Source organism: Fluviicola taffensis DSM 16823 (assembly GCF_943372375.1).
GTDB lineage: Bacteria > Bacteroidota > Bacteroidia > Flavobacteriales_D > Crocinitomicaceae > Fluviicola > Fluviicola taffensis_A.
Genome location: NZ_CALRYJ010000016.1, coordinates 1 through 88,156, shown reverse-complemented (window position 1 = coordinate 88,156; position 88,156 = coordinate 1). Strand labels below are relative to the sequence as shown.

78 protein-coding genes and 1 riboswitch are annotated in these 88,156 nt (G+C 39.3%); of the genes, 49 read left to right on the top strand and 29 right to left on the bottom strand.

Translation table 11 applies throughout. The annotated features are described in order from the left end of the window. Window positions 1-206: 206 nt before the first annotated feature. Window positions 207-1,124, bottom strand: coding sequence for a hypothetical protein (locus AAG807_RS17960; RefSeq protein WP_341906962.1), 918 nt, complete (start codon window positions 1,122-1,124; stop codon window positions 207-209). Between the two features lie 104 nt (window positions 1,125-1,228). On the opposite strand from AAG807_RS17960, the gene AAG807_RS17955 reads away from it, so the two are divergent. Continuing rightward, window positions 1,229-2,185: a hypothetical protein gene (locus AAG807_RS17955; RefSeq protein ID WP_341906959.1), complete on the top strand. Its 957-nt coding sequence runs from the start codon at window positions 1,229-1,231 to the stop codon at window positions 2,183-2,185. 1 nt (window position 2,186) lies between these two features. Here the strand turns inward: AAG807_RS17955 and AAG807_RS17950 are convergent, their stop codons facing one another. The 10 genes from AAG807_RS17950 to AAG807_RS17905 all read right to left on the bottom strand — a co-directional run bounded on the left by AAG807_RS17950 (window position 2,187) and on the right by AAG807_RS17905 (window position 12,938). After that, the gene (locus AAG807_RS17950) at window positions 2,187-2,954 is read right to left on the bottom strand and encodes a YdcF family protein (protein WP_341906957.1); all 768 of its coding nucleotides are present in this window, start codon (window positions 2,952-2,954) and stop codon (window positions 2,187-2,189) included. Between the two features lie 85 nt (window positions 2,955-3,039). Next, entirely contained in the window at window positions 3,040-4,992 is a 1,953-nt protein-coding gene (locus AAG807_RS17945; protein WP_341906953.1) for a gliding motility-associated C-terminal domain-containing protein, read from the bottom strand. Window positions 4,993-4,995: 3 nt separating this feature from the next. Further along, window positions 4,996-5,460 carry a hypothetical protein gene (locus AAG807_RS17940; protein WP_341906950.1) on the bottom strand — a complete coding sequence of 155 codons (465 nt, stop codon included), beginning with the start codon at window positions 5,458-5,460 and terminating at the stop codon, window positions 4,996-4,998. Between the two features lie 181 nt (window positions 5,461-5,641). Then, window positions 5,642-6,562, bottom strand: coding sequence for a TIGR01777 family oxidoreductase (locus tag AAG807_RS17935; RefSeq protein ID WP_341906948.1), 921 nt, complete (start codon window positions 6,560-6,562; stop codon window positions 5,642-5,644). Between the two features lie 10 nt (window positions 6,563-6,572). Continuing rightward, window positions 6,573-7,397, bottom strand: a complete 825-nt coding sequence (locus AAG807_RS17930) for a DCC1-like thiol-disulfide oxidoreductase family protein (RefSeq protein ID WP_341906945.1) — start codon at window positions 7,395-7,397, stop codon at window positions 6,573-6,575. Between the two features lie 78 nt (window positions 7,398-7,475). Then, a complete protein-coding gene (locus AAG807_RS17925; protein ID WP_341906942.1) occupies window positions 7,476-7,973 on the bottom strand; it encodes a transcriptional regulator in 498 nt (165 codons plus the stop codon). A 46-nt stretch (window positions 7,974-8,019) separates the two neighbouring features. Further along, on the bottom strand, window positions 8,020-9,000 hold the full coding sequence (locus AAG807_RS17920; RefSeq protein ID WP_341906939.1) for a T9SS type A sorting domain-containing protein: 981 nt from the start codon (window positions 8,998-9,000) through the stop codon (window positions 8,020-8,022). Next, entirely contained in the window at window positions 8,993-9,988 is a 996-nt protein-coding gene (locus AAG807_RS17915) for a YncE family protein (protein ID WP_341906936.1), read from the bottom strand. Before AAG807_RS17915 ends, AAG807_RS17920 begins: the two co-directional genes overlap by 8 nt. A gap of 55 nt (window positions 9,989-10,043) precedes the next feature. After that, window positions 10,044-11,891 (bottom strand): TonB-dependent receptor plug domain-containing protein, encoded by a 1,848-nt coding sequence (locus AAG807_RS17910; RefSeq protein ID WP_341906933.1) that lies wholly within the window; start codon window positions 11,889-11,891, stop codon window positions 10,044-10,046. Window positions 11,892-11,978: 87 nt separating this feature from the next. Beyond that, complete coding sequence (locus AAG807_RS17905) at window positions 11,979-12,938, bottom strand: DUF4465 domain-containing protein (protein ID WP_341906929.1); 960 nt, start codon at window positions 12,936-12,938, stop codon at window positions 11,979-11,981. A 110-nt stretch (window positions 12,939-13,048) separates the two neighbouring features. Next, window positions 13,049-13,246: riboswitch (cobalamin riboswitch) on the bottom strand. Between the two features lie 188 nt (window positions 13,247-13,434). On the opposite strand from AAG807_RS17905, the gene AAG807_RS17900 reads away from it, so the two are divergent. From AAG807_RS17900 to AAG807_RS17885, 4 genes are all read left to right on the top strand, one after another. After that, on the top strand, window positions 13,435-14,067 hold the full coding sequence (locus tag AAG807_RS17900; protein WP_341906927.1) for a tetratricopeptide repeat protein: 633 nt from the start codon (window positions 13,435-13,437) through the stop codon (window positions 14,065-14,067). A 9-nt stretch (window positions 14,068-14,076) separates the two neighbouring features. Continuing rightward, window positions 14,077-14,565 carry a 6,7-dimethyl-8-ribityllumazine synthase gene (gene ribH / locus AAG807_RS17895; protein WP_341906924.1) on the top strand — a complete coding sequence of 163 codons (489 nt, stop codon included), beginning with the start codon at window positions 14,077-14,079 and terminating at the stop codon, window positions 14,563-14,565. 91 nt (window positions 14,566-14,656) lie between these two features. Beyond that, window positions 14,657-16,042, top strand: a complete 1,386-nt coding sequence (glmM, locus tag AAG807_RS17890) for a phosphoglucosamine mutase (RefSeq protein ID WP_341906921.1) — start codon at window positions 14,657-14,659, stop codon at window positions 16,040-16,042. Between the two features lie 194 nt (window positions 16,043-16,236). Next, window positions 16,237-17,907 carry a DUF4139 domain-containing protein gene (locus tag AAG807_RS17885; protein WP_341906918.1) on the top strand — a complete coding sequence of 557 codons (1,671 nt, stop codon included), beginning with the start codon at window positions 16,237-16,239 and terminating at the stop codon, window positions 17,905-17,907. 130 nt (window positions 17,908-18,037) lie between these two features. Here the strand turns inward: AAG807_RS17885 and AAG807_RS17880 are convergent, their stop codons facing one another. Further along, window positions 18,038-18,349: a DUF983 domain-containing protein gene (locus tag AAG807_RS17880; RefSeq protein WP_341906916.1), complete on the bottom strand. Its 312-nt coding sequence runs from the start codon at window positions 18,347-18,349 to the stop codon at window positions 18,038-18,040. A gap of 364 nt (window positions 18,350-18,713) precedes the next feature. On the opposite strand from AAG807_RS17880, the gene AAG807_RS17875 reads away from it, so the two are divergent. From AAG807_RS17875 to AAG807_RS17865, 3 genes are all read left to right on the top strand, one after another. Continuing rightward, window positions 18,714-20,939, top strand: coding sequence for a C25 family cysteine peptidase (locus AAG807_RS17875; RefSeq protein WP_341906913.1), 2,226 nt, complete (start codon window positions 18,714-18,716; stop codon window positions 20,937-20,939). 143 nt (window positions 20,940-21,082) lie between these two features. Further along, on the top strand, window positions 21,083-22,306 hold the full coding sequence (locus AAG807_RS17870) for an NAD(P)/FAD-dependent oxidoreductase (RefSeq protein ID WP_341906911.1): 1,224 nt from the start codon (window positions 21,083-21,085) through the stop codon (window positions 22,304-22,306). A 2-nt stretch (window positions 22,307-22,308) separates the two neighbouring features. Next, window positions 22,309-22,662 carry a hypothetical protein gene (locus tag AAG807_RS17865; RefSeq protein WP_341906908.1) on the top strand — a complete coding sequence of 118 codons (354 nt, stop codon included), beginning with the start codon at window positions 22,309-22,311 and terminating at the stop codon, window positions 22,660-22,662. A 2-nt stretch (window positions 22,663-22,664) separates the two neighbouring features. Here AAG807_RS17865 and AAG807_RS17860 read toward each other — a convergent pair whose 3' ends face one another. From AAG807_RS17860 to dnaA, 3 genes are all read right to left on the bottom strand, one after another. Beyond that, window positions 22,665-23,609, bottom strand: a complete 945-nt coding sequence (locus AAG807_RS17860) for a M20/M25/M40 family metallo-hydrolase (RefSeq protein ID WP_341906906.1) — start codon at window positions 23,607-23,609, stop codon at window positions 22,665-22,667. Continuing rightward, on the bottom strand, window positions 23,593-24,225 hold the full coding sequence (locus AAG807_RS17855; RefSeq protein ID WP_341906903.1) for a YigZ family protein: 633 nt from the start codon (window positions 24,223-24,225) through the stop codon (window positions 23,593-23,595). The genes AAG807_RS17860 and AAG807_RS17855 overlap by 17 nt, the downstream gene beginning before the upstream one ends. A gap of 228 nt (window positions 24,226-24,453) precedes the next feature. Further along, complete coding sequence (gene dnaA / locus AAG807_RS17850; protein WP_300352758.1) at window positions 24,454-25,884, bottom strand: chromosomal replication initiator protein DnaA; 1,431 nt, start codon at window positions 25,882-25,884, stop codon at window positions 24,454-24,456. 430 nt (window positions 25,885-26,314) lie between these two features. On the opposite strand from dnaA, the gene AAG807_RS17845 reads away from it, so the two are divergent. The 3 genes from AAG807_RS17845 to AAG807_RS17835 are packed head-to-tail and all read left to right on the top strand — an operon-like array spanning window position 26,315 to window position 29,974. Continuing rightward, the gene (locus AAG807_RS17845) at window positions 26,315-26,731 is read left to right on the top strand and encodes a thioesterase family protein (protein ID WP_341906900.1); all 417 of its coding nucleotides are present in this window, start codon (window positions 26,315-26,317) and stop codon (window positions 26,729-26,731) included. After that, the gene (locus AAG807_RS17840; RefSeq protein WP_341906897.1) at window positions 26,724-27,713 is read left to right on the top strand and encodes an arginase family protein; all 990 of its coding nucleotides are present in this window, start codon (window positions 26,724-26,726) and stop codon (window positions 27,711-27,713) included. The genes AAG807_RS17845 and AAG807_RS17840 overlap by 8 nt, the downstream gene beginning before the upstream one ends. A gap of 17 nt (window positions 27,714-27,730) precedes the next feature. Further along, window positions 27,731-29,974, top strand: a complete 2,244-nt coding sequence (locus AAG807_RS17835) for a hypothetical protein (protein ID WP_341906895.1) — start codon at window positions 27,731-27,733, stop codon at window positions 29,972-29,974. Between the two features lie 80 nt (window positions 29,975-30,054). On the opposite strand, the gene AAG807_RS17830 is transcribed toward AAG807_RS17835, so the two are convergent. Beyond that, window positions 30,055-30,699 (bottom strand): hypothetical protein, encoded by a 645-nt coding sequence (locus AAG807_RS17830; protein WP_341906893.1) that lies wholly within the window; start codon window positions 30,697-30,699, stop codon window positions 30,055-30,057. A 133-nt stretch (window positions 30,700-30,832) separates the two neighbouring features. Between AAG807_RS17830 and corA the strand changes: the two genes are divergently transcribed. Then, window positions 30,833-31,843, top strand: coding sequence for a magnesium/cobalt transporter CorA (gene corA / locus AAG807_RS17825; protein ID WP_341906890.1), 1,011 nt, complete (start codon window positions 30,833-30,835; stop codon window positions 31,841-31,843). Here corA and AAG807_RS17820 read toward each other — a convergent pair. Beyond that, window positions 31,840-32,160: a DUF6686 family protein gene (locus AAG807_RS17820; protein WP_341906887.1), complete on the bottom strand. Its 321-nt coding sequence runs from the start codon at window positions 32,158-32,160 to the stop codon at window positions 31,840-31,842. The two genes, corA and AAG807_RS17820, sit on opposite strands and share 4 nt — an antisense overlap. 173 nt (window positions 32,161-32,333) lie before the next feature. Here AAG807_RS17820 and AAG807_RS17815 point away from each other — a divergent pair, with 173 nt between their 5' ends. The 5 genes from AAG807_RS17815 (at window position 32,334) to AAG807_RS17795 (ending at window position 38,952) form a co-directional block, all read left to right on the top strand. Further along, complete coding sequence (locus tag AAG807_RS17815) at window positions 32,334-34,238, top strand: DNA topoisomerase IV subunit B (RefSeq protein ID WP_341906885.1); 1,905 nt, start codon at window positions 32,334-32,336, stop codon at window positions 34,236-34,238. A gap of 15 nt (window positions 34,239-34,253) precedes the next feature. After that, window positions 34,254-34,565 carry a DUF1016 N-terminal domain-containing protein gene (locus tag AAG807_RS17810; protein WP_341906883.1) on the top strand — a complete coding sequence of 104 codons (312 nt, stop codon included), beginning with the start codon at window positions 34,254-34,256 and terminating at the stop codon, window positions 34,563-34,565. Window positions 34,566-34,569: 4 nt separating this feature from the next. Next, window positions 34,570-34,782 (top strand): PDDEXK nuclease domain-containing protein, encoded by a 213-nt coding sequence (locus AAG807_RS17805; protein ID WP_341906879.1) that lies wholly within the window; start codon window positions 34,570-34,572, stop codon window positions 34,780-34,782. Further along, the gene (locus tag AAG807_RS17800) at window positions 34,775-37,513 is read left to right on the top strand and encodes a DNA gyrase/topoisomerase IV subunit A (RefSeq protein WP_341906876.1); all 2,739 of its coding nucleotides are present in this window, start codon (window positions 34,775-34,777) and stop codon (window positions 37,511-37,513) included. The genes AAG807_RS17805 and AAG807_RS17800 overlap by 8 nt, the downstream gene beginning before the upstream one ends. 383 nt (window positions 37,514-37,896) lie before the next feature. Further along, window positions 37,897-38,952, top strand: a complete 1,056-nt coding sequence (locus AAG807_RS17795; RefSeq protein WP_341906873.1) for an ATP-binding protein — start codon at window positions 37,897-37,899, stop codon at window positions 38,950-38,952. 218 nt (window positions 38,953-39,170) lie between these two features. Here the strand turns inward: AAG807_RS17795 and AAG807_RS17790 are convergent, their stop codons facing one another. Further along, window positions 39,171-40,271 carry an acyl-CoA desaturase gene (locus tag AAG807_RS17790; protein ID WP_341906870.1) on the bottom strand — a complete coding sequence of 367 codons (1,101 nt, stop codon included), beginning with the start codon at window positions 40,269-40,271 and terminating at the stop codon, window positions 39,171-39,173. Between the two features lie 234 nt (window positions 40,272-40,505). Here AAG807_RS17790 and rocD point away from each other — a divergent pair, with 234 nt between their 5' ends. From rocD to AAG807_RS17775, 3 genes are all read left to right on the top strand, one after another. Then, window positions 40,506-41,747 (top strand): ornithine--oxo-acid transaminase, encoded by a 1,242-nt coding sequence (gene rocD, locus AAG807_RS17785; RefSeq protein WP_341906867.1) that lies wholly within the window; start codon window positions 40,506-40,508, stop codon window positions 41,745-41,747. A 162-nt stretch (window positions 41,748-41,909) separates the two neighbouring features. Then, entirely contained in the window at window positions 41,910-42,398 is a 489-nt protein-coding gene (locus tag AAG807_RS17780; protein WP_341906863.1) for a T9SS type A sorting domain-containing protein, read from the top strand. Then, window positions 42,395-44,620, top strand: a complete 2,226-nt coding sequence (locus tag AAG807_RS17775; protein ID WP_341906862.1) for a carbohydrate-binding domain-containing protein — start codon at window positions 42,395-42,397, stop codon at window positions 44,618-44,620. Before AAG807_RS17780 ends, AAG807_RS17775 begins: the two co-directional genes overlap by 4 nt. 115 nt (window positions 44,621-44,735) lie before the next feature. Here AAG807_RS17775 and AAG807_RS17770 read toward each other — a convergent pair whose 3' ends face one another. Next, window positions 44,736-45,680: an alpha/beta hydrolase gene (locus AAG807_RS17770; RefSeq protein ID WP_341906860.1), complete on the bottom strand. Its 945-nt coding sequence runs from the start codon at window positions 45,678-45,680 to the stop codon at window positions 44,736-44,738. A gap of 637 nt (window positions 45,681-46,317) precedes the next feature. On the opposite strand from AAG807_RS17770, the gene AAG807_RS17765 reads away from it, so the two are divergent. From AAG807_RS17765 to AAG807_RS17710, 12 genes are all read left to right on the top strand, one after another. Beyond that, entirely contained in the window at window positions 46,318-46,539 is a 222-nt protein-coding gene (locus AAG807_RS17765) for a hypothetical protein (RefSeq protein WP_341906857.1), read from the top strand. Window positions 46,540-46,598: 59 nt separating this feature from the next. Then, window positions 46,599-47,801 carry a pyridoxal phosphate-dependent aminotransferase family protein gene (locus AAG807_RS17760; protein ID WP_341906855.1) on the top strand — a complete coding sequence of 401 codons (1,203 nt, stop codon included), beginning with the start codon at window positions 46,599-46,601 and terminating at the stop codon, window positions 47,799-47,801. Continuing rightward, entirely contained in the window at window positions 47,791-47,952 is a 162-nt protein-coding gene (locus AAG807_RS17755; protein ID WP_341906851.1) for a hypothetical protein, read from the top strand. The genes AAG807_RS17760 and AAG807_RS17755 overlap by 11 nt, the downstream gene beginning before the upstream one ends. After that, complete coding sequence (locus AAG807_RS17750) at window positions 47,949-49,070, top strand: GTP cyclohydrolase (RefSeq protein WP_341906848.1); 1,122 nt, start codon at window positions 47,949-47,951, stop codon at window positions 49,068-49,070. The genes AAG807_RS17755 and AAG807_RS17750 overlap by 4 nt, the downstream gene beginning before the upstream one ends. Continuing rightward, the gene (locus tag AAG807_RS17745) at window positions 49,070-50,056 is read left to right on the top strand and encodes an NAD(P)-dependent oxidoreductase (RefSeq protein WP_341906845.1); all 987 of its coding nucleotides are present in this window, start codon (window positions 49,070-49,072) and stop codon (window positions 50,054-50,056) included. The genes AAG807_RS17750 and AAG807_RS17745 overlap by 1 nt, the downstream gene beginning before the upstream one ends. 24 nt (window positions 50,057-50,080) lie before the next feature. Next, complete coding sequence (locus AAG807_RS17740) at window positions 50,081-51,406, top strand: inositol-3-phosphate synthase (RefSeq protein WP_341906842.1); 1,326 nt, start codon at window positions 50,081-50,083, stop codon at window positions 51,404-51,406. Between the two features lie 453 nt (window positions 51,407-51,859). Further along, entirely contained in the window at window positions 51,860-52,231 is a 372-nt protein-coding gene (locus tag AAG807_RS17735; protein ID WP_341906841.1) for a GtrA family protein, read from the top strand. Then, window positions 52,218-54,785, top strand: coding sequence for a DUF5686 family protein (locus AAG807_RS17730; protein ID WP_341906839.1), 2,568 nt, complete (start codon window positions 52,218-52,220; stop codon window positions 54,783-54,785). The genes AAG807_RS17735 and AAG807_RS17730 overlap by 14 nt, the downstream gene beginning before the upstream one ends. A gap of 4 nt (window positions 54,786-54,789) precedes the next feature. Continuing rightward, window positions 54,790-55,536 carry a CDP-alcohol phosphatidyltransferase family protein gene (locus tag AAG807_RS17725; RefSeq protein WP_341906836.1) on the top strand — a complete coding sequence of 249 codons (747 nt, stop codon included), beginning with the start codon at window positions 54,790-54,792 and terminating at the stop codon, window positions 55,534-55,536. Next, complete coding sequence (locus AAG807_RS17720) at window positions 55,517-56,056, top strand: DUF4833 domain-containing protein (RefSeq protein ID WP_341906833.1); 540 nt, start codon at window positions 55,517-55,519, stop codon at window positions 56,054-56,056. The genes AAG807_RS17725 and AAG807_RS17720 overlap by 20 nt, the downstream gene beginning before the upstream one ends. A gap of 5 nt (window positions 56,057-56,061) precedes the next feature. After that, entirely contained in the window at window positions 56,062-56,994 is a 933-nt protein-coding gene (locus AAG807_RS17715) for a phosphatase PAP2 family protein (protein ID WP_341906830.1), read from the top strand. Window positions 56,995-57,211: 217 nt separating this feature from the next. Then, window positions 57,212-58,621: a phosphoglucomutase/phosphomannomutase family protein gene (locus tag AAG807_RS17710; RefSeq protein ID WP_341906829.1), complete on the top strand. Its 1,410-nt coding sequence runs from the start codon at window positions 57,212-57,214 to the stop codon at window positions 58,619-58,621. 36 nt (window positions 58,622-58,657) lie between these two features. On the opposite strand, the gene AAG807_RS17705 is transcribed toward AAG807_RS17710, so the two are convergent. After that, window positions 58,658-59,197: a hypothetical protein gene (locus tag AAG807_RS17705; RefSeq protein ID WP_341906827.1), complete on the bottom strand. Its 540-nt coding sequence runs from the start codon at window positions 59,195-59,197 to the stop codon at window positions 58,658-58,660. Window positions 59,198-59,443: 246 nt separating this feature from the next. Between AAG807_RS17705 and aroC the strand changes: the two genes are divergently transcribed. The 3 genes from aroC to AAG807_RS17690 all read left to right on the top strand — a co-directional run bounded on the left by aroC (window position 59,444) and on the right by AAG807_RS17690 (window position 63,697). Then, window positions 59,444-60,511 (top strand): chorismate synthase, encoded by a 1,068-nt coding sequence (aroC, locus tag AAG807_RS17700; protein ID WP_341906964.1) that lies wholly within the window; start codon window positions 59,444-59,446, stop codon window positions 60,509-60,511. Next, complete coding sequence (locus AAG807_RS17695) at window positions 60,508-62,316, top strand: hypothetical protein (RefSeq protein WP_341906824.1); 1,809 nt, start codon at window positions 60,508-60,510, stop codon at window positions 62,314-62,316. Before aroC ends, AAG807_RS17695 begins: the two co-directional genes overlap by 4 nt. A 106-nt stretch (window positions 62,317-62,422) precedes the next feature. Next, window positions 62,423-63,697 carry an NAD(P)/FAD-dependent oxidoreductase gene (locus AAG807_RS17690; protein ID WP_341906821.1) on the top strand — a complete coding sequence of 425 codons (1,275 nt, stop codon included), beginning with the start codon at window positions 62,423-62,425 and terminating at the stop codon, window positions 63,695-63,697. Window positions 63,698-63,740: 43 nt separating this feature from the next. On the opposite strand, the gene AAG807_RS17685 is transcribed toward AAG807_RS17690, so the two are convergent. Next, on the bottom strand, window positions 63,741-64,643 hold the full coding sequence (locus AAG807_RS17685) for a T9SS type A sorting domain-containing protein (RefSeq protein WP_341906818.1): 903 nt from the start codon (window positions 64,641-64,643) through the stop codon (window positions 63,741-63,743). Window positions 64,644-64,792: 149 nt separating this feature from the next. Between AAG807_RS17685 and AAG807_RS17680 the strand changes: the two genes are divergently transcribed. The 3 genes from AAG807_RS17680 (at window position 64,793) to AAG807_RS17670 (ending at window position 67,877) form a co-directional block, all read left to right on the top strand. Next, window positions 64,793-65,281, top strand: coding sequence for a DUF4293 domain-containing protein (locus AAG807_RS17680; RefSeq protein WP_341906815.1), 489 nt, complete (start codon window positions 64,793-64,795; stop codon window positions 65,279-65,281). A 170-nt stretch (window positions 65,282-65,451) separates the two neighbouring features. Then, window positions 65,452-67,332, top strand: coding sequence for an ABC-F family ATP-binding cassette domain-containing protein (locus AAG807_RS17675; RefSeq protein ID WP_341906813.1), 1,881 nt, complete (start codon window positions 65,452-65,454; stop codon window positions 67,330-67,332). A 77-nt stretch (window positions 67,333-67,409) separates the two neighbouring features. Beyond that, window positions 67,410-67,877: a hypothetical protein gene (locus AAG807_RS17670; protein WP_341906812.1), complete on the top strand. Its 468-nt coding sequence runs from the start codon at window positions 67,410-67,412 to the stop codon at window positions 67,875-67,877. 20 nt (window positions 67,878-67,897) lie between these two features. On the opposite strand, the gene AAG807_RS17665 is transcribed toward AAG807_RS17670, so the two are convergent. From AAG807_RS17665 to AAG807_RS17645, 5 genes are read right to left on the bottom strand one after another with little or no spacing between them, the layout of a single operon-like run. After that, on the bottom strand, window positions 67,898-68,638 hold the full coding sequence (locus AAG807_RS17665) for a LytTR family DNA-binding domain-containing protein (RefSeq protein WP_341906809.1): 741 nt from the start codon (window positions 68,636-68,638) through the stop codon (window positions 67,898-67,900). After that, window positions 68,631-71,651, bottom strand: coding sequence for a histidine kinase (locus tag AAG807_RS17660; protein WP_341906807.1), 3,021 nt, complete (start codon window positions 71,649-71,651; stop codon window positions 68,631-68,633). The genes AAG807_RS17665 and AAG807_RS17660 overlap by 8 nt, the downstream gene beginning before the upstream one ends. A 36-nt stretch (window positions 71,652-71,687) precedes the next feature. Continuing rightward, a complete protein-coding gene (locus tag AAG807_RS17655) occupies window positions 71,688-73,043 on the bottom strand; it encodes a cellulase family glycosylhydrolase (protein ID WP_341906804.1) in 1,356 nt (451 codons plus the stop codon). A gap of 11 nt (window positions 73,044-73,054) precedes the next feature. After that, window positions 73,055-74,413 carry a T9SS type A sorting domain-containing protein gene (locus tag AAG807_RS17650; protein WP_341906801.1) on the bottom strand — a complete coding sequence of 453 codons (1,359 nt, stop codon included), beginning with the start codon at window positions 74,411-74,413 and terminating at the stop codon, window positions 73,055-73,057. A 2-nt stretch (window positions 74,414-74,415) separates the two neighbouring features. Continuing rightward, window positions 74,416-74,982 (bottom strand): hypothetical protein, encoded by a 567-nt coding sequence (locus AAG807_RS17645; protein ID WP_341906798.1) that lies wholly within the window; start codon window positions 74,980-74,982, stop codon window positions 74,416-74,418. A gap of 166 nt (window positions 74,983-75,148) precedes the next feature. Between AAG807_RS17645 and AAG807_RS17640 the strand changes: the two genes are divergently transcribed. Next, on the top strand, window positions 75,149-77,230 hold the full coding sequence (locus tag AAG807_RS17640; RefSeq protein WP_341906795.1) for a TonB-dependent receptor: 2,082 nt from the start codon (window positions 75,149-75,151) through the stop codon (window positions 77,228-77,230). A 41-nt stretch (window positions 77,231-77,271) separates the two neighbouring features. Here AAG807_RS17640 and AAG807_RS17635 read toward each other — a convergent pair whose 3' ends face one another. Beyond that, window positions 77,272-79,239, bottom strand: coding sequence for a SpoIIE family protein phosphatase (locus AAG807_RS17635; RefSeq protein WP_341906793.1), 1,968 nt, complete (start codon window positions 79,237-79,239; stop codon window positions 77,272-77,274). Between the two features lie 281 nt (window positions 79,240-79,520). On the opposite strand from AAG807_RS17635, the gene AAG807_RS17630 reads away from it, so the two are divergent. The 7 genes from AAG807_RS17630 (at window position 79,521) to AAG807_RS17600 (ending at window position 84,527) form a co-directional block, all read left to right on the top strand. Beyond that, on the top strand, window positions 79,521-80,072 hold the full coding sequence (locus AAG807_RS17630) for a hypothetical protein (protein WP_341906790.1): 552 nt from the start codon (window positions 79,521-79,523) through the stop codon (window positions 80,070-80,072). A gap of 4 nt (window positions 80,073-80,076) precedes the next feature. Then, window positions 80,077-81,162, top strand: a complete 1,086-nt coding sequence (locus AAG807_RS17625) for a lipase family protein (RefSeq protein WP_341906788.1) — start codon at window positions 80,077-80,079, stop codon at window positions 81,160-81,162. A 124-nt stretch (window positions 81,163-81,286) separates the two neighbouring features. Beyond that, the gene (locus AAG807_RS17620) at window positions 81,287-81,808 is read left to right on the top strand and encodes a hypothetical protein (protein WP_341906785.1); all 522 of its coding nucleotides are present in this window, start codon (window positions 81,287-81,289) and stop codon (window positions 81,806-81,808) included. A gap of 1 nt (window position 81,809) precedes the next feature. Beyond that, window positions 81,810-82,574: a prolipoprotein diacylglyceryl transferase family protein gene (locus AAG807_RS17615; protein ID WP_341906782.1), complete on the top strand. Its 765-nt coding sequence runs from the start codon at window positions 81,810-81,812 to the stop codon at window positions 82,572-82,574. Further along, window positions 82,564-83,967: a radical SAM protein gene (locus tag AAG807_RS17610; protein ID WP_341906780.1), complete on the top strand. Its 1,404-nt coding sequence runs from the start codon at window positions 82,564-82,566 to the stop codon at window positions 83,965-83,967. Before AAG807_RS17615 ends, AAG807_RS17610 begins: the two co-directional genes overlap by 11 nt. Before the next feature lies 1 nt (window position 83,968). Continuing rightward, window positions 83,969-84,145 (top strand): hypothetical protein, encoded by a 177-nt coding sequence (locus AAG807_RS17605; protein WP_341906777.1) that lies wholly within the window; start codon window positions 83,969-83,971, stop codon window positions 84,143-84,145. A 22-nt stretch (window positions 84,146-84,167) separates the two neighbouring features. Then, window positions 84,168-84,527, top strand: coding sequence for a hypothetical protein (locus AAG807_RS17600; protein WP_341906774.1), 360 nt, complete (start codon window positions 84,168-84,170; stop codon window positions 84,525-84,527). A 7-nt stretch (window positions 84,528-84,534) separates the two neighbouring features. Here the strand turns inward: AAG807_RS17600 and AAG807_RS17595 are convergent, their stop codons facing one another. Continuing rightward, window positions 84,535-85,188, bottom strand: a complete 654-nt coding sequence (locus tag AAG807_RS17595) for an ElyC/SanA/YdcF family protein (RefSeq protein WP_341906771.1) — start codon at window positions 85,186-85,188, stop codon at window positions 84,535-84,537. Window positions 85,189-85,574: 386 nt separating this feature from the next. Between AAG807_RS17595 and AAG807_RS17590 the strand changes: the two genes are divergently transcribed. From AAG807_RS17590 to AAG807_RS17580, 3 genes are all read left to right on the top strand, one after another. Then, on the top strand, window positions 85,575-86,261 hold the full coding sequence (locus tag AAG807_RS17590) for a type 1 glutamine amidotransferase domain-containing protein (RefSeq protein WP_341906769.1): 687 nt from the start codon (window positions 85,575-85,577) through the stop codon (window positions 86,259-86,261). Window positions 86,262-86,378: 117 nt separating this feature from the next. Next, window positions 86,379-86,885: a DUF2231 domain-containing protein gene (locus tag AAG807_RS17585; protein WP_341906767.1), complete on the top strand. Its 507-nt coding sequence runs from the start codon at window positions 86,379-86,381 to the stop codon at window positions 86,883-86,885. Window positions 86,886-86,891: 6 nt separating this feature from the next. Next, complete coding sequence (locus tag AAG807_RS17580; RefSeq protein ID WP_341906764.1) at window positions 86,892-87,596, top strand: rubrerythrin family protein; 705 nt, start codon at window positions 86,892-86,894, stop codon at window positions 87,594-87,596. A gap of 326 nt (window positions 87,597-87,922) precedes the next feature. On the opposite strand, the gene AAG807_RS17575 is transcribed toward AAG807_RS17580, so the two are convergent. Next, a partial coding sequence (locus tag AAG807_RS17575) for a hypothetical protein (protein ID WP_341906761.1) occupies window positions 87,923-88,156 on the bottom strand: 234 nt, incomplete at its 5' end.

Sequence of the window (88,156 nt, the reverse complement as noted above, 5' to 3'; positions counted from 1 at the left end):
AACCAAGTGGGGGCGCGATTAATCGCGCCCCCACTTTTTTACCCTGTAACAATACTACAGGAAAAACATTACTACAAGAAACGGACCTATGAAAAAGAGATGCATCATCCTGTTTGTGATTCTCTCATGCCAAACCGTTGGATCAATTTATGGGAACCGTTGGACTTGGCTTTCAATTACCTTGTAAGAACGTCAGGCAATAAGTCTTATCCGCCCCAATCGCAATTTTGTTCCGGATCCGAGCAATTGAATTGTAAAGCAGGATCTTCCTTGTCCCTTTCAATCGATTGTTTGAGGAGGAGGATTCGATGTGCTTCAGGATAAGATAGGATTTTGGTTTTTAGAATGCGGTTTATCTCAGCTAATACAACCGGTTTTGGATACATGTAAATACGGTGCTCCATGTCATTGAGTACACTTTGACGAAGAGCTAACAAGTCTTTTTTGAACAGATCACTTTTTTGGATGACTTTGAAAGAAGTTTCCAGAAAAGTATAATTGTTCGTGTCGCCTAGGAGTGAGCCACCTCCATAATCCCATGTTCGTTCAAAAAAGTTGAGCCAACCCGGTTCGTGCATTCCCTGATCTCCTTCAGCCATGATCTTCAAATTCATGAAATCGTCATCCGCTTTTCCTTTGGTATATAAAGCCAATTTTTGTAAGTCGAGGAAGTTGTAGTTCATCACAAACTCGGTACATTCCGCTTCGCAAGAAGAACGCAAAGCAAAGGATTTATTAATGAAGTTCATAGCCTCCATCCCGTTATAACCATCCGGAAATTTTGTCGAAACAGCTTTTTCAATTGCTTGAAACACACTTTTTCCATTGTGATAAACGCGCGCGAAATCAATATCAGTTTGAACGAGTGCCCAATCATTTAGATGAGAGACAAGTAATTCGACGGTTTTTTTTGGTAGAAGCGCATTCAGTTTTTTCAGTTGTGCCGGATTCAGGTCGCGAACAACAGGATTTCGTTTTGGAATCGTATCTTCATTTCCTTCTTCCACTTTAGTTTCGGCAACTTTTGTCTCTGATTTGGTTTTATCCGGATCATCCTTTCTGGAGTTGCCTGAGCAACCCATTGCGATTAAACAAATTGAAAGGAGGAATAACAGCTGTTTCATAGGGAAAAGTAATAATGTCAATCTAAATTACATTATTTTTAAGTTTGATATCATAAAATAATCCTTCGTTCGTTAGAATAGAAATGAAAAGTTTCGCAAAGCACATGAGATTCCTACTTCTTGCATTTGGTTGTGTTCTTTTTGTCATGCCGTCCCATGCGTCGAAAACCTCCGTAAAAAATCCTGATTATTTCATTATTGATTCATGGGTAAGTGGTTTTATAGCCGGTCTTTGTAAAACCAAGGAGAAACGATGGAAAGCAGCCTGGAAGCGTGCAAACCAGAGTGCTAAGAATGATGCGAGGATTTGGGGAGGTCTGTTTGTTTCGGATACGAATTCCAGGTCTGGAAAACGCGCTTTGGAAGTCGGGTCACGTTTTTTTTATCAAGGTCCGCAAACAGGAATAGGTTTTTTTATGTCTCATTTCTACAATACGGTCTTATGTAAAGTGAATACCGTCAGTTATGCAAATGGAAGCACCTTGTTGAATATGAATGTTTCCTGGACGGGAATTTGTTTTGGAAATTACATCCTGGCGAAAAAGAGTAGTGCTCCGGATCCGAATAACCGCATTTTCCAACATGAATACGGCCATTATCTGCAAAGCAAACGAATGGGGTTTGCATACCTGGTTCGGGTTGGTCTTCCCGCAATCATGAGTAAAGGGAATCACGATGAGCATCCGGTGGAGGTGGATTGTAACCGCGAAGGCTTTTTGTATTTCAATGAGATCAATCCGAAGTTTCAAAACGACTCGGCATATTATGACAAGAAAGGATGGGATTTCCTTTACAATCCTTTTCCGGATACGATTGGAATAAAAAAGAAGGTCGGCAGAAATTCGTTCCAATACCTCAATTTTCAGGATTCGTTGGATCGAAGAAAAGTGGATTCATTAAAAGTAAAGGCGAAGTGGTTTGATTATGCCGGTTGGATTGCTTTTCCTGCTCCCGCAATCATTGGAGTAAGTAATGCTTCAAGATACAATCATTCACAAGTGAAGCCGAAAGAAGTTCAACTGAATGCAGCTGATTCATCTCCTTCGGGTGCCACCAAGTGAATCAGATTTTACCTGTTACATCATAAGCGATGTATCCGAATACCTCTTTCAACAATCCATGCCAATCGTTCATGGTGCTTACATCAGGAATGATTAACTCATCGAAAGTATAAGAGCGTTTGGGACCGGTATACAAATCTGTTGAATAGGTATCACAGGCAACTCCCAATTTGTTAAAACAAGCTCTTGCCCTGCGCATGTGTTTTCCGGAAGTGACCAAAAGTATCGCTTTCGAATCCGGGAATAAACGATCAATGATCTTTTTCGATTCTACGGCATTTTCGTAAGTGTTTTTAGATTTCGTTTCGGTAATGATTACATGTTCCGGAATTCCCCAGTGAACCAATGTTTCCTTTAATTGGGAAGCTTCATGAAGTCCTTTGTCGATAATATACCCATGATCGCCGGTGATTAGTATCCGATCGATCTTTCCGGATTTATAAAGGGAGATTGTTTGCCAGATCCGATCGATTCCTCTTCTGGCACTGAGAACTTTCAAATCGTTATTGTATTCTGCCATTCCGGTTAGTACAACTGCCACATCGTAGTGCCCGACTTCGGAAGGCGGTGTTCCGAAAACTTCCCATTGTCTGCAAAATTCCTTGAATACAAAGGTGTTGCTGAAGAATAGAGCAATGAAGATGGCACTATACTTCGCACGTTTTGCACGGAGACTTTTCTTGGAGAAAAAAGCAAAGTACAAAGCAATCAGTAACCAAGTGAATGGACTAATAGTAAAGAGCAATATTTTTGAAAGAATGAAAAACATCGTTTTTTCTAATAATGAGGATGGTCAAAAGTAAAAAAAAAGCCCCGACATTTATCGTCGGGGCTCCTAAAACTAGTTGTTTTTATTATCGGATCAGATGAACAAATGTTTGTCCTTCGATCACTTTATCTCCTTTAATGCTCGTGATTTTGTATGTCACGAAATAAACACCATCTTCAGCCATTACTCCGTTTATTTTTCCATCCCATTTCGGATTCAATCCTGAACCTTGGTAAATTGGATTTCCCCAACGGTTTACAACCTGAAAGTTAACATCTGAATAGTTTGTTACAATGAATTCAAAGAAGTCATTTTCTCCATCACTATTAGGTGTAAAGATATTCGGAATGTTGAAAATCGGTTCCGGATAACTACATGACCCATCATTTGCTACTGCAGTAGGATCGTAGTTGATCGCCAATGGATCAGTACATCCACAAGTTTGCACAGACACACTTACATAAGTAGTATCCGAACAGTTACTTGCATCGTAAGCAACCAACATGATTTGAGCATTACCTGAATACGTATGGTTTTGTGTATTCATGTCATTTACATTGATTACAGTACCATCACCGAAATCCCATAGATAATGTGTCGAGTTTTGACTGTTGTTTTCAAATGCAACATCAAAAGGAGCACAACCTGCTAATGGATTTGCACTGATCATTGCAACCGGTGGATTCTTTATATTAATCTGAACACTATCAGAATCCGTACAAACATCATCTGTTACCGTAAAGTAGTACCATCCCGGAGAGCGGTTTGTCCAAACTGTCGAGTTGATGAAACTTGGGTTTGTAGCCCCAGGTCCGTGCCAATTGTAAATAGGTTGACCAAGTACAGTCGTTTGTCCCGAAACATATGCTACAACTGCTCCGTCGGTTAAACAAGAACTTGCATCATAAGGAACCAGGGAATCGATGTTCAGCAATTTATTGACGACGAGTATCACACTGTCCTGCCTGTTGAATCCACATCCGTCCGTTATGGTTACATGATAGGTAATCGAATCGTGTTCAGCACCGCCCGTAGACAAGATGTATGGATTATTCGTACTTGTTGGGATGTCTGTCCAGTTTACTGAATACGGAGGAATAGCTCCTGCGATATTGGTTACCTGAACCGATGGGTTTGTTGTTGGACAGTAAGAATAGGCATAATCTTGCAAGTTGTAATTCAAAATATCGTTATACAAATGAATTGTTACAGGAAGAGAAGTACATTGGTAGTTTCCTGCTGTATCATATACATCACATGTAAATGTTGAATCACCGTATGGAACAACCCAATAGTTAGTTGTGTCACCCATTCCGTTACTCCAATCCAATACAGCAGTTGCTCCACAAGGTGCACCGGATGCATTGATAAAGATGTTATCCAATCCCCAGTTGTCACAACAAGAACCGGAAGAGTTCGGTTGGTTCCAACGGAACATCGTATTTGTTGTTTGAGCTCCTGCAGGAATATTTACACTAAAGGTACTCCAAGAAGTAAATGCAGTAGCACCAAATGCGACACTTGTTGAACTTGTTGAAATCGTGGTTGTCGTTGTTCCATCGGGAACATAATAATAGATTGTAATCCAGGTAGCACCGCCATCCGTACTGTATTGCAATGCAACACCCTCATCCATTTCATCCGGACCTTCACACGGAACAGAACCTCCCTGAACAGCATAAACCATATCGAAGGTAATAAATCCACCACAGCTGATATCAAAACCTGCTGTAGTAATATTTGGTACTCCAACAGCTGTTGATGCCCAGTAGTAAGGAGTTCCTGTAGGGTTTGCTCCACAAGGTGCACTGAATGTGGTTGCTCCCGCAGCGCTCCAGCCCGGAGGCAATGCAGAACCGTTGAAGTTGAATGACTGGTTACTATTGATCAGGTTGGCAACTGCCACAACATGAACAGAATCTCCTGGACAAATTGTCGTATCGGAAGGTGTAATCGTAATCGAACAAAGGTTTGTTTGAGCCTTAGCACTAAATGATCCGATCAACGCGATGAAAAGAGTAATTATTAAATGCTTCATGGCTTAAAAGTTTATAATTAGGTTTTCAATAGCAATAGCAATCGGTTTCCACGAAAGCTTGTTGTTCGGGTTGTAAGTCAATACGGAAGTCGGACAGTTTCCGGAGTCATATTTCCCTTCAACCGTTTGATTAGCTGGTATTTCAACTAATTTTCTAGCCTCCTGACTGTTTCCGCAGTTCACACAACCTTCGTTGTAATGTGCAGCTAAGTTGTAAATCAACTTGACAGGCTTATTATTCGTATTTTCTAATTTTACTAGAACGAATGTAAGCGGTTGTTGACCCTCAGTAACGGTTGCTTTCTCTTCCTTCAGGTAAAATTTAACTCCTTTTACTTCTTTGTAGAAAGTCCATTCGGGTGTAATTGATTCGACAGGCAATCTTTCTTGCGAAAACGCGTTGTTTACGCAAAGAATTAACCCAACAAAAAATAATGTTAGTTTAACTAGAACATTTATTTTCTTCATAGTATAAAATTTGATTCTTCTTTACTTAAACGAATGATTTAATTCAATCGTTGCATGAAGGTATACATATTTTGAAAAAAAGGATGTTTTAATCCTTACTTCATGATTAAAACATAATGAATTAAGGTAGTATTGTTAGAAGTTTAAAAAAACAAATAGAAATAACACAATATATAATAGTTCAACTAGTTAAGTTGGCTAGGCAAGATTCAATTGTCTGAAAATCAAAATTGAATTGTTGGCTGGTCAGATTTTCGGGAAGCACATACCGACTCTTTAAAATTAATTCGGTTTCTGTACCAAGAATCAGTGCGCCTAATTTCAACATCCAAATGGGTTGGTTAATGAAATAGGGAGTATGGAGACTTTTCCGAAATGCCGTTTGAAAATCGGTGTTTCTAACAGGGTTTGGAGCGCCTAAATTATAGATACCGGAAGATTGCTTGTTTTCAAAAAGGAAAAAGACCGCTTTGCAAAAATCGTGAATATGGATCCAACTGATGAATTGATTTCCCGGTCCCATTTTTCCACCTAATCCCATGCGGGTCAATCGTTTTAGAACAGGATAAACGCCTCCGCTTTTTCCCAGGACAATGGTTGAGCGCAAAAGAATCTGCCTGGTTGGCAAATCTTTAAACGCGAAAAATTGTTTTTCCCAAGCCCTGCAGACATTGACTGAAAATCCTTCTCCAATGATTCCATCCTTCTCTGTATTTGGATTCTCTAATGAATGGGTATAGATTGTAGCACTTGCACTATTTATCCAACACGCAGGTTTGTGTTTACAATCTTGAATTGCTTCACCGATAATCCGTGTGCTGTCTAAACGGGATGCAAATATTTCGGCTTTGTTTTTTGTGGTGTACCTGCAATTAACGGATTTTCCGGCAAGATTGATAACCAGATCAGCTCCTTCCAGTTCATTGACCCATTTTCCTTTCGTTTTTCCATCCCAAATAACTTGTTTCATTGAATTTGGTAGGTTGGAAATGTGATTTCGGGAAACAGCCACGATTTGAAAGTTGAGATGATACCGGTTGATATATTCAATAATGGATTCTCCAATAAATCCATTTGCCGCGAAGAGAATGATTTTTTTCATGATTCAGGTTTTAAATTTGGAATACGAAAGGATAAATCAGGATTCTGAATACGACCCAACTGAGAGTGAGTTTCCAGGTCCATTCTTTTAACTGAATACGTCGTTTGTGTTCCAGGAACATAAACAGGATGGTTATCCCGTAGAACACCACGGCTAGAAACTCAGTCTGAATTCCGAACAGATTCAGGAGTTGAAGTCCGGCGCCAAAGAAAACAAGTAATAATGCACCAAGAAAAGAGGTGAAGACCAGGTGTCCCAGATAATTATAGCTGTTTTTTTGACGGAATAATGCAAATGCTCCCCATTGGAATCCGATCTGTGCCATTAATAAAATCAGATCGTTTGGTGTATTGATAAGCATGTAGTGACTGAGAAAATGTTCAAAGTACCAAGTGACAATCAAATAAGTGAAGAAGCTGAGGCTTGCTATAAAGACAGTTCTCCAGAGAATGGATTTTGGAGGCTCACAGGCACATTCGACGGTTCTTTTTTTGACAGGGGCAAAAATTCTCCGATTGTAACTAAAAAACAGGTAGAGAAATTTCAGCAGGAGGTTGATGGGTTTGAAATTTCCAAGTATACGGATCAGTTTGAACCGATTTCCCAGAACGAGTAACAATCCGTCAATTCCATAATAAACCTGATTTGTTTGATGATCAATACAGGCAATTTTTGTTTGGGCGATGTCTGCATTCACTTTAGTAGGATGCAAAACCACATACTTATTGTAAGAAATTCGTCCGTCTGTGTCCAGAATTCCGTATTTGACGAATAGGCGGGTATACCATCTGCACAGTGGGCAATCTTCGTCGTAAAGGAGTGAAATAGTTTCCATGATATTTTTATTTATGATTAGTTCAAAAGTTTCAATATATTTTGAAAATTAAATTCAAAAAAAAGGAACTACTTCCTTCTATTTGAATAAATTGAGTATTTTTCCAAAGAACACATGTTCATCTGCTTTCATTAAAGTGCTGGAAAGGGAATCCAATCTGGTGACTAATCGTTCGATGTTTTCAATCGTTGCAACGAAAGAAATGGATTCGTAGGATTGCTCCACTTTTTTGAGTTCTGCCAAATGCTGTTGTAGTGGTTCCAGTTCTCTTCGTTTGCGTTCTTTTACGATGCGTTTTGCAACTTCCCACATGTCTTTTTCCGCCCGGAAATATTCTTTGCGATCACCTGGAATACTCTCTTTGTAAATCAGGTTCCAATTGGCTAATTCCCGGATATTCATGTTTGCATTTCCTCTCGAGATGGAAAGCTTTACCATGATTTCTTCCGTACAAAGCGGACAGTCACTTACAATCAGCAAAGCGTGAACCTGAGCCATTGAACGGTTAATTCCCCACTGAGTACCAAAGTTTCCCCAGGTTTGTATGAATTGCTGTTTCGCTTGTTCGAGTTCCATGAATCAAATATAATCAATATTTTCAATAATAATTGAAAACTGGTATTTAATTCTTCAAAATGCTCACATGCTGTTGTTTACCGTTTTGAGTTACCTGTAACTGATAGCTTCCTGAAGCCAATTCACTTAGCGAAATACTAGTTGAATTCAAATGATCCATAGTGAAAAGCAATCTTCCGTCCGGAGAATACAGCTTTAAATGCGCTTCTCCGGCAAGGGTGATTTGAATCTGGTCTGTTGTTGGATTGGGAAATACGCTGATATTCAATAAGTCTAGGTCCGTTATTCCAAGTGTTCCATTAATGATACCGATTGCCTCCAGGTCAAATCCACCGGATTCAAATGGAGTGGGGTAAGGATCGTTTACAATCATTCCGAATTGGTCCGTTGTTACATGATCTCCTGAAACAGCTCCGATGGCATCAATGACACGCACAAACTTCACGGCATACTTGTTCAAATCCGAATCGTTTGGAAGTTCAGCCAGATCAAAAGGAGTTGCATAGCCCAAGCGGTATTTTCCTGCAAGGTTGTTGATCATTCTGCAATCGGTGAAAGAGGCATTGGAGGATTGTGCGTCTAATGGAACTTCTGTCGTGGATGGAAAACGGAAGAAATGAATTCCATCTGAACTGACTTCTACATGTGCCATTTCAATGTAATTATCCATAAATCCGTTTTCAAAAATGGCAAAATCATATCCGGGACCATCCAGGATAAATTGATCGAAACTTAAAGTAGCGATTCCACTATCTCCCAATGAGAGAACATCTGTAACGGATCCTGTTGCCGGACCGATTGCTAAATTGACGTTCCCAAAGCTTGCCCTATTGGAACCACTTGCGATAATTGTTGTGTCTGAAATATTCAGAAAACCTCTCGTTACCGTTCCTCCGGTTGCCCAGGCAATGAAGCAGGAACTGTCTTTTTTAATGGCATTTGAGTTAGGATCTCCGGGAGCAGGATGAAAGCTTTGAGCCTGCAACAAGCCGGGAATCAATATGCAGATGAAAAGTAATTTAGTCATAGATTAAAATGTTCGTTGGGTTTAATCCCACGTTATAACTTGTTTCAAATATTCCGTTTGGAGAAAATACGTGGACCTGACCGGTAACCGTATAATTTTTGGCATCCAGACAATAGATCCGATTGGTGATATCGGAATAGTAAACACCATATAAGGTCTGGATTCCGGAAGTAGGAATGTATTCCGGATAAATGATCGATTCTGTATTTGGATCAAAAAGGGCAATTTTATTATCTCCCGAGCTGAAATCGTGATACGAGATCAGGAAATTGGTATTGAATCGCGAAATACTGCTTGCGTCAAACGAAAAGGATTGTGCCACTGTATTGGTATTTGGATTGATGCGATGCATTCGGGAAGGAATTCCGGCATAATCTCCCCTGGAAATCACATAGACATCTCCATTTGAATCTGTTTGAACTGCTCCCGGATTTTTTCCAACTGGTATGCGGGTGATTTCCTGGTAACTCCCCAAATCAATAACGGAAACCGTACTGTCGACATTCGGAAAATTCAATCCTCCCGAATTTGCAACAAATAATTTTCCGTTACTCACGGCAAGTCCTTCCGGGTTGGCACCCACCTGGATCCGGTTAGTGATGCTTAATGAAGCGGTATCCAGAACGTCAACATATCCATCATAGCAAGTAATGTAGGCTTTTGAACCATTGAAAGCGATGTAACGAGGCTGTTTCGGAGTGCCATTGGCAATCATGGAAATTTGACTGATACTGTTTCCTGTTCTGGCATCCAATATTTCGACCGTACTGGAAACATTCACGATGATATAGATCTTTCCACCGTATCTTTTCATGTCATTTCCAGTATCTCCTAATGAGCGATTTGTTTTTTGCTCAAAGAAGTTCGCCGTATAGGAATTGTCAGAAAAATTGAACCAACCCAGTGTTGCGTTATTTTGCTGAAAAAGCCCTTCATTCAGCACAAGTATTCCATGTTGAAGTGTTTGAGGAGCTTCAGGTTCTGTCACCTTTTTCTTTTTACAAGAAAGAGCGAGAAGTGCAATCAACAGTATCGGAAGTATTTTATAGTGCATATTGAAGTCGTATATTAAAATGAGTTCCCGGCATGACGAAGTAATTGATATAACTGTATTGCCTGTTGGTGATGTTATTGATGGTGAATCGAAGAGTCAGTTCGCTTTTTTTCAATTGTTGGGTATAAGAAGCCCCTGCGTCTAACAACAAATACCCTGCGAGCAAATTGGAAGGGATATTCTGATTCAAGGCATAGCGCTCACCTAGATAAGATGTCAGGACAAAGAAGCTCAATTTCTTCCAGGAATAATCCAGTTCCAAACTTCCCGAATGAAGGGGAGAGTAACTAAGAATGTTTCGATAGGTCAGACTTTTCGGATCACTGATGTCGCGTGTGTATTGAAAGGTATAATTGATCCGTGCTCCAAGTGTGTGATTGCGTAGTTTCTTTTGAATGAATTGGGTAAACTCAATACCCATCGCGTCTGATTTTCCAATGTTTTGAATACTCCAGATAAATAAGTTTTTCGTTGGAATGGCAAGAATCTTATCGTAAACGTAAGAATAGAAAGGTTGAATCATGGTTTGTGAAATTCCCTGTTTGAAAGGTAGAATCAATTCATAGCGCAAAGATGCGATGTGGGCCTTTTCAGTCCGGAGTTTGGTATTGCCGATCTGTTGGTAATACAACTCGTTAAAAGTGGGTTGACGGCAAGTATAGCGATAAACGAGTCCGATCTTATTCTTACTTCCTAAATCAAAACTCCAGGAAACGGCAGGTAACAAATTCCACTGTCTGGTCGTTGATGTATCTCGTTTTTCGAAAATGCCCTGAGCTCCCAGTTGAGCCAAAATTTTCCCAACGGCTTTCCATTCGATTCCTATAATACTTTCGGAAGTGTTTCTGGATGGATTTCCAACCAGGTATTTTCCTTTCAATGATTCTGAAATAATGGAACTTCCAACAAGGATATCCAGTTTTTCAGTAATGGAATAAGCTGCTTGTGATTGAAAATCGAGTTGTCCGGAATAATAACGTGAGTCGAGATAACCTTGTGAATTCAGATAGGTTGAATCCAGGTACTGTAGGTTGTTTTTTTGATAGTTTACGGAGGAAAACACGTTCCATTTGTTCTTCCTGAATTGATGATTAAATGAACCATTCAGTCCGTAACCGTTTAAATATTGAGCTGCATTGCTGTTGTAAAAAACTACTGCACCTGCTAAGTTTTTTTTGTACTCATTTCCTGAGATACGCAATTGAAACCGATGATGTTGGTTGGGTGAAAATTGAATGGATCCGGTTCCGAAATACTCCAGTAAACTGTTATTTTTTCTTCGATCTTGAATAGATGTATTGCCATTCAGATAAGTGTATGGGTAAGAACCACCGTAAGACCGGATCTTTCCTGTTAAAGTTCCTGCCCATCTTTTCGCTCTTTTTTGCAGCATCAGGTATCCTTCGTATTGATCAAAAGAACCTGCTTGCACACCAAAAATGAGGTTTCGCTTATTGGTTCCAACGTACGAATGAACGGATTCCACATTGACAACCACACCGGCAAGTTTTGCATGAATCGGAATCTGGGGGCGGGTAGGGGAAAGTGTGACAAGTTCCAGTCGTTCTATGAAATCAACCGGAAATGAACTTAAATCTGCCTGACCACTTTGAGTGGTGGAAACGGACGAATAATCTTGTACTAATGCGGTATGTCCGGCGCCAAGACTTCGAAAACTCACGGTTTTTAATCCACCGACATCTCCGTAATTCTTGATTTGAAGTCCGGGAAGCAAACTCAAGATTTGTCCAAGGTCGTTGGCCAATTTGTTTTGGATTTTGTCCTTCGACAATTCGATCTGAATACTGTTTTCCTTATCGTTTCGAGGTGATATCACGATTTCTTCAATGGGTTTAACCTCTTGCCCAAAAACCGGACAAGAGGCTAAAATCAAAAGGGTTGGTATGGAAAATCGTAGAATCAATTAGATCTTACTGATGCGTGTACGCGCAATTCCTTTGGAAGAACTTGTTTCCACGATGTATGTTCCGGATTGAACAGTGTTCAAATCAATTTCCTGTATTCCATTGGTTGTTTGGGTTAAGATCAATTCTCCGGATAATCCGTAAACTGTGATTTGTCCGCTTTCGGATTTCACTGTGAATTTACCGTTGGTTGGATTTGGATAAACTTCCTGGCTTGCAAGACTTAATTCGTTAACAGAAGCTACTCCGTAAACAAGATTGTCCAATGCAAAATAAGCTGGAGTATTCATACCGAAACCTCCTACATCAGTCGATTGCAATTCAAATTCCAGGAATTGAATTTCACCAAGCGAAGCCAAATTGACAGTTTCCCATGTGTTTACGATGTAATCTTGTGTGCTGTCAGCAAATCGGTAATCTGCCAGGTAGAAAATCACGGTATCTGTAGTGATGCTTTGAGCATCTTTTCCAATGATCAATAAACGGAACCAATCTTCTCCGTTCGTACCATCCGGGTTTCCTTGTGCATTATTCGGAGAACCGAATACTTTTCCGAAAGCATCTCCATCTTGCATGGAAAGAGCAGCATACGTTGTATTAGTCAGTTGAACACTGGTTAAAACTTTTTCCGATCCGAAATCAATTCCAGTTCCACCGTAGTTGACAGCATAATTTTGGCTTGAGTTTCCTCCGGTTCCGGTGAAGGCTGAAAAGTCATTCGTGTAACCTGCGGTTGTAACATCTGTGGTGTTGGAGTAAATAAATCCACCTGACCAATAATCGTATTGGAAATCGTACGTGTTTTCAAAATAAACACCACCGGAAGTAAAGCCTAGTGTGGAATCGGAACCATCCCAATAGGTGTTGGGAGCCAGAGTTAAGTCGTCAAAAGTGACAATAGTTTGTGCTTGTGTGAATTGGATGCAGAACACACTAACTGCGAGTAACATTTTTTTCATTGCCTTAAGCATTTAAAAGTGAATAAATAAAAGCAAATGAAAAAATCAGAAATAAGAACAAACTGAGGGAAACCTCCCTCATTTCGAACTCGACTTTAATCTGAAGTCTTCATTCAATATATGTTCAAGGCAGGTATTCTGACTTCTCTCCGGTTACTTCTCCTTCCCATCAGTCGATTGACCAACAGTGGATTTAATGAAGACCGTTTGATAAGAGTTACAGCTGCAGATACAGTCTCGGATTCACACCGAATTCCCTATTATCGTTTTGTAAATTTTACAATCGAACCTAAAACAGGTGCAAAGGTAGCCATTTATTTTTATTGGAGATTAGATTGTTTAATAGTTCAATAGTTTCGAATAACGAACACTCGATTGAACCCTGTTGAAACACTAAATTGAACTCTTTCAACCTTCTTCACATTCACCTTTTAATAAGTTTCAATTTCTAATTCGAAAAAAAGATTATTTTTGCAACGCTTAAATAAATGAACAAATGGCAGGAACTACCAGTTTTAACGATATTAAACGTCAATTTAAAGAGAATAAGAGACTTCGTTTAATCACTTTCGCAGTGGTTGGATTGATTGTTGGTATTCTTGGATACATTCTTTACAAACAATTAATTTACGCTCCGAACAACCAGAAAGCAAACGAAGGTTACTACAGAGGGTTGAATTTGGCAGCAAAAGATTCAGTAGATGCAGCAATCACTGAATTGGAGCCTTTCGTTAAGAAAAACGACGGATATCAAGGTGGAGAAGTTGCTGAATTTACCTTGGCTCGTCAGTATATGGCTAAAGGTGATTTCAAAAAAGCTTTGAAATTATTGGAAGGTGTAAAATTGAAAGATACTTACGGTCCTGCATTATGTCTTGGTTTACAAGGTGACTGCTACAGTGAAATGGGTAAATACAAAGACGCTATGGATTTGTATGTTGATGCTGCTGATGCAAACGAAAATGAATGGACAACACCAACTTATTTGTTCAAAGCAGCTCAGGTAGCTGAAGAAATCAAGGATTACGCAAAAGCGAAAGAACTTTACGAAAGAATTAATCAGGATTACTACATGTTCGGTCAACAAAAAACGATTGACAAATACATTGCCAGAGTATCCAATAAATAATTAGAAAACGTGGCTACAAGTTTAAAAAACTTATCAGCGTTCGATCAAGATACAATTCCAAACGGTGCCGATTTTTCAATCGGCATTGTTGTTTCTGAATGGAACGGTCATATCACCTCCAAGCTGTTGGAAGGAGCAATGGAAACACTTCTAAGTTCAGGAGTGAAGGAATCAAATATTCATATCAAACAAGTTCCCGGAGCATTTGAATTGCCTCTTGGAGCACAGTGGTTGGCTCAAGACGAGAAAATCGACGGAGTGATTGCTATTGGAGTTGTGATTCAGGGAGAAACCAGACATTTTGATTTTGTTTGTTCCGGAACAACCCAGGGAATTGTAGACATTACTTTAAAATACAACAAGCCGGTCGGATTTTGTTTATTGACAGATAATACGGAACAGCAATCCATTGACCGAGCTGGCGGAAAACACGGGAATAAAGGTGTGGAAGCAGCAGTGACGGTATTGAGAATGATAGAACTTAAAAGAAAATTATGAATTAAAAATTCAAAATTCAAAAGGGAGGTGATTTTTCATTAGAAGTTAAATTCCCGTTTTTGCATTTTGCATTTTGCATTTTTACTTTGATATGACATTAATCAAATCTATTTCAGGGATCAGAGGAACGATTGGAGGAGCTCCGGGAGATAACCTGACGCCCATTGATGCTGTTCAGTTCGCTGCAGCTTACGGAACTTGGTTGAAATCAGTTTCAAATACAGATAAGTTGAAAGTGATTGTTGGTAGAGATGCCCGACTTTCAGGTGAACTAATTTCAACACTGGTCATCCAAACCTTGGTTGGATTGGGAATCGAAGTCATTGATCTAGGACTGTCTACAACACCGACTGTTGAAATGGCTGTTCCTTATCACCAAGCAAACGGTGGTATTATCCTGACTGCCTCCCATAATCCGAAACAATGGAATGCATTGAAGTTGTTGAATAGCAAGGGAGAGTTCATTTCCGGAGCTGAAGGGGAATTGTTATTGAAAATTGCAATGGATGGAAGCTTCGTATTTGCTGAAGTGGATGATCTGGGGAAAGTAACGAAAGATACGGACGCAATCGAAAGACACATCGAAGCTATCTGCGCACTTTCGGATGTGGATATTCCTGCAATCAAACAGGCGAATTTCAAAGTGGTGGTTGATGCGGTGAATTCCACCGGTGGAATTTCGGTTCCTCAACTGCTTCGTAGACTTGGTGTGACTGACATCACTGAAATGTATTGTGACCCGACCGGACATTTTCCACACAATCCGGAACCGTTAAAAGAACATTTGGTTGAATTATCAGCACGCGTTGTTTCAGAAGGTGCTCATTTGGGAATCACAGTTGACCCGGATGTGGATCGTTTGGCATTGGTAAATGAGGACGGATCGATGTTTGGAGAAGAATATACCTTGGTTGCCGTTTCCGAATACATTCTTTCCAAAAGAAAGGGAGCTACCGTTTCCAATCTGAGTTCCACAAGAGCTTTGCGGGATATTACGGAAGAAGTTGGATGTACGTATCATGCTTCGGCAGTTGGCGAGGTGAATGTGGTGGTGAAAATGAAAGAAACCAACGCAGTTATCGGAGGAGAAGGAAATGGTGGGATCATCTATCCGGAATTACACTACGGAAGAGATTCTTTGGTTGGAATTGCTTTGTTTCTGTCTCATTTGGCACATAAAAAGATGCCTATGACAGTTCTTCGGGCTTCTTATCCGAATTATGAAATGGCGAAGAAGAAAATCGATTTGACTCCGGGAATTGACGTAGATGCTATTTTGGAAAAAATGGCAAAACGTTATGAAAATGAAGAGATGGATACGGTTGACGGAGTGAAGATTTACATCGGCAAAGAGTGGGTTCATCTGCGAAAAAGTAATACAGAACCGATTATCCGCGTTTATACAGAAAGTAAGGATGCTTCTGCAGCGTCGGATTTGGCAGACCGAATTATAGGAGAAATTAAAGAATTGATCTGATATAATTTACCGCAAAGAAGCAGAGGTCGCAAAGTTAGATTAACAAGCCTTTGCGCTCTTTCACTCTTAGCGGTTAAAAAAATACTAATTGATAATCAAAAAGTTATGCTCGTTTTGAGCATAACTTTTTCTTTTTGTTAAAATTCGATTGAACGAAAAGCCTGTTGAGTAGTACTAGATGGAAATTGATTCCTATGAAAAAAGTAGTTGTTCTCTTATTGGTAGTTCTCCCAAGTTTTCTTTCACTTGCTGCCAATGACAAAGAGATTATAAAATCTTCCATCAGTGAAGTAACCGTTTATACTAACGGTGCACAAATCTATCGCAAAGCAAATTTCAATGTGAAACCCGGAATTACAGAGTTGATTATTGAAGGAGTAAGTCCCAATATCGACCCGAAGAGTTTGCAGGTAAAAGCATTTGGTAACGTAGTTTTGATCGATTCGAAATACCAGATCTACTATCCGGAACCTGAAAAACCTAAATTGGAAGGTCTTCCTTTAAAGATCCGGAAGGATATCAACCTGCTTCAGGACTCCATCAATAACCAATTGTTCGACATCAAGGAAATTCAGGATGAAATTGATGTATTGAATACTTCCAAAACCATTTTATCAAATAATGGAGCAATTCGCGGACAAGGAAAAGTGAATGATTCTATTCAACTTTTGAAACAAGCAATGGAGTATTATCAATTGAAAATGAATGAGATAAATAAGAAGTTGCAAGTTCTGAATAAGCGAATGAAAGCAAAGAATGGAGCATTAACGGATATGAACAATCGGATGAGTGATCTTCAGAATTACCAATCATCCAATACTCCAAAAGTTCCTACAGGTCCGATCCATCGAATTATTGTGACATTGCAGTCAAAAGAGTTTGTTGCGGGTCGACTGGCAATTTCCTATTTGGCTTCCGGAGCTTCCTGGGTTCCATCATACGATATCCGCAGTGAAATCACTTCCGGTAAGGTGAACTTGGCCTATAAAGCAAATATTCAGCAAAATACAGGTGAATCCTGGAATGATGTACAATTAACTTTGTCAACGAATGATCCCTATCAGAATAAGATCAAACCGGATTTACACCCTTGGTATGTTGATTATTACAATTTTGGAGCGATAAATGGACGGATGAATTCGTACGGTTTGACAGCAGCACCTTCGGTGCAATATGAAAAGAAAGCACTTGCTGATTCCGAATCTATGGAAATAGAAGGGGAAACTGCTGCAAATTTCACTACGGTAATCAACCGGGTGCTGTCTGCGGAATATAAAATTGATTTGCCTTATACGATTGAGAGTAATGATGAAAGTCATTTGGTTTTGGTTCGCAATCTGGATTTGACGGCAAATTACCGTTATTACACCGTTCCTAAAATTGACCCGGGAGTTTTCCTGGTTGCTGAAGTACTTAAATTGGAAGATCTGCAATTGGTTCCGGCTACTGCAAATATCTTTTTCGACGGAACATATATCGGAGAAACATACATCGATCCGACTGCAATGAATGATACCTTGAAATTGAGCCTTGGAAAGGATCCGAACATTGTTGCTAAGCGTATTCTTTTGAAAAAGGATTATAAGGAGAAAGTTGTTGGAAACGATATTGAACGCACATACGCTTACGAAATTTCAATTAAAAATCTGAAAGCGAACACCATAGAATTGGTTATTGAAGATCAGATTCCTGTAACCAGTAATGGAGAAATCGTTATAGAAGCGATCAACACGGATAAAGCAAATTATGATAAAACGACAGGTAAACTAACTTGGACGGTCAATTTGAAAACCAAAGCCGCGGATAAATTTACCTACTCGTTTAAGATTAAGTATCCGAAAGATCGAAATGTTATCCTTCAATAATTGTTTTGTAGTTTGACCCAAATAAATATTGGAGTTCCAATATTTAAAGACAATCCCTCAGTTTGCCGGCTGGGGGATTTTTTTGTTAGAAAAGTTCAAAGTAGATGAATTAAGCAATAGTTTGAAACCTTTAAACTTTTTGATCCTTTTTGAACTTGGCTATAGCATCGGGATCATACGAAAAGAAGATGTTTGCCCAAATGATTTTGGACAATGCATACAAATAAGGGCTCAGAAAAATGGAAAGTCCTGAAATCGCCGCAATTTGGGCAAAGACATTGGCATTCGGAAAAAACAAATTGATAGTCACCCAGCAGGTAACGAACAAAGCTACTCCCAAAGCATAAGAGACATACATGGCGCCATAGTAAAAGCCAATCTCTTTTTCGTACTTCAAGCCACAGCTTGGACAATATTTGTAGGTTTTACCAATGTTTTTCATGGAGTAAGGGTGGGAAAGAAAGAATTCACCCTCCTGACATCTGGGACATTTCATCTTGAAAATACTGTTCAGTCTTGACCCTTTACCAATTAACATATTCATTTATTTAACGCAATACAAAGTTAGTGAGACTGGTTAGAACAAAATGTGACTTGAGTCACCTTTTAATTTTATTTTTTTTATAAAAACTATTTTTTTGAAACCTTTTACTGCTTCTTGCGTTAAAGAATGTAACGGATCAATTATTAACATCTACAGGTTAAGGGAAAGAGGCTAAGTGCAGTTGCATTTGGCCTTTTTCTTTTGTTAATTATTTAGGCTGTTCTATAAGAATGAGTAAATTGGGAGTGCTAAAAACATGAAAATGAAAAAAACTCTCCTTTTTTGTTCCATATTTCTTGGATCATTTATTTCCTACAGTCAGCATTTCCAATTAGAATCGGAAAATGCCAAGTCGATTAAGTTTCAGTTTGATTTTGAAGAAAAAGCCTTCGAATACAAAGAAATTAATGGACAAACCACAATCGATTTCTCCAAAACAGTTAAAATTCTTTCTCAGGAAAAGGGTGCTCCGGCTCTTCCACTGTTTCATGAAACGATTCAACTTCCTGAAAAAGGAAACCCGGAAATTGAAATCACCTTTGATCAGATTACCATTTTTGAAAATGTATTGGTTGCTCCATCCAAAGGAGTGATCAAGCGAAATGTGGAACCAAGCTCGGTTGCATATGTCTTCGGATCCGTATATAATAGTAATGCATTTTATCCAGGTCAGGTTGCGAGTTTAAAAACCCCGTTTATCTGGAGGTCAATGCGTGCGGTAGTTGTAGAGGTTTCTCCTTATCAATACAATCCGGTCACAAAGCAATTAATCGTTTATCAAGGGATTCACATAGATGTAAAAACAAACACGGAATTAGTTGGGATCAATGAATTGTACGGACAAACGGATCCGGTGATGAAATCGATTCAACAGAAAACGGTTTTGAACCCAACGATTGAAAAATATGCACCAGTTGAAGAAAGCGGAAGTATGCTGGTGATTGCTTCTCCAACTTTAATGGAAGAGATTCAGCCTTTGGTTGATTGGAAAAATCAAAAAGGAATTCGATCACAATTGGTTTCAACGGCAACAACTGGTGTCACGGATACAGATATTCACACCTATATTCAAAACTATTATACTTCGCATCCGGAATTGATTTATGTCTTGCTGGTTGGAGATGATGAAGATATACCTGCTCATACTTATGGAATGTCAGGAGGAGAAAATTTGTTCTCTGATTCTTATTACGGTCAAATGACAGGTGGAGATTATTATCCTGAATTGTTCGTTGGACGCTTTTCCGGCACGGAGTCAAATGTGACAACTATGGTAAGTCGGACATTGGAATATGAAAAGAATCCGTTTGCAGGTGACTGGATGGAAAAGGCGATTGGTTTAGGGTCGAATGAAGGCGATGGAATTGGCGATGATGGTGAACCGGATTGGCAGCATTTGAGAAATATCCGTACAGTTTTGATGGGATATGGTTATTCGGAAGTGTCTGAATTTTATGATGGTTCACACGGTGGAGAAGATGCTGCCGGAAGTCCGAATTCGGGAATTATTTTACCGGTTGTGAATAGTGGAATAGGTTTGTTCAATTACACAGGACATGGTGATGTGAATTTGTGTGTTACCGGAAACTTTCAAAGTTCACATATCAATCAAGCTACAAACAACGGAAAGTATCCTTTTGTGATTTCTGTTGCGTGTAATAACGGTACATTTACTTCCGGGACAACTTGTATCTCTGAAGCCTGGACAAGAGCAACTCAAAATGGAACTCCTTCCGGAGCAATCGGAGCAGCAGGTTCCTCCATTCTGATGGCTTGGGCACAACCGATGCAGACACAAGATGAAATGGCAGAAATCATTGCCGAAACATACTCGGATAATCATAAAACTACGCTTGGAGGATTGTTTTACAATTCTCAGATGTCGATGTTGGAAGAATATCCGGCTGGAAGTGGGATTGAAGTGATGCAAACGTGGGTTTTATTTGGTGATCCTTCTGCACAATTCAGAAACAAGCAAACGTTGCCCATTACGGTTACACATACCGGAAATGTACCGATGAATACGACTTCCATTACAGCCACTTGTGATGTGGACGGAGCTTTGGTGGCGGTTTCCCAAAATAATGTATTGTTGGGCTCTGCTATTGCTTCAGGTGGACAAGCTGTGATTACCTTTCCAACTTTGACAACGAACGATTATTTGGTTGTTACAGCTACCAAGCAGAATTATGCGACTTATCAACATGCTGTTCAGGTTGGAAATGGACCTTTGGGGGTAAATGAATTGGAACTGGCGTTTGAGGTGTATCCAAATCCTGCAACTAACGAATTGAACTTGGTGGTATCCAATGGAAGTGCAGAATCGATTCGAATGATTGGTTTGGATGGAAAAGTGGTTCTTGCAAAACAGTTTTTGAATGGAACTCAGGAAACAATCAATATTTCTTCGCTGAAAGCAGGGTCTTATATTGTGGAGATTATTTCGGGAACACAGAATGTGCGTAAGAATATCCAGATTTTACATTAAGCCCTCGAAACTCTAGACAAAACATGAAAACATGATATCATGTTTTCGTTATATAACGATATCATGCTTGAAATAGAATTAGAATCAATAGGAAAAACCTCCCGGATATCCGGGAGGTCTTTTTTTGTGCTTACTTTTGAGGGATGAAAGAATTGGATGTTTTGGTAATTGGAGCGGGAGCCGCAGGGTGTTTTTCGGCAATCAAGGCGTCTGAGAACTTTAAACAGGCGAAAATTGCAATTCTGGAAAGAAATGCTAAACCTCTGGCGAAAGTCAAGATCTCCGGAGGAGGAAGATGCAATGTGACCAATGTGATTTCGAACCCCGAAGAATTATCAAAACATTATCCGAGAGGCGAACGGTTTCTTAAGAAGGCATTTTACCAGTTTACCAGTTCGGATATGAAAGCATGGTTGGAAAGTAGGAATGTTCCGTTGAAACTCTATCCGGATGGATGCTATTTTCCTATGAGTAACGATTCTCAAACGATCATTGATTGCTTTTTAAATGAATTAAGGAAGAATGATGTTCAATTATTATTGAATCAGCGAGTTGAGACGGTGAAAAAACTAGATTCCGGTTTGTTTGAAGTTCAAACTCCTGAGGAAATTTTTCATTCCAAAGCAGTGATCGTTACTACCGGAGGGCAACCAAAAATATCCGGCTTCGAGCTGTTAAAGGCTTTTGATTTGAAGATTGTGTCGCCGGTTCCATCTTTATTTACCTTCAATATGCCGAATGAACCGATCAAGGAATTGATGGGAATTGTTCAGGAAAATGCATTGGTGAAGATAATTGGTGAAAAATGGACGTCAAATGGACCTTTGTTGATTACGCATTGGGGCATGAGTGGTCCGGCAGTCTTGAAATCTTCTGCTTTTGGGGCGCGTATTTTTGAATTGAAAGGATACAAATCCCAAATTGCTGTGAATTGGACCGGAGAAGAGAATCAGGAAGTTGTTAGGGAGTCGATCAATCAATTCGTCAAATCCAATAAATTGGTGGTAAATACGCCGCTTTATTCCGTTAAATCACGCTTATGGACCTATTTGGTAGAGAAAGCAGGAATTCCCAATCAATTCAAATGTTCCGAATTGACAATGCGACATCAGAACAAATTGTTGGAGGTATTGGTGAATGACTTGTATTTAATGGAAGGAAAGACGACCTTTAAGGAGGAATTCGTTACAGCTGGTGGGATCGACCTGAATGAAATCAATGTACAAACGATGGAATCCAAAAAGTACGGGGGACTATTTTTTGCCGGGGAAACCATGGATATTGATGGCATTACCGGAGGATTTAACTTTCAGGCGGCTTGGACAACAGCGGCAATTGCAGGCATGAATGTTTTAAAAAACAAGTGAAGATGATTCGAATAGCTTTGACAGGGATTGTGGGATTGATGATTGTTTCTTGTCATTCACCAAAAAAAATAGTGGAAGAGCAGCCGAAAATTGAACCGCAAAAAGAAACAAATCAAGTCCCTGCCGACAAGAATGAGGTTTTTTATTTAGGTCTTGTTCAAATCCTGGATTGCGGTGTGACCATTCAAATTACTTCCGGAGAGACAAAAAACACCGTTTCTCCGATAAATCTGGATTCCAAGTTACAGGTAAATAATCTGCGCTTGAAATTGAAGTTCAAACAAGTGGATGAACGAGCAAGCGGATGTATGGAATTTCAGGCAATTGAAATTACAGAAGTATTCGCCGTCCGCTAAAACTACAACTGGTTCATCAAAACGCGATACAGTTCAATCATAGATTCAATATCTTTCTTGTATACTTTTTCCTGTGGCGTATGAACGTTGTCTTCCGGAGCTCCAATAAAACACCAATCGATAGGCAGATCTGATTTTTGAAGAACAGAACCATCACTTCCGCCTGCAGATTCCACTTCCAATTGGAATTTTATTCCGGAATCTTTTGCAATGGAAATGATTTTGTTCAGGTATTTTCTTCGAGGTACCATGCTGTCTCTCATGGAAACTGCTACACCTCCTTTGTGAACAACGCCATGAGTAACCCAGGTGATATCACAAATCAATGCTTGAAATACATCGTAGGTGTTCATCAGGTATTTAGCACAAGCACCAACTGAATTTCCGCCATGTTCTTCATAGGTTGAAAATACAATAGCCCCGTTTTCCAGTGTTTCGGCTAATTGAAGTGCTACAAAAACGCCCAAGCGGTTATCCATGTAAGGTGACTGGATATATTCCTTGGTTTCTTTGAAGTTCGGTTTGAATGAAAGAAGTGTTCCGCGATCAATGGTTCTTTCATGTGATAATTGAATCCGCTGCTGATTGTATTCGTTCTCAAAAATCATTAATTCACCTTCCACATCACCTTGAGAATCACTCCCGACCAGAATGGTTCCGTCGATGTTTTTAGGTCCGCCAACCCGAATCAGTTCATTGTCATAACCAACCGAATAACCGATGGTATCTATGTGTGCATAGACAGTCGTTCTGGGGTTTCCGAAAACCAAAATGAGGGCATCTTGAAAACCAAGACCATCAATAATCCGTGGTTTCGATTTCCATTGAGAAGAATGTTTTAGAACATATTCCTTAATAAATGCCTTGATTCGTGATTCATCACTTGCAACTCCTTGAATAGATATGAGTTCTTGAAGTAATTGAAATGGACTATTGGATGATTCCATGATTTTCTATTGTAATGTTTTTTTCTTCAGGAAGAAGGAGGTTTAATTCAGCAAATTGTTCCAATAAATTTAATTCTGAAACGGGTAGTTGTATGCTTAGTTTGCAAGATAGTTGAAAATCTTGAAGGATGATTTTTGCCGGGCTATTTTTTAGAATACTCATCACTTGAGGCATTTCATCGTACTTGTAAAGCAAGGTGATCAGCACTTCATCTTCCTGTTCGATGATTTGAGCACTTTCCAATGCTTCTTTGGATGCTGTTCGGTAAGCATTGATCAGACCACCAACTCCCAGATTCACTCCTCCGTAATAGCGGACCACGGCAATCAGGATATTGGTCAGGTCAAACGATTGTATTTGACCGAGAATAGGTGCTCCGGCAGAATTTGAAGGTTCACCGTCATCACTTGCGCGATACTTTTTCTTGTCACTTCCCAAACGAAAAGCAGAGCAAACATGAACGGCTTGATAATGCTCCTTACGAAGACGTTGGATATGTTCCTTGATTTCCTCTTCTGTTTTACAGGGAATGGCAAATGCCAGAAATTTGGAACCTTTCTCCTTATAGAAGCCTTCGCTTTGTTCTGTGATTGTTTTGAATTTGCTTTCCTGCATCTGTTTGCAAAAGTACGAAGAATGTGAATTGGGAGATTAGAAAGTGGTCAAATAAGTCAATTATCTATCCAATCTCATTTCTGTTAAATAGCTTGCAATCAGCTTTTTAGCATTTAATCTGTTCGTATCTTTGCGAACACTAAAATTTGCGAACACTAGAATTTGTAAATTTCAGAAGATAGTTTCCGGATATAAAAAATGGCTGTCTTTCGGACAGCCATTCGGATATTATTGAATAGTCAATTTCTTTTCAAGGTCTTCCAGGTAAACCCGGAACTGTTTGTCGGTCTCAGAAAGGTTGATAACCGTTCTGCAAGCATGAAGTACTGTTGCGTGATCTTTTCCACCGCAATGTGCTCCGATACTAGCCAATGATGATTTGGTCATCTTCTTAGAGAAATACATGGAAATCTGACGAGCTTGAACCACTTCACGCTTACGTGTTTTTGATTTCAGCATTTCAATTGGCAAGTCGAAGTAATCGCAAACCACTTTCTGAATATAATCGATTGATACCTCACGTGCAGTGTTCTTCACAAACTTGTCAATCATCTGTTTCGCCAAGTCAAGCGTAATGGCTTTTTTGTTTAATGAAGCCTGAGCAAGAAGGGAAGTCATAGCGCCTTCCATTTCACGGATGTTTGTATTGATACTGTATGCCAGGTATTCAACCACCTCACGCGGAAGTTCGATACCGCTACCATACATTTTCTTCTCCATGATTGCAATACGTGTTTCCAAATCAGGAGTGGAAAGATCTGCAGACAATCCCCATTTGAAGCGGGACAACAAACGTTGCTCCATTCCTTGCATTTCAACAGGCGGTTTATCCGATGTTAAAATGATCTGTTTTCCATTTTGGTGTAAATGGTTGAAGATATGGAAGAATACATCTTGTGTTTTTTCTTTTCCGGAGAAGAACTGAACATCATCAATGATCAGAACATCGATCATTTGATAGAAATGAATGAAATCATTTGTTGTTTGATTACGAACAGCGTCAATGAACTGGTGAGCAAACTTTTCAGAACTAACGTAAAGTACCGTTTTATTCGGGAATTGATTTTTTACACCAATACCGATTGAATGTGCCAAATGTGTTTTACCTAATCCAACGCCACCGTAGATCAATAATGGATTGAAAGCTGTTCCTCCGGGTTTGTTCGCAACTGCGTAACCGGCAGAACGAGCCAAGCGATTACAATCTCCTTCTACAAAATTCTCGAATGAATAAGCCGGATTCAAGTTTGAATCTACGTTCACTTTCTTCAATCCCGGAATGATAAATGGATTCTTGATCGGATTGTCGCTGATGTTTATGGGCATGTGCATAGGCGCATTCTTCACTGCCTTCTTATCGGAAGCAGGAAGTTTTACCGTATAAGGATTCGAATTGCTGGCAGAATTTTCCATAACAATACTGTATTCCAAATGCCCTTCTTGACCGAGCTCTTTTTTAATTACTTTTTTCAATAAAGTAATGTAATGCTCTTCCAACCATTCGTAAAAAAAGTGAGATGGAACTTGTATTGTCAGAATGTTGTTTTCAAGCTTTACTGGAACAATTGGTTCAAACCAAGTTTTGTAAGCTTGGATCGGTAAATTATCCTTGATAACTTTCAGACAGGAATTCCAAATAGCGTCATGGTTGGCACTCATTTAGCAGGGTATTTAAATGTTTATAATAATATGTTAATAAAAAAATAATCGACGTAATAGATTCAAAGCTCAAGCGTTAAGCTCTGTAATTTTTAAGTGAACAAAGATTCTCATAAAAAAGTGAAAAAAAAAGTTCTTTAGGGGTTGATTATTTGAAAAGTTTTGCTTTGTATTGAAGTTATCCTTTAACATCTGCTTTTAATTATTTTAAAACTTCCTGATTGTTCGATGAATATCGAAATTTTGTAGCTAGATGTTAAATATTTATATTTAAACTAAAAAAATCGTCTTCCTTCAAAGATACGAAATTAGATTATATTAACCTCCACTTAACGTTCCCAAAATATCATTTGTACTCATTAAATTTCTAATCGAAAATCTGAAAAATAGTTACGACATTTAACCCAATTTATTTAGAATATAAGATTTCATGAAAACTTCATTTGAATTCCCGACAAAGGTACGTGTAAGATATGGTGAAACAGATCAGATGGGGTATTGTTATTATGGTAATTACGCTGCGTATTTTGAGGTGGGAAGAGTGGAAGCAATGCGTTCTTTGGGGATGAGCTATCGTGAATTGGAAGAAAGCGGGGTGATGTTGCCGGTAAGTCATTTTGAAGTGGATTATTTCAAACCCGCTTTGTATGATGATGAATTGACAATCGTGACCGCAATTACGGAACTGAAAGGTCCGCGTCTGTTTTTTGAATATACATTGTATAACGAAAAACAAGAATGTCTGAGTAAGGCGAAAACAACTTTGGTTTTTGTTTCGAAGGTGAATATGAAACCGATTGCCCCTCCGGCAGCATTTGTTGAACTAATGGAGAAACACCATGCTTGAATCGACTTATTTTAAACTGAAGTTTCCGGAGGAAACAGATCTGAAGCGCTGGCTCTCAGAAAGGGATGGTGAAATTCGAATCGGTCAGAATGTTTTGTTCCGTTCGACTAATGAGTCGGAAGATTGGAAAGAGAAGAAATTCCATGTCATGGGTGTGAAGGAAGATATTGGACCAAGGTTGAATGGTGGCTTAGGTGGTTCTCAGGCTGCTTTCGAGGCATTCATTCCGAGATTCCTGGGAGTTCAATCGAATCAGTTTTTAACAGGTAATTCCATTTGTATTCATGGATACATTGATTCGCGCGAGCCGATTGATGCCATTTCCTTTATGCATGTGGATGATTTGGATTATTTACTTTCGGCTTGGGTAAAAGAGGTCGTTGATGCGGGAGGCGTTCCGATTGTGATCGGTGGAGGACATAACAATGCTTATCCGATCATAAAAGGAGTTTCTGAATCATCGGGGCTTGCGATATCTGTCGTGAATTTGGATCCCCATGCAGATACACGTGCCATGGAAGGCCGACATTCCGGAAATCCGTTTTCTTACGCATACGAGTACGGATTTTTAGGACATTATTCTGTTTTGGGTTTACACGAATCGTACAACAACCAATTTATACTGGATCACCTCCATGAAATGAAAGCCTTTTTTACGTTTTATGAATCCTGGTTGGAAAAGCCCTTCAAGTTTCAGGCGGATATCGATAAGGTATATGATTCCCAATTTCAGAACGTAATGGGAGTGGAGTTGGATATGGACGCTATTGCATATATGCCTTCAAGTGCATTTACTCCTTCGGGAATTACAGTCGACCAGGCAAGAATTTACTTACGGAAAATGGCTTCTCTTGAAAAAGTAGCTTATTTGCATTTGCCGGAGGCTGCTCCCAAGAATGAAAGGGAAGAATTGATAATTGGTAAAACGCTCACTTATTTGGTGACAGATTTTGTGAAAGAGTATCAAAAACATCATCTTTAATTCGTAATATTGAAGTTGTGGCTGCACTCCGAGATATTACCTCCAATATACTTCAATTCGTAAGGGTCTTTTTCCCATTCGTCTTATTGGCTCACCATTTGAAGCATAATCTGTTGGGATTCTTCTATTGGGTGTTTTTCTTTTTGCTGATTTCGGATAAGGTTGGAGTTGGGTTTGGATTGTCTTATTTGTTTTTATCTCCAGAATATCAGGGTGATACTAGTTTTTTTTCTTTTCTACTGATCGGTTTTTCGTTTGGTGGATTGACCATGGCTTTCCATTCGTATTCCTACATGAGATTAGCTTCCCGCTTCCCTTTTTTAGCGATGGTCAATAAACCATTTGTCCGTTTTTGCATTAATAACAGTATTATACCTACAGCATTTATCATCTTTTTTATCATTCGTATCGTCCGTTTTCAGAGAATGGAAGAGTTTGAATCCGGATTGAATGTATTTCTATTTGCAGTGGGTTTTCTGGTGGGGTTCTTTCTTTTTGTAGGGATTGCTTTACTCTATTTTTTTCCGATCAATAAAAATCTGTTTGAATTGAGGCGGTATGATGAAGACAAGTCAACGCGAAATGATCGGTGGATGCGATTTGGGAAACGCAATCGGATCAAGGTGAAAGGGACAAACAGGCAGCGTTTGTATTGGTATGTGGGGAGAAGGTTTCGGATTCAGCAGTGCCGTTCCACGAGACACTATGCGCAATCATTATTGCAATCGGTTTTCGATCAGAATCGAATTTCCACTACGGTCTTCGAGATAGTCACGATCATGACTTTTGTATTGATTGGTTTGTTTGGAGGAAAAACGTTCTTGGATGTCCCGGCGGGAGTGAGTGTGGTGCTGCTAATGACTATTATCCTGATGCTGCTTAGTGCACTTCAGACCTGGTTGCGGGTTTGGGCTTACCCGATAATTATTCTGTGTTTCCTATTGATGAACTATCTGTCCAATACAGTGGATATTTTCAAGTTTCAAACACAGGCGTATGGCTTGTCGTATGATCAGACAGCAGTTTATTCTGATTCGGCTATTTATGAATTGAGCAAGGATGGAAGACAACGTGCAGATGATTACAATGATTACATTTCGTATCTGGAAAGTTGGAAAAAACAAACAGGGGAAGAAAAACCGCTTTTGGTTATTGTAAATACTTCCGGAGGAGGTTCGCGCAGTGCTTCATGGGTTTATCAGGTTCTTCGGATGTGTGATTCACTGAGTGATTTCAAGTCATCCAAACACATTGCAATGATCACCGGTGCTTCCGGTGGTACGGTCGGCGCATCTTATTACCGATCGCTTTTACTGGAAAAATATCAGACTAAAAAGGTCAATTTCAATGACAATAAGTATTTTGAAGAGATTTCTCAAGACTTACTGAACAAACTATCATTTGCTGCATCAACAAACGATCTGTTTTTCCGGTATCAGTCCAGTTTTGAGGATTCGGAATACAGTTATGACAGAGCAATGGCTTTTGAATCTGATTTGAATGAGAACACGGGGCAGCGATTGAATAAACCCTTACTTTATTTCAAGGTATTTGAAAAGCAGGGAATCATTCCTAACTTGATTCTGACTCCTTCTGTGGTGAATGATGGGAGAAGAATCCTGATTTCGTCATTAGGGTTGAGTTTTTTAATGGATTCGGCTTCTCCTTCACCGGAAATGAATCACGTTCAGGAAAATGTGGATATTCATCTCCTGCTTAAAAATCAGGAATCCGAGAAGTTGCGTTTGTCTTCTGCCTTGCGTATGAATGCATCGTTTCCGTATGTTTTACCAATGACCAGTTTGCCGACTATTCCGGAAATTCAGTTGATGGATGCAGGAGCGCGTGATAATTTCGGAACAAAAATCACCATTCAGTGGCTGATGAAATTGGAATCATGGATCAGTAAGAATACGAGCGGAGTGGTGATTCTTCAGATTCGGGACAATAAACGGATCATGTACAGCGAGGAAACCCGTTCATTCGGATTCTTTGATAAATTCACTGCACCTGTTTCAAATGTGTTTTCCAATTTTCCGCGAATTCAGGATTATGATCAGGATGAGTTGCTTCGAGCGACCATCGGAAAATACAATGTTCCTATTCAAACCATTAATTTGAATCTAAGGGAATTGCAAAAGGATCGGATCAGTCTTTCCTGGCATCTCACCAAACACGAAAAGCTGAAAGTTCTCGCAGCAATTAAGCGTTCATCCAATGTCAAGGAATTCGAGAAGTATCAGAAGCTTTTGAATAATTGACACTTCGACTACGCTCAGTGTCCTTTGTGTTTTTTTAGATTTAAGTTGAGGAGGGTAAAGGTGACTGAGCGTAGTCGAAGTTAATCGTGATCCCACTTCCGCTTTGTTGATCCTGCTGTTTCTTTAACAATCCATCCCTTCGATTTTGCTTCTTTGAAAAGGTATTTCCGTAATTTTCGAGGGTAAAAGAACTTCCAGGTCATTCTGCTTCTTGAAAGGTCTTTTGTGACATCTGCCAGCGATAATAGATGATAGCAGGCTGCTGCACACCTCATGCCGAAGAAAGCATACGGATAAGGTCCTTCTTTCAGAAAAGGGTTCGAATCGTTGAGTAGTTTTTGTTTCTGCGACTGACTTATCGGGATGAAGATCTGACAGGTTTTGGTGGTGTCTGCTCGAAAAGTTCTGTAGAACTGTTTGGTGCTTGAAATGAGATATCTCCCTGTGTCTGAGTTTATATTTGTAGCAACCACTCTTCCTCCGGGAACAAAATGCATTACGCTGTCCGTTCCCAGCCTTAATCCGATGTGTCCGCCCAGCTTACCTCCAAACCAATGCCTCTCACTTTCAACAAGTGGTTTCGAACCATAGATTACTTCGACAACTAATGTGTCTGATTGAGCTAAGCAGTTGAATGACAGTAGAAGGATGAAGAAGAGTCTCATGACGATGGTTTTATTAATTCGGTTTTCATTGTAGTTTAATGATACAATTCTATTTGCCATCAGTTCAAAATAAGATTTGAATAGTCGGATGAATTGATTGAAATGTATGCCCTGGAGATTTTTTAATTCGTATCCCGATAATTATCGGGAAGGCATTCGCAATTCGTAATTCGAAAATCCTTATTTTCGTTGTATGTCTCAGGTAGCGCAACTTTATAAATACAATTTGGATGCTTTTTCTTTGGAGAAGAATTCGGAGGAGTATTTTGCCGAACATTTCAATCCGTTTGAGGATATGAATTCTACGTATTGGTTGAATTTTCATTCAATGAAAGACAAGGAGTCGATTATTAAGTTGTGTGATAAGCTATGCATTGACAAACTGCTGCAGGAAGATTTGTTTGCAGAAACCAAGCGTACCCGTTTGGAAGAGTATTCCGATTACGTGTTTTTCAGCATTGTTTCTGCTTTGCCTAAAGAGGGATTGAACAACTACGAGTTAACGAAAGAGCGGGTCAGTTTCATTATTGGTGATAATTACCTCATTTCCTTCCAGGAAAAGCCCTCGGATCACTTTCCGACAGTTCGGGAACGAATTGAATACAAGCGTGGAAAAGTTCGCTTCAAAGGACCTGATTTTCTCTTGTTCCGGATGTTGGAATCGATTATCGATAACTACACGGAAGTGGTGGGAGAGATTTCCATTAATATCGAATTGTTGGATAAGATTGTGCTTCGAAACCCGAAAAGTGAAGTGCTTCGAAAAGTGGAGTGGGAAAAGAGAAAGCTGTTGGATTTACGCAAGATCGTTTTCCCGATGAAAGAATTGATGGGGCAGTTGGATCGGGTTGAGAATGAACTCATCATTGAAGATAACATTCATTACTTCCGCGAACTGAAGGATATTTGTTATAGTTTAATCGATGAAATCGAATCTCAAAAACAAATGTTGGACGGTGTTGCCAATTTGTATTATGCCATCCAGGGACAGCGCATGAATGAGGTCATGAAGGTATTGACGGTAACGAGTGCGATCTTCATTCCGCTCACATTTATTGTTGGAGTTTATGGAATGAATTTCGAGAACATGCCTGAATTGAAATCGCATAATGGCTATTACATGATTTGGGGAGTCATGATTTTCATTACAGCCGCTTTGGTTTTTGTCTTCTGGAAGAGAGGGTGGTTGAAGCGCAATGATTAAGCCTGGTCGATCAATTCGTTTGCATAGAGCATAAAGCGCGATTCTTCCAATAACTGGTAAAGTAATAACCATTCTTTTTGATTGAATGCAAGAACCATTTTGGAGTTGTCGGTATGCATGTAAATCTTTTCACCGGTTTCTTTTTTCTCTTCATAATGCATGGAGTGAATGGTGTGAACCTGGTCTGAAAATCGGATAAAGTCATCATAGGAAAGAATCAGGACCACATTTCCGAATCCAAGATGGAATTGTTCGCAGTTTTTACATTGAATAAGGCATCCGAAAGAATTATTGCTGATTGTTTTGTAATGACACATAGTTGTTTGTTTTTGGTAAAATTATTATTTGGAATAATTCTAAACAATACCCAAAAAGCGGTATAATTCCTCCCTGCGAAATTAACCTTGCATCGTTCATAACTCGTAATAAATCATGGTTTAAATAAAGCTTTCCGTTACTATCTTTGGTAACTTGCAAAGAATCCGTTATTATGGCTGAAAATCAATATACTGAAGACAATATACGATCTCTGGATTGGAAGGAGCATATTCGCTTGAGACCCGGTATGTATATCGGGAAGTTAGGTGATGGAGCTTCTGCCGACGATGGAATCTATATTTTGGTGAAGGAGATTGTCGATAATTCCGTTGACGAATTTGTCATGGGGAATGGAAAGCGTATCGACATCAAAGTGAAGGATGGGAAGGTTTCAGTTCGGGATTACGGACGTGGAATTCCCTTGGGAAAAGTGATTGAATGTGTCTCCCAGATCAATACCGGGGGGAAATACGATTCCAAAGCGTTTAAGAAATCTGTTGGATTGAATGGGGTGGGAACAAAGGCTGTAAATGCTTTAAGTGATTACTTCATGGTTTATTCCGTGAGAGAAGGACAAAAGAAGCAGGTTGTTTTTTCCCGGGGAGAGTTAACCGAAGATTTACCTTTAAGCAAGACGGATGAGGTGAATGGAACTTATTTTGAGTTCATTCCGGATGAATCCATCTTCAAGAAATTCGCGTTCAAGATGCCTTACCTGATTAAGATGTGTTGGAATTACTGCTATTTGAATCGGGGGCTTGCAATTTACTTCAATGGTGAAAAATACCAATCGAAAGACGGGTTGAAGGATTTGTTAGAAGACAACATGGATGGAGATCCCTTGTACCCGATCATTCACATGGAAGACGATGATATCGAAGTGGCTTTCACGCATGGTAAAACATATGGAGAAGATTACTACTCATTCGTGAATGGTCAGCACACCACGCAAGGAGGGACACATCAAAGTGCATTCAGGGAATCCATTGCGAAAGTGATCCGTGATTTCTACAAAAAGGATTACGATGCTTCGGATATCCGACAATCAATCGTTGCTGCAATTGCAGTGAAGGTGATTGAACCGGTGTTTGAATCACAAACGAAAACAAAATTAGGTTCACAGGAAATCGAGCCGGATGGGAAATCCATGCGTGCATTCATCAATGATTTCCTGAAGGATAAATTGGATAATTACTTGCACCGTCACCCGGATGTGGCAGATACTTTAGAGAAGAAGATTAAGCAATCCGAGCGCGAACGTAAAGAGTTGTCAGGAATTCGGAAATTGGCGCGCGACAGAGCAAAGAAGTCCAGTTTACACAATAAGAAATTGCGTGATTGCAGAAGTCACTTGACAGATCTGAAGGATGAAAAACGTGAAATGACTACGCTTTTCATTACGGAGGGGGATTCTGCAAGTGGATCAATTACGAAATCGAGAGACGTGAATACACAAGCCGTGTTTTCATTGCGAGGTAAGCCTCTGAATTGTTATGGACTGACCAAAAAGGTCGTTTACGAGAATGAAGAGTTCAACTTGATTCAGGCAGCTTTGGATATCGAAGATGATATGGATAATTTGCGTTACAACAACATTGTAATCGCTACCGATGCCGATGTCGATGGAATGCACATCCGTTTGTTGTTATTGACATTTTTCCTACAGTTCTTCCCGGATTTGGTGAAAAGAAATCACGTGTATGTATTGCAGACACCTTTGTTCCGTGTTCGAAATAAAAAGAAAACGATTTACTGCTATTCCGATGAAGAACGGAGAGCTGCCATTTCCGAATTAGGGAAGAATCCTGAAATCACCCGATTTAAAGGATTAGGGGAGATTTCTCCGGATGAGTTCAAACACTTTATCGGGGATGATATCCGCCTGGAGCCGGTTCTCTTGACAAAAGATGCATCAATCGACTCGATCTTGTCCTATTTCATGGGGAAAAATACACCGGAACGTCAGGACTTCATTATTGAAAATCTCCGTGTAGAGAAAGACGAAGGCAAGAATGTGGATCTGGAAGATTCCGAACCAGAAGATGATAGTACTGAACCAATTGAAAAAGCTTCTTAAGGGAGTGTTTTTAGAATGCAGTACATTCAGGATATAAAGCAACTGGTTCATTCAGCCAGAACAAAGACTTATCATGCTATAAATGCTGTGATGGTTGAAGTTTATTGGGAGATTGGGAGGAGAATTATTGAAGAAGAACAAAATGGAGAGTCCCGAGCAGCTTATGGAAAAGAAGTATTGAAGAAATTGTCATTAGAACTTACAGTAGAATTTGGTAAAGGATTTTCAGAACGTTCTTTGAGAGAATTTAGGCAATTTTATAGTTATTTTCCTGATTTTGAAAATTGGCGTACGGTGTTCGCCAAATTAAACTGGTCTCATTTATGATGATTTGAAAAAAGGAAAAGATGATAATCCGACAATTGGAATTTTACTTTGTACAGAAACAGACAGAACCATTGCAAAGTATTCTGTATTAAAAGATAATGATCAGTTATTTGCAACTAAATATTTACCGTATTTACCAACTGAGAAAGAACTGGTTGAAGAAATAGAAAAGGAAAGATTGAAGTTCAAACTCTTAAACGAGAACGATAATGAATGAAGATGAAATCGGACCGGTAGACCCGGAAAATGAGAACTTAGATAATTCTGGTAATGAAGGTCAAGAATCCGAAGGAGCAGATTCAAGTCCTTTTGAGAAAAACCATGTGGATGAAAATATTATTCCGCTTAGTGGTTTGTATGAGAATTGGTTTTTGGATTATGCCTCTTATGTAATCTTGGAACGTGCTGTTCCTTCCTTACACGATGGTTTCAAACCGGTTCAAAGAAGAATTCTGCATTCCATGAAGGAATTGGATGACGGACGCTACAACAAAGTGGCCAACGTGATCGGGAATACCATGAAATATCACCCGCATGGCGATGCTTCAATCGGAGATGCTTTGGTTCAACTGGGGCAAAAGGAATTACTGATCGATTGTCAGGGAAACTGGGGAAATACATTGACAGGTGACGGTGCTGCTGCGCCTCGTTATATTGAAGCCCGACTTTCTAAGTTTGCAAGTCATGTGGTTTTCAATCCAAAAACGACCAATTGGTTGTTGAGTTACGATGGTCGAAATAAGGAACCGGATAATTTACCGGTGAAATTCCCTATTCTACTTGCTCAGGGAGCGGAAGGAATTGCGGTCGGAATGGCATGTAAGATTCTGCCGCATAACTTTAATGAACTGATCGAGCAGTCAATCAATCATTTACGTGGAAAGAAAGTGGAGATTTTCCCTGATTTCCTGGTTGGTGGTATGGCGGATTTTACCAACTACAACGATGGCTTAAGAGGGGGGAAAGTACGTGTTCGTGCAAAGATCAAAAAGGTGGACAATAAAACCTTGATGATCAATGAGATTCCATTTGGTAGCACAACCACTTCGTTGATCGAAAGCATCATTAAAGCAAATGATAAAGGGAAAATCAAGGTAAAGAAGATTGAAGACAATACTGCAGCAGATGCGGAAATTGTGATTCATTTGGCGCCTGGAGTTTCACCTGATAAAACGATAGATGCCTTATATGCATTCACAGATTGTGAAGTCTCGATTTCTCCGAATGCTTCTGTGATCGACGGGGATACACCACGTTTCATGGGAGTATCTGAAATCCTGAAAGTCAACACAGATAATACACTTACTTTACTTCGGAAAGAACTCGAGATCCGTTTAGCGGAACTGGAAGCACAGTGGCATTTCTCAACACTGGAGAAGATCTTTATCCGGGAAGAGATGTACATCGACTTCAAATTGTATTCCGACAAAGAAGGTTTGTATAAATACATGTATAAACGCTTTGAGAAATTCAAAAAGCAGTTTGTCCGTGAGATCGTAGATGAAGACTTGCAGCGTTTGACTCAAATCCCAATGATTCGGATTACCCGTTTCGATTCGGATAAAGCAGACGACTTGATTGCCAAGTTGGAAGCTGAGATGGAAGAGGTGAAAAAGAATTTGGAGAATCTGGTTGAATACGCGATTGAATATTACAAGGATTTGAAAAAGCGTTTTGGAGCTGGAAAAGAGCGCAGAACGGAAATGAAAGTGTTCGACAATATTGCCGCAACGAAGGTGATTATCGCTAACCGCAAGTTATACGTAGATATCGAGGAAGGATTCATTGGTTGGGGCTTGAAAAAGACCGAAGCAGTAAATGATTGTTCTGAAATCGATGATATCATTGTCTTCTTCGACACCGGAAAATTCATTGTAACGAAAGTTTCAGAGAAGAAATTTGTTGGTAAAGGAATCGTTCATGCAGATGTGTGGAAGAAAGGCGATAAACGGACTATCTATCACGTCATGTATCAGGATGGTGCCGGTGGCGCTACGATGATGAAACGTTTCTTTGTGAATTCAGTGACACGTGATACGGAATACGATCTGACACGTGGAATTAAAGGTTCCAAGTTATTGTATTTCTCCGTGCATCCGAATGGGGAGCGGGAAGTGGTTACCGTGATGCTTCGCCCAAGACCGCATTTGAAACGTTTGCGTTGGGACGTGGATTTAGGAGATTTGTTGATCAAAGGTCGTCAGTCTGCCGGAAATCGCGTAACAAAAGAGATTGTTCAGAAGATTACACAAAAAGAAGTAGGTGGATCAACGCTTGCTGCCCGTAAAATTTGGTTTGATACGGTTGTTGGAAGGTTGAATGATGAAGGAAGAGGAAAATTCCTGGGCTCGTTCAAAGGAGAAGACCGCTTATTGACTTTGTATAAAAACGGTGATTATAGACTTTCCACATTTGACTTGGGGAACCACTTTGATGAAGACATGATTCACATCGAAAAATGGGTTCCGGACAGACCGATTTCTGCTGTTTATTATGACGGTGAAAAGGATTTGCACTTTGTGAAGCGATTTACTTGTGAAGTCACAACAGATAAACGCGTATCGTATATCTCGGAAACAGAAGGTTCCTATTTGGATTGTGTTTCTACAGCATTCAATCCAATTGCCCGAATTGTGTACAATAAGCTTTTAAAGGAAACAAAAAACCTTCCGGATAATGAAATTGCTTTGGCAGATTTTATTGATGTGAAAGGAATGAAAGCACAAGGAAATCAATTGACAAAATTGAAGGTCAAAGAAGTGGTCTTAACGCATGAAATTGAAGGCTCGGAACCATGGCCGGATGAAGAACCGTTAGATCTGGAAATTGACAATTCCGATGATGATTCGGTGAATGATAGTGATGATTCTGAAGGAGGAGAAGATACTCCGACCATCGAATGGGATATGACAAAGGATCCGGATGATTCGGAACCCACCTTGTTTTAAATAATTGAAAAATCCTTTCGTTGCTGCGGAAGGATTTTTTGTTTGTAGGCATGCGATGCATCGGGAATTAATCACTCCCGATAGCTATCGGGATGACACCCAGACTTAATTTTCTACCACAAATGCACAAATTATTGGCTCGGCTACCGCACTCGCTTTTGAACCAAATAAGCAATGATTCATACTGTTTATGAGATACAGAGGCGACTGGTAAGCGCCTCAAACATTTGCATTTGCGGTAAAATAATTTGTTTTTGTATTCTAGAAAAGGTTTGGGTGCGAATAATACATATACCCCGATGCATCGCGTTCCTAATTTATTTGCATTTAAAATGATACCTTTTGGTATTATACCATTTAGTAGAAAATTTGTATATTTAGTTATGCAAGAAGTCTATTCACCATTCATTTTTGGTAATACCGTAAGTGTTCAAGGGTATACCAATCGCGAGGATGAAGCCTATCGTTTGAAACAAAACCTGTTGGGTGGAATCAATACCATTCTGATTTCTCCCCGTCGTTGGGGTAAATCTTCCCTGGTGGAACGTGTTCTGATCGATATCAATAAGTCAGACAAGAAGTGCAAAACCGTTCTGCTTGATTTATTTACAATCAACAATGAAGTCGAATTCTTCGAATTGTTCACCCGGGAAGTAATCAAGGCAACTTCAACCAAATGGGAAGATTGGCTGCATGACACGAAAAGTTTCTTATCCAATTTGGTTCCAACGGTACATGTCGGAGTAAATCCTCATTTGGATTTCACCATCAAATACGAACACGAAAAAGTACGTGAGTTTGCGGATGAAATCCTGAATTTGCCGGAACGCATTGCAAAAGAGAAAGGAATTCGTTTAGTCATCTGTTTGGATGAATTTCAGAACCTGACAAATCTGGTTGAATACGAGCCGTTGGAAAAGAAAATGCGAGCCATTTGGCAACGTCAGAAACTAGTTTCCTATTGTCTGTTCGGAAGTAAACGGCATATGTTGGAAGCAATCTTTAATAATCCATCGAAGCCATTTTACCGTTTCGGAGATCTGATGTTATTGCCAAAGATCAAAGAGGAAGCATGGGTTAAATTCATTCAATCCAGTTTCAGGAAGACGGGGAAGCAGATTTCAAAAGAAATGGCTACAATCATACCTCGTCTGATGAAAAATCATTCGTGGTATGTACAGCAGCTTTCTCATTATGTCTGGAATCAAAGTCGTTCAGGTGTTGTGGACAAGCAAATCATTCGAACAGCATTGTCTGAATTGATCTATGCAAATCAGCCTTTGTATCAACGGGAAATAGAAGGAATGAGTTCCACGCAAGTGAATTTGTTGAATGAAGGCAATCTATCAAAAGGAAAAACAGTTGACTGCGGCTGTAGTGATGCGCACATACGCATTGGGAACTCCAAGAAACGTTTCCAAAAATCGGGTGATTCTTGAAGGAAGGGATATGATCATTAAGGATGAAGACGGAATTTACGAATTTCTAGACCCTGCTTTCGAATTGTGGTTCGGGAAACAGTATTTCCAAACTCCATGGACTTCCGTGTTCGAATAGCGGTTCACAAGAGCATGTATCAATATGTAAAGCCAATAGAAACCCATTTCTAGGTTATAAGACCTAGGTAAGTTTGCCGAATATCTTGTTTTGAGAGGTGTTATTTTTTTCCTTGTAGCTGAGGCTGAAGAACATCTTTTCTCCCCAATCGCTTCATGTGTCTGAAATGCGAAGCCAAAGCTTGTCCGGTGCTGTCGTATGAATAATAAGTTACACCGAATTCTTTACAGGTTTTCGCCACGATCTTTTGGATTTCAGGATAATGGACGTGTGAAATACGAGGGAAAAGATGATGCTCCACCTGGAAGTTCAATCCACCGACTAACCAGCTCACCACTTTATTGTCTACTGCAAAATCACTTGTTGTGGCTAACTGATGAACAGCCCACTCATTTTCGATTAGTAACGATTCATCTTCAGCGTGTTCAAACTCCACGTTTTCAACTACGTGTGCTAATTGGAATACAAATGACATGGTCAAGCCAAGCATCATGTGCATCAAAGTGAATCCGAGGATTGTCCAGCCGATTCCCCAAACAAATGATGGAAGAACCAGGTATAGACCGAAATAGATCATTCGTGTCGTCCAGAACATCACGTGATCGATAGGTTTCATTTTACCGACCTCAACAGTGAAACGGGAACCCAAAATATAATCTTCAAAATCTTTCACCAAAACCCAATAGATGGTGGAAATACCGTATAGGAATGGAAGATAGATATGCTGAAAACGATGTGCTTTATAGCGTGGTTGGGTATCACTCATCCGAAGAAAGGGAGTCTTTGAAATATCATCGTCAATTCCATCAATATTCGTGTAAGTATGGTGAACCAGGTTGTGTTTTTGTCTCCACATAAATGCATCACTTCCCAAAGCGTTCATGGATAGACCGAAGAAATAATTGACGTTTTTATTATTGGAAAAAGCTTCATGACAAGCGTCGTGCATGATATTGAAACCTACCAAAGCCTGAACGAATCCCAAAGAGGCAGACAAAAGCAATGCGACATATCCTGGAATCGGAAGCAATAGTATTGTCAGGTAAATGGCAATGTATGTAGCGATGATAATGGTTGCTTTCAGATACAACTTCCAATTTCCCGAGGTTTCCAGTTGATTTTCGTCAAAATAATTCTGAACTGATTTTCTCAGTGTGGAGAAGAATTCGCCTTGCGGCTTAGAAAATTGAACTTTTTTCAAGCGTTTTGGATTTTAAATTCAATACAAAGTTAAGAAATAAATGTGTTCGATTTTGATAAAAACGTTGATAAGCCAATGATTCCAACCTATTTGAAGGACAATACATTTTTTTTAAAAGTGAATATTTGTATATCTTTGTGTCATCCCAAGGATGATTTCTCTCCTGCGACTGCAAATGAGGAAAGGATGATTGCTCTCCGTGACGAGTGATGATAGCTAAAAAAAAAGAGTATTATGGTAGCATTAGACAAATTGTCATCGGAAGAATTGATGCAGTTGGAAGATCGTTATGGAGCGCACAATTATCATCCGCTTCCGGTCGTTCTTGCAAAAGGAGAAGGAGTTTATGTTTGGGATGTAGAAGGAAAAAGATATTTTGATTTCCTATCTGCATATTCAGCAGTGAATCAAGGGCATTGTCACCCGAAAATTGTAAAAGCATTGACCGATCAGGCTCAAACGTTGACCCTGACATCACGTGCTTTCTACAACGACACCTTGGGTGTTTATGAGAAATTCGTGACTGAGTACTTCGGTTTTGATAAAGTACTTCCAATGAATACGGGTGCTGAGGCAGTGGAAACAGCCATTAAAATAGCTCGTAAATGGGGGTATGAAAAGAAAGGTGTTGCTGAAAATCAAGCACAGATTATTGTGTGTGAGCAAAATTTCCACGGAAGAACGACAACCATCATCTCATTCTCAAGTGATCCCGATGCAAATACCAATTTCGGACCCTTTACTCCTGGATTTATCCGAATTCCTTATAATGATCTGGATGCTTTAGCTGAAGCAGCAAAACAACCGAATGTGATCGGATTTTTGGTAGAGCCGATTCAGGGTGAAGCAGGTGTTTATGTTCCGGATGATGGTTATTTGGCTGGATCTAAAGAGATTTGTTCCAAGAACAAGATCTTATTCATCGCGGATGAAGTTCAAACAGGAATTGCACGTACAGGAAAGTTATTGGCAGTGGACCATGAAAATGTGAAGCCCGATATCCTGATTCTTGGAAAAGCAATTTCAGGAGGAGTTTACCCGGTTTCTGCCGTTTTTGCCGATGATGAAATTATGATGGTGATTAAACCTGGTCAACATGGTTCTACTTTCGGTGGAAATCCGTTGGCGGCTAAGGTTGCTGTTGCAGCTTTGGAAGTAGTGAAAGAAGAAGGTTTGGCAGAAAATTCCGAGCGATTGGGGAAATTGTTCCGCGCTGAGATGAATCGCATCATTGAAAAATCAGATTTGATTGTGAAAGTTCGTGGAAAAGGATTGTTGAATGCAATCATCGTAAACGATACGGAACAAAGTAAAACTGCCTGGAATTTGTGTGTGGAATTGAAGAATAACGGATTGTTGGCAAAACCGACACATGGAAATATCATTCGTTTTGCACCGCCTTTGGTCATGACGGAAGAACAATTGATGGAATGCGTTGCCATTATTGAACGCACTATCTTGGAGTTTAAAAAATAAACAAAGCATAAAAATGGAAAACCGTCTTGAATATCAGGACGGTTTTTTTGTTTTTAGACAAGGCGTCAAATGTTGTTTACCGCAATATTTCAACTCTTTACCGCTTCTTTACCGGGGGTTCTTTGGATTAAAATAAATTTAACAGAATATTAATTGAATATTATGAACTCTCCATTTTCAAGAAGCATTCCCATTTTTTTCGGAATTACTTCGATCATTTTTTCACTTCCTGCGAATGCGCAGAATATGAATATCATTTCTTCCAACGGAACCAATCAGGTAATTGATCTGACAACAATCGAAAGTCTGGTTTTTAAGAACGGGAATATGATTGTGAAAGATGCCAATTGTGGCGATCGGTATTTCAGTCAGTTTTTTGTGACAAGTATCGATGTTGGAGCAGATGCAGGGATTAATCAATTAAGTGAAGCGAATGGAATTCAGATATATCCGAATCCGGTTACCGATCAAATTACTATTTCAAGAAAACAATCTGGAAATACCATGGCAGAGATTACGAGTGTTCTGGGAGAAAAAGTTGCGGCGTTTGAAGTTTCGGATAAAACATTTTCGACTTCAATTCCTGAAATGAAGTCAGGAGTATATTTTCTGAATATAGATCAACAATGTATCAAATTTGTAAAGCAATGAAAAAATACGTTTTAACTTTCGTTTTGGGGTTCATTGGCTATTTTGTTGCCGCACAAAACCAATTAAACATCCAAACCTCTAACGGAACTCAATCTTTTACTCTCAATGAGTTGGATAGCATTTATTTCGATGCCTCTCATACCAATATGTATTTGAATAATGGAGGTACGGTGACCGCATTCGTTGTTTCCACTGTAATTGATATGAATTTCACAACTGTTAATGACCACACGGTTTACATCCATTATAATGGAAATACTGTGACAGTTTCGAATCCATTAGCAGGAAATGGGGTTTCCACAACAATTAATGGAGCTCATGTAACGGTTCAGTCAACTATTACCGATAAAGATGTCAATTTTGTTTGTTCCGGTAGTTCTGCTAATGGTGAATTGAAAATTTATTCGGAATATCGCTTCAACGTCATTCTTGATAATTTGGAGTTGACCAATCCTGTAGGAGCGGCAATTAATAATCAGTCGGAAAAAAAGATGACAGTTCACTTGCTGAGCGGCGGAGTCAATAGCGTTTCAGATGGTTTGAATTACACTACCGTTCTTGGAGAAGATCAGAAAGGGACTGTTTTTTCTGAGGGCAAGGTAGATGTAATAGGTGGCGGTCAGATAACGGTGGCTGGACTTGGTGCAGATCAGCATGGCGTTGCTTCTGATGAAGATTTTGAGATGTTGGAAGGAACCGTTACGGTTTCTAGTGCGGAGAAAGATGGTTTGCATGCTTCAGAAGGTTTTTATATGAACGGTGGAGACCTGACCATTCATTCTTCAGGAGATGGGATAGATGCTGAATCGGAAAATATCGAATTGAATTGCGGATCGATTAATATTTTAAGCACATCTGCCGATGTGAAAGCAATGAAATGTGATTCCATTTTTGTCATGAATGGTGGCGATCTGACAATTTCTGTTTCGGGAAATCAGTCGAAAGGAATCAAAGGAGGAAGTCGGATGTATTTCAATGGCGGACTTATTACCGCAACAACTTCTGGTGCCGCGGTTTTAGTTTCTTCGGGATCCGGAACGGAGCCTTCCTATAGTTCGTTGATTTCTTGCGATAGTAATATTTTCCTAAATGGAACTGAACTTGTACTGACGACTACCGGACAGGGATCTCGTGGAATTTCAAGTGATGGTGACGTTACAATAGTCGATGGAACAATTCAGATTACGAGCAGTGGAAATGGAACAACTTATACCAATTCAACAGGGGTAGCGGATGCATATCACGGAGCTTGTTTACGCGTTAACAGTAATTTGATGATATCCGGCGGAATGTTAGATCTGATCAATTCAGGAACGGGAGGTAAGGGAATTGATGTGGATGGTTCGTTGACTTATGGTGGAAACAATCCTTCCTTGCTTGTGAAAACTACTGGAGCATCCATAACCATATCGGCAGGAACTGGCGGTCCGATGGGATCTTCCGGAGAATATGACGAGTCAAAAACGGTGAAAGCGGATGGCGCGGTTTTAATGAATGATGGAACAGTGAATATCCAATCCGCAGATGATGGACTAAAATCAGGCACTTCCGTAACAATCAATGGGGGAGACCTTGTAATTGCGAATTCGGTAGAAGGAATAGAGTCTCATTACATTACAATTAATGGAGGAAATATCGAAGTCAATTCCTCGGATGATGCATTGAATGCAACCGCTGGAACGGGTGGTGAAACAAATGATGGAAGTTTGCTTAAGATTGCCGGTGGTTATGTTTATTTGAATTCAACAGGAGGAGATCCGTTGGACAGTAACGGGAGTATCGCTATAAATGGCGGAGTAACGGTTGTTCACGGACCACAATCATCTCCTGAAGTAGGAATGGATTATAATGGAACAGGAAATATCACTGGAGGCTTTCTGATTGTCTCAGGTACAAATTCCAATATGACTCAAGGATTCAATACTTCGTCTACACAGCGTTCTGTGACAATTAAATCTTCTCAAAGCATTTCTTCAAGTACTTTGATTCATTTGGAAGATGCAAGCGGGAGTGAGTTGTTTACTTTTCGACCTAATCGTACCTATTATTCCATTGTTTTTTCATCCGCTCAATTGATAAATGGGACAGGTTATAAATTGTATACGGGTGGTTCTCATTCGGGAACTTTGACAAATGGATTGTACTCCAATGGAACATACTCACCGGGAACGTTAAAATCAACATTTAATGTCACAGGAATAGTAACAAGTGTGAATTTCTAATAAGTAGCTTAAATTTAACAGATGAAGGAGAATCCTCGTTTCGGTCATTGATCGGACGGGGATTTTTATTTTTCCAATCATCTTTTGAAGAAGGAATTACATGTCGAAGCCTTTTTTATTTTTTGACGGAATGTTCGTCCAGCCAGTTTCTGATATCTTCAAAGACCACTTGTTTGATGTCTTCATTCAATATTTCATGCCTCATTTTAGGATACAAGAGCAAACGGGTTTTTGAAAAACCTTCTTTTTGCATGTTCTCAACTGTTTGAGTAACTCCTTTTCCAAAATCACCAATTGGATCTTCCGCTCCGCTAACAAAAAGAAAGGGAAGTTCCCGGGAGATTTTATCCGCCCAGTCATTTTTGGTCGATTTTACATTCAAGGTGAGTAAAGTATGAAATCCGTTATTGGTGAATGGAATCCCGCAAAGTTCGTCCTTTACAAAAGCAATCTGGTTGGCTTTATTTACACTTAGCCAGCGTGTTTCAGATGTGTCACCTTTGAATTGTTTGTTATTCAGATTATTAAAAAAACGATTCAGCTTTTTACTTCTTTTTTGAGGTGCCAGACTGTTTAGAATAGAAAATACAAACCGGGCTATCGGAGCAATGAACTGTTTTCCTCCTGTTCCCACTATAATTGCTCCGTCAAACTTATGCGAGGCTTGTTGTAACAGACATCGGGTGATAAAAGATCCCATGGAATGTCCGATAACAAAATGTGGGATGTTTGGAAATTCCTGTTCCAGAATCTCAGCTATTTTTTCAGCATCATCCACCACGCGTTTCGCTGCATTATTGGCATGAAAATAACCGTGATGCGATTTTGAAGCCGCCGTTTTCCCATGTCCTGCATGATCATAAGTGAGGACTGCATAGCCACTTTCAGCAAGAAAACGTGCAAAATCAGTATAGCGACCACTATGCTCCTGCATTCCGTGCAAGATCAAAACAGTCGCTTTTACAGGTTTTTCTTCTGCTTGAAAAAGACTATAAAAAATTGCTTGTTCTGTTCCCGAGTTGGTTATTTTATCGGTAAAACCACTTGTCTGTCTGATCATTTGATTTTTTTTATGATAGCATCTTCTTAAAGGAAAGTAAGATAGTGATAAGATTTGAATCTGAATACTCGGATTTGGACCAAAGAATAATCGATTTTTTTTGTTTCCCCCTTCCGAGAAGCGTAGTTAAAATCTCAGAAATCCTTTAGAATCCCGGAAAGCCAATCAAAATAAAGGATACAGCGTTTTCGTTATACTAACGGTCACGTAGAAATAAATGACGAAAAGTTGATTCATCAATTGCTAATGCTTTCTCAGCTAACTTGATCTTTACTTCTTCAAAGTCGGACTTGTAACGATTTACTATTGGATATGCACAGCTTTCTCTTAATTTCTGTATAATACATTTGGCCGATTCTTTCATCGAACAGAAGGGTATTCGCCCGGTCAATATCGTAAACGCTTTATAAAACAATAACTTGATCACTTAGTAGAATTAAGTTCATAGAATCATTATACCTGTCTGGTGTAGATGAATGATTTGTTCATTTTAAATATTCAAACCGTAAACGAGCAAAGTATTACCGTAATAAGGGGCTTTTACACCTCTTTTTTGTTGGCCAACTTTGTACTGTCGAACTTGAGTGTAGTCTTACATCTCATTTTCAGTTGGAAAATATTGAAATATTGAAATGAAATGAAAAACAAACGAACGATTTATTTTTTTTGCTACAGCTATCATCTCAACCTCACTGGTTTCGTGTGGTGTGATAAGAAAACAGTAAATGATAGCAATAAGGCGATTATAAAAGTAACTACTCAGCAAATCGGATGGGCTGAAACGGAAGAGCATTTTATGTGTTCAGGTACTCTCGAAGCAATGAATGTGGGATCTCTGAACATTTTCTCATATAACTAGAATTTTTCATTTAAGCACATTGGATCATATTCGGTGATGCATATAACTTTTGTTTTCATATGGAATCTTTATATATAAAAGCAGCAAATTATAACACTGCCAGTAAGTTGAAAGTGGAGGGGATTTATCCTTACTTCCGGGCAATTTCATCCGCACAAGATACGGAAGTAACTATTGAAGGTGAAAAAGTACTCATGTTTGGATCAAATTCCTACTTAGGATTAACCAATCATCCAAGGGTGAAAGAAGCGGCAATCAAAGCGATAGAAAAATATGGAAGTGGGTGCGCAGGTTCTCGATTTTTGAATGGAACACTTGATATTCATATTGAACTGGAGGAACGTTTGGCAAAATTTGTAGGGAAAGAAAGCGCTCTTCTTTTTAGTACTGGATTTCAGGTTAATCTAGGGGTGATTTCTGCCATTGCTGGCCGCAATGATTATATCTTATTGGATGAATATGACCATGCTTCTATTATTGATGGAAGCCGGTTATCTTTTGCGAAAACAATCAAGTATAAGCACAATGATATACACGATTTAGAATCTCATTTAAAAAAACTTCCCCTGAACAGTAATAAAGTCATCGTTACTGATGGAATATTTAGCATGGAAGGTGATATCGTTAGATTACCAGAAATTGTAACGTTAGCCAAAGAATATAATGCATCCGTGATGGTTGATGACGCTCATGGTTTGGGTGTGTTGGGACTGAATGGAGAAGGAACAGTAGCTCATTTTGGATTGACGAATGAAGTGGATTTGATTATGGGGACGTTTAGTAAGTCCTTTGCTTCCCTTGGAGGATTCATTGCAGCTGATACAAGTGTCATAGAATACATCAAGCACCACGCACGGTCATTAATCTTTAGTGCAAGTATGACTCCGGCATCTGTCGCAAGTACCTTGGCTGCATTGGACATTATTGAGACTGAATCGAGCCATCTTCAGAAATTGTGGAGTAACACCCGTTATGCAATGGACCTTATGAAGGAGGCAGGATTAGATACTGGAGATACGGAAAGTCCTGTAATACCAATTTACATCAGGAACAATGAACAGACATTTCTAGTAGCTAAGCTTTTGCAGGAAAATGGAGTATTCGTAAATCCAGTAGTTAGTCCGGCGGTTCCAGCAGAAAATAGCCTGATTCGTTTCTCGCTGATGGCAACGCATACTCATGCTCAGATTAAAGAAGCAGTAACTAAGATCAAGGAAGCAATACATTTTTCTAAAAAATCTTTGATGGAATATGAGTACTAGAACTGAAAGGGTACACTGTGGAACATTGATCCGATTTTCATTAATGACCACTTATACTTTTGAACAGATTGATACGGCTTTTCCAAAAACACAGAAGGTATCTGAGAAATGGGGAATTCCTTTGTTTTACTATCTATCACATGTATTATGATAAAAATCACTGAAGTAAGGAGCAAATCCGATTTGCAGCAATTTATTGCTTTTCCAGACAAATTATATAAAAATAATCCTCACCGAGTACCACAGTTACATTCTTTTGAACGCTCTACCTTGCTGAAGGAAAAAAATCCAGCTTTCGATTACTGTGAGGCCAAATACTGGTTGGCACATAAGGATGGAAAAATTGTTGGACGAATTGCAGGAATCATTAATTCAGAAGCTAACAAAAAGTGGAATGAAAAGACGGTTCGCTTTGGTTGGATTGATTTTATGGATGATAAAGAAGTTTCTGAAGCACTTATCAAAACCGTTGAAAACTGGGGGATACAAAAAGGGATGAACAAAGTGGTAGGCCCGATGGGTTTTACAGATATGGATTTGGAAGGAATGCTGGTAGACGGTTTTGACGAATTATCCACTCAGGCTGTTATTTATAATTTTCCATACTATCCTCAGCATCTGGAAGAATATGGCTATACCAAGGATGTAGATTGGGTACAATATGAGATAAAAGTACCGGATAAAGTACCAGACAAAGTGGTTCGTATTGCGGAATTGGTAAAGCAAAAATATGGGTTGAGAATTTTGGAAGTGAAGAAACCAAAGCAGTTGCTTCCGTATGCAGGAAAAATGTTTGATACCCTAAATGAAGCCTTCGATCATTTATATGGATTCGCACCGTTAACCGATCGCCAAAAAAAATACTACGTTGATAAGTACTTTTCGATGATAAATCCCAAATATGTGAGTTTTGTAGTTGATAAAGAGGACGATGTGGTGGGGTTTGGTTTGGGATTTCTTTCACTATCCAAAGCATTGATAAAAGCCAAAGGGAAACTTTATCCTTTCGGGTTCATCAAAATAGTGAAAGACATGAATAAAAACAACATGGCAGATTTGCTGCTGCAGGCCGTAAGAAACGAATACAAGACAAAAGGAGTTCCTGCTTTGTTCTATGCCCACATGATGCAGGCTTTTATTGATAATGGTGTTAAGACAGTCATTTCTAGCCATGTTCTAGAGGAAAACAAGAATTCGTTAATGATGTTTACTAACGGGTATGATGCCCGCCTAAACATGAGAAGACGCGCATACAAAAAAGAATTGTAATGGAAAGGAAACCCAAATTATTAATAACAGGTGCCAATGGGTTCATTGGGTATCATTTGATTGAACTGGCATTAAATTACTTTGATGTGTATGCAGGAGTACGTTCGGAAAGTGATTCATCTCACTTAACGGATATGAATGCGACGATTGTAGAATTGGATTATTCGAATGTGAAAACCCTGGCAGATCATTTGTCACATCACCGGTATGATTATATTATTCACGCTGCAGGAGCAACAAAAGCGAGGGATCTGGATGCATACAATACCGCAAATGTGACAAGTACCAAAAACTTATGCGAAGCCATAGAAAAAAGCTGGATGCCTAAAAAGTTTGTCTTCATTAGTAGTTTGGCAGCATTGGGACCTCTTCAGTATGGAAAAGACCAGAAACTGATGACCAGTAGTCCTGCACATCCTGTAACAAGTTATGGGGAAAGCAAACTGAATGCTGAAAACATGTTGAAACAACATCCAGATATTCCCTGGATCATTCTTCGTCCAACAGCCGTTTATGGCCCTCGGGAAAAGGATTTTCTAGTGATGATGAAATCTATCAATATGGGACTGGAAATATACATTGGTAAGGAGCCTCAATTGTTCACTTTCGTTTATGTGAAAGATCTTTCCGATGCTATAATTCGTGCATGTTTGTCTGAGATACAACATGAGGCATATAACATATCAGATGGATATGTTTATGAGAAATATGATTTCTCCGAAACGACTAAAAAAGTCTTGGATAAGAGAACGGTCAAACTTCATGTTCCTGTATTTATGGTGAGAGCAATTGCAAGAACATTGGAACTTTTTAGCAGAAACAAAACACCTCTTCTAAATCAAGAAAAGCTCGCTGAGCTAACAGCACGAAATTGGAATTGCGACATCGAAAATGCACAATCAGATTTGGCATACATTCCTCAGTACAGTCTATATAAAGGATTAACAGAAACAATCAATTGGTACAAAGAAAATAAGTGGATTTAATTAACAAAGAGTAAAAAAAGAACTATGAATAATCAAATTAAAAGTACAGAAGGAAAATTAGGGATCTTGATTCCTGGATTAGGTGCAGTAGCAACCACTTTGATTGCAGGTGTCGAGTCGGTAAAAATAGGAGCTTCAAAACCAATCGGTTCACTTTCTCAGATGGGAAATATACGTATTGGAAAGCGTACAGATAATCGATATCCATTAATCAAAGATTTTGTTCCGATTGCAGATCTCAATGACATTGTTTTCGGAGGTTGGGATGTTTATGACGACAACGTCTATGAAGCTGCCAGCAACGCAAAAGTACTCGAACAATCACAATTGGATCGGATCAGACCACAATTGGAAGCAATTAAGCCAATGAAAGCAGTTTTTGATCAAGATTATGTCAAAAATTTGGATGGTACGAATGTAAAACAAGCACCTACAAAATGGGACTTGGCAGATGCTTTAATGGGAGACATTGAAACTTTCAGAATTACAAATAAAGTAGCTCGTATAGTAATGGTTTGGTGTGCTTCAACAGAAAAATATACAGAAATATCCGAGGTTCATAAAACCGTTTCCAATTTTGAAGAAGGCTTGAAAAATAATCATCCGGATATTGCTCCAAGTATGATTTATGCCTATGCAGCTATCAAATCAGGAGTCCCGTTTGCAAATGGAGCACCTAATTTGACCGTAGATATTCCAGCTTTGGTTGAATTGGCTAAAGCTTATAATATTCCCATTGCCGGAAAAGACTTCAAAACAGGTCAAACTTTGATGAAAACAATCATTGCACCTGGATTACAGGCAAGAGCATTGGGAGTAAACGGATGGTTTTCTGCCAATATTTTAGGAAATAGAGATGGATTAGTATTGGATGACCCAGATAATTTCAAAACCAAGGAAGTTTCGAAATTGAGTGTATTGGAACAGATTCTGGACGGAGAAAAAAATCCGGAGCTTTATGGTGATTTATACCACAAAGTACGAATCAATTACTATCCTCCCCATGGAGACAATAAAGAAAGTTGGGACAACATTGATATTTTCGGTTGGATGGGATATCCGATGCAGATAAAAATCAATTTTCTATGCCGTGATTCCATTTTGGCAGCCCCAATCGTATTGGATTTGGCACTATTTATTGATCTGGCACAAAGAGCAGAAATGAGCGGTATTCAAGAATGGTTGTCATTCTATTTCAAAGCTCCTCAAACGGCAGATGGTTTAAATCCAGAACACGATATTTTTAAACAGTTGATGAAACTTCAGAATACTTTGCGCCACATGATGGGAGAAGATTTGATTACTCATCTGGGATTGGATTATTATCAGGAATTGGTGGAGTCCATGTAACATGAATGTAAGTAAGATAATCGCATCTTTTTTTGGGATTGGCTTCATTGAAAGGGGAGCTGGATCAGTCGCGTCTGTAGCGTTTTGCGTACTGTTATATCTGGGTAGAGAGCTAGTTAATTACTCAGATTTTCAGCTTCTCTTTTTTTCTTGTTGCATCTTTTTTCTCGGCGTTTATGTTTCCGGAAAAACGGAGACAGTTTGGGGAAAAGACAGTAACAAAATTGTTATTGATGAAGTGTTGGGGATGGCGGTAAGTATGCTTTTTCTGCCTATAAACTTTCAGGTTCTCATAGCAGCTTTTATTCTATTCCGATTTTTTGATATTCTTAAACCCTTTTATATCAGAAGGTTTGAAAAATTCGAAAATGGATGGGGAGTAATGTTAGATGATCTGATAGCCGGAATTTATACGAATGTAATAATACAACTTTCTCTTTTGTTTTTTCTCAAATGAAAATGTTCTTAAAAGCACAATTGTCATCCTTGATTGCAACGGCAGTTGATTTTGGATTTACGGTTCTTTTAATTGAAGGTTTTTTGGTAAAGTACGTAATTGCAACTTCGATAGGTGCCGTTTTAGGAGGCGTAGTGAATTTTACGGTCAACAAATACTGGTCGTTTGCCAAAGGGAGGGAATATACCAAAACTCAAGTATTGAAATACGGAATGGTTTGGATCGGAAGTATTCTCTTAAATACCGTGGTAAGCGCATTTATTCTTTCAGTGATGGATGGTTCCTATCTGATAGTTAAAATCCTTGTCTCACTAATTGTTGGCATCTCATTTAATTACTCACTGCAAAAATATTATGTGTTTAGCTAAACAAAAATATCACTTATGGAGCAGCATTTTGATCTGGTTGCTCTTACTGTTGGGGAACCCGGTAGTTGCACAAAAAACGGTTGTTTCCGGAATCGTTACCGATGCAAAAACAGGAGAACCTATTCCGTTTGCAACTGTTTTCTATAATGAATCAGATTTTGCTGCCAAAACCGATTCGTTAGGAAATTTCAAATTGGAATCTTTTGGAGTTTTTACACGAATCCAGGTGTTGACAACCGGATATTTACCCAAAGGTAAAGATGTGCAGGTTGGGGTGGAACAACAAATCAATTTCAGCCTGGAACCGGAAGCAAAAGAACTGGATGAGGTGACCGTAAAAGCCAGGAATTATAAATACAGGAACAAAGATAACCCGGCTGTTGAGTTGATACGGAAAGTAAACGAGCACAAACCGGAAAACAGGATAGAAAGATTTGATTTTTACGAATATGAAAAATATGAAAAAGTTCTGTTTGGATTGAGTAACATTTCTGAAAAATTTCAGAACAGAAAAGCATTGAAACAATTCCAGTTTGTATTCGAGAATATGGACACAACCAAACTCGAAGGACAGGCAATTCTTCCTGTATTCATCAAAGAATCCATATCGGAGGTCAAATACAGGAAATCACCAAAGGCAAGAAAGGAGTTTGTAGTAGGTAATAAAACAGTCGCTTTTGATGGGTATGTCGACAATCAGGGCTTGGATGCATACATGAAATACTTGTACCAGGACATCAATATTTATGATGAAAACATTCCGATTTTAACCAACCAGTTCATTAGTCCCACTGCAGCCATTGGTCCAATGTTTTACAAATATTTCATCACGGATACCATTGTTGAAAACGATTCGAAATATATTCGTTTATCCTTTGCTCCAAGAAACCACAATGATTTGTTGTTCCAGGGAAGTATCATCATTGCACTCGACAGTTCTTACGCAGTTACCAAAGTAAACATGGGTGTAAACAAGAGTATCAACTTGAATTGGGTAAGAGAATTAAAGATCACGCAGGAATTTGAGAAAAAAGGTGCTTCAGGTTATGTACTGGTTTACGATGAATTTTCAGCCGATTTCGGACTTGGTAAAAAGGGGAAATCCGGAATCTTTGGCGAGCGTTCGGTTTCGTATAAAGATTTCACGATCAATGTGTCCAGACTAGATCTTGATTACAAAGGAGATGAGGTACAACTAGCTGACAGTGCCGGAAATCTCAGTGAAAATTTTTGGCAAGAAAATCGTCATTCAACATTGACCAATTCAGAGCAAGGAGCTTATAAAACAATTGACAGTATTAAGACCGTTCCAGCTTTCAAACGCACGCTTGATGTATTGGTCGTTTTATTTGCCGGATACAAAACAATTACTCCTTATTTTGACTTAGGACCAATAAGTACCTTCTACAGTTTCAATCCGGTTGAAGGTTTCAGGCTGCGTTTAGGAGGAAGAACAACCAATGCTTTCAGTAAGAAAATTGTATTGGAAGGCTATGGAGCTTACGGTTTCAAGGACGAACAATGGAAATACTATGGAGGTGTAACCTATTCTCTTTCAAAACGAAGTATTTATGAATTTCCGGTCAGATCCCTGAAGGTCAGTTACCAAAAAGAAACAAAGATCCCGGGGCAAGAATTGCAGTTTGTTCAAGAAGACAATATCCTGCTTTCATTTAAACGAGGAACTAACGATAAGTGGATTTACAACCAGATTTTCAATTTGGAATACCTGAATGAATTCAAGAATCATTTTTCGTTTACTATCGGTTATAAAAACTGGATTCAACAAGCTGCCGGTGGATTGCATTACAATCGTGTTGATTATAATAACCCGGTTTATGATGTGAAGAATATCCAGACATCAGAACTTTCTCTGACGTTAAGATGGGCTCCCAATGAGAAATTCTACCAGGGCAAAACCTATAGAATCCCCATTTCCTACAAAAATCCAATTTTCACAGTGCGTTATACGCAAGGAATGAAAGGTTTTTTAGGAGGAGATTACAATTATCAGAATCTGACACTAAATTGCTCCAAACGGTTCTATTTCTCCCAGCTTGGATATACGGACGTAGTTGTAGAAGGCGGTAAGATATTCGGTAGGATTCCATTTCCTTTGCTTGCTATTCATAGAGCAAACCAAACCTATTCCTATCAGTTGCAATCTTATAACCTCATGAACTTCCTTGAATTCGTGAGTGACCAATACGTGAGTGTGAGCATAGATCATTCGTTCAATGGGTTTTTCCTGAATAAAATTCCATTGATCAAGAAATTGAAATGGCGGGAAGCAATCTCATTAAAAGTACTTTATGGAAGTGTCAGCAATGACAACAATCCGGATAACAATCCTGAGTTGTTGAAATTTCCACTGACAGTCGATAATAGACTAATTACCCATAGCCTATCGGAGAAACCTTATATCGAAGGAAGCATTGGAATTGCTAATATCTTCAAATTTTTCCGGGTTGATTTGGTTAAAAGATTTACATACCTGGAAAACTCTGATATCTCCAAACTGGGGATCAGGGTAAGATTCAAATTTGATTTTTAAAAAGATGAAAACAAATACTAATTCAGAAACGCAGACGCCTCCCGTGTCCATGAGAGATCACTTGCAAAAAGGAATTTACTCCATTATTAATCCTTTTGTAAAACTCTTAATTAAGATTGGGTTTACTCCTAATACAGTAACAATTGTAGGTTTCGTGCTCAATATGGGCGTAACAGTGATTTTTATTCTCGGAGCTGAAGAAGGGAATAGGGGGGATCTTTCTTATGTTGGATGGGCAGGAGCTCTGGTGCTTTTTGCAGGTTTGTTTGATATGCTCGACGGACAAGTGGCTCGATTGGGAAATATGTCGAGCAAATTTGGTGCGCTTTTCGATTCTGTGTTGGACAGATACAGTGAATTGGTGATGTTTTTCGGGATTTGTTATTACCTCGTGGCACATCATTATTTCCTGAGTTCACTCTTTGCGTTTTTGGCGCTAATTGGCTCTATGATGGTTAGTTACACCAGAGCAAGAGCCGAAGGATTGGGAATTGAATGCAAAGGCGGCCTGATGCAGCGCCCGGAAAGAATTATAACGATCGGAGTATCCGCTTTGGCTTGTGGAATCGTTTCGTATTACATTGGTGGGGATTACAAATTCTTCATTCAGGGTATTTCTTTTCACTTGTTTGAAACAATGTCAATTTTTACCATCCCATTGTTTCTGGTGGCTTTGCTTTCAAATATGACTGCTTTCAAAAGATTAAATGACTGTAAAAAAATTCTTGACCATGAAAAAGAAACTTATTAATTCACTCTTTTTGGCACTGATTGTTTCCTCAGGAAATGTTTGGGGACAAGCTGGCTATCCGGTTCCCCCTGCAAATAAAAACATGCTTTTTTACCTGCAGCGCACCCACAACACCAACACGGTAATTTATGAGATCAACTATAAAAATGGTAAGATAGACGATGATGAACCTGTGAAAGTGTATTGGATTCGGTATGCAGATGGGGGAGGAACCGAACAATTGTCATCCATTCAGAGAGTTTTCGCATATGGTGTAAGTTCTTCTATTTATAACAAAGAACAAAAATGGTTCAAGATTACTTTAAAGGCTTATGATAAAGCATCAATTTATTTGAAAAACAATTCGGATGATAAGAAATACCACGCCTATATCCACATAAATGGTGTACTCTGTGAACTCACAAAAATTTTTGTAAAAACGGATGGCGGTTCAACCTGGAGTCCCAATGTAGTGTATGTTGAGATCACCGGAAAAGATCCTAAAACAAAGAAAACAGTATCTGAAAAAATAAAACCATAAATTAAATGAGAAACATTTTTCCTCCATTGAATTTAAAAGAGTTGATTTGGACAACGACCGGTTCCGTCTGCTATCTCATTTTGTCTAGGTTATTGATTGGGTTCAAAATAGATCAACTCGTCCTGGTTTTATTGTTTAACGCCCTGTTTTATGCTTCAAATACTACTAGAAGGTTCATTCTCGGCTTCCTGATCTTTATTGTTTTCTGGATAGTTTTTGATTACATGAAGGTCATTCCAAACTACCTGGTCAATGATGTTCATATTGAAGATCTTTACATCAGGGAAAAGTCCTTGTTTGGAATAGAAACAGAGAACGGCCTTTTAACTCCGAATGAATTTGCGGATCAATATTCCCATCTTGGGTTGGATTTGATGTCGGGGTTTTTCTACCTGAACTGGATTCCTGTCCCCTTGTTTTTTGCATTTTACCTGTTTAGTAAAAACAAAGCATTGTTTCTTCAATTTGCACTTTCCTTTCTTCTCGTCAATTTAATCGGTTTTATGGTTTATTACATTTACCCGGCTGCACCGCCCTGGTATGTGAAAGAGTATGGTTTTGAGTTCCTATTGCATACTCCGGGTCATACAGGAACAGCATTGAGTCATTTTGATGATTTCTTTGGAGTAGAAATTTTTCAAGGCTTGTATTCAAAGAGTTCAAACGTATTTGCAGCTATGCCTTCGCTTCATTCAGCCTACCCGGTTGTTGTTCTCTACTTTGGATTAAAGAAAAAAGTAGGGTGGGTAAACATCCTCCTCGCTCTTTTTATGATTGGAATTTGGTTTTCGGCCGTTTATACCGGGCATCATTATATTCAGGATGTAGTGGGAGGAATTTTATGCGCCATTACAGGACTTTTTATCTTTGAAAAACTACTCTTGAAAAGTCCGGGATTTAATCGGTTTCTGAAAAGGTATGAAATGAAGATTACTTGACGAATCAAGTAGTTCTATAAATATTCTTTTAAAGGAGGACAGGTCAGGAATTATATAAACTAATTAAATATCGATTTAGTAATAGTTTTAAGTCTTCTCACTTTGGATAAGAAGGAATTTATCTCTTTATTTTCTCATTGGAAACATCGCATTAACTATATTTGACACCAATATTTGCGCTAAAGCTTTAGCGTTGGTGCATAAAAAAAGAAGAAATTTGGCAACAAAAATAAAATTTGGAACAGATGGTTGGAGAGCAATCATCGCAGATGAATTTACAGTAGAGAACGTAGCTAGAGTTGCTTATGCAACTGCTCAATGGTTAAAGAAATCTGACTGGAATTCAAAAATTGCATTGGGTCATGACTGCAGATTTGCCGGTGAACTGTTTGCTGAAACGGTCGCTAAAGTGCTTTTGCATGAAGGAATCGAGGTATTGATGTCGAAAGGCTTTGTTTCAACACCAATGATTTCATTGGCTGCAAATCAGCTTGGTTGTGGATTGGGAGTTATCCTGACAGCAAGTCACAATCCTCCATCTTACAACGGATACAAGTTGAAAGCACATTATGGCGGACCTTTAACTCCTGAACTGGTTCAGGAAATCGAAGATATCATTCCGGATTCCCTTCCGTTTGATTACGCATCCGTGGACTTGAGCAGTTTTGAGAAATCAGGAAAGTTGGAAATCGTAGATTTTGAAACGCGTTATGTTCAGCATATCGAGAAAAATTTCGACTTGGAAGCGATTCGCAAATCAGGTTTGAATTTAGTGTACGATGCCATGTATGGAGCCGGACAAAATGTGATCAGACGTATTTTACCGGACGTTCAATTGTTGCATTGTGATTACAATCCATCTTTCCACGGACAAGCTCCTGAGCCGATTCAAAAGAATTTGCAGGAATTGGAACAATACATTTTGGCAAAAGGAAACATTCATTGTGCCTTGGCAACGGATGGAGATGCAGACCGAATCGGATTGTACAACGGAAAAGGTGAATTCATCGATTCTCACCACATTATTTTGCTTTTGTTGCATTATTTGGTAACAAACAAAGGAATGACAGGGAAAGTGGTTACGGCTTTCAGTACGACACCACGCGTGAAAACACTTGCAGAACATTACGGTTTGGAATACCAGGTGGTTAAGATCGGATTCAAGTACATTGCCGGAATCATGGTGGATGAAGATGTCCTGATCGGTGGAGAAGAATCCGGAGGAATTGCAGTGAAGGGACATATTCCTGAGCGCGATGGAATCTGGATGGGCTTGATCATTTGGGAATACATGGCGAAATCCGGTAAGACCCTGGATCAATTGATCGAGGAAGTCTATGCAATCGTAGGAGCTTTCAAATTCGAACGGAACGATTTGCACATTACCGAAGATCTGAAGCAGAAGATAGTTGCAAAATGCAGCAACAATGAATACAAATCATTTGGAAAATACCAGGTCAGCAGTGTTGGAACGGTTGATGGTTGGAAATTCTTCTTCGACGATAACCGTTGGATGATGATCCGGGCATCGGGAACTGAACCGGTATTGAGAACTTATGCGGAAGCACCAACCCTGGAAGAAGTCAGGGAAATCTTAAAAGCAACCGAACAAACAATATGTAATTAAACAAAAAACGTCAGCCGAGGCTGACGTTTTTTGTTTTTAATGTCCGTGTCCTCTTCCATGACCGTGTCCATGATGATGGCCGTGATCGTGGTGACGTTCCTCTACAACTACGACACGCTCTTTCACATAAACAGGTCTCGATTCCGGATTGATTTCGAAATGAAAACTGACGTTCGGTTTCGGGCGACTTTCAACACGAACCCTTGGTGCCGGTTTTGGTTTTACAACACGATATTCATAATACGTTCTCCGATGTTCCGGATTGTAATAATAAGGATGCGTTGAAGTCATCCAAAGTTCGAATCTCGGAGTATTGGAGTAGGTTACGGATACATATCTTCCAGGCAAATTGGATACAGGTTTCCAATGACTGCTTTCCCAGACAAAATAGACATTTTCAATGGGGTCGTAATAAATATTTTGTCTCGGGTAATAATAATACTTGTTCTTCTTCGGAGCATGTTTTTGAACGAAGTAAGGACGCTGCGCCGGTCTGGCGAATAAATCATTTCCTATCATGCTCAATGAAAAACAAAAGGTTAAAACGATTGCCAAATAATTACTTATATTTTTCATGACTTCAGTGTTTGTGTTTGTGTCAAAATAAACCCAATAGTCTTGCCATTCCTTTTAATGATTAATTCATGATGATTATTTAACTGTAAATCAATAAGTTGATTACTTTTTTATTGGTAGCCGTGTTTATTCCAAAATGAAAATAAATTTCAAATTGAAAATATGTTTTCCATAATGAATTTAGTTATTTGATTCCTGTGTCTCCCTAATTGCTTATTTTTGGATGAATCATTAGGAACAATAACAATGGCAGGTTCAAGTTTTGGAACATTAGTGCGGCTAACAACATTTGGAGAATCACATGGGAAAGCTATCGGAGGTGTTCTCGAAGGTATTCCCGCTGGATTTGTGTTGGATTTTGATCAGATCCAGAACGATTTGGATCGAAGAAAACCAGGTCAGTCCGCTATCGTTACACAACGAAAAGAATCGGATCAGGTACAGTTCCTCTCCGGCATTTTTGAAGGGAAGACAACCGGAACTCCCATTGGCTTTCTGATTGAAAATGAAGATCAGAAATCGAAAGATTATGAAGAGCTTCAGAAAGCATATCGCCCATCACATGCTGATTTCACCTATCAACAGAAATATGGGATCAGAGACCATCGTGGTGGCGGAAGATCTTCTGCCAGAGAAACAGCTTCGCGTGTTGTGGCTGGAGCCATTGCAAAACAAATTTTGGCTCAAAAAAATATTCGGATCGATGCATTTGTCGACCAGATCGGTTCCTTGAAATGGACCGGGGAATGGAATTCCGGATTGAAAGTGGTGAGTGAATCAACGCTTGTGCGCGTTCCTTCGTTAGAACTTGCTGAGCAAATGGAAGAATTGATTCGGGAAATCAGAAAAGAAGGAGACACCATTGGCGGAAGAATCCGCTGCGTCATCGAAGGAGTTCCTGTGGGACTTGGAGAACCTGTTTTTGATAAGCTACACGCGGAATTAGGCAAAGCCATGCTGTCAATAAATGCAGTGAAAGGATTTGAGATCGGATCCGGTTTTGATTCCATTTCCATGAGAGGTTCCGAACACAATGATGTCTTTACGACAGATGGGAAAACAAGGACAAATTACTCGGGAGGAATTCAAGGGGGTATTTCCAATGGAATGCCAATTGATTTTAGGGTAGCTTTCAAACCGGTAGCAACCATCATGCGTGAGCAGGAAACAATCAATGAAAATTTTGAATCCATTTCGATCAGCGGAAAAGGCAGACACGATCCTTGTGTCGTTCCGAGAGCCGTTCCAATTGTTGAAGCGATGGCCGCATTGGTTGTATTGGATTACTTTTTGATTCAAAACGCTTACCAATGAACTTGAGACTTGAAGGTTTTCTAGCAAAAAAATGGATGATTTTCCTGCTTTTTGCTTCCCTTATTTATTTGTTGGGAACAAAATCCGACAGACGTTATGGCTGGACGAATGAAGAATCGCGCGATGGGACTCCTATCGTTTCGGATGGTGCAGGATATTATGGATTCCTTCCATATTGGTTCATCCATCATGCAGATGGATTTGAGTTCATGACCGTGATCAACGAAAAGTATCCGGACGATAGTTTTACGGATAATCTGGCAAGACTGGAAAATCAACGGCTTTACGATAAATATTATACAGGAACTGCCCAGTGTTTAACCCCGTTTTTTCTTATCGGACACGCACATGCATCCATGAGTGGTGCAGATTTGGACGGATATAGCTGGCCTTATCAGTTATGGATGGATATCGGGCTACTGGCATATGTCCTTCTGGGACTTGTTTGTTTGTTCTTCATTCTTAGAAGATTGAAACTCTCATACCTTTCGGTTTATCTATCGTTGATAGGTTTGGTGGTAGCCACTAACCTGAGTTTTTACAGCTATTACGATATTCCCTATTCCCATGTTTTTTCTTTTGCAATAGTCAATGCAGCACTTTTGTTGTGGTTGAAATGGATACAAGATGAGAAAAGAAGTGCTTTGGTATGGTTTGCATTTTTCCTGAGCTTGAGCATCATGATTCGTCCTACAAACATCCTGATTATATGTGTATTGCCATTCTTTTTTGAGAGCACGAAAGCCTTTATTTCGAATCTGAAATTCATTTTTCAAAAGCCGCATCTGAAAATCATACTAGCTGCGATTGTTTTGGCTATTATACCTGTTCTTATTCAATTGCTGACAACTCATGCTCAAACAGATAAATGGAGTTTGAATCCATACTCGGATGAAGGGTTCGATCATTGGAAAGACCCTTACTTTTGGGAAATTCTTTTCGGATTCCGAAAGGGGATGTTCATTTATTCGCCTTTTTTACTGTTAATGATTCCCGGTCTGATAGTCTGCTTTTTCAAGGCGCGCAGATTGTTTTTCGGAATTCTGGTCTTTACGGTGATCGCTACCTATGTACTTTCTTCCTGGTGGTGTTGGTGGTATGGTGGTTCTTTGGGAATGCGTTCGATGATCGATTTTTACGGAATCTTCGTTATACCGATAGCAGTTCTGATAACTCATTCCACCGGTTTCTGGAAAATTAGTTTAACTCTTTTTATTGCCGGTAGCACACATCTTTATCAAACATACGAAAGACAATACGATTTACATATTCTTCATTATGACTACATGAATTATCCCATGTGGAAAAAAATCCTTTTAAAGGAAGAAGCCCGTTTATGTTATGTGTTTTATTCCAAGATTGATACGATTCCCCAAACTGCAGTATCCGTAACCGGTCCTATGGAAGGGTTCTTGGTTAAGAATGAACCATTGTCAGCAAATAAGGTTTATGGCGGTCATCCGGATTTCCTTTATCCGAATAGTATAGGGTTTGGTAAGAAGTTAGGAAAGGTGGATCCTTCTGCTCATTTTGCACTTCAGTTTTCAACGGATATTTGCTTGAACAAGCACGATGAGAACGTGAATTTTGTTGCTTATTATTTTAAAAATGACTCGTTACTAGGGCAATCCGATGTGATGGTTAGCTCCAGGCCACAAAATCTCAAGAAGTGGGAATTTATTCAGGTGGATGTCGTGCCCGATTACCGTTGGGGTGAATTGGATTCCATCCGATGCGGTTTTATTTTGAGTGGAGACAAGGCACGTTTCAAAGATTTGAAGGTGCAATTATTTAAGTATAAGTAGCTAAGAGAAAGACCTCTTTTTCATGAGTGAAAAACGCAGGTTTTTTTAACTAAAAATAGTACTTTTTCCCTCTGGTTTCTTGGTGAAAATGGTTAAATTCAATGCCATGGAACGAAAAAGAATAGTCATCATAGGTGGTGGCTTCGCAGGATTGAATCTTGCTCGTAAATTGGCTAAGTCCGATTGTGAAATTATCCTGGTGGATAAACAGAATCACCACATGTTTCAACCCTTATTTTATCAGGTGGCGAGTGCACGCTTGGAGCCTTCAAGCATATCCTTTCCATTTCGGGCAATTTTCAGGCGTAGGAAGAATGTGGATTTTCGATATACGACTGTCAATCTGATTAGACCGGAAGATAATGTGATTGAAACTTCCATGGGTGAAATTCCATACGATGAATTGATTATTGCAACCGGATGTAGAACCAATTTCTTTGGAGACTCTAATTTGGAAAAGTACACCCTGGCAATGAAATCGACCCAACAAACGATTCATATCCGGAATTCCATTTTGACGAAGTTTGAAAAGATCATGTTTGTCAATAATCAACAGGAAAAAGACGAGTTGATGAATTTGGTCATAGTTGGGGCAGGTCCGACCGGAGTGGAACTTTCCGGTGCTTTGATGGAAATGAAAACGAAAGTCCTCCCTAGGGATTATCCGAATTATGACTTTTCAAAATTGAAAATCATTTTGTTGGAAGGAAGTCCGAATACCCTGAATGCGATGAGTGACAAGTCCAGATTGTGGTCTCGTAAGTATTTGGAATCAATGGGGGTAGATGTGCGGACTTCAACGGTTGTTTCTTCCTATGATGGACACAATCTGACATTGAAAACGGGAGAAGTTATTCCGACGCAGACAGTTATTTGGGCTGCTGGAGTTCAAGGAAATGTTTTACCCGGTTTGGAAAAAGCAACGATGGTTCGATCCAGATATACGGTCGATAGACATTCATTGATTAATGGTTACCAAAATGTTTATGCTATTGGAGATATTTCCTACATGGAAACAGAGAAATATCCGCAAGGGCATCCACAATTGGCAAATGTAGCGATCAATCAGGGGAAAATGTTGGCAAAGAATCTGATTGCATGTTGGTCGGGTGGAAACATGTTACCGTTTGAATACAAGGATAAAGGCACCATGGCAACCGTTGGAAAACACAAAGCGGTTGTGGAATTGCCAAACTTCAAGTTTCAAGGATATTTCGCCTGGATGGTTTGGATGGTTCTTCATCTCATGCTAATCCTAAGCATCCGGAATAAGATCGCCGTGTTTTTTAACTGGGCGTGGAGATATATCACCGGAGATACTTCTTTGAGATTGATTTTGAGAGATGAGCGGGATCGCGACAATATAAGGAGAAATGATTAATAGAAAAGGGAACCTGATTCAAAATCAGGTTCCCTTTTAAGTGTTAGTTTTTAACAACGCGAACCGTTTCTTTAAAATCCTTGGATTGGATAATTATCAGATATAAACCAGGTGTCAGATCGTTTAAATCAATGAGTTGTCGGTAAGTGCCTCTGGAAATCTTCCCCGAATGGATTTCCCGGATCAATTTTCCGCTCATATCATATAAGTTGATTTCCATTCGCTCCTTATGTGGCGCTTGAATTTCAAGTGTTGTGCTTTCTACAGCAGGATTTGGAAATACCAAAGCCTTGAATGCTGTGGGGTAAGGAACTCCATTTTCATCCAGTTCTACAGATGTTTGCTCAAAAAACTCGCGTTGGATGAAGGTGATTGAAGAAGCCCCGCCCATTATGTGACGTTCGGGTGCAATAATTACTACTTCTTCCACTTCCTCGATAAGAGTTGGTTCCTGAACAAATTCAACAGGCAGAGCTCCCATAATGTAGGATTCTTCAACTACAATCTCTTCAGGGATGGGCGTAACCAAGGTAACTTCATCTTGCCCAGGAGCGCTTTCCAATTTTGTCAATTCATTGGATGCAATACTGCGTGCAATTTGCTGAACAGATTCAATTTGTCGTTGATCCCGTTCATCTTCACAACTGAAAAGGGTTAAGCCGAAAACAATCAATAGTGCGGCAATAAACAACTGTTGCGGATTGCGTTTCCTTTGAACCAACCAGATTTTAAATTCCGCATTCAGCTCATTTTCCTGACTGACAGTCATTCTTGCACAAACGGATTGACCGCTTAATTGCAATAGGGTTAACTTGATTTCATTTGAAGATTTATTACTGAAATCATGAACCTGTTTCGTGCAAAGTTGGCAGAAAGCCCCTTTTTCATTGTGACTCATTTTGTTCCAGTCTTCAGAACAAGGTTTTTCAATTCCGAAATTTTTCATGGCAGCAGCATTTGATTTTCACTAGTTAACGGTAACAAGATGAAATCTAGTCCAATTTTCCATAAACGATCTTAAAAAAATGGTATCATTCGGTTATCATTGATTAAAATGTAGCTGAATGGAATTGAATAAATTCTAAATTGATAACTTTGGAACCAAATATTCAAAACATGATTCAACGCATTCAAACCGTTTACTTCTTAATCGCTGCTTTATTGGTAGCGACAACGCTTTTCGGAACCGATTTATTTTCTTTCGATCAGGGACAATTTGTTCACTCGACGGCATATAAATTATTCAGAGGTACCGAAATGGCTGGTAAGAAAATGGATTTCTGGATGTTATCATTGGTGCAAATAATCTTTGCTTTGATGATCATCTTTTCATTCAAAATGCGTCACCGTCAGATTTTCCTGGGTTGGATCTTATTGGTGTTGAATCTTTTAAGCTCAGCATGGATTTTATTGGGTGCAAATGTTCATTCTGTAGAATGTACGATCTGTAAGGAACCGGCTACCAATTTATCCTTGGGAATTGTTTTTTACCTGCATGCAGCAGCCTTCATTTTTGTATTCCTTGGAATAAGAGGAGTTCGCAAAGACAAAAAGACGATTGATTCGTTGAACCGGCTGAGATAATATTTTTATAAAGAATTGAATGACAAATTAAAAATGTAGAGGCGAAAAATTTTTCGCCTCTACATTTTTCGCCTCTACATTTTTCCATTCCCGATTGTTCCCATTTGAAATTAGGCATTCGTAATTCGTAATTATCCTCTATCTTTGCACCTTTCAAATAAACAACTAGCATGAATTTTCTTTCCGTTGAAAACCTTACAAAATCCTTTGGGGATCGCGTGATCTTCTCAGATATTACCTTTGGTATTGACCAGGGAGACAAGGTTGCCATCGTGGCAAAAAACGGAAATGGTAAGACAACCTTGTTGCGTTGTTTGATGAACCTCGAACAAATTGATTCAGGAAGAGTTGTCTATAGAAATGACCTGCGAGTTGCTTTTATGCAACAAACGGAAACTCTGGACGAAACACATACGATTCTGGAAGCCGTTTTTTCGCATGATTTACCGGAACTTCAAATCGTCAAAAAATACAATCAGGCACTTCGTGAAGGAAACGAGGAAGCAATTCACGAATGTTACGAAGAATTGACTGAGTTGAACGCTTGGGACATGGAAGTGAAAGTGAACCAGATTCTTTCTGTTCTGAAGTTGAATGATACGAGTTTGTTGGTTGGAAGCCTTTCGGGTGGACAAAAGAAACGCGTTGCCCTTGCACAGGTTTTGGTTGCGGAAGCTGATTTCCTGATCTTGGATGAGCCAACGAATCACCTGGATTTGGACATGATCGAATGGTTGGAAGAATACCTTTCCAAATCAAAATCCACTATTTTAATGGTGACCCACGACCGTTACTTCCTGGAAGTGGTTTGTGACACGATTTACGAATTAGAAGACAAAACAATCTACAAATACAAAGGAAATTTCTCTTATTACCTGGAGAAAAAAGCCGAACGTCAGGAACAATTGCAATCCACGATTGATAAGGCACGAAATACCTTCAAGAAGGAATTGGATTGGATTCGCAGACAGCCAAAAGCTCGCGGAACGAAACAAAAAGCACGTGTAGATAGCTTTCAGGATGTAAAGAAAGTTGCCAGCCAGCGAATTGACGATGATGAAATCGATATTCCGGTGAAAATGGAACGTTTGGGTTCTAAAATTCTGGAATTGCACAAGATTGGAAAATCGTATGGCGAAAAAGTGATTTTGGATAATTTCTCCTACAACTTCCAACGCAAGGAACGTTTGGGAATTGTTGGAAACAACGGAACAGGGAAATCCACTTTCTTAAACATTATTCAAAGCAGAGAAGGCGTTGATAGAGGAAAAGTGGTAACCGGTGAAACAGTTGTTTTCGGCTATTACAGCCAGGAATTAATCAAGGTTGACGAGGATAAGAAAGTGATTGACGTGATTCGTGATATCGCTGAGTTTATTCCATTGGAGAAAGGAAAACAACTTTCTGCGGCGCAATTCCTGGAGAAATTCTTGTTCCCGCGTCACATGCATTACAACTTCGTTCATAAATTGAGTGGAGGAGAGAAGAGACGTTTAAAATTGATGACGGTTTTGATGTCCAATCCGAACTTTTTGATTTTGGATGAGCCAACAAACGACTTGGATATCTTCGTAATGAGTGTATTGGAAGATTATCTGAGAACATTTGAAGGATGTCTGATCGTTGTTTCGCATGACCGTTACTTCATGGACAAAATGGTGGATCACTTGTTTGTTTTCGAGGGACAAGGAGCAATCAAGGACATTATCGGTAACTATACGGAATTCAGAAAACAAACGGCTGCTGACTATAAAAAAGACAAAGCTGCTGCTGCGGATGACAAACCGGTTGAAGTGGTTAAAGTGAAACAGATTTCGGAAGAAACTCCGAAGGAAAAACGCAAGTTGTCTTTCAAGGAAAAAAGTGAATTCGATCAGATTGAGAAAGACTTGGAGCGTTTGGAAGAAGAGAAAACCAAATGGACCAATGTGCTATCCGATTCCAGCTCTAACAATGAGCAATTAATGGAAGCAGGTGTGAAGTTGGGAGCTATTGTTTCGGAGATAGACGAGAAGACGGAACGTTGGATTGAATTGTCGGAGTTTGCCTAATGATGATCTCGGTTAAATTTAACCACTAAGAACACAAAGCGCACGAAGAATTTGTTAGGAGTGCGATAGAACAGATTATGGAATCGATTAGATTTACGTTAGATAGTAGTTTGGAAATATGGGAATTCATCGACAAATCGGTTGACCATATTTTGATTCATAGTTTTCAAGCGCATAATATTCTGGAGTGGTGGGAATCGACAGTAAAGCTTGACAAGACAAATACACTTGAAAGTATAAAAGTTCGAAATATGCAATTTGACATTCAGACAACTATTTCCGGACTTAGACAAATTCTTGAACACGAAAGCAATTCACTAGACATCTATCAATTCAACAAACCGATTTCAGATACTCTTGTTATTGAAACTTTACCTGCTAATATGGCAGAGACGATTTTAATACAGAATGGATTACAACATATTATAAGTGTAAACTTCGAATCAATAACTGTTTCAAGTGTAAGCCCTGACTTTATTAAGAGCATCGTTGAAAATTCTATGTTTGCTGAACGAATTCGTTATAACTCCATGACAGGTAAATAACTTAGAATTGAACGGTTGTATTAAATCTTCATAAAAAGATCCAGAAATTCTTGTTTTTTACTGCGGCTCAGTGAAATGGACTTTCCATCTTCTAAAATGAGTTCACCTCCGTCTCCGCGAATGTATTGTTTGATGCATTTCAGATTCACAACATACGATTTGTGAACCCGGAAAAAAATCGGGTTATCAATCAGGACATCTTCGAAATTGGCCATTGTTTTACTAGCCAGATGCTTTGTTCTATCCTTCATGATCAAATAGGTATAACTGCTACTGGCTTCCAAATACATGATGTCATCAATTTTAATGAAGATTAAGCCCGTTTGGGTAGAAAGTGCAATCGTATCCTGAATTTTCCCATTTCGAAACAGATGCAGGTTTTGAATTTGTTCGTCTGTTATTTTCTGATTTTCGGAAGTATAATTTTCCAGTGCATTCATTAAATCGGTCTTGTCAATCGGTTTTAACAAGTAATCCAATGCATTCATGCGCAAAGCTTTTACAGCGTATTGATCGTAAGCGGTGGTGAAAATCACTTTGAAGGGAATCGAGGCAAATTGAGCTAAGAAATCAAACCCATTCTGATTGGGCATCTCAATATCTAAAAACACGATATCCGGATTGAATGCTTCCACCAATTTGATTCCTTCAGCACTTGTTTGAGCCATTCCGACAATTTCAATCTCATCCAATTGCTTCAAGATGAATTCCAGTGTAATCAAACAATGTTTTTCATCGTCAATTAAAAGTACTTTAATCATGTTGTTGATGTATTAAGATGCTTACTTGTGTTCCTTTGCTCAACCCCTTATCATCGGTTAGATTCAGAATTGAAACGGTGTTTTCATGGTTCTGCAAATGTAAGCGATGAATCGTTGTTTCGATTCCATAAGACTTGTGACTAGTTTGATTTTGCTTTATTTTTTGAGATTGTTCGATTCCAATTCCATTATCGATGATGTCAATTTGAATATGTTCCGAATCCACCTTTTTGACTTCAATTCGAATTTCTCCTCTTTCGGACAGGTTGTTTATTCCATGCCAAATGGCATTTTCCACAAAAGGTTGCAGAATAAGTGGAGGTAATTCGAGAAACTCAGAATCGATTGTAGGATCAATTTCAATTACGTAATCAAAATTATGCTCCAACCGCGCAGCTTCCAGTTCCAAATACAATTTCAATGAATCAATTTCCTTTTTGAGCGAGATGGTTGACTTCTTGGAGTTCTCCAGGATATTTCGCATCAATTTGGAAAATAGGGTCAGGTAATTACTAGCCTGCTTGCTATCGTTTTCAATAATGAACCGATTGATTGAATTCAATGCGTTGAACATAAAGTGCGGATTCATTTGCGAACGCAAAGTCTTCATTTCTGCATCACGGATCTGATTTTGAATGCGCTCCTTTTCCCTGAATTGTCGATTACTTTGACTCACTCTCAGGCGAATAATACTTCCGATCAATAAAGCAAATACAAGAATACAGCATCCCAAAAACCACCACGTTTTATACCAAGGAGCATCGATTGTAATGATTAATTGGTCATTTAACGGGGATTCTTTGGGATAAGAAGCAATGGTGATCACTGTTTTACCAATCGGAAGATTGGAGAGTTCCAGAAGTCCGGAATTTGCTTTTTTCCATTGATTATTTAGTTGATAATAATAAGATTCATCCGTTGTATTGGGCAAATAGGCAGGAACAACAAAATCAATACTGATATTATTGCCAGAATATGGAACCGAAATAGATTTCACTCCTTGGTGATAATTCCAAACCACTTTTTTGAGTCCGACAATCACTTCTGTGATCAAAGCTTTTTGTTGCTTTTGGTGTTTTCTCAAGTGATTTGAATCCAGGATGGAAAGCTTGTCAATAGCTGAAAAGACGATGTGTTGCTTGTCGTCAATAAATAATGCACCTTCCATGTATTCATCTGAAATCCCATCGGAACTTTGATAGCGTTTACAGGTTTTTGTAAGTACATTCAAGGAAGTAAGGCCTTTTGTAGTTGCAATCCACAAGTTGTTTTTATGATCTGTGGCTAATTGCAAAATATGGTCACTCGATAGTCCATCAGAACGGTAATATCCATGGAAAGATCGGTCAGATAGACGATATTGAAACAATCCGGTCTGAGTTCCAATCCACAAGGAATTGTTTAATGCAGTAAAAGAGCTGATCCGTTTACCGGAGAATGGAAAGGGGATTTTTTTGATTTCCTTGGAATGAAGATCAATGCTGTAGAAGTAATTTTCGGATGCAACATAGAGTTTATTTCCAATAAGTTCTTGCCCCACAATCAAATCATCCGGAATGGTATTGTTCAACGAATTGGAATGCGCAATGTATGTGAATTGCTCTGTTTTCCAGTTAAAAACAGCAATAAATTTGTATCCACGAACCAAGAACTGATTTGTTTTGTAGGGAATTAGTTCTTGAAACAAATGAGCCCCGCTAATGGTTTTTTCTGTTTTTGGTAGGTGAATGATTTCCAGAATTTCGAAATTCTTACGGCATTTCACTAATCCGGCATCAGTGCAAACCCAATAATTCTCAGCTGTTTCCAAAATAGCGCGAATATCTCTGAAAGCGGTTTGAGATAAGTCTTTTACAAGTGAAGGAATGTATGCCTGAAACTTCCAGTTTTTATCAAATTTCAGAAATCCTTTCGCATAAAGGATGGAAGCGTAGTAATTGTTTTTTGTGGAGTGAATCGATCCGATTAGTTGTTTGGAATCGATTTCAATATTGTTTATCAGCTTGGATAGTTGAAGTGTTTCAATTCCTTTTTTGGTTTGTTCCGCAAAGTAAACGCCTTGGTCAGTTCCTAACCAAACAGTATTTCTCGAATCGACAAATACATTTCTGACTTCTGTATCGAGTGGGAATTCCTTTACCTTTCCGGTTAAGGTGTTGATGATGGCGTATCCGGTGTTTGTTCCGGCTAGGAGGAGGGCGTTTCCATCGGGATCAAAAAAAGAAGCAATGTCGTGAATGATGGGAGCATTCAGCTTTATCTGAGAGAGCTTTCTTTGCCTGGAATCATATTTGAAGAGTCCATTTCCCCAAGTTCCGATCCAAAATCCATTCTTTTGTGCAACGACACTCGTGATGCCTTCATTTTTTTGATTTCCGACTAGTAGACCTGATAGAAAAGACAGATTGGTTGGATTTAGTTTTCCAATAGTCCTCCCGGAAACTCCCCAAATATGGTTATTCAAATCGTGAAAGGCAAAATCGATTCGTCTGTTTGAAGGAATGCCAAATTTTTCAGCTCCTTTGTATTGAAACGACTTGACTTTTTTGTGAGAAGTGTACTTGTAAAAATCATGTTGACCTAAAATCCATAGCTGCTTATCAACCTTCAAAAAATCAGTATTGTATTCTAAATGAAGTGAATTCTTAACCGAGTTAGCGGGTTTCGAAAAACGGAAAGTATTCAAGTCCAATGAAGAAACTCCGGCTTCAGTTCCAATCCAAAGTGTCTGTTGATCCTGAAACAAATGTTTAATGGAATTATTGCAAATACTATTGGCATTTTTCGGGTCAAAAAAATAAGATTTGATCCGGTTACCATCGATGCGATTCAAACCATCCGCTGTTCCAATCCAAATAGAGCCGTGCAGATCTTCACCAATCGAATAAACAATGCGATTACTCAGTCCATCCCGAACTGAAAGGGAGGTGAATTGAAAAGAAGGAAACTCAGCGTTATCTTGACCAACACAGAATGAAGTGATAAAAAGAATTCCCCAAAACCAATTTTTCATGCAGTAGCTCTATTTTCGAATGCGCTCAAATGGTAATCAATAAACAATCAGTTTTTGAACAGAATGATCTGGTTGATCTCCGATTTGTACAAAATAAATACCTGCTTTGAATTGATCAACCGAAATAACAGACTTTTGAAGATGATTTTCCCTATAAATGACTTCTCCCAAGGTATTGCGAATCAGCAGAATTCCTGAACTTTCAGATTGTATCGTTACAATGTCCTTGGTTGGATTGGGTTCAATTGTAACTAAGCCAGGACTGTTTTTATTAATTCCCGCACTTTCATCGATCAAAACAGCGCCACATCCGTTGGTTGATTTTAAACCGTAGTTCACATTGTTAATAATGTCATTTCCAAAAGTGGTCAAATTGGAAGCTGAACCGTTAGGAGACATTTCGCGTGCCGGTGAACAATCCAAACTGAATGTCCAGGCTAACCAACCGATATTTCTGGAACACACCTCATCCAGGATGATAGGATAAAGAGCCGAAAGATCATAGAATCCACATTCGCCATTGTCTCCATCCTGATTGGTAGCCACTTCCCCTAAAATAAAACAGACAGCGGTATTTTGCGCTTCATTCAATTTTGTCTGAACCTGTGAGAGTGTATTGGCATATCCATACCAGTAAGCATGCGACGAGAAAATTAAATTGTGACGTGAATCATTTTGATTCATTTCTTCAGCAACGGATAATAATTCGGTAGAAGATTGTCCGCAGTCCGGAGCATCAATGATAATCGGAACATTCACACCTGCTTGACGAAGGGTCGCCACAGCTGCAGAGTAATTGGTCTTAAAGGTGATTAGCTCGGAGGCTACAGAACCGGCTCCCCATCTTACTTTATCAAATTCATTTGCTAAATTAATGATCAAATAAGCTTTATTGGCTTCGATTAGTGCCAATACATCCGGATCTGTCCAAAAATTCATCACTGTTGAGTTGAAATAACTCCAATTATCTTTACAGGTAATGTAAGAATCATCGTGAATGCTCAGAATCGGAATCATTTTTTTAGAGATACAATAAGCGATGATATTGCTCAAATGACCGTTTGTGACATACCCGTCAACTGTTCCGGGAGTTCCGTTATTCGGAGGACCGGGAATATCTCTCCAGTTTTGTCCATTGGTATACCATGGAATCCGAACTGCATTTGCTCCTGTATTGGCAACTTCATCAATGTAAGCCTGATAACCGGCCGGATTATCCAAAGAAATATCACCTTGATTAATCAACCCGTAATTGACTCCGCGGATAACGATTGTCTGACCGTTAGCCGATGTGATGTTTTTGCCTACGACCTGCAAGGTGTTTTGCTGACCGATTGCATGAAATGTTCCGTACAATACGAACAAAAAAGTGGTGTAAAAAAATGTTTTCATACTCGATTCTATTATTGAACTACTATAGGCAATGTTATTGATTCCGTTCCATTCATCAGTTTCACGAAGAAAAATCCTTTCGCAGATGTCGGAAATGTGAGTTCATTTTCAGTAATGGAAACGTCTATTGTTTTACCCAATTGATCAACTACCTGAATGGATTGGGTGTTTTTCAAAGAGTTAAGATAACAAATTCCATTGGTTGGATTGGGATAAATCGCAAATTGTTCAGGATCCGTGTTTTCAGTTATGGAAGCCGTTGAAACCAATGGAGCAAGCGACAATCCACCATTACCTGGGTTTGTAGATACAATTCCGAGTTGATAATTACCGAAGTTGTCTAAAATGTTTGAAAGAGTCGCTAAATCAAACCACAATCCACTTCCACTTACTTGTTCATTGATATAAATGCGATTGAGTGTTTGATCAATTTGAATCCCTCCTAATTGACTTTGCCCGGAAGCGGAAGAAGGAAGATTCCAAACTTGGAAACCATTGATGCTGTTAGATAAATTGGGCTGTGCATCCACTGGGCTTAAAGATCCTAATATTTGAGCTTGTAAACTTGCGCTGATACGAACCAATGTAGCATTTTCATTGCTGTGTGAATCGTTATTATTTGCTACCCAAAGTAACCCGTTTCCATCAAAAGCTATTCCTTCAGGTTGAGCAAAAACGGTGGAAACGACTTTGTTTTGAAGCGTTGCAGTGATATTTTCCACATGACCTCCATTACCAGACCATGCAACACTATTCGTTGAAAGGCTGTGGAAATTGGCATCGGTAGTAGCTAAATCTGCAGCTGAAATTGCAACAACCCGGTTATTGGAATAATCGGTAGCCCATAGATTTCCTGCTGCGTCAAAAGTGATGTTCGCAAAGTACGATTGGATCAATCCGTTTCCCAAATCAATTCGGGTAGCGTAAGAATCCGAAGCATTGTAACGGACAATTCGGGTATTTAAATAATCACCTTCTGATGTGTACAAATTCCCTGAAGCATCAAATGCAATTCCCACGTAATCATTTCCAATATTGGTTACTTGTGAGACATTGGCAATAGCTGCCGAAGGATTTTGGATGTAATTGGGGAAACGATAGATTCGTTGATTAGCAGAAGTGATGGTTACAAACAAATCATTTCCAAAAAGTGCCGTGCAATTCGGACTTCCATTGGTGGATAATCCTTGACCTAATTGCGTCAAATCAATGGTGTAATTCGGATTGGCTTGAATAGTAGTAGAGGAAGTAGGTGAATAAAGTTTGAGGATTCCGTTTCCAAATTCAGGAACAATAAGTGAATGATTGCTCAATTGGGCGCTCAAACTGACTGAGATGGATAAGGAAGTTACAATGGTAAGAAGTTTCATAGTTATTTATTTAAAGTGAAATTGATTGTACAAGATCTGGAAATGCCATCATTATCGAAGTCAAAGGTTCCGGTAATTGTTCCGATGATTTGTTGCTCGGAAATTTTGCTAAACATCACGTTTGCATTAAGTGGTCTGAATTTACCTAATTCCGAGTTGATGACAGTTCTGTATTCAAAGGAATCGCTTGATCCGTCTCCGATATGAATGGATTGATTGGTCTGATAGAATGTGGCATTTTGATTCGTCAGAACAAAAACTAAATCCGGATTTCCACTTATTCCCGGATTTGACGGATCTTCCGATGCAAGCTCTATCAAATTATAGGTGAACGATCCTGTTCCTCTGCTGATTTGACTACCGGATTCCGGAGCTGCATTTAAAGTCACATCAATGCCATCCGATGATGAAACAAAGTGAAAACTTCCACTTGCGTAAGTATAGGTAAATGTGTCAGGAAGACTTGTTGTTCCGGTATTCGTTGAAGAAGGAGTGTTTTTTTTGTCCTTGGAACAAGCCGAGATAGCCAGGAAAGCGACTATCAAAAAAGAGAATTGAACGATTTTCATACGAGTTTTTGAGTAAAATTAGTTCATAGATGAGAGTCAAGGGAGTGAGAAAAAGTGAACTGCTGGATTGAGTTGTTGAATCCCATAAATCCATTTTAACTGTTGGCTGAATTTAATTTTAGACAAGTCTAAAAAAATAGTTTTATATTTGTGAAAATATTTTTTTGTGCGACATCTATTTTTGATTCTTATTTCTTGTGGAGCCTTCATTTCAATAGCTCAAAATCAATCGCTTGATTCGTTGAGGATTGTGTCTGATTCCTTGCGGGAGATAGAAGAAGTAACCATTACAGGAAGTCGGATAGCTCAATCAAAGAAAAATAGTGTGATCTCTGTTTCAACCTTGGATCAAAAACTGTTCAGAGCCATTTCGGCGACTTCCATTTCAGATGCATTGAAGTTCTCGCCAGGAATCCGGATGGAAACGAATTGTCAAACATGCAATTATACTCAGGTGCGAATGAATGGTCTGGGTGGTTCTTACTCTCAGATTCTGATCAATGGAAGGCCTCTGTTTTCCTCTTTGATGGGATTGTACGGATTGGAGCAGATCCCGACAACTATTGTCGACCGCATTGAAGTTGTAAATGGCGGTGGTTCGGTTCTTTATGGTTCCAACGCAATCGCCGGAACAATCAATATCATTACCAAACATCCGGAAACCAATTTTATTGAAGTTTCGGACAAGGTTTCCATCATTCCGAAAGGACCTGTTGAGCAAGTGATCCAAGTGAATGGCGCCCTTGTTTCCAAATCGAAAAAGAGTGGTTTTTTATTTTCCGGAATGAACAAGATTCGGGATGGTTATGACCGGAATGGAGACGGATTCACGGAAATTCCGAGAATTAACAGTTCCTTGCTCGGAATCAATGCATTTCAGAATATCGGAAAATCCATTGAGCTTCATGCAGATTTTTGGATCCTGCACGAACAAAGGCAAGGAGGTCAATTGTGGAATGGGGATCCGCAACAGGCAGACCAAAGCGAATTCAGGAACCAGATCACCAGTATCGGTCAGTTTTCCGGAAATTGGAAATCCCGAAATAAAAAGTGGAATATTCAGGCTTATACAGGTTATCAGAAAACAAATAGGCATCATTATACCGGTTTAAATCATGCGGAGGCGTGGGGGAAAACCAATAATGTCACGCTGCAATCAGGTCTTCAGTTCAGTTATGTTCAAAAGATCGGATCAAAGAGCAAATCTACCTTGATCGGCGGGGTGGAGCACTATTACGACGCCATTCAGGATGAGATTCGGGGATATGATTATTCCATCGACCAAAACATCACACAAGTTGCCGGTTTTTTGCAGGATCAATTTGATCTGGGGGAAAAATGGTCATTCGTTGCAGGTGTAAGAACAACGAAGCATTCGAAAGTTGAGAATTTGATTGTAACTCCGAGAGCGGCTGTTCTGTTCAAACCGAATGGACAGTGGCAATTTCGTTTGGCTTACGGAAACGGATTTAAAGCACCACAAGTTTTTGAAACGGATATGCACATTGCTTTTGCCAACGGTGGAATTTCTCAAATCCGGGTGGACAAGGATCTGAAGAGTGAAAAATCACATGCGTATTCAGCACAAGTGAATTGGAGTAGGAGAAGAAAGAAAATGTTGTATTCTTCCGAATTGACCCTGTTCCACACGCAATTGCTTCATTCATTTGTACTGAATGAAATTCCGAGCCCAGATCCATCCAAGACCTTACTTTTGCGAACAAACGGATCCAATGCGGAAGTGAGTGGTTTAAGTGAATCCGTACGTTTGCGTTGGGACAAGTACCTGCAAGTGGATCTCAATTTCACTTACCAGGAATCGCTTTTTACGGAGGCACAGCAATGGTCATTGGAAGTTGAACCGATCAAAGCTTTTCTGAGAACTCCGAATGTGTATGGCTCTTCCACCATTTCCATATTCCCGGAAGGAGCCTGGTCCGGATCAGTAAGCTGTGTTTATACGGGAAGCATGTTAGTTCCACACTTTGCAGGAGCGCCTGAATTGATGCAGGATGAGATCGTACATACAAAGTCATTTTGGGATTTGGGAATTCGGGCAGAACATGCAATCCACATCCATCAATTTGAACAGACGATTCGCATCGGTCTTGGAATTCAGAATGTATTTGACAGTTACCAAAGCGATTTTGACACATCCAAATACCGGGACAGCAATTTTATTTACGGACCACCGAAGCCTCGGACTGTTTTCGTTGACTTAAAATGGGTAATTGGTGGGAAACATTAACCAGTAGGGACGCGATGCATCGCGTCCCTACTGGTTTTAAATTATATTCTGATTCCGATCACACAGACATCATCCACTTGTTCTAATTCGCCTTTCCAGCTTTCAAAAGTGGTTTCCAAATGTTCTTGCTGTTCTTCCATCGGTCGATCATGAATTGCCAGAATGGAATCCTTGAATTGCTTGTATTTGAATTTTTTTCCATTCTCACCACCGAACTGGTCTGCATATCCATCGGTAAACAGATAAATCGTTGTTTTCGGTTCAAGGATCATCGAATGTGTGCTGAACGGCTTTTCATCGGCATAGTTCCCGATAGGTTGTTTGTCCGGTTTCCACTCAATGATTTCATCACTTCCTGCAGGAACTACCCAAAGTGGATTATTCGCCCCGGACCACAATAATTCCTTGGTTTTTACATTCAAACATCCCAAACTGATATCCATTCCGTCTTTGACGTTTTCCACGCTTTTATTGAATGTCGAAATAACCAATTCACGTGTTTTATCCAGTATTTTTCCCGGCTCAACCAAGTTGAATTCCAAAACGGATCGGTTCAGAGCATTGCAGCAAATCACACTTACCATGGCTCCCGGAACACCGTGACCTGTACAATCTGCAGCAGCAAAGAACAAGTAATCTTCGGAAATTTCGCCATTCGAAACAGTATGTGTTTCCAGCCAGTAAAAATCCCCGGCAACGATATCTTTTGGTTTGTACAGAATGAAACTTTCGGGAAGTGTCTTGTGCCAGTAATCAACTGCGGGAAGGATGGCATCCTGCAAACGTTTTGCATAGGTGATGGAATCCAGGATCTCCCGGTTTTTGTGCTGCAATGCATCTTTCTGATCCTCAACCAGTCTTTTCTGTTCGAGGATGATTTGGTTGGCTTTGTTTTTTTGCTTCAATGAGCGGAATAACAGGAATCCCAAAGCAATAAAAACAATCATGCTACCTGCGAAGAAATACTTCTGGGTCTGTTCACTTTTGATCTGTTTCTTCTGGTTCTCGATTTGGATCTTCTTCTTATCCGAATCGTATTTCTTGGTCAGTTCCGAAAGCTGTCGTGCATTCTCCAAAGAGAAAATGGAATCCTTGATATCGAGGTAAGTTCGTTGAACTTCAAATCCTTTCTTGTATTCGGCAGTTGCATAATATAAATTGGCCAAATGAAAATGGGTAGCCATGGTATTGGCGTTGTAAATATTGGGAGCATTGTCAATACTTGCCAGAAAAAGGGGTAATGCCTTCGGATATTGTTTCAGATTGTAGTAAGCCAATCCCATATTATCTGTCCAGGTAATACCACGACCGTCGGAGCCCAATATTTTCACTGCTTTTTCATAGTATTCAATGGCTTTTGCATAATTTTTCTGTTTCATGAAAATATTGGCATAATTCCCATAGACATTCGGATCGACGATATTAAGCTGGTTCATGATGTCCATTGCCCTTTTGATATTGACAGTGGCAGAATCCAGTTTATTCATGAATTCATAGCAGATACTCAGATTTTGATAAATGATCAGCTGACCTTGAAGGAATCCATTTTTGATGAAGACCTTATTCGATTCGCGAAATTTCTGGATTGCTTCCGGGTTTCGTTTCAAATCGCGGTAGAGAATTCCAATATTGGCTTCACTTTTCGCAACTCCCATTTCATCGTTTGCTTTTTTGTAATAGCGGATCGCAAGTTGGTAGTTTTCTACGGATTTGGGTATATTCCCTGCCTCGTCCATCAGAATCCCCAGGTTTTTGTAAGCCAAAGCCGTTCCGGATTCGTATTTCAACTTTTTAGCGAGTTTCACATTGTCAAGAAGCAATTTTTCCATCTGCTTCGGATGAGAATATTTGAAACTCCACGAGATTTCATTTTGAAAAATGACCTTATTGGTGTCGTTCTTCATCTTGGAACAAACGTTCAGGATTGAATCGAGTTGATTTTTTGTCTGTGAATAGGTGAAATCCGAAATAAGGAATAACAATACAAGAATAAGTGTGTTTTGCTTCATAAGTTTGGTAGCGCTAAAAAGTAAATCGAACTAAAATTAATAAAATACTCTTCACTGATTTCGATTTGAATAATTTCAATTCCTTTGAGTGTAGAAAGTTTCTTTTTAGTAATATAAGTGTAAGAGATTGATTAATTTTAGAAATTCAGATACGATAATGAGGTGATGGTTTTAAAACTCTGCGCCCTCTGCATCTTTGCGGTTCAGTTAAAATTTCTTTGTTCTAACTGCGAAGGCGTAAAGAGCGCAAAGTCATGAATCCACTAATTAAAAACAAAAACATGATTTCCAGAATTGCTCTCTTATTCCTAGTTTTCCAGTATTCTTCTGCCTTTTCCCAAGTTTCGGATTCCGAAATGGAGCGGTTAAAAATCAATTGGCGGGTGGAATTGAGATCGGAAGCCCATGAATTGGCTTTGAAATTACCGAAAGCAGAAGGGAAAAGTGATTTTTCAGATTCTATTCAGCGCATGTTCATGGAAGATACCTTTGTGGTTGAAAGCCTGTTGCGGAAACAGTTGGAAAAGGAATCGACAACCTTAGGAATCAATAAGGCAAATTTGGCTTGTGCATCGGAATATGAGCAATTGGTCGATAAATACTTCACCATCTTATCCTCTAAAATGGAAGTAGAAGACAGAGACTTATTGGGGACTTGGCAAAAAGATTGGAAGTCGATGATGGAAAAAGAACGCACCTTAATCGGTAAATTCATGCAAGAGGAATACAGTGGAGGAGGAAGTATACAGTCTATCGAATACACTCATCGCTTAATGGATCAGCAAAAGCATCATTTGTTATTGCTAATTAATTACTTGACTCATTTAATTTGATTCTATGAAAATCTGGTTCTCTATTTTAGGTTTACTCCTTTTTTCATTCAACCACTCTTATGCCCAATTAAAACCCGGCTACGACAAGAATGAAGCGATGGAGCTATTGAAAGTCAATTTTCAATTTGCAGATTCTACGTATTCCGATTCAATGCCGACTCCTGAAAGATTTGAATTCAAGTACCGTTCAAAAACAGTAGGTTTTGATAATAAATGGGATTATTGGGAAGATAAAGCCGGAGTAGGGGTTTTGTCCTTGAGAGGAACGACAGGAACTTTCTCGAGTTGGGGAGCTAATTTCTATGCGGGAATGGTTCCTGCAAAAGGATGGATCAAAACCAGTGAAAAAGACACATTCTATTACGAATTATCGAAAGACCCGAAAGCCTTGGTTCACGTTGGATGGACAACCGCTTTAGGTTGTATCTGGCAAGACATGGATTCGGTGCTTTTTGCTCAGATCGATCAGGGAAAGAAAGAATTCTACATTACCGGACACAGTCAGGGAGGAGCTTTGGCGTATTTGTTAACAGCTCATCTCCTGATCATGAAAGAGAACGGAATTATTCCGGCAGATGTGCAGTTCAAAACTTATTGCAGTGCCGCACCGAAACCGGGGAACCTCTACTTTGCTTATTATTATGAAAAGATGACCCAGGATGGCTGGGCTTACAATACGGTGAACTCATTGGATTGGGTTCCCGAATCTCCCTTTTCAGTCCAGACCGTGAATGATTTCAATGGTGTGAATCCGTTTCAGAATGCCAAAAAAGCAATCAAGAAATTGCCATTTCTCCCAAGATTGGTTGTTCGACACATGTACAATAAAATGGATCGCCCTTCGAAAAAGACCCAAAGACGCTTTGAAAAATATTTGGGTCGGAAATTGGGTAAATTAATGACGAAGAATCTAAAAGGGTTTGAGCCTCCACAATTGGCTCATTCAACTACTTTCACGCGTTGCGGAAATTTCATTGTCCTTTATCCGGATACGGAATATTATACCAAGTTTCCTCAGGATCCAAAGGCAATCTTCCTGAATCACATGTTGGATCCTTATTTGTTGATGATGGAAAAGTTATCGAAATAAGACTATGTTTAAGAGACACTATTTATGACATGCTTGATACTATTCACTTACCAATCATCCATTTACAGGGATTAAACAAACAATAGGAATTCGGGTGAATCAGTTTAGCCCAAATGAATGGATTATGAAGGATTATCAACGGTTTTCGGAAACTCAAAAATTCAGACAATGGTGGTTGTGGTTTCTTTTTGCGGGAATTAAAGGAGTAATGGGATTTTTCATTGTGACACAAGTGTTGTTTGGAGAGCCATTTGGAAGTAAGGCGTTTGATAATGCTTCCTTGCTGATAGGATTTTTTTTCATGCTGCTCCTATCGCTTCTGTTTTTCATCATGAAACTGGAAACCCGCATTTCGGACAGGGGAATTGATGTACGGTTCTTTCCGATACAACTAAAATTTCGTCATTACAGATGGGAAGACCTGGATCAGGTTTACCTGCGTGAATATTCGCCCTTGTCAGAGTTTGGCGGATGGGGGATTCGCTATAGTTTTTTAGGGAAAGGAAGAGCTTTGAATGTATCCGGAAAAACAGGTTTACAATTGGTTTTCAAAGACGGGGGGAAATTATTGATTGGAACCCAAAAAGCTTTTGAAATAGAACAATTGCTGGAACTATATAAAATACAGAAAAACAACTCCAGATAATATGGAATTTCCAATCAATCTTTCTGTTTTCGGAACTGAAATCAATACGCATTTAGTAACCGAGATTGCTGCCTTTTTCGTTGGGTTTCGATTCTATGTTTTTAAGAAAAAGCGAATTCAGGATGTTTTTTCCTGGGAGCAGCGAATGATCTTACTGATTGCAGCAGCATTGGGGGCACTCATTTTTTCACGTGTGCTTGGGGCACTTGAAAATGTGGAAGCGTGGAAATCAAGTCCGGATTTTTGGATGTATCTATATTCTTCCAAAACAGTTGTGGGAGGTTTGCTTGGAGGCTGGCTATTTGTCGAGATTGCCAAGTATTTCATGAAATTAAAAGCTTCTTCCGGCGATGTTATGACTTTCCCCATTTTATTGGGGTTGTTTATCGGTCGAATTGGTTGTTTTTCTCAAGGAATCGAAGAAATGACCTATGGAAATGAGACAGATTGGCTCACGGGAATGGATTTGGGTGATGGAGTGATAAGACATCCATTGGCGCTGTATGAACTGGTTGTTTTGATTCTTATCGGAGTGCTTTTGGTGGTGCTGCAGCGAAAACAAAAATTAAGCGAAGGAATGCAATTCAAACTGATGATGTTCCTCTACCTTTTGTATCGCTTCATTGCCGAGTGGATGAAACCGCATTTTCCATTGGCTTTAGGACTTACAAGTATCCAAATTGCCATCCTGATCTGTTATTTATTGTATCTTAGGACCATTCTTTATCTGATTATAAAGCCTAAAAACACCCTTTATGCCATCTGAAAGCTCCTATATTTATTACGATCACACGATTAGTTTATGCAATGAATGCCATAAGCGGATTTCGGCAAAGATCGTTTTTGAAGACGGGAACGTATTCATGTTGAAACGATGCTCAGAGCATGGTTTCCAGAAATCCATCATTGCTGATGATATTGATTTTTATAAGAATATCCGCAATTTTAATAAAGCTTCGGAATACCCGAAAGAACCGCTTACACATACCGATTATGGCTGTCCGATGGATTGTGGAATTTGTGCAGACCATGAACAGCATTCCTGTTTGACATTGATAGAAGTAACCGATCGTTGTAATTTGACCTGTCCCACTTGTTATGCGTCTTCTTCACCAACGCACGGAAAACACCGGACACTGGAAGAAATCAAACGGATGGTGGATGTTATTGTCAAGTCGGAAGGAGAACCGGACGTTGTTCAACTTTCCGGCGGAGAACCGACGATTCACCCGGAGTTCTTTGAAATTCTGGATTATTGTAAAACACAGCCCATCAAGCATTTGATGGTTAATACAAACGGGATTCGAATAGCTAATGATCCGGGGTTTGCAGAAAGATTGGCAACTTACATGCCCGATTTTGAGATCTATTTGCAATTTGATTCCTTCGAAAAAGAAGTGTTGGAATCCATGCGCGGACGCGATTTGAGAGATATACGCATCAAAGCTCTAGAGAAACTCAATGCATTGAATTTGAGTACAACCCTGGTTGTTACCTTGCAAAAGGGATTAAATGATTCTGAAATAGGGAAGATCATCGATTATGCATTGAAACAACCTTGCGTTCGGGGAGTGACTTTTCAACCGACAAGTTCTTCCGGAAGATTGGAACATTTTAATCCAGCTACGGATCGTTTGACCAATTCGGAAGTGCGAAGACTAATCCTGAAACAAGCTCCTTTATTCGAACCTGCCGATTTGATACCGGTTCCCTGTAATCCCGATGCATTGATCATGGGATACGCACTGAAGATGGAGGACCAGGTTTTTCCATTGACCCGTTTGATTAACCCGGAAGATTTGCTTAACAATTCGAAGAATACGATTGTTTATGAGCAAGATGAGAGGCTGCACAATCACTTGTTACGGATCTTCTCAACTGCTCCGTCCGTTGAAAAGGTTCAGGATGAGATGCATCAGTTGTTATGTTGTTTGCCGGTGATAGATGCTCCCGGATTAAGTTATAACAATCTATTTCGTATCATTATCATGAATTTTATGGATGCGTATGATTTTGACGTGCGTGCGATCAAGAAATCCTGTGTCCATATCGTACATAAAGATGGACGAATTATTCCTTTTGAAACGATGAACCTTTTTTACAGGGATGAATTCAAGGAAAAATTCGATCATTTAATTTCTCAACCTTTAAAATTGTAATATGACAGGATTTGGTTTATTGCTTTTACTCGTTGGCGTAATAGCTGTTTTTGTAGGGATCGTAATGGTTTGTTTCGAATCCACCCAAAAACCGGGTTTGATCGTTCTGCTCTCCGGTTTTGCGTCAATCATCATTGGATTTTCTGTTTGCTCGTATTTTCCGATTCGAATCCATTGAACTAGATAACTAATTGTATAAGATGAAACGATCTGAATTACTCCCGGAAATATTTTTTGATGAATCCCTTGATTCAACGGACCTTGAATTGTTTCAAAATCAATACCTGCGTTCCATCTTGAAGTATCAAAATGATCATTTGATCCTGCTTGTTAAAGATACTTTTCACCAGATGAATCCGAATTTTCTAAACCTGATGGAAAAGGAACGGCGTCAATTCATGAGACAGATGATCCAAAATAATCAGGCATTGCGTAATCAATGTATCGGATTGATCGTCGGATTTCTGGAATCAGACCAGTTTTCCTGGTACCTGAAAAACAAAACGAGTTGTAATAAACGTATTTTACAAATGGTGGAGAAGCGCGTTCTGGGAGATTAATGTGAACTTATTTGATTTCAACAGATTCTCCTAAAAACTTGGAATCAACACCAAACACGATATCCCAAAACACTTTCATGCGGGCAAAGCGCTCACGGACTTTCGTTTTGAAACCACCCATTTTGGCAACATCTTGGGCGTTATATCCATAAACAGTCATTCCGAAATGTTCTCCCAGGTAAATTGCACGTTCGTTGTGGAAACGCTGCGAAACGACAATCACTTCCTTCTGCCCGAACACTTTCAATGCACGTTCCATCGAATCCAGTGTTCTGAATCCGGCATAATCGAGGAAAATCCGTTTTGCAGGAATCCCGGCCGCAATAAGAGCATTTTTCATGTCGGTCGGTTCGTCATAAGTTGTTTGACCATTGTCGCCACTCACCAGAATGTATTTCACTTTCCCTGCACGGTACAATTCCACAGCAGCTTTTATGCGGTAGGAGAAATAGAGGTTGTCATTTCCGTGCTTGAGTGTGCGTGAAGTTCCGAGAACAAGAGCAACTTTTACTTTCGGGCAATCACTCACCTGGTCGAATACTTTTCCTTCTGCATTCGAGACAATTGCCCAATTAGCTCCGAAGAACCAAAAAAGTCCGAATAGGAAGGTGATCAAAAGTGTTCGTTTAATGATTTTAGCCCAGTTTCGTTTTCGATTCATGTTGCTTGATTGTGAGGAGTAAAATTAAGAGAATTCAAATTGTAAAATACAATCCTGAATTCAATTCACACTAAAAAAACGTTCGAATTCGGCTGTTTCTTGAATTGGGTAAAGTGTGAAAGATGTAACTCTTACTATTAATTGTGAAAGGTTTTAATAATTAAAAGACCTCACCTTTATGCCGTTGTGAAAATGAATTCACACTAGATTATTCCCAAATGAAAAATAGTCAAGAATTACAGATAGATTTTCTCACTTACTTATCTGGTGGCACCATGCTTATTGAAGGTGTTTCAGGATAAAGAAAAGAAGTTCACTCCACTACGACAGACTGGAATCGATAAATAATCAGGATAATAGAATAATAACCAAAAAAAACAGCTGAAATGAAGATACTAATGGTTTTAACTTCCCATAGTGAATTGGGAAATACGGGTGAAAAAACCGGTTTTTGGATAGAGGAATTTTCAACCCCTTATTACCTCTTAGCTGATGCGGGAGCGGAAATCACCATTGCATCTCCTGCAGGAGGTCAACCACCGGTCGATCCAAAAAGTGAATTGGCAGATGCACAATCGCCTTCAACGGAACGTTTTTATAAAGACAGCGTGCTCATCGACAAAATGGCACATTCTTTTATACTTGATGAGATAAAACAGGAGGATTACGATGCTGTTTTTTATCCGGGTGGTCATGGCCCATTATGGGATTTGGCAATTGATAAAACCTCCATTAATTTGATTGAAGCCTTTTATAATCGTCAAAAACCAATTGCATTTGTATGTCATGCTCCTGCCGCTTTGGTGAATGTGAAACTGAAAAACGGAGAACCCCTTATTAAAGGAAAAGAGCTGACGGGTTTTTCAAATACCGAAGAAGAAGCAGTGAAACTAACGAAAGTAGTTCCATTTCTATTGGAAGATGAACTTAAAAAACAAGGAGCTCATTATACCAAAGGGAATGATTGGGGATCTTATGTAAAACAAGATGGCTTATTAATCACCGGACAAAATCCTTCATCGTCACTTGCCGTTGCAGAACTGCTTTTGAAAACACTCAAGAAGAAAATTTAAGGTTGAGAACAAAAGCCAAATTGGAGTAAAACCGTGTAAATAGATGAATGATGCGATTCTTGTAAAAGAGGAGGTAGATCGTTTATAAAAAAAACAAACACTTTAAACTAGTTTATCATGATTACAGCACCGCATCTTCATGCTATGGTTATTCATTTTCCAATCGCCTTATTAATGGTGGGATTCCTTTCTGAAGGAATTTCATTGTTCAGCAAAAATGAATTTTTCAAAAAAGCTTCATTTTACCTTTTGATTCTGGGCACATTAGGAGCAATAGTTGCATTCTTAAGTGGACGTTATGCAAGCGAAGGAATGACTGATGGAATGTTTCAAGAACCATTGGGAATGCATGAAGAAGCGGCCTTCGTAACACTTTCCTTAGCAATTGCTAATGTGATTTTTAAGACCGTTTTTTATTTTATCAACTATCAAAAAAGCTGGGTAAAATGGGTGAGTTTCACACTGTTTGGTTTTTTGATAGGATCTGTCGCAAGAACAGGATATTTAGGAGGCGAGTTGGTTTTTAAACACGGTGCAGGGATTCAACTGGTACTTCCTGATTTTCGAGATCATTCCAATAATCAATTTCAGATACACGAATCATTTTCAACCCGTTTTAAATAGAAAAAAATGAAAAAACCAATGATATTATTCGCTATTGGAGTAGCTTCCTTAGTGATTTTGTTTCAATCTTGTAACGAGAATGCATCGGATGAAAAAGAACTCAAAAGCTCCAATAAAGAAGAAGCAATCAACGTAACAAAAGTAGAAAGGAAAGATCGATTAAAATTAAATACCGAAAATATGCAAGCCGCATACAAAGGGGAAACCACTGCTCACTTTAAATATGAAGCTTATAGTAAAAAAGCGATGGAAGAGGGGCATCCTGAAATAGCATTGCTTTTTAAAGCGGCTTCCGGTGCTGAATTAATTCACGCTGAAAACCATAAAGTAGTATTGGTTAGAATGGGAGAATCCATACCGCTTATAAAACCCGAATTTACAGTGAAGTCAACTGTTGAAAATTTGAAAGAAGCGATTAACGGAGAAAGTTATGAGTTTAATACGATGTATCCGGAATTTATCAAAAACGCTAATACTGCGGGAAATTATATGTCTCAAATAAGCTTAACCTATGCTTATAAAGTGGAGCAAAAACACCGAGATTTTTATAAAGGAGCTTTAGCAGCATTAGAGGCTGGAACAGATGATAAATTACCTGAAATTTACTTTTTATGTCCTACTTGTGGAAATACTTATGCTACTTCAGCACCAAGTCGTTGTGAAATTTCAATGACCAATTCAAAGCTTTTCATTCGAGTGACCAATCTGTGAAGAATGAATAGTTAGAAACCGTATTAGTTCACAACAAAAAGAAAAGCATTGCGGAAGTGATGCTTTTCTTTTTTCCTCATTCCCGTTCTGTTTCTCATTCTGTCCTGCTTTTTCAAAGATGTTTTTTCTTTTTGCCCTCAGTACTCACTCTAACTCTGTTTTCAGAGCTTTTTTAGAACTGAGTTTGAGTGTGGGTGGGCGATGTTTATTTTCTTGTTTTGTCAGGAATTTTGATAATGCGTAAATGCCGACCCCGGATATCCGTGGCAGCGCCCGACCAGCGGGAGGGACTATAACGGATAGCCGGATAAGGGCACAAAAAAACTCTAAATTTCTGTGATTTGGTCTTGTGGGAGGAGTTCTTTTTTCTTAAATTCAATTGCCTGAATACATGAATGATGACAGTACACGAGATCCGACTTTCCACTTTTCGCCATAGAAATCAGCTGCAATTGGGCTTTCATTTTGCTTGGGATAAAGGGAGGGTTGCTGAAATAAAAGGTCAATTTCCACTGGCGCTTTGGACGAAAACTCATTGCTGTTGGTATGTAGCATTCACG

Coding starts and splice junctions, on each gene's coding strand:
- AAG807_RS17920 (WP_341906939.1), bottom strand. CDS start 9,000: ATGACTAAATTACTTTTCATCTGCATATTGATTCCCGGCTTGTTGCAG.
- AAG807_RS17905 (WP_341906929.1), bottom strand. CDS start 12,938: ATGAAAAAAATGTTACTCGCAGTTAGTGTGTTCTGCATCCAATTCACA.
- AAG807_RS17655 (WP_341906804.1), bottom strand. CDS start 73,043: ATGAAAACATTTTTTTACACCACTTTTTTGTTCGTATTGTACGGAACA.
- AAG807_RS17820 (WP_341906887.1), bottom strand. CDS start 32,160: ATGTGTCATTACAAAACAATCAGCAATAATTCTTTCGGATGCCTTATT.
- AAG807_RS17610 (WP_341906780.1), top strand. CDS start 82,564: ATGCCATCTGAAAGCTCCTATATTTATTACGATCACACGATTAGTTTA.
- AAG807_RS17945 (WP_341906953.1), bottom strand. CDS start 4,992: ATGAAGCATTTAATAATTACTCTTTTCATCGCGTTGATCGGATCATTT.
- AAG807_RS17780 (WP_341906863.1), top strand. CDS start 41,910: ATGAACTCTCCATTTTCAAGAAGCATTCCCATTTTTTTCGGAATTACT.
- AAG807_RS17600 (WP_341906774.1), top strand. CDS start 84,168: ATGAAACGATCTGAATTACTCCCGGAAATATTTTTTGATGAATCCCTT.
- AAG807_RS17665 (WP_341906809.1), bottom strand. CDS start 68,638: ATGATTAAAGTACTTTTAATTGACGATGAAAAACATTGTTTGATTACA.
- AAG807_RS17615 (WP_341906782.1), top strand. CDS start 81,810: ATGGAATTTCCAATCAATCTTTCTGTTTTCGGAACTGAAATCAATACG.
- AAG807_RS17715 (WP_341906830.1), top strand. CDS start 56,062: ATGAGAAACATTTTTCCTCCATTGAATTTAAAAGAGTTGATTTGGACA.
- AAG807_RS17620 (WP_341906785.1), top strand. CDS start 81,287: ATGAAGGATTATCAACGGTTTTCGGAAACTCAAAAATTCAGACAATGG.
- corA (WP_341906890.1), top strand. CDS start 30,833: ATGTCTCAGGTAGCGCAACTTTATAAATACAATTTGGATGCTTTTTCT.
- AAG807_RS17860 (WP_341906906.1), bottom strand. CDS start 23,609: ATGGAATCATCCAATAGTCCATTTCAATTACTTCAAGAACTCATATCT.
- AAG807_RS17770 (WP_341906860.1), bottom strand. CDS start 45,680: ATGATCAGACAGACAAGTGGTTTTACCGATAAAATAACCAACTCGGGA.
- AAG807_RS17740 (WP_341906842.1), top strand. CDS start 50,081: ATGAATAATCAAATTAAAAGTACAGAAGGAAAATTAGGGATCTTGATT.
- aroC (WP_341906964.1), top strand. CDS start 59,444: ATGGCAGGTTCAAGTTTTGGAACATTAGTGCGGCTAACAACATTTGGA.
- AAG807_RS17795 (WP_341906873.1), top strand. CDS start 37,897: ATGCAAGAAGTCTATTCACCATTCATTTTTGGTAATACCGTAAGTGTT.
- glmM (WP_341906921.1), top strand. CDS start 14,657: ATGACATTAATCAAATCTATTTCAGGGATCAGAGGAACGATTGGAGGA.
- AAG807_RS17880 (WP_341906916.1), bottom strand. CDS start 18,349: ATGAAAAACATTGGTAAAACCTACAAATATTGTCCAAGCTGTGGCTTG.
- AAG807_RS17590 (WP_341906769.1), top strand. CDS start 85,575: ATGAAGATACTAATGGTTTTAACTTCCCATAGTGAATTGGGAAATACG.
- AAG807_RS17960 (WP_341906962.1), bottom strand. CDS start 1,124: ATGAAACAGCTGTTATTCCTCCTTTCAATTTGTTTAATCGCAATGGGT.
- AAG807_RS17685 (WP_341906818.1), bottom strand. CDS start 64,643: ATGAAAAATTTCGGAATTGAAAAACCTTGTTCTGAAGACTGGAACAAA.
- AAG807_RS17870 (WP_341906911.1), top strand. CDS start 21,083: ATGAAAGAATTGGATGTTTTGGTAATTGGAGCGGGAGCCGCAGGGTGT.
- AAG807_RS17645 (WP_341906798.1), bottom strand. CDS start 74,982: ATGAAAATCGTTCAATTCTCTTTTTTGATAGTCGCTTTCCTGGCTATC.
- AAG807_RS17810 (WP_341906883.1), top strand. CDS start 34,254: ATGCAGTACATTCAGGATATAAAGCAACTGGTTCATTCAGCCAGAACA.
- AAG807_RS17900 (WP_341906927.1), top strand. CDS start 13,435: ATGGCAGGAACTACCAGTTTTAACGATATTAAACGTCAATTTAAAGAG.
- AAG807_RS17705 (WP_341906827.1), bottom strand. CDS start 59,197: ATGAAAAATATAAGTAATTATTTGGCAATCGTTTTAACCTTTTGTTTT.
- AAG807_RS17760 (WP_341906855.1), top strand. CDS start 46,599: ATGGAATCTTTATATATAAAAGCAGCAAATTATAACACTGCCAGTAAG.
- AAG807_RS17885 (WP_341906918.1), top strand. CDS start 16,237: ATGAAAAAAGTAGTTGTTCTCTTATTGGTAGTTCTCCCAAGTTTTCTT.
- AAG807_RS17935 (WP_341906948.1), bottom strand. CDS start 6,562: ATGAAAAAAATCATTCTCTTCGCGGCAAATGGATTTATTGGAGAATCC.
- AAG807_RS17840 (WP_341906897.1), top strand. CDS start 26,724: ATGCTTGAATCGACTTATTTTAAACTGAAGTTTCCGGAGGAAACAGAT.
- AAG807_RS17775 (WP_341906862.1), top strand. CDS start 42,395: ATGAAAAAATACGTTTTAACTTTCGTTTTGGGGTTCATTGGCTATTTT.
- AAG807_RS17830 (WP_341906893.1), bottom strand. CDS start 30,699: ATGGCAAATAGAATTGTATCATTAAACTACAATGAAAACCGAATTAAT.
- AAG807_RS17950 (WP_341906957.1), bottom strand. CDS start 2,954: ATGTTTTTCATTCTTTCAAAAATATTGCTCTTTACTATTAGTCCATTC.
- AAG807_RS17845 (WP_341906900.1), top strand. CDS start 26,315: ATGAAAACTTCATTTGAATTCCCGACAAAGGTACGTGTAAGATATGGT.
- AAG807_RS17695 (WP_341906824.1), top strand. CDS start 60,508: ATGAACTTGAGACTTGAAGGTTTTCTAGCAAAAAAATGGATGATTTTC.
- AAG807_RS17800 (WP_341906876.1), top strand. CDS start 34,775: ATGAATGAAGATGAAATCGGACCGGTAGACCCGGAAAATGAGAACTTA.
- AAG807_RS17605 (WP_341906777.1), top strand. CDS start 83,969: ATGACAGGATTTGGTTTATTGCTTTTACTCGTTGGCGTAATAGCTGTT.
- AAG807_RS17630 (WP_341906790.1), top strand. CDS start 79,521: ATGATTTCCAGAATTGCTCTCTTATTCCTAGTTTTCCAGTATTCTTCT.
- AAG807_RS17865 (WP_341906908.1), top strand. CDS start 22,309: ATGATTCGAATAGCTTTGACAGGGATTGTGGGATTGATGATTGTTTCT.
- AAG807_RS17925 (WP_341906942.1), bottom strand. CDS start 7,973: ATGGAACTCGAACAAGCGAAACAGCAATTCATACAAACCTGGGGAAAC.
- AAG807_RS17955 (WP_341906959.1), top strand. CDS start 1,229: ATGAGATTCCTACTTCTTGCATTTGGTTGTGTTCTTTTTGTCATGCCG.
- AAG807_RS17625 (WP_341906788.1), top strand. CDS start 80,077: ATGAAAATCTGGTTCTCTATTTTAGGTTTACTCCTTTTTTCATTCAAC.
- AAG807_RS17670 (WP_341906812.1), top strand. CDS start 67,410: ATGGAATCGATTAGATTTACGTTAGATAGTAGTTTGGAAATATGGGAA.
- AAG807_RS17755 (WP_341906851.1), top strand. CDS start 47,791: ATGAGTACTAGAACTGAAAGGGTACACTGTGGAACATTGATCCGATTT.
- AAG807_RS17585 (WP_341906767.1), top strand. CDS start 86,379: ATGATTACAGCACCGCATCTTCATGCTATGGTTATTCATTTTCCAATC.
- AAG807_RS17725 (WP_341906836.1), top strand. CDS start 54,790: ATGAAAACAAATACTAATTCAGAAACGCAGACGCCTCCCGTGTCCATG.
- rocD (WP_341906867.1), top strand. CDS start 40,506: ATGGTAGCATTAGACAAATTGTCATCGGAAGAATTGATGCAGTTGGAA.
- AAG807_RS17690 (WP_341906821.1), top strand. CDS start 62,423: ATGGAACGAAAAAGAATAGTCATCATAGGTGGTGGCTTCGCAGGATTG.
- AAG807_RS17660 (WP_341906807.1), bottom strand. CDS start 71,651: ATGAAAAATTGGTTTTGGGGAATTCTTTTTATCACTTCATTCTGTGTT.
- AAG807_RS17930 (WP_341906945.1), bottom strand. CDS start 7,397: ATGGAAACTATTTCACTCCTTTACGACGAAGATTGCCCACTGTGCAGA.
- AAG807_RS17635 (WP_341906793.1), bottom strand. CDS start 79,239: ATGAAGCAAAACACACTTATTCTTGTATTGTTATTCCTTATTTCGGAT.
- AAG807_RS17595 (WP_341906771.1), bottom strand. CDS start 85,188: ATGAATCGAAAACGAAACTGGGCTAAAATCATTAAACGAACACTTTTG.
- AAG807_RS17855 (WP_341906903.1), bottom strand. CDS start 24,225: ATGCAGGAAAGCAAATTCAAAACAATCACAGAACAAAGCGAAGGCTTC.
- AAG807_RS17650 (WP_341906801.1), bottom strand. CDS start 74,413: ATGAAACTTCTTACCATTGTAACTTCCTTATCCATCTCAGTCAGTTTG.
- AAG807_RS17735 (WP_341906841.1), top strand. CDS start 51,860: ATGAAAATGTTCTTAAAAGCACAATTGTCATCCTTGATTGCAACGGCA.
- AAG807_RS17720 (WP_341906833.1), top strand. CDS start 55,517: ATGAAAAAGAAACTTATTAATTCACTCTTTTTGGCACTGATTGTTTCC.
- AAG807_RS17815 (WP_341906885.1), top strand. CDS start 32,334: ATGGCTGAAAATCAATATACTGAAGACAATATACGATCTCTGGATTGG.
- AAG807_RS17745 (WP_341906845.1), top strand. CDS start 49,070: ATGGAAAGGAAACCCAAATTATTAATAACAGGTGCCAATGGGTTCATT.
- AAG807_RS17875 (WP_341906913.1), top strand. CDS start 18,714: ATGAAAAAAACTCTCCTTTTTTGTTCCATATTTCTTGGATCATTTATT.
- AAG807_RS17730 (WP_341906839.1), top strand. CDS start 52,218: ATGTGTTTAGCTAAACAAAAATATCACTTATGGAGCAGCATTTTGATC.
- AAG807_RS17750 (WP_341906848.1), top strand. CDS start 47,949: ATGATAAAAATCACTGAAGTAAGGAGCAAATCCGATTTGCAGCAATTT.
- AAG807_RS17765 (WP_341906857.1), top strand. CDS start 46,318: ATGAAAAACAAACGAACGATTTATTTTTTTTGCTACAGCTATCATCTC.
- AAG807_RS17940 (WP_341906950.1), bottom strand. CDS start 5,460: ATGAAGAAAATAAATGTTCTAGTTAAACTAACATTATTTTTTGTTGGG.
- AAG807_RS17580 (WP_341906764.1), top strand. CDS start 86,892: ATGAAAAAACCAATGATATTATTCGCTATTGGAGTAGCTTCCTTAGTG.
- AAG807_RS17675 (WP_341906813.1), top strand. CDS start 65,452: ATGAATTTTCTTTCCGTTGAAAACCTTACAAAATCCTTTGGGGATCGC.
- dnaA (WP_300352758.1), bottom strand. CDS start 25,884: ATGAGTGCCAACCATGACGCTATTTGGAATTCCTGTCTGAAAGTTATC.